The following is a 115,343-nucleotide window of genomic DNA, read 5'->3' on the forward strand; positions in this document are numbered from 1 at the left end:
GGATACGGGGACAAAAGAAGAAAAACAGCAGTCGACCGTCTCTTCGACTGTAGCGACTGGTGCTGAAAGTGCAGATGCTGTTGATGAAGCCAATCGTGCGATGGAAGAAAATCCTAGTGGCGCGGGTACGGAAGAAGAAGCAGTGAGCTCGGGTGGCGCAGTTCAAGAAGAGGATACTGAAAGTAGCAGCGACTCTGACGCTGCACAATCCAATGTTGTTGATAGTGTAGCTTCTAGCGGAGAATCAGGTGACGAGGCTCTGGGCAGCGGTGGTTCGGATTCTGGGGCGGGTGCCCAAGCGGTCGGTGGTGGTGATGCCTCTGGCTCTGAAGGTGGTTCGGACGCAGAAGGCAATGAAGCGCAAGGACAAGCGGTACAAACTTCATCTGCGCCAAGTGCTTCTTCAGACTCTGAAGGTTCTCAAGGTGGTGACGAGCTAGATTCAGAAACCACTGAAGAGAGCTTCGCGGTGGATGTACAAGACACCAGCGAAGAAACTACGACGCAAGTAGAAGACGATTTCGACTCCGAAACTACGAGCGAAACGTTCCAGATTAAAGTCGAAGGTGAAAATGACGCGCCAGAAGTAGGGCAAGATCTGGCATACATCATGGATGAAGATGGCACTATTACCTTCACTCAAGAACAACTTCTCGGATACGCGAGTGATGTTGATGGCGATGATCTTGCCGCATTCAACGTGCAAGTGGGTGCTAATGCATCGGTTGTGGATAATGGTGATGGCACTTATACCGTCACACCTGATACTGATTTTAATGGTGAACTCGGCTTAACGTTTGATATCAGTGATGGTCAAGAAACCATTTCTAGCTCGATTGATTTAACTGTTCGTCCAATCAATGACGCACCAGTGCCTGAAGATAAAACCTTTGAGGTGGAAGAGGACGGCACGCTGATCTTCACCGATGCTGACCTGCTTGCTGGCGCAACGGATATTGAAGGCGACAACCTAACCGTTGAAGGTGTGAGCTACGATGGTGGCGACGGCATCCTGACCGATAACGGTAATGGGACTTACACTTTTGCTCCAAATGAAAACTTCAATGGTGATGTGAACTTCAGCTTTGATGTGTCCGACGGCACAGATATGGTTTCTGCCAACATTGATGTCAGTGTTACGCCTGTCGATGACGCACCAGTATCAGGCAATCTTGCTTACTCGGTGGATGAAGATGGCTCGATTCGTTTGAGCCAAGAGCAGTTGTTGTCGCAAGCTTCCGATGTGGAAGGCGATGCACTGACGGCGTCTAACCTTTCGGTAGATGGCAACGCGACGGTGACTCAAAACGACGATGGTAGCTTCACTATCACGCCGGACGCAGATTTCAACGGAGATATCGACATCAGCTTCGATATCTCAGATGGCACGAACACCGTTCAAGCAACCGCTGATCTAACCGTTAACCCAATCAACGATTTGCCGGTTCCTCAAGACCAGCAGTTTAGCGTGGAAGAAGATGGCACGCTGATCTTTACGGACGCAGACCTGCTTACTGGCGCTACCGATATTGAAGGCGATAACCTCACCGTTGAAGGTGTGAGCTACGACGGTGGCGATGGCATCCTGACCGACAACGGTAATGGGACTTACACTTTTGCGCCAAATGAAAACTTCAATGGTGATGTGAACTTCAGCTTTGATGTGTCCGACGGCACAGATACGGTTTCTGCCAACATTGATGTAAGCGTTACACCTGTCGATGATGCGCCAGTATCAGGCAATCTTGCTTACTCGGTGGATGAAGATGGCTCGATTCGTTTGAGCCAAGAGCAGTTGTTGTCACAAGCTTCCGATGTGGAAGGCGATGCACTGACGGCGTCTAACCTTTCAGTAGATGGCAATGCGACGGTGACTCAAAACGACGATGGCAGCTTCACTATCACGCCAGACGCAGATTTCAATGGTGATATCGACATCAGCTTCGATATCTCAGATGGCACGAATACCGTTCAAGCAACCGCTGACCTAACCGTTAATCCAATCAACGATCTGCCGGTTCCTCAAGACCAACAATTTAGTGTGGAAGAGGACGGCACGCTGCAATTTACTGAAGCGGATCTGCTTGCAGGTGCTACCGACATTGAAGGCGATGACCTTTCTGTAACGGGAATCAGCTATGAAGGCACCGATGGCGTTCTAACTGACAATGGTGATGGCACATATAGCTTTGCGCCAAATGAGAACTTCAATGGCGATGTGAACTTCAGTTTCGACGTGTCTGATGGCACAGATACGGTTTCAGCGAATGTAGATGTGAGCGTCACGCCGGTGAATGATCCTCCTGTGGCTGGTTCAACGTCTTACACAGTTCACGAAGACAATTCTATTACCATTTCTGACGCGCAGCTGTTGGCAAACTCTTCGGATTTAGAAGGGGATGTCTCGATTGATAGCGTGAGCTACTCTGGCAGCGATGGTGTGTTGCAAATCAATGGTGACGGCACGTACACCTTCTCTCCAAATGAAAACTTTAATGGTGAAGTGACGCTTGATGTTGTCGTCGCTGATGAAGAAGGCGCAACGGATGCCACCACTGCTGGCATTACGGTGCTGGAAGTGAACGATCCACCAGTCGCAGGACCAACTTCTTACACCATTGATGAAGATTCAGTTCTGACCTTCAGTGAATCGCAAGTGCTGCTGAATGCCTCTGATGTGGAAGGCGATGTAGAGCTTGTTGGCATTAGTTACGATGGTCCGGATGGCATTTTCACCGTTAACGATGATGGCACGTGCAGCTTCGCGCCAAACGAGAACTTTAACGGGCAAGTTCAACTTGATGTGACCATTCGAGATGAAGATGGAGCAGAAGTTGATACCGTCATTAATGTGAATGTATTGCCAATCAATGATGCGCCAGTATCGGGTGATTTGGCTTACAGTGTTGATGAAGATGGAGCGATTACACTCAGCCAAGAGCAGCTTCTTTCTCAAGCGTCTGATATTGAGGGCGATGACCTGACTGCTAGCGATTTGACGGTCGATGGAAACGCAACCGTTACAGCGAACGATGATGGCAGCTTCACGATTACACCAGATGCGGACTTTAATGGTGACATTGATATCCAATTCAACATTACGGACGGTACAGACACTATCCAAGCAACGGCGGATCTAACGGTTAATCCGGTTAACGATCTTCCTGTTCCTCAAGACCAGCAGTTCAGTGTTGAAGAAGATGGCACGCTTCAGTTTACCGATGCAGACTTGCTTGCCGGCGCGACCGACATCGATGGCGATAACTTAACGGTTGATGGCATTAGCTACACTGGCAGCGATGGTGTGTTGACTGACCACGGCGATGGTACTTACACCTTTGCTCCAAATGAAAACTTTAACGGAGACGTCAGCTTTAGCTTTGGTGTTTCTGACGGTACTGAAACCGTACCAGCAAATGTGGACGTGAGCGTCACTCCAGTGAACGATCCTCCGGTTGCGGGTTCTACGTCTTACACGGTTGATGAAGACAACGCAATTACCATTTCCGACGAGCAGCTTCTGGCTAACTCTTCGGATGTGGAAGGCGCGGTGTCCATCGATAGCGTGACCTATTCAGGCACCGATGGCGTATTCCAAGACAACGGTGACGGTACTTACACCTTCATGCCGAATGAGAACTTCAGTGGTGATATCAGCCTTGATGTGATTGTGGCGGATGAGCAAGGTGCGATTGACGAAACGACCGCAGGCATTACGGTCATTGAAGTGAATGATCCTCCAGTTGCCGGTCCAACGTCTTACACGGTTGACGAAGATTCAGTACTGACATTCAGTGAGTCACAAATTCTTGCCAACGCATCTGATATCGAGGGCGATGTAGAGCTTGTTGGCATCAGTTATGAAGGCTCGGATGGTATCTTTACCGTCAATGGCGATGGTACTTGCAGCTTTGCACCAAACGAGAACTTCAATGGTCAAGTTCAGTTGGATGTGACCATTCAAGATGAGAACGGGGCAACCGTTGATACGCACATCAATGTCGACGTATTGCCAATCAACGATCCACCAGTATCGGGTGATTTGGCTTACACCATCAACGAAGACAGCTCAATCACGCTAAGCCAAGAGCAGCTGCTTGCCAAAGCGGGCGATATTGATAGCGAGAACCTTGAAGCCATCAATCTATCGACAGATGACAACGCGACAATTCAATACAACGATGATGGCAGTTACACCATCACACCGGATGAAAACTACAACGGCGACCTAGATCTGACCTTCGATATCATTGATAACGATGGTGGCTCGGTACAAGTTGGTCTGGATATTACGGTTAATCCTGTGAATGACTTGCCACAAGCGCAAGATCAACAGTTCACGGTAGAAGAAGATGGCACCCTGCTGTTCACGGATGCAGACCTATTGGAAGGCGCATCGGATATTGATGGCGATGATCTGTCTATCGAAAACGTTCTCTACACAGGTGCGGATGGTGTGCTTACCGACAATGGCGATGGCACTTACAGCTTCGCGCCGAATGAGAACTTCAACGGTGATGTTCAGTTCACATTCGATGTGTCTGACGGCACAGGTTCAACACCAGCATTCATTGATGTCAGCGTGACACCAGTGAACGATCCACCGGTGGCAGGTTCTACGTCTTACACGGTTCAAGAAGATGGTCAAATTACCATTAGTGACGAGCAGTTGCTAGCCAACTCTTCTGATGTGGAAGGCGACGTAGCCTTGGCGAATGTTAGCTACTCTGGTAACGACGGTAGCTTCGTGGACAATGGCGACGGCACATATACCTTCACGCCAAATGAGAACTTTGACGGTAACATTTCGCTCGACGTTACGGTTATTGACCAAGATGGTGCAACGGATACGACAACCGCAGGCATCGATGTTATCGCGGTGAATGACGCACCTGAAACATCAGGCATTCAAGCGGAGGTGGATGAAGATAACGCCATCACCATCACGCAAGAACAGTTGCTTGCGAATGCGACAGACATTGAAGGTGATGACCTTGTTGCCAGCAATCTACAAACCAATGACCCAGATGCGACGATCGTAGCCAACGATGATGGTTCATTCACGATTACGCATACGGAAAACTTTAACGGTGAGTTGGACTTCACTTACAACATCAGCGATGGCGAAAATGATGTTCTGACCACGTTGGATCTGACCGTTAATCCTGTCAACGATGCGCCAGAAGCGGGCGACGAGATCTTTATTCAAGCAGAAGAAGACCAAACCGTGGGTGTTTCTCTGCGTGAAGAGCCTGCGTTACGTCTCGACCAAGCCCCTGAAAATGGCATCATTGAAGCAAATCTAAATGACGAATGGGTACAGCTAGAAGTCGGGCAGGAGGTTCCTGCAGACACGGAAGTGCGCTTCATTCCAAATGATGATGCATTGGCGAACGGTACGCATACGAGTCAAATTGGTACCTTAGACGACAACGCTAGCCTTGATGATTGGGGTACTGCTGTTGACCCTTACACACGTGAGTTTGTTGATGGTGATTTGAAAGTTACCGTTCAAAGTAATGATGACCCACTCGGTGCGTGGAATGGTAAAACACACATTGGTCACGGTATTGGCGATACTGACCGCCAAGGCTTGAGCGGTGATGAAAAACTGACTGTGACCGTTGAAGGTCAAGACATCAACGAAATCAGCTTCCACCTAGATGGTCTAGGCGGCTGGTTTATGGAAGAGTCTCGCCACTTTACCGAAGTCGAAATTCGCGCGTTTAACTCTGATGGTGACTTGATCGACTCGATGACTTACCACAAAGAAGATCGTGGTAGCTATGAGACGGATTACACCCTAACGGTGAACGAGCCAGTGTCTTACTTTGAGTTAGGAACGATTCAAGGTAACGGTACTTACGTGGTTCAAAACATGACGGTTTCGCAAACTTGTCATGATGAAGCGGTGTTCACATCTATTGGCGTGGACGGCACGGAAATCACTGAAACGGTAGAACTGAATATCCGTGAAGGTGACAGTGAAATCGAACTGACCGCTGACCTGCCAAATGTGACCATCGATACCGAAGGTTCTACGCAGTTTGCCTCTGTGGTAATCACAGAAGAACAGCTTTTAGCACAAGCGAGTGATATCGATAGCGATGTTCTTGATATTCAAAACCTAGAGCTGGTGGGGGATAACGCGGAGCACGCTACGTTAACCGACAACGGCGATGGTACATGGACAGTCACACCAGATGAGAACTTCTACGGTGAGATTGAGCTTGGTTACCAAGTTACAGATGGTGAACTCACTGACGACAACATCATCAACATCAACTTTGAAGCAGTAAACGATGCACCAATTGTTTCTGGTCCGATTGTGTTGTCGACTGATGAGGATGTGGGCATTACGTTTAGCGCGGATGATTTGCTTGCCAATGCAAGTGACGTGGAAGGCGATGCGCTGTCTATCTCTGATATCTCTTACAGCGGTGATAACGGTGAGCTTGTCGACAATGGCGACGGCACTTACACCTTTATGCCGAATGAAAACTTCAATGGTGAAGTCGACATCGATTACAAAGTCTTCGATGGCACCGATGAAGTCGATACCCATCTAGATCTGACCGTTATTCCAGTCAACGATGTGCCAGTTCCTGGTGCGCCGCTGCATACTCAAATGCTAGAAAACGGCACCATCATCATCGAAGTAAAAGACCTGTTATCAGGTGCGACTGATGTGGATGGCGACATTCTGCATATCGAGAACCTGCTGCTTGTTGACCAGTCACAAGGTACGTTGACAGACAACGGCGACAACACCTTTACCTTCGAGCCAACTTCGAACTTCTACGGTGAAGTGAACCTGACCTTCGACATCAGCGACGGTCAAGCAAGTGCACCAAGCACAGCGAAGATCGATGTTGAGATCGTCAACGAAGGTCCAGAGGTCAGCGGTCCTGTTGATGCGGTCGTCGATGAAGATGGCTCAATTACCATCACTCAAGAAGACTTGTTAGCGAACGCGACGGACGTGGATGGTGACAACCTTGAAGCGGTGAACCTGTCGACCAACGATCCTAATGCAACCATCGTTGAGAACGCTGATGGTAGCTTCACGATTACACCGAGCGAAAACTTCTTTGGTGAAATTGAATTTACTTATGACGTAACTGACGCGATTGAAACCGTCGCCGCGGATCTAAACCTTACCGTTAATCCAGTGAACGACCTGCCAGATGTGCCTGATTTGTCCTTCACCACAGAAGACGGCGAAGCCATCACGATTACTGAAGCAGAGCTGCTGGCTCAAGCGACGGACATCGAAGGCGATGACTTATCTGTTGTGAACGTGACGAGTTTAAGCGACACGGTTCAAGTGACAGACAATGGCGATGGCACTTACACGTTAACGCCAGAGCAGGGCTTCTTTGGTAATGTTGACCTCACGTTTGATGTAAGCGATGGCACCGATGTGGTGGCGGCAAACATCGACTTGAAAGTTGAGTTCGTCAACGACGCACCAGAAGCAGCACCAATCGTGGCAGACGTGGACGAGGATGGTTCTATTCTCGTGACACAAGAAATGCTGCTTGAAAACGCTAGCGATCAAGATGGTGATGACCTATACGCAACGGCACTAGAAACCAATGATCCGAATGCCTCTATCGTGGATAACGGCGACGGCACCTTTACCGTTACACCTTCACAGCACTTCAATGGAGACATCGAGTTTACTTATGAAGTGAGCGACGGTGAATTGAGTGTTGCCAATGAAATGACATTGACGGTGAACCCAGTTAATGACATTCCAATTGTTGCACCTGGCATGTACCACATTGAAGAGGATGGCAGCATCCTGTTCACGCAAGAAGATCTGCTAAGTGGCGCGATTGATATTGATGGTGATGACCTCACTGTTACGAGCATTAACTACTCGGGTGATGAAGGTACTGTAACGGACAACGGTGACGGTACATTTAGCTTCGTACCAGAAGAGCACTTCAGTGGTGACTTACAGTTCAGCTTTACGGTTTCTGACGGTACGGATGAAGTTGAACAAGACATTAATGTCCATATCGAAGCCGTAGCAGATGCGCCAGACCTAGTCATCACTGATGGCGACGGTCGAAACGTGGATGACCAAGCGATCTTGGTTGAGCCAGGCGGTATTGTTGAAGTGAACATCGCCGCAGCATTGGTTGACCAAGACTTGTCAGAAACGCTGACTGTGACCGTTGATGGTGTTCCAGAAGGTTCAGTGATCAGCTACGACAACGAAGGGGTACTTAACGATCAAGACAACGGTATCACCAGTTTCAATGATACTGAAATCACGGTTACCTTTGAAGGTGAAACCGCGGGTTACCAAAACGCAGCTGGCTATTACAAAGTTGATGAAGACGGCAATATCACGGGCGTTGAAGTGGTGTACGAAAACGCCTCTCAAGTTGGCGGAGGCGGTGACCTCATTCCGGGACAAGATCAGTTCAGCTTCCAAATCTCGGAAGGGGAAAGCTTCAACCTATTCTTGATTCCTAACGGTCATAACTTCAATGACTTTGCGTCCATGCAAGATGGTCAGTATGAGTTCCGTGCGGCAGATGGCTCTCCTGCGAACATGGATACGGTCGACCCACAACTCGTGTTTGTGGGTGCTGATGGTTCTGAAACCGTGATTCAAAGCCAATTTGGTGATGCAGTCTTCCATGGCGGCACAAGCTCAGAGCTCAACCAAGATGGCATTGAACATACTCGAACTACTGTGAACGAAGACGGTGAACTGGTTTACGGCTTTGAAGATCTCTACGGTGGCGGCGATGCCGATTATAGTGACTTCAACTTCACCATTGATGTAGGTGAAGTGAACAGCCAGATCTACAGTGGTGAAGTAACAGTCGGTCCAGATGGTTCTGTAACGCTTCCAACCACAGCAATTGAACAAGAGCTACAGATTCAATTGCCAGAAGACTTTAACCAACAGTTAGAAATCAATGTAACGGCAACGGCGACAGAGCTATCAAATAATGATTCTGAAACCGTTTCTCAAACCATCTACGTCAATGCAACGGGTGCTCACATTGAACATACGCCTGAAGCATTGCCTGTTTCTGCTGTGGTTGAAGAAGATGGTTCAATCCTAATCACGCAAGAAGATTTGCTCGCTAATGCGCGTGACTTGGATGGAGACCAACTGACAGCACTGAACTTGGCAACGGATGATGAAAATATCACCATCACAGACAATGGTGACGGTACTTACACCTTAACGCCAGATGCGGACTTTAATGGTGACATCACCTTTACGTTCGATGTGTCTGACGGCGATGATGTTGTCTCAACCAACCTTGAGTTATTGGTGTCACCAGTTAACGATGCGCCTGAACCACAAGATCAAGCGTTCACCATTGGTGAAGATGGTGTGCTGACCTTTACTGATGCGGATCTCCTAACAGGCGCTACCGATATTGAAGGGGATGACTTATCTGTTGAGGGCGTCACTTACACAGGGGCGGACGGTGTTCTTACTGACAATGGTGATGGCACATATAGCTTCGCACCAAACGAGAACTTTAATGGCGACGTGAACTTCACTTTCGATGTTTCCGATGGCACGGATACCGTGACGGCGAATATCGACGTAAGCGTGACGCCGGAGAACGATCCACCGGTTGCAGGCAGCACGGCTTACACCGTTCATGAAGACAATTCGATTACCATTAGTAACGAACAGCTGTTGGCTAACTCGTCTGATATAGAAGGCGAAGTGGCGATTGATAGCGTGAGCTACAGCGGTAACGATGGCGTGCTGGAAATCAACGGTGATGGTACGTACACCTTCTCACCAAACGAAAATTTCAGCGGCGAGGTGAGCCTAGATGTTGTCGTTGTCGATGAAGATGGTGCAACGGACTCGACCACTGCAGGCATTACTGTGATTGAGGTAAATGACCCACCAATCGCAGGTCCTACCGCATACACTATCGATGAAGACCAAGTTCTAACCTTCAGTGAATCGCAAGTGCTACTGAATGCTTCGGATGTTGAAGGGGATGTTGAGCTAGTAGGCATCAGCTACGACGGTCCAGATGGCATCTTCTCAGTAAACGGTGATGGTACTTGTAGCTTTGCACCGAATGAAAACTTCAACGGTCAAGTACAGTTGGATGTGACCATTCGCGATGAAGATGGCGCAGGGGTTGATACTTACATCACAGTCGATGTCTTACCAATCAATGATGCACCTGTATCTGGTAACTTGGCGTACAGCGTTGATGAAGACAATTCAATTACGCTAAGCCAAGAGCAGCTACTTGCTCAAGCATCGGATGTAGAAGGTGATGCGCTGACTGCGTCTAACCTAGTGGTTGACGGTGATGCAACGGTTACGGCAAACGACGATGGTAGCTTCACTATCACGCCAGATGCGAACTTCAATGGCGACATTGATATCACGTTCGATATCAACGACGGCAGCGATACTATTGTTGCAACGGCGGACCTAACCGTTAACCCAGTTAATGATTTGCCGCAGCCAGAAGATCAAGCGTTCACCATTGGTGAAGATGGCGTGTTGACCTTCACTGATCAAGACCTGTTGGATGGTGCAACGGACATCGATGGCGATGATCTATCGGTAGAAGGTGTCACTTACACAGGCGCGGACGGTGTCCTAACTGACAATGGCGATGGTACATATAGCTTCGCACCGAATGAGAACTTCAATGGTGATGTGAACTTCACCTTCGATGTTTCCGATGGCACGGACACCGTGACTGCGAATATCGATGTGACAGTCACACCAGAGAACGATCCACCAGTGGCAGGTAGCACATCTTACACAGTGCATGAAGACAACTCGATCACCATCAGTAACGAACAGCTGTTGGCTAACTCGTCTGATATAGAAGGCGAAGTGGCGATTGATAGCGTGAGCTACAGCGGCACAGATGGTGTGTTCCAAGACAATGGTGACGGTACGTACACCTTCTCGCCAAACGAGAACTTCAATGGCGAAGTGAGCCTAGATGTTGTCGTAGTAGATGAAGACGGTGCGACGGACTCAACCACCGCTGGCATTACTGTTCTTGAGGTGAACGATCCACCAATCGCAGGTGCGACTAGCTACTCAGTGAACGAAGACGAAGTCATCACCATTAGCTCTGAACAGCTATTGGCGAACGCTTCTGATGTTGAAGGTGAAGTTGCGATTGATAGCGTCAGCTACAGCGGCTCCGACGGTATCTTTACTGACAACGGCGATGGCACATTCAGCTTCGCACCAAACGAAAACTTCAACGGTGACGTCAGTCTAGATGTTGTTGTGACCGATGAAGATGGTGCAACGGTAGCAACCAATGCCAACATCGATGTTCTTCCTGTCAATGATGCTCCGGTATCAGGTGATTTGGCTTACAGCGTGGATGAAGATGGTTCTATCACTCTCAGCCAAGAGCAACTTCTTGCACAAGCAGGCGACGTGGATGGTGATGACCTAACTGCATCCAACCTGACTGTTGACGGCAATGCGACCGTTGTTGCAAACGATGACGGCAGCTTCACAATCACACCGGATGCAGACTTCAATGGCGACATTGATCTGAGCTTCGACATTACGGACGGCAGCGACACTATTGTTGCAACGGCTGACCTGACGGTTAATCCAGTTAACGACCTACCACAGCCAGAAGATCAAGCGTTCACCATTGGTGAAGATGGCGTCTTGCTGTTCACTGATGAAGATCTGCTTGATGGCGCAACGGATATCGATGGCGATGACCTATCGGTAGAAGGTGTGAGCTACACTGGTGCAGATGGTGTCCTAACCGACAACGGTGATGGCACTTACAGCTTCGCGCCAAACGAGAACTTCAATGGCGACGTGAACTTTACCTTCGATGTTTCTGACGGCACGGATACCGTGACCGCAAATATCGACGTAAGCGTGACGCCAGAGAATGATCCACCAGTGGCAGGCAGCACGTCTTACACCGTACACGAAGACAATTCGATCACCATCAGTAACGAGCAGTTATTGGCTAACTCATCTGACGTCGAAGGCGAAGTCGCGATTGATAGTGTCAGCTACAGTGGCGCAGATGGCGTGTTCCAAGACAATGGTGACGGCACTTACACCTTCTCGCCAAACGAGAACTTCAATGGTGAAGTGAGCCTTGACGTTGTGGTTGTCGATGAAGACGGTGCGACGGATTCAACCACCGCAGGTATTACGGTACTTGAGGTGAACGATCCACCAATCGCAGGCGCGACCAGCTACTCAGTGAACGAAGATGAAGTCATCACCATTAGCTCTGAGCAGCTATTGGCGAATGCTTCTGACGTTGAAGGTGATGTCGCGATTGATAGCGTCAGCTACAGCGGCTCCGACGGTATCTTTACTGACAACGGCGACGGTACATTCAGCTTCGCACCAAACGAAAACTTCAACGGTGATGTTAGCCTAAATGTTGTCGTTGTTGATGAAGACGGTGCAACTGCGTCAACCAATGCAAGCATCGATGTATTGCCAATCAATGATGCGCCAGTATCAGGTGATTTGGCATACAGCGTGGATGAAGACGGTTCTATCACGCTAAGCCAAGAGCAGCTTCTTGCTCAAGCCGGCGACGTGGATGGCGATGACCTAACGGCATCTAACCTCACTGTTGACGGCAATGCGACCGTTGTTGCGAATAATGACGGCAGCTTCACTATCACACCGGATGCGGACTTCAATGGCGACATTGATCTGAGCTTCGACATTACGGACGGCGATGCGACCATTCAAGCCACTGCCGATCTGACTGTGAACCCAGTGAACGACCTACCAACGGTTGGTCAGCCACAGTTCGTCACGCAAGAAGACACAAGCTTCACCTTCACCGAAGAGCAACTGCTGCAAAATGCAGGTGATATCGATGGTGATAACCTAACGGTTGAAAACGTTGCTTCTGACAGCGGTACTTTGGTTGATAACGGTGACGGCACGTACACCTTCGCACCAAACGAAAACTTCGATGGCAACGTGAACGTGACGTTTGACGTCAACGATGGCACCGCAACCGTGCCAGCAGAAGCGAACATTGATGTTCAATCTGTGGTTGATATGCCAGAGCTGTCTATTGCTTCAGACTTGGTGATTGCGTCTGATAACTTCGAGTCTGGCTCGAACGGTTGGAACGCGAACACTGAAAGCTCTCAAGGCTTCGAAACGGGCGATATGCTGGGTCGTATTGGTGGCACTGGCGGTGATGAAGCGGTCAGCAAAACCTACGAGATCCCAAGCGATGTCAATGAAGTGAATATCTCATTTAGCTTCTACGAAATCGATTCTTGGGATGGCGAGTCGTTCCAAATCTTTGTGGGCGGTGAACAGCTAACCACCTTGGAAAACTCCGCGTTCCGTACTCAAGATGGTACGACAACGCTTTACGACTCAGATGGTAATGAAGTGGGTGAAGTGATCCACGGAGCCTCTCAACGTGAAGGCTTCAGTGGTTGGAATGACCAAGCTCACCAAATCAACCTAACGGTTCCTGTCGAGGATGGTGAATTGCAACTGGGCTTCGGCTCAACCTTGAATCAAGACGTTTGGGATGAATCGTTCGGTATCGACAACATCGAAATCACGGTAGCGGATGCGGATTACCAAATCATTGGTACCGAAGATACACCTGTGCCGCTTGATATCGATGCAGCATTGACCGATACCGATGGCTCAGAAAACCTCGCTATCTTGATTGAAGATGTGCCAGAAGGCAGCGCATTATCAGCGGGTGTTGATAATGGCGACGGCACTTGGTCACTACAACCAGGCGAGCTAGAAGGACTAGAGTTTATCCCTTCTGCGGACTTCAATGGCGATGTGACGCTAACCGTGAATGCAACCTCTACGGATGTAGATACCGGAACCACGGCGACAGCGACGCAAGATGTGACGATTCATATCTCGCCAACCAATGATGCACCAGAAGTGACGGGTGATATCACTGCGGTAACTGCTGAAGACAACAGCATTACGCTGACTCAAGAGCAGTTACTGGAGCACGCTGTTGATATTGATGGTGACGATCTGAGCGCAATCAACCTGAGCACCAATGATGAAAATGCAACGGTTGAAATGAACGAGGATGGCAGCTTCACCATTACTCCGAGCGAGAACTTCTACGGTGACATTGAGTTTAGTTACGATGTCACGGATGGCGAAGAAGTGGTTGCGGCTGGTCTCGACTTAACGGTAACGCCAGTCAATGACGCACCAGAGCCACAAGATCAAGCGTTCACTGTGGGTGAGGACGGTCTTCTTACCTTCACCGATGCTGACTTGTTAACAGGCGCGACGGATGTAGAAGGTGACAACCTAACAGTTGAAGGCGTGACTTACACAGGTGCAGACGGTGTTCTCACCGACAATGGTGACGGCACTTACAGCTTCGCACCGAATGAGAACTTCAATGGCGATGTGAACTTCACTTTCGATGTTTCCGATGGCGCGGATACCGTGACGGCAAATATCGATGTAACAGTTACGCCAGAGAACGATCCACCAGTTGCGGGCAGCACGTCTTACACAGTGCATGAAGACAACTCGATCACCATCAGTGACGAGCAACTACTGGCTAATTCGTCTGATATCGAGGGTGATGTTGCGATCAGCAGCGTGAGCTACAGCGGTAACGACGGTGTGCTAGAAATTAATGGCGATGGTACTTACACCTTCTCACCAAACGAAAACTTTACAGGCGATGTTAGCCTAGATGTTGTCGTGGTTGACGAGGACGGCGCGGTTGATACAACAACAGCGGGTATTACCGTTCTTGAGGTGAACGATCCACCAATCGCAGGTACAACCAGTTACACCATTGATGAAGATGAAGTTATCACCATCAGCGCAGAACAGTTGTTGGCAAACTCTTCCGATATTGAAGGTGAGGTAGCACTAGATAGCGTGAGCTACAGTGGCAGCGAAGGTATCTTTACCGACAATGGTGATGGTACGTTTAGCTTTGCACCAAACCAAAACTTCAATGGTGAAGTGAATCTTGATGTTGTAGTCGTGGACGAAGATGGTGCGACCGCATCGACGACGGCAAACATTGATGTTCTGCCAATCAATGATGCGCCAGTATCGGGTGACTTGGCTTACAGTGTCGACGAAGACAACTCAATCACGCTAAGCCAAGAACAATTGTTGGCACAAGCAACGGATGTAGAAGGTGATGCACTAACTGCTTCCAACCTAGTGGTTGACGGTGATGCAACGGTTACTGCAAACGATGATGGCAGCTTTACCATTACGCCTGATGCGAACTTCAATGGTGACATTGATATCACGTTTGATATCAGTGATGGTTCTGACACCTTGGTCGCGACGGCAGATCTAACGGTTAATCCAGTTAACGACCTACCACAGCCAGAAGATCAAGCGTTCACAGTGGGTGAGGACGGTCTTCTTACCTTCACAGACGCAGACTTGTTAACAGGCGCGACGGATGTAGAAGGTGACAACCTAACTGTTGAAGGCGTGACTTACACAGGTGCTGACGGTGTCCTAACTGACAATGGTGATGGCACATACAGCTTCGCGCCAAACGAAAACTTCAATGGCGACGTGAACTTTACCTTCGATGTTTCTGATGGCACGGATACCGTGACCGCAAATATCGACGTAAGCGTGACGCCAGAGAACGATCCACCAGTAGCAGGCAGCACGTCTTACACGGTGCATGAAGATAATTCGATCACCATCAGTAACGAACAACTATTGGCTAACTCATCTGACGTCGAAGGCGAAGTAGCAATCGACAGCGTCAGCTACAGCGGCGTAGATGGCGTGTTCCAAGACAACGGTGACGGTACTTACACCTTCTCGCCAAACGAGAACTTCAATGGTGAAGTGAGCCTAGATGTTGTTGTGGTAGATGAAGACGGTGCGACGGATTCAACCACCGCGGGTATTACGGTACTTGAGGTGAACGATCCACCAATCGCAGGTGCGACAAGTTACTCTGTCAATGAAGACGAAGTTATTATCTTCACGGAAGAGCAACTGCTAGCGCAATCAAGCGATGTGGAAGGTGACGTAAGCCTAGAAAGCGTCTCTTACAGTGGTAGCGACGGCATTCTAACGGCGAATGACGATGGCACTTATAGCTTCGCACCAAATGAAAACTTCAACGGTGGCGTAAGTCTAGATGTAGTAGTGGCTGATGAAGACGGTGCAACTGCGACAACCAACGCGAACATTGATGTATTGCCAGTCAACGATGCTCCGGTATCTGGCGATTTGGCTTACAGCGTCGATGAAGACGGTTCAATCACATTGAGTCAAGAGCAGTTACTGGCTCAAGCGGGTGACGTCGACAGCGATAATCTAGAAGCAGTGAACTTAACCGCGGTAGCCAATGCAACCGTTATTGAGAACCAAGATGGTAGCTTTACGATTACGCCTGATGCGAACTTCAATGGCGATATCGACCTAAGTTTCGACTTGATTGATAACGATGGTGCGAGCGTGGAAGTGGGCGTTGACCTAACGGTGAACCCAATTAACGATGCGCCGCAATCAACGCCAGTGAATATTGCTGGCACCGAAGATACCACCATTCTTATCACGCAGGACATGTTGCTTGCTAACGCGACAGACATCGATAACACCTACGACGAACTGTCTGCTGTCGACTTAGTGATTGATGAGCAATACGGTGACTTGCTAGACAACGGTGATGGTACTTGGTCATTCACTCCGGCTGAGAACTTCAATGGTGATGTGCCAATGTCGTTCGGCGTCAGCGATGGTGATTTAGTTACGCCGGTTGAAGGCAATCTAAACGTCGAAGCGGTTAACGATGCACCAGAAGCGCCAACCATCCAGATGCAAGGCGAAGAAGATGTGGTCATGGTGATTGACCCAGCTTACATCGCTGATCAAGTTACGGATCTTGATGGTGACGAAATCAGCGTAGAAAGCATCACGGTTCGTGCTCCTGCAAACGCGACATTAACTCAGCAGCCAGATGGTATGTACCACTTGGTGACCACTCAAGACTTCAATGGTTTGGTGGAACTGGGCTACACCGCGACGGATGGTGAAGAAGTGGTTGAAGGCTCGTTGAATGTGGATGTTATTCCAGTCAACGATGCTCCATTCAATGTGGGTAATGCCTTTATGGCAACCGACGAGGATGGCGCATTCACCTTCGACGCTGGCGACTTGATGAACTTGTTCGGCGATATCGACACTGAAAACCTAGTCGTATCACGCATTATCACCGCAGAAGGTGAAGATGGTGGTGAGGTAACGGACAACGGTGACGGTACTTGGACATTCACACCGACTGGCGATTTTGCAGGGGTTTCTGACTTGCAAGTTGTGGTAAGTGACGGTGAGTTTGAGACGGTACTTGATGTACCAGTGTTTGTTCGCCCTGTTGCCGATGGCGCAGTCATCACAACCGACCATGATGGTCCGTTAGTCTTCGGTGAGGACGAAACAGGTCACCTAGGCTTGAATGTCGGTCTAATCGACGATTCAGAAACGCTAAGTAACCTAGTGATGACTGGTTTCCCTGTTGGCTTCGAAGTTACGGATGGTTTGAACACCGTTACCATCACGGAACCGGGTCAATACATCGACTTGAACGAGTGGGATATCTCAGACCTGCAAATGACGCCTCCGGCTGACTTTAATGGCGAGTTCTTCGTAACCGTGACCGCAACAACGGTGGATTATGGTGACGAGCCAGAAGAGTTCGAAGATGGCATCGATTCAGGTGACTTCGAAACCCTAGCGGGTGAGCCAGTTATACTAACCGCAGATGACCTAATCGGATTGGCAGAGAATGTGGACGCTGACGCGGGTGATGAAGTGAAATTCGTTCACCTAGCTGATCGCAACCAAGGTGAAATAGTCGATAACGGTGATGGCACATGGACATTCAATCCAGCACCAGGCTTTACTGGTGAAGCGGATATCGCTTACGTGATTGATAAAGACGGTGTGCTTCATGATGAGCAAACAGGTGTGGTCGTGAAAGAAGATGCGCCACAAGAGAATGCTTCACCAGAAATCGACAGCATTTCTACCACAGAAATGGCAGCGGATGGCACCTTGTCGTTCACCAATGATGACATGCTATCGACCTTGAGCGATGCAGAAGGCGACAGCTTGAGCATTGAGTCAGTGAGCCTAATGGAAGGTCAAGGTGTGATAGAGACCGATAACCAAGGTAACTACCAATTCACACCAGCAGAAGGCTACACCGGAGATGTTCAAGTTGGCTTCATTGCAACTGACGGTGAAAACCGCATTGAGAGCTTCTTTAATGTCGACATCCAAGGTGAAGGTGAAACCACAACCAGCGAAGGCTACGCACTGGCTGATGATGGTTCACTAACACTAACGGAAGCACAGTTGATTGATGAACTTGGCATTAGCCCTTCAGCAGAAGTGTTGGATGTCGCCGATGCAAACGATGCTGGTTTCTTCGCGAAATCAGGTGATGAAGAGTGGACATACTGGCCGAACGATGACTTCGATGGCAATTTGGCTATGGATGTTCAGGTTAACGATAACGGTGAAGTATCGACTCAGAATCTGAGCATCCAAGTTGCGGACGATTCAGCGCAAAGCGACGAGCCACAAATCCAAACTGCTCAAGCATCATCAGAGCAGCAAGTCGGCGAAGCGCAACAGCTTGAAGAGCAAGCAGCAAACGGTGCAGACAGTGAAGAGGAGAGCGCAGCTGATGTGACTGCAGCACCAGGCGATACCATTTCTATCTCGGTTCCAGATGAGGTCAGTGGTAACGAATCGGTGGATTATGCAGAAATGTCCGGTCTACCTGATGGTGCATCAGTAAGCAACGCACTGGATAATGGCGATGGCAGCTTCACATTAAGTGGCAACCTGAACCAACCAGTATCGGTTGACTTACCAGAAGGTTACGAAGGTACGAGCGAAATCCAATTCCAAGGTTACGACGAATTGGGCAGCGCAGTAGAAGGTGCGAGTGGCACAGTTGAAGTTGAAGTCGATGATCAATACACCATGCAAGGTTCTGCTCAAGATCAGCAACCAGATATGGCGGGTATGGAATCTGGCGGCAGCGACTGGACAAGTGCGGGAGGTCAAGACCAAGGTGTTGACTTCACGGATGACTCTGGCAGCTTCGACTCGGATACTCAAACGGGTACTGACCAAGGCAACGATTTCGATCAAAGCTCAATGTAACCAGTCCTAGACAAGGGCAGTGTCATTGCTGCCCGAACCAAAGCCATGCAGAGCCTACTTTGCATGGCTTTTTTGTTGGGCTTCTTTCTATGAGCTGTAGAAAAAAACTTGGAAATTGAAAAAAGTATTCTTAGCTAGTTTATACCCCAGTAACCTCGAGATGTTAGGTTCAGCGAGAATGGCTTGGTTTGTAGACGCGGCGGCGATTTAAAGGTCTAGTGGGTCTAAATCAAGAATCGACAACAAAGTATACAAACCAAGACAGCTCGCCCTTCGGGAGCGTGTCATTGACTCGGCTTCTGTGTCAAACAACTTGGAAAGAGCTGACTATTACGCTGCGTTGTTTTCCTTGACCCCGAATCAATGACAACGCTCTGAATCTTGCATCTTGAAGTCACTTGGGTATAAGAGTCATTTACAAGGAGGAGCGACATGTACCGTTATGTCAGTTCGCCAAAAGCATCGAAGTACATAGTGCCACCACCACAGCATCGTGAGTTGTCGAGTATCGATGTGCCGGAGTCAGAACTAGAGATGCGTGAAATTCTGAACAATTGGTTTGCCGATGGATTGGCGCCCATCATTCAGAATGAAGACAATTACATTTCTGCTAATGAGCAGCAGCGCTTTGAGCAGCTCAGCCGTACGGTGGGCGTGCTACTGCGTAACAAAGATTACTACTTTGCCACCAAGCGGATTCTCTCGTTGTGGGAGCAAGACTGCTTAGAAACCACTTACGTTAATTATCTGATTTTACGTAGTGAGCGCATACCATACTTCGAATAAGTCCCATTTCTTGGCTTGAAATAGTGGTTTACATGGTTTTCTTAGTAACTTTTGATACCCGTATTTAACATTTTTGTAAACATCGTTATATTTAAGGCTCATCGTTGTCAGGAGTTTATGGATGAACCTTACGATATCAGGGAAGTTGCAGCTCAGTTTTGTGCTGCTAGCCGTACTTTTTATGGCATCAGCGGTATTCACGTATCGCAACGTCACTACCGTAGAGCAATACGCCTCTTCGTTACTTAAATCCGATTTACCGACCGTCGACACCAGTCGCGGTATCCAACAGTCCGTTCAAGCGTCGCTGTCCTCGATTCGAGCCTACATGTTGCTAGGTGGCGATGAAGAGGCGAGTGCACGTCTGAGTGAGGACGTACGCAATATCATGGCATCTACAGACGAGTCACTTCCGACGTTGCAGGCGTTGATCTCTGAACAGGATTTTCAAGCGATCCAAAGCCAGTGGGACGCGGTAAAAGTCTCTTTGAACAAGCTGATTGAGCTCAGTCACAGTGATGAGAACTTACCCGCGCATAACCTCTTTATTAACGAAGCGGCACCCATTGCAGAAGTGGCACTTGACCAGCTTCAAAGCTTAATCAATGAAGAGTCGGGAAATCCATTTGGTGGAGACAGAAAGCGTTTGTTTAAAGTCTACGCCGACAGTTATACCTCCCTTGCCAATGCACTGTCTGCTTTGCGAGATTTCCTGTTGTACGGGCAGCAAGAGCATTTGGACAAATACCACGACTTGATTAAATACCACAATCAGTCCGTGGCGGAAATCGACAGCAAACTCGACAGACTTACCGATAACGACCAATCACTGTGGTCACTGTTTAAAGAAATGCAGCAACTGTACTTTCCTTTAGCAGAGCAGGTGATTGCATTGCGTCAATCGCCAGAATGGAACGAATCAAACTTGTTAATGGCGAATGAACTGTTGCCAGCAGCGGATGCACTAGACCAAAGTTTAGAAACGATTGTATTGGCTCAGCAAAGTCGTGCTGATCAAAGTGGACAGGGTATTAATCAGTCGATCAAGAACGTACTGACCACTATGTTGATTGCAGCAGCATTAGTTTTGTTTGCCGCAGTAGCGATTTCAAAATACATGGGCAACACCATTGGTCGCCGAGTGAAAAACTTATCGGAGCGTGCAAAGACGATCGCTTCAGGAGACGTTTCTCAGCCTCCGCTCACTGTTGTTGGGAAAGATGAATTGGCAGACCTTACCGATTCGATTAACCGCATGAACCAATCGTTAGCGAGCATCGTCGCAGGGGTGAGTGAAAAAGCGCACCAAGTGGATACCAGCATGGGAGCTTTGTTGGAATCGGCGCAAGTCACTTCATCGAATGTTGAACAGCAACAGACCAGCATTGTTGAAATGGGAAGCCAATTGGATGAAATCGCTTTAGCAGCGCGTAACACTCTAGATCAAGCCAATCAATCTGTGCAGAAGCTTTCTGATTCAAAAGGCGAGATTGAACAAGGTCGCGATGCTTTAGAGCAAAACAAAGTCACCATGGAAAGTTTGCACGGCAGCATTGAAACTGCGAGTACGCAAGTCACACAGCTAAGCAAAGAGAGCGAAGCCATTGGTCGAGTGACGGAAGTGATTGAAGGTTTGGCAGAGCAAACTAACTTACTGGCATTGAATGCCGCGATAGAAGCAGCGCGCGCAGGTGACCAAGGGCGAGGCTTTGCGGTTGTGGCGGACGAAGTGCGTATGTTAGCGACGCGCACTACTCAATCGACGACGGAAATCAACGGCATTATCAACGCGATTCAACGCTCGACCAATTCGGTGGTTGAGGAGATTGAACACAGTCAATCACTTGCGGAGCAGGGCGCTGAGCACATTGAAAAAGCGGTAACTCGTTTGCTTGTTACTACTGAGCAAATAGGTTCCTTGAATGAACAAATGGCAGAGCTTGCGGCAGCGGCAGAGCAGCAATCTCATGCGACCAATTCGATCACTGGATTGATGTCCGGTATTACTCAATCAGTTGATGAGGTTTCGAATAACAGCCAACGTGCATCAGAGACATCATTGCAAGTAAAAGAGCAAGTTACCGAGCTGAATCAACAGATGGCAACTTTCAAAACGGCATAGATAAGGTTTACGTCTGTTCATCGACTTTTGAACATTAACCAAATAGTCAAAAAGCCCCAATTCTTTTTACACAAAAAGGGTTGGGGCTTTTTGTTGGATGATACGCCGATATTCGTCTACTTGCTCATTGGATTTAGCTATTTAAATCATAGTTAAAACCAAATTTTCTTCACCGAGCCAGAGTCGTAATATGACTCCATCGGCAGCAAATACTGCAAAAGAATTTTTAAACTTTATACCAATCCCGGTAAGAGAATCGTTCGTTACTACGATTGGTATCATCCTTCTAGGAGCAAGATTATGAACAAACAAGTAAGCCTAATTGGTCTAGACAGCGAACAATCAGCACAACTAGCTCAACAGTTAAATCAACTGCTAGCGCATTACCAAGTGTTATACATGAACTCTCGTGGTTACCACTGGAACATTAAAGGTACGCAATTCTTCGAACTGCACGTAAAATTTGAAGAGATCTATACTGATCTACAAACAAAAATCGATGAGCTTGCAGAGCGTATTCTAACTTTGGGTCATACACCAGCACACGCATTCAGCAACTACTTGGAAGCAAGTGAAATTAAAGAACATCAAAACGCGACTTCTGGTGAGGAGTGTGTACAAGGTCTGGTTCAAGGCTTTAGCGTTCTACTTCTAAAACAGCGTGAGATTCTACAAAACGCGGGTGAAGCAGATGACGAAGGTACAGCGGCATTGATGGGTGACTACATCCGTGAGCAAGAAAAATTAATGTGGATGCTTAACGCTTACCTACAAGGCTAAGCAGCGCATCACCCAAGCAATCCTTGGGAACGCATGAAACAATCGGGAATAAGTCATAAGGGGCACGCTGGTGCCCCTTTTTTGTGTGCGTGTTTTATGTGTGCGCTTTATTTGCGTGGTAAGGATTGGAAATGGCTCAGTAAATCGCTGAGTTCATTAAGCGCCAACGAGGCTGAGTCATTGAAGGTTTCTTGATTCCCATGGTGCACAAGGCAAGAGGGCATCTGCGCGTTATACGCTGCCTGCAAGTCGTAAAGGTAATCGCCGACATAAAGCACTTCATCAGGCATCAAACGCCACTCTTTCGCCAATACCTGCAGAGACAAAGGGTCTGGCTTGGGCGGGAAGCATTCACGAGTGATGACTCGTTCTACTGAGATTTGGTTGTGCTCTAGTTTGCGCTGCGTGGCGATTTGGCAGTTGCGCGTCACGATAGCGGTTTTGATTTCATTTTGATGCAAGTGGGCGAGCAATTCATGGCAGCCAATCATTGGAGCAGACTGCTCAGCATCAGAAATCTCGTAATCAAATATCACGTTATGAGCGTGCTCTCGATGGTGAGGATGCTCAAGTGCGTCGACAAAATCCAATAGATCTTCACTCTGCGGACAGCCAAGCTGTTGTCGCAATTCGCCGAAGTTCATATCAGAACTCACCAAGGTGTTGTCTAAATCAAACACCACGGCTTTAATTTTATCGAGCTGCAAAGGGAATGGAATCATAATGGCCTCGTACAACTTAACCGAACTATCGTTTTAAAAAACAAAAGGTTATTGTTAAGTTTAGATTCTTCTGCTTAGATTGTACGAAAATAAATCACTAGTACGTCACAAATCAAATAGTCTTAATGATTTTAGTGTTTGATTACCTTTCCTCAAGACGAAATATTTTGCCGCTGTCGGTAGAAAAATAGATATAACCATCGGGGCTGATGGTTATATCTCTTATTCGCTCACCAAGATTCTCCATTAATCTTTTTGATTCGGTAAGGTTGCCATTATCAATAGAAACCACGTTGATGTGCGCCAGTTTCAATGCGCCTGCGAGGATTTTTCCGTCCAATTCTGGGTATTTATCACCACGGTACAAAATCATATTACTGGGCGCGATAGAAGGGACGTATACCAGCTTGGGATCTTCCATTCCCGGTAACGACTTAGCTTCCCCAACGTCCAACGGCCCCCAATATTCTTTACCATGAGAGACTTTAGCCCAGCCGTAGTTCGCGCCTTTCTTGATTAGATTAATTTCATCGCCGCCGCGTGGTCCATGTTCAATAGACCACAGCTGTTTTGTTGCTTCGTCGTAAAACATACCTTGTGGGTTGCGGTGCCCGTAACTCCATATCTCAGGACGAGCTTCGGAAGGTTTGAATGGGTTGTCTTGCGGAACCGAACCATCAAGGTTAAGGCGCACAATACTACCAGCATGGGTTTGACTGTCTTGCCCATTATCACGTTCGCCACGGTCACCGATTGAGAAGTAAACTTTATCGTCTACAAATGAAATTCGACTGCCGTAGTGGCGACCCGTGTCGGTGATGGCATCAGCAACAAAGAGATCGTTCCAACCCACAAGTTGATTGTTTTGCAATTGCGCCGTCGCTAACGCCACCGTATTGCCTTTACTTGTGCGCTTGCTGTAGGTAAAGAAGAGTTGCGGGTTTTGCGTATCGGCATTCGGTGCGAGCGCAACATCCAATAAGCCGGCTTGTCCACTGGTGTTCACATCGGGGACGTTAAACAGCTTTTGAGGTTTGCCTGTGGTGATATCCAGCAACGAAACCGTACCGTTCTTTTGATTGACGATAACGCGTTGATTATCTAAGAACTCGATCCCCCAAGGGATCTGAAATCCACTCGCCACTTCGTTGGCGCGGTATTCGGCAGTGTTGGCAGAAAAGGATAAACAAGCGAGTAGGGTAGCAGCAATCGTTCTCATGGTTCCTTCCAATATGAATCGTGTTAATACTTAAAAGCTAACACTAAAAGACTATGTTTGGCAGAGATTCACTTGTATATGAATGTAAAAAATCCCCGATACGAGATCGGGGATTGAATTAAGGCTAGAGAATTGTTTATGTAGCGAGATTACATCGCTTCTTCGAAGATCTTAGAGATTTCTTCGTGAGTTGCTTGTTTAGGGTTAGTGAAACCACAAGCGTCTTTCAGTGCGTTGTCTGCTAGTGTTGGGATGTCTTCTAGTTTCGCACCAAGCTCTTTAATACCTGCTGGGATACCCACATCTTTCGCTAGAGTAACGATAGCGTCGATTGCTGCCGCTGCACCTTCTTCAGCAGACATGCCTTCTACGTTTACGCCCATTGCTTTTGCTACGTCACGTAGACGCTCAGGACATACTTGCGCGTTGTAACGCTGTACGTGAGGTAGAAGAATCGCGTTACAAACACCGTGTGGAAGGTCGTAGAAACCACCTAGCTGGTGTGCCATTGCGTGTACGTAACCTAGAGAAGCGTTGTTGAACGCCATACCCGCCATGAACTGTGCGTATGCCATTTGTTCACGAGCTTCTAGATCTTCACCGTTTTTCACTGCTGTGCGTAGGTAAGCTTGGATAAGCTCAATCGCTTTGATTGCTACTGCATCAGTGATTGGTGTTGCCGCGATAGATACGTAAGCTTCAATCGCGTGAGTTAGGGCATCCATACCTGTTGCCGCAGTTAGCGAAGCAGGTTTAGCGAGCATTAGCTCTGGATCGTTTACCGAGATAAGCGGTGTTGTGTGCTTATCAACGATAGCCATCTTAATGTGACGCTCTTCGTCAGTGATGATGCAGAAACGCGTCATTTCAGATGCAGTACCCGCCGTCGTGTTGATCGCGATAAGTGGCATCATTGGTTTTGCAGATTGGTCTACGCCTTCGTAATCTGCGATTTTGCCGCCGTTAGAAGCAACAAGCGCGATACCTTTCGCACAGTCGTGTGGTGAACCGCCGCCTAGAGAGATAACGAAGTCACATTCGTTATCAGTAAGAAGTGCTAAGCCGTCGTTAACGTTGCTGATAGTTGGATTTGGTTGAGTGCCATCAAACACAACGGTTGCTACATCGCGCTCAGTGAGAAGGTCTTGAACTTGTTTGACTACACCGATTTGGTTAAGGATCTTATCCGTAACGATCAAACCTTTTTTAAAGCCTTGAGATTGGATGCTGTCTGCTGCGTCTTTCAAACAACCAGCGCCCATTAGGTTTACCGTAGGGATAAAAAATGCACTTGTCATATTGGATAGCTCCGTCGTTATTTTTAATAATCTTTCTTAATTTGCCATTTACTGTCGCACATTCGTTTCCAGATTGAAGTTGATCTAAAGCAAGTTTACCCACTTAGAGGTACTTGCAAGAGAAAAACTGTGACAGTGATCTTGTTGCACTGCGTATAAGTGCAACACTGATATAAAGTAGAACAAATATGAAACTATGGACGCAAACGATTGGCAGAAATTGACTTCTGACGCGGATATATCTCTAAATTCGACTAAAGTATAAAAAATCCCCATTAATAACTTAATTATCAATGGGGATAGGGAAGTGTTTTATAAGCTAACTACTAATAATTAAGCTATTTTAATCAGTTTTGATACTAACTTTTCGATACCTGAAGCCGCTTGAGAGATATTCTCTGCCAACATGTAAGCAGGGGTTGAAAGTACGAGGTGTTTTTCATCAAAAACGATGTCTTCGACAGGGCACGTGGTGTGTTCACCGCCCATTTGATTAAATGCTATTGAGACTGCCTCATCGTTGCCTACCGTTCCTTTCACGCCTTGCTCATAAATCATCGGAATAATGACAGGAGAAATACACAGATAGCCAGCTGGTTTTTTCGCATTAGCAAACGCGCGACAAGCTTGAGCTACGTGTGTGTTAATGGAGCACTCCGCACCCGAAACAGCGAAGTCGGTTAAGTTTTTCGCGGCACCAAACCCACCTGGAAGCAGTAGGGCATCGTATTCATCGACGTTAAGTTTGGCAACATCGTCAATGTTTCCGCGTGCGATACGAGCTGATTCGATCAAGACGTTACGGGTTTCATCCATTTCGTCACCAGTTAGGTGATTGATGACATGGAGTTGGTCAATGTTAGGTGCAAAGCAGTGCCAAGTTGCCCCTGCTTTCTCGATGGCGTAGAGCGCCAACACTGCTTCGTGGATCTCAGAACCGTCGTAAACGCCTGAACCACTTAAAATGACTGCGACTTTTTTCATGTTTGAATTCCTTTACTCTGAACGTTCCTTAGATTGCTCTTCGCTATCTAGACCATGCGTTTCCGAATGTGTTTTAACGTTTTCACTCTCGTTGTCATCTTCATCATAGTAGCGCACAACAAAGGGTGTAAGCATAACACTAGAGGGCAGAAAATGTTTCATATCAACTCCAACGGCTTAATAGAATGATTTTTATACTGATTTTTATAAAACAGTACGTTGAACCTGATCATTTTTGAGTTAAGCTGACGTTTCCTTTGGCATTCGTGAGTGGTAGGTCATATGAAATCAGTGCAATTTCGTTTCACACTTTATGGTTGTATCGCGATTCTCTCTTGGAGTTGTCTGCTTGGCATCGCGAGGTTGGTTACGGAGAGTTTAGGTCCTGTAGGTGGGGCAGCCATGTTGTATTCTCTCAGCTCTGTTTTCCTTCTTATCGTGGTCGGTATTCCAAAGTTGTCTTACTTTTCTCCCAAGTATCTTGTGCTTGGTGGTGCGATGTTCGTTTGTTATGAAATATTTCTCGCTCTATCTTTGGGATATTCCAACTCGCGCGCGCAGGCAATTGAGGTGTCGATTGTCAACTACCTTTGGCCTGCACTGACGGTTTTATTTGCGCTCCTTGGCAGTAATAAAAAAACAAACTGGTTGCTTTATCCAGCAGTTACGCTGGCGTTTGTTGGGGTTGCTTGGACTGTGAGCGGTGAGAATGGCTTATCCATAACTCAGATCATGTCCAATGTTAGTAGTAACCCTCTGGTGTATTTTATGGCTTTCGCTGGCGCGGTTATATGGGCTTTTTATTGCAACTTAACCCAAAGGCAGCAATCTAAACATAATGCGATTACCCTGTTTTTCATTGCAACTGCTGTTTCGCTTTGGGTCAAATATGCGTTTACGGATGAGCCAACAATGACATTCAGTTGGGAAGCGATGGGGTACTTAGTGGCTTCTGCGGCTTTAATGGCTGGTGGTTATGGTTTATGGAACATCGCGATCGTTGGCGGCAATATGGTTTTTCTCGCCACCTTGTCTTACTTCACGCCCATTTTTTCCGCTTTATTTTCTTCCATTATTCTTGGCGTAACTCTGAGCCATAGCTTTTGGCAGGGCGTTGTGATGGTAACGGTGGGCTCGCTGATGTGTTGGTTAGTCACCAAAGAGAAGCGCGAAGCGGCTGGGTAAGTTACCAACGAGATCAGAGAATTTAAGTGAGCAACGAACAGATCTCCCTTGCGAGCTGTATTCGAATACGAAGCAACTAAATCGAAAAAATTAAAAAAGCTCCCGAGATTGGGAGCTTTTTATGGAGTTTTAACGGCTCTTTGGTGGCGCTCTAATAAGCGACGTTCAAATGTAGTTGAAGCTTGAATCTGTGCTTCGACAGTCGCTTGATAAGCTGCTTACGAGTGTGCTCTAGTGTATCAAGCTCCAATGTGTCGTCATCAATATGTACGTCCACATTTACTCGTAGCTCTTGGCCCACCTTCGTTACGCCAGCCAGTTTCAATTGATGCTCAGTCACTTTTTCAATCTCAAGAACATCTTTGCCAACGCTCTGACACAGCTCTTTGCTTGGTGTCATCATTAGTAGTTCACGTAAGGCACCTACTAGCATATCGAACGGTACTTTGAGGAAGTAAAAGCCCATTAAAACCATCATCATGGGGTCGGCATATACCGCATACTCAGAGAATGGCGTTAGTGAAACAGCCCAAGCCGAGATAAATCCTACGGTCACCGCCACACTTAGCAGAGTATCCATTTGCCACTGTTTTTTCTCCGCTTCAATCAAGCCTGATGAGAAGCGGCGGCTGCGTTTCGCCATAAACCACCAAGCGTAACCACAGCCAATAACATTCACGATGCCGAATAAGGTCGCAATAGAAGCATCGACCTCGCGACCTCCAGACATCAATGCTGATATCGCAGAGTAGAGAGAGAAGCTTACAACCACTAAAATGACGGCTGCTTTTATCGCAATAACGATTGGTTCTAAGACCGCTTTTCCAAATGGGAATACAGATTTTGAAGGCTTGTTAATATAGTAAGAAGCGGCCAGTGACAATAAAGTTAACAGTAAGCTGACCAAAGAGTAAACACCGTCAAAAACGATGACAATTGAGCCTACAAGCAAGCCAAGTACCATACCACCAGCAGCGAACCCAGATGCCAAAAGGGCTGAAATGGTTAGAATACGGTTTTCGTTTTTGCTTGTCCTGTCACACATAAAAGATGCCTTTGAATTTTAATACCTTACTATTCTTCGCTCATAAGGTAATTTAGGCAACCACAAAGTGACCAGTAACTAATCTAAAAAATTGCGTTTTTATTTATATTCCTATAAAACAATGGCTTACTGTGATTTTTTGGTGTCAGTAAAATTGACGCTCACTGATAAAATGTTTAGAAGTCAAATAAATACTCGCTCAATTTATCTGCTAACCACATCATTGCTGGATGCTCAGTATGGCCGTTAGGTGAAAACATACAGTAGTCTTCTTGCGTCAATCCGTATGTGTGTTTGATAACGGCTAGCTTCTGCTGACGAAGGTAATGGCGGATTAATGGTTCTGGAAGCACGCCCCAAGCGTCTTCTTCTAAGATGGTGTTCAGCATGTAGTCAAAACTCGAAAAACCAATATATCGAGTCGAGAAAGGTTGCAGTTCAGGGTTGTCTTTCTCATTTAGGTACACCATTAGTGCTTGCATCTGACTACGTAGATCTTCGTCTGAGACACGGCGCATCTTACTTAGGCGGTGTTCTACACTGCATACTGACATCATACGTATCTTGCCTAATGGGTTATATACGATACGAGGATCGTCTACTCGCTCATAATCAACGCCGAAAGCAAAATCTACTTGGTGGGTACTGACCAAGTTGGCTAAGTCGCCACTGGATGCCAAGATTAAGTTGAAGGTTGTTGAAGGAAAGCGGTTATTCAATGTATGAGATAATTCTTGCCAGAGATCATCAGGTAAGGAGTCGTCACGTGCTACCCAAACTTCCGCGTTAAACCCTTCCGAGATTTGAGCGCAGGTCTTTCTGACCCGTTGTGCGATGATAAGTAGGTGTTCGCAATCTTTGTAAATGGCTTTCCCAGCTTCAGAGAGGGTGAGCTGGTTGCCAGTTCGGTTAAACAATTCAACGTCGAGATCTTTCTCTAATGCCTTAATCGACATACTGAGTTTGGTACGATTGCAGTCGAGTTGCCTTGCCGCTTCAGAAACAGAACCACACTCAGCGATGGTGCAGAAGGCTTCTACTTGAGTTAAGTTCATGATTTGACACAACCAATAAATGAATTCAAATAATTTGGGTATTATGCAGATGCGCTCCCAAAGCCATGAAAGATTATCGAAAAAAACGCGAATCCGCCAGATAAGTCTATGGTCTTTTAACGGTTTTGCGGTAATCTATGTGGGTTACAAAAAGTGAACATGGAGGCCACGATGGCACAAGATTGGGACGGCTTAGCAAAAAACTGGGAATCAAATCCAGCAACAGAGCAATTTGCGCAGTCGGTGTTTGAGCAGTTACAACAGCTAACTCAGCTTGATGGCATTAAAGTACTAGATTTTGGATGCGGAACAGGGCAGTTAAGTCAACGATTGTCACCGATGGTTAAAGACATCGTAGCATTAGACGCATCGGAAGCCATGATTGAGGAACTCGATAAAAAAGAGCTCGTCAACGTAGAACCTGTGGTAGATGCATTATCTCGCGGCTTAGTCGCTCAGCATCCGGCCTTTCGTGGACAGTTCGACTTGGTGGTTGCATCATCAGTTTTAGCGTTTGTGGAAGACTTAGACGCGTCATTAACGATCTCGCATTCTCTACTTAACCACGGCGGCTATTTTGTTCATTTTGATTGGATTGCAGAATGTGAACAAGACGGTTTTACCCTTGCGAAGTCTGAGCGTGCACTGAAAGAAGCGGGTTTTACTGAAGTTGAATCGCAACACGTTTTTGACATTACATCTGATGGTAAAACAATGTCGGTATTAATGGGGCTTGGTCGTCGCTAATACCGCTGAATAAAGAACAAAAAATGACAAAAGCGAGCTAACAAGCTCGCTTTTTTCTTATCTGCTGAGGATATATGTAACTTCACTTGCTCTAAACAAGCGTCGTGGTGCAGGCAAGGACATACTCGAACAACTTAGTCTTCGGAGGTTATTTTGAGACGACTATCCTGCGTATCTCCTCCAGCACTTCAGGGTTGGCTATTGCGCCTAAATTTTCGACGCTTCGGTTGTTAACGACTTGCTTAACGGCTAACTCGACCAGCTTTCCTGAGCGTGTCTTAGGTATATCGCTTATTGCGTAAATTGCACTAGGTACATGCCTTGGAGAACATGCAGACTTTAGCTGTGCTTTGATGGAAGCGATCATCTCGTCATTGAGCTCTACCCCTTTGACTAATTGGACAAACAGCCATATTTGTTCGTTGCGATCGACTTCTTTTCCTACTGCGATCGAATCTAGAATACCGTCTATACAGTTCACTTGCTGATAGATTTCGGCCGTGCCGATTCTTACGCCACCAGGATTCAACGTGGTATCACTTCGACCATAAAATACGTATCCCCCAACGCGGGTCTGTTCAACATCATCGCCGTGGTGCCAAATATTGTCGAATTTATCCCAATAAGCACGATGATATCTCTCACCGGTGTCGTTCCAAAAGCCAGCAGGGAAGTTGGGTAATGAATTGGCACAAACCAACTCACCGCGCGCTCCCATTACGCTATTACCTTGTGGGTTAAAGACTCGGACATCGACCCCTAACCCTGCTGATTGGCACTCTCCCCGATAAACGGGAGAAATAGGGTTGCCCAATACAAAGCAGCCACAAATGTCTGTTCCGCCAGAAATCGAGGCGAGGTGTACATCTTCTTTAATGCGCTGATAGACATAATCAAACTGTTCTGGATACAGAACAGAGCCCGTTGAGCAAATGGTTTTCAGACTTGGAAATGCATCACTTTTCTGCGGAGAAAAAGGTGCTTTTTCCAGCGCCTCTAGGTATTTTGCTGAGGTTCCAAACAGCGTCACTTCGGCTCGTTCTGCGAGGTCCCAGAGCACATTATGAGTGGGGTAAACAGGGCTACCATCAAAAATCACCAAACATGCACCGCTCGCGAGTGAAGAAACGTGCCAGTTCCACATCATCCAACCGCAGGTCGTGTAATAAAACACTCGGTCGTTCGGTTGGATATCGCAATGCAGTTGATGCTCTTTCAAGTGATTAAGCACCGTTCCGCCGACGGAATGAACGATGCATTTCGGTTTGCCTGTTGTGCCTGAAGAATAGAGCACAAATAGCGGATCGTTAAAATTCACACGAGTAAAAGTCAGCGCTTCGGGGGTGTATTGATTCAGGACATTTTGCCAATCTTGGGTGCAGACATCGCATTCAAAAATGTGTGGTTTAAGGTAGCTAATTTGGCAAACTTGTTTAAGACCATCAAGATGATCCGCAATATGCTGGTTTTTCTTAGACATATCGAAAGTTTTGCCATTGAATGTATAGCCATCACAAGTAAACAGGATTTTGGGTTTCACTTGACCAAAGCGCTCCAAAACGCTTTCGACGCCAAAATCAGGTGAGGTAGAAGTCCAGGTCGCCCCTAAACTGGTGGTTGCTAGCATAGCTATTACCGTTTGAGGTAGGTGAGGTAAATAACCAGCGACGACATCACCTTGCTTAATTCCACATTCTTTCAACCATTGCTGCACACTCGAAACTTCTTCGCACAATTGTTTCCAGGTGTAGGTCTGTTTTTCTTCACGTTCATTTTCAAACCAAATCGCGAGATCATCGGGTTGGTGACACGCGTAGGTTAGCAAATTTTCGGCGTAGTTAATTTGCGCGTTTGGGAACCATTTTATATCCCTATTTTCAACAGGTTGCTGCCAGCGACTTTCTGCTCGCTCTTTTATGGTCTCTCCCTGAGTGCCAATGACGTCGCAGAATAGCCAAACTTCCTGCCAAAATTTTTCTACATGATCGAGTGACCATTGATGCAGATCAGCGAAGCTTTCAAGGGTATTTCCTTGTCGATTAATGTGTTCAATAAACTGTGTAATGTTGGCTTCTTCGATACGACTTTCGCTCGGTTGCCATACTTTGCTGCTCTCGCGCATAGGTCCCTCTATAACAAAGTGATAACAGGTTTTAGTTTGAGAGGAATACACGATAAAGTCAAACAAGCCAGATATTATATCGTGTCATAAAAATCATGCAGTTACGATGAGTTGTAAACAATATGTTACATCGGGGTGATGCTGAGAAAATCGCGCAGGGATTGGAAGCTCTTAAGACTACAGATAGGCTTAATGTAAAGGATTTGTTAATGGAGATGAGCCATGACCCAGTATCGTTCTAAACCCGTAAACCAGGAAGGCAGGGTTGAATGGAGCCGTGAAGAAGACGCCATTTGGCGAGATTTGGTAACACGACAAATGGGTGTGATCCAAAACAGAGCTTGTGAGGCTTATTTACACGGTTTGACGCTGCTTGATTTACCTCAAGACCGCGTTCCTCAGTTACCAGAAATTAATCGTGTCTTGATGGAGACAACAGGTTGGCAAGTGGAGCCCGTTCCCGCGCTTATTGATTTCGACCGATTTTTTAATCTACTCGGTAATAAGCGCTTTCCAGTCGCCACATTCTTGCGTACAAGAGATGAGTTCGATTACTTACAGGAGCCAGATTTCTTCCACGAAATATTTGGTCATTGCGCGATGTTAACCAACCCAGACTTTGCTGCATTTACCGAGCATTATGGTCAACTAGGGCAAGCCGCTACCCCAAAACAAAGAGCCTATCTCGCTCGCCTCTACTGGTTTACCGTAGAGTTTGGCTTGGTGAAAGAAGGGGACAAAACCAAAATTTACGGTGGTGGTATTCTTTCATCTCCTGGCGAAACCCTCTACGCATTAGAGAGTGATGTAGCAATTCGCGACCCATTTGAATTACAAACAGTGCTGAGAACGCCTTATCGTATCGACATCATGCAACCGAAGTATTACGTGATTGATGACTTTTCTCAGCTTTTTAAAATCAGTCAGTTAAATTTATTGAAACAAGCCGATCTAGCGATTGAAGCTGGACTGCTTCCTCCACTTTTTGAACCAAAGGAACCTGCTCATGTTGAATGAACAAAAATGCGAAGCTTGTAGTATCGATGCCATTGCACTAAGCAAAGAAGAGCAACAGTCTCTGCTTCTGCAATTGTCTGATTGGCAGATCATTGAAAGAGAAGATATACCTCAACTAGAAAAGGTGTATAAATTTAAGAACTTCAAACAAGCATGGGCTTTCAGTAACAAAATCGCGGAACTGGCAGAAGATGAGTTCCACCATCCCTCTATTTTGTTGGAATGGGGTAAGGTTACCGTAACGTGGTGGAGTCACTCTATCAAAGGTCTGCATAAAAACGATTTTATCTGCGCATCAAAGTGTGACGCGCTAGCATCGGCAGAGTAGGACATTACCTCATACAAAAAAACGCCCGGCTTACGTCGGGCGTTTTGGTTCTAAATGACTTTTACATTACTTTATAGATTGATTCGGAAGACGGATGTCGTGCCCGATACCTCATTGCCAACGGCGATAAAATGACCACCATTACGGGTAAAGTAATTAATGGATTCTGGACCTAAATCACCTGCTTTTGGATTGTAAGTGTCGTTCGCGCATTCGCCATCTTCCACTTCAGTACAAACTGGTTGGCTGTAATCACGACGGTTTACGTAATGCAGGAACTGCGCTTGTTTCGGGTCTGTGATGTCATAAATCATGATGCCGCCTTGACGCTCCAAGCCGATGAACGCGTAATGACGACCATTGATTTGTGCTACTTCAATTGCCTCTGGCTCAATGCCTTTGTCGTCACTGCGGTCATCCCCACTGTCATTGCTATCGTTGGTGCTGTTGAAGTTCTTACCTTCATTCATTAATGCGATGGTTGCGAAATCGTCACCACTATCGAAAACCAACTTGCCGTTTTCATCCCAAATCGAGAATGAACGCGCGCCAAATGATTGAACATTCTCTTGTGCAGAAAGCGTTTGTTCCGGCTTAATCACTTTTAAACGCGCGAGTTGTTTGTTGTCTTTTAGTGCCTCTGCCAATGGGTGTTCTGCTGCCACTTTCAGCTTCTTACCGCGCACTTCATCAATATGGCTTAAACAGGTTCCTTGCTCAGATGTATATTCATCTGTACCGAGGTAATCGTCTTCATCCCACATAAAGCCAGCTTTGTCGCACAGTTCTTGAGTGGTTGTGAATCCGTACTCACGCCCGTCGCCTTCATTTGCAGATACGATGTAAGTACTCCCATTCACTGAGTAGCTGTCGATAGTGTCAGGCATAAATAAGCCAACCAGTTGTGGGTAGCTTTTCAAGTTCCCAATGATTTTGTCTTTGTTGGATGCATCGAGTTTAGCGCCCGACCAAGACTTCTCACCTAAGCCAACAATTTTTTCTACCGATTTGCTCTCTGGATTGACGATTGCCATGGCGTTATTTTCTTGTAGCGCGACATAGATTTTACCGTTATCTGCAAAAGTGAGGTATTCAGGCTCTAGATCTTGTGCGACGGTGGCGTTTGGCTCCGAAATACGCACATTCATTGGGAGCTCTGCTTTTCGTGAACCATCAAATTCGTTAAAGCCAATTTGTGTCACTTCTGCTTGAGTAACACCAAGGCTCAGATCGATCAAAGTGATACTACCTTCAGGGTCAATGCTGTAATCGCTGTTTGGTTCTCCTTCATTAGCGGTTGCGATGTATCGGCCATCTTTTGAGAAGCCAACCATGTCTGGCAATGCGCCTGTTGGGAAAGTCGTGACTAATGACAAATCGTCGGAGCGGTACAAGCCAACAATACCATTCGCTTGTTTATTACTGTTTTCAATCGCAACTGCTACCAAACCATTGAATACAGCGACACTGTTTGCTGCGCCAATTTCAATGCCCGCTGCTTCGCCAGCGCTGTTGAGATCGATGAATGCGCTTTGCGTTGGTACGCCGTTGTCATCCATAGACATTACATCGACACGTTTTGCTTGAGCATTAACCACATAGAGCTTATCTGTACAAGCGTCATAACTGACGATTTCAGCTGCCGATGTGTCGAATGGAGCATCAGCAACGGATGTTCCGATAAACGTTAAACCTTGAATTGACGTTTCCCCAGTAACGGGGGCAGTGGTAGGTTTGCATTGTGTAGCGAATGAAGCCACGGTATCTTCGGGTTGTGATGAACACGCGATGGCAAGTGATGACAATGCGAGTACACCGATTGCCTTTAAAGGGGTGATCATGATATCTCCTTATCAATCCGATAGGTTGTCAATCAGCATGGGTTTTATGCTGCTGTCCATTTCCGCAACTGGAATGATAGAGCGCTGAATGACGTTTGATTTGGTAAGGCTCTGAATATATGTATGATTGATGACTCTTATATTGGCTTTTTATGAAACTAATGTGTCATCAATATGATGAAGTAGGGATAGAGGAATAATGGAATTAAAATCGTTTTTAGATTTATTGGCAGCGTCACCAGAGCAGGTCGAATTTGAAGCAACGATGGCGGTGATCGAAGATAACTATACGTTTGAGCCAACCGCTTTTGTAAATGGTGAGACACAAAACAATGCAGGCGAGAACAACGGTTCGTGTAAGATCTTCGCTTTCGGTTTGCTAAACAACCTAGACAAAGAAGCGACGCTAGCCTGCTTTGGCCGTTTTTATCGTGAAGATGTATTGCAGCATCCAGAGAACAGCGATCACCAGAATATTCGTAATTTTATGGTGACAGGGTGGGAAGGCATTAAGTTTGAAGCGTCCGCTTTAACCGCTAAATAAACACCAGTCAGAAAACGATGATCAGTAAGCCAGTCGTATTACGCGACTGGCTTTTTTTCTAGACATTTTCGGCACAAACACAGCTGGTTGGCGCTTGGCTTGGGTAAATCACGGGTTTCAATAGTAAAGCACCAGCATGTCTCTTTGCCTGCGGCGATATCACAATGGGCTTGAGTCCCGCACTCAGGACAACTGTGCGTTGAATCTTCTCCTGCGATTTGTTCGATAATCGCATCTCGTTGGAGATCGGTTTTGTCTTTCCATTGGATGATTTCATCCATCGTCCGGTGACAACCAGAGCATATTCCGGCGTTATTTTTACATGCTGCTCGACAAGGTGACTTCATTGCTTTCTCGTTCTCATTTTTTATGCCGCGTACTCTAGCACAAAGCGAGTCAAGGCCGCCAAAATAAACGTGACTGCGATTTGCTGGTGAGGAGGGAGAACCAGTGTTACCCTTGCACGAGTTACCTTAACTCTCTGTCACTTATGTTAGAAAAAGAAAACCTCATTAAACTCGCTAGAATGCAAATGCCATTTGGGAAATATGCAGGGCGAGTGTTAATCGACCTGCCTGAAGAATACTTACTGTGGTTTGATAAAAAGGGCTGGCCAAGCGGCGAGCTAGGGGATTTGCTCAAGCTATGTTTAGCGTTCAAAATTGAAGGCTTAGATAGTGTCGTGAAGCCTTTGAAGCGTATGTAACTAGCCACAGAAACTCCCACTCTTAATGAAAAGACTTATTATGAATTTTGATATCGATGCACTGAAACATCACCAATTGGTCGAAGATGGTAAACTAGAGGGATGCTACATTCATCAGCCAGCTCAAGGTAGCCAACACAATGACAAAGCTGTTTTGGCAGAGCGCCAAGCGTTGGAAAAGTTGGGATATAAGGTAATACAGGTTAAAGCTAAAGGCGGGACAACAACGTTTGCCGAGGCGATGCAAAAGCTTGCGAAGGAAACTGGTCACCTGCCTAAGGAGTAAGTGAGTGTAACCTGCCACAGCCTTACAAGTTCTCCCACCAGACTATTTTTTCATTCAAAAGAGCCAGACCGTTAGGCTGACTCTTTTTTGTCCCAAAGTGTGTTACGCCTCGAAATGCGAATTTAGGTAATTAGCAATTTTATACATACAAAACTCTGCTCTTTGCCATTCAGGCAGAGTGCCTAAAAACTGGTAACAATGATATGAATGTTATCGTCGCTAGGCTGATGTTGAATACGCGCTGTCTTGATACGGTATTGAGATAAATACGAATTTTTTGACCAACCCAGACCCAAGTAATATTTGCAAACAGTCCGAATGTCGTAAACACGAAAGTAATCAATGTAACAGAGAACCAATAGTTAGAAGGGAGACTATAACTTGTGACCAAAGCAAGTGATGCCATCCAAGCCTTCATATTACCCAGTTGAAACAACGTAGCCTGAGTTATGTTGATTGGTTTGCTTTTAGTGGGTTTGCCTGCGAAAGGGTTAGTACATAGCAGCTTAATCATCAGCCAGAACATGTAAACCAGACCGATGTATTTTATAGCGAGATACCAACTTGGATGAGCTTGTAGGGCAACACCGACACCACATGCACAAAGCAGAATTAACCCTATTACGCCAATACGGATACCAATTAGGTGTCGCCATGATTTCCTTATACCAAATTGTGCCCCTGAGTTGGCGAGCAATAAGTTATTTGGGCCGGGTGTTATGGCGGTGACAAACGCAAATAAACTCATCGCTGGAGTTAGGTCCCATAATGTTGTCATTTCTTTTCTTCTCAAATTAGTGCTGATAAGCCAAGAATAAAGGGATGAAGTGAGAGAGACCTACAGTTAATGCGTCATGGTGACAATTCTTTGATTTCATTTTCGTCAGGCCTTATTTATCCTGAATACAAGAGTTAATTGTACCCCTTCGGAGAGAGACAATGTTAGTCCCTGATATATCGGGTCGTTCCGGACCTAAGTTTATGGCACTGGCTGAAGCGATTGCAGAGGTGATAGAGAGTGGTGAACTCGAACCAGACACTAAATTACCTCCTCAGCGTATTTTATCTTATCGCTTAGGTGTGACGGTTGGAACGGTGACGAGGGCATATAGGGAGCTAGAGCGGAGGGGCTTAACGGAACCAAAAGTAGGAAGCGGTACTTATGTACGTTAACAGAGAAACTGAACTGAACCACTTTTATCATCCGGTATTGGAAGAAAAAGGCATTGATCTGGCACGTTGCCGACCTTTGCTATTATCGCAGCCGAAATTTCTTGCGAATGCGTTGAAAGAGCTATCACACGAGGAAATTTGCGCAGGCAGCCGTGCTGGATTACTACTCCGCTGATGGCATTCGGGGTCATAACGAGACTCTTCGACAATGGCTGATGACCAAATTCAATATCGATATTGATGCACGGCGTCTAGTGTGGACTCATGGAGGGCAACACGGGATATCGTTGATTATTCAATCTCTAAGCCGCCCTAAAGATACAATTCTTGCTGAAGGGCTGTGTTATCCAGAGTTCATCTATGCATGTCAGCAATCCGAACGAAAGCTAGTGCCAGTAAAAGTCGATGAACATGGATTAGATCCAGAAGATCTGGCTTTGCACTGTAAGAGGCATCGCCCAAAACTGCTTTATCTTACGCCGGGAATACAGAACCCGACCGGAGCTCAGTTAACGGATAGCCGAAGACTAAAAATCATAGAGATATGTCGTCGTTACAATGTGTTGATTATTGAGGACGATGTTCTCTACTGCCCACCGTCTCATCGAAAGAGTCCCTTAGTTGCTATTGCTCCAGATATTACCTTATACGTGGGCAGTTTTTCTAAATACTTTGCAGGTGGATTGCGGCTGGGTTTCATCATTCTGCCTTTGTCGTTCAAAGATTTACTGCAACGTGCGCTACGAGCCAGTTGTATGTATGTTAGCCCTTTGATAATCGACCTTGTTTGTCGTTGGTTAACTAGCGGAGCTATGCAAGCCGTGGACAAAGAGATAGCGATGGAACTCAGTGCACGTCATCGGATCTGGAAGGCAGTATTTCCCGAAATCCAGATTGGTGTTCCTGGTTACAATGTGTGGCTACCTTTGCCTGAGCCATTAACAGGGTATCACTTTAACCAGTCGTTGTTGAAACATGGTGTCAGAGTGAGGGAAGCGGAAATGTTTGCTGTGGGTCGGTATGAAGTGCCGGCAGCAGTGAGGATATCACTTGCAGGTCCATTAAGCCGATTACAATTGCAATCAGCTTTAGATATCGTAAGAGAGCAAATCACACGGTTAACTTAAGTTTCATAGTTCACATGGATTGTTCAATATCTAACTATTCAATGCTCTATTAGGATTGAACACACCGATATACATAAAGTGCTCAAAGTCTCAAAAGTTACTTGAAATCTGAAACTCGCTTAGACGTCTTTTGGGCAGCATCGAGTTGATTCATCTTTGTCGAGAACCTTCATGTTGAGTACTTTCTAACGCAAAAGTGCCCCATTGTTACTTGGGGCTAGTACTAATCCATCTATTGTGAGTATGGCTTTGCCTTAATAAATCTTATTTGAACTCGCCTCTAAATGAGTGGGCTTATCGATGTAACTCAGCAACGCTCATAGTGAAAACTAAATCCGAATCTGCTTGGTTTGAGTAGCTGTGAGGGACATCCGTTTTAGCTATAGCGGACTGACCTTCATGCAGTTCTATGGCTTTCCCATCAATATTCAAAGTGAGTATTCCAGACTCAACATGAAAAAGTTCAAACGTGCCTTGTGGATGACCTGCTGATTCAAAAACTTCTGATGGTTTCATATTCCAGCGCCACAACTCAATCATATCTGGGCCGCTTGTTCCCGCCAGAAGTTTTGCGCTACCACCGTGCTCGCCAGTCCAAAGCGTTGGAATGTCCTCTTTATCAATGATGTTGACTGTTGGATTACTCGCAACATTCACAATATCGGCAACCGAAATCCCAAGGGCAGCAGACAGTTTACACAACGTCGAAATGCTAGGGTTAGCTGCCCCTTTCTCTACTTCTACTAACATGCCTTTACTTATCCCTGCTCTTTTTGACAGGGCATCCAGTGACAACTTGAGCCTTTTTCGATGTTCCTTGATCCTTGCGGCTACCGCTTGATTAATGAAATCAGCATCAGTGCCACCATTGGTCGATATATTGACTTTTTTGGTCATTGTAATGTATCTTGCATGAAAATGAATCACTGAAGGAATTATCTAATGGTTGTTGTAGTGCCGTCAATCGATGCTCGAATTTCCCAGATTGCACCAGAGTTCAAAGCATTGAGCATATCCGTTAAAGGAACGGAAGTTCAGAGCCAAGAGTATGCAAAACGGGTTCTGCAAGAAGCATGTACTTCCGTCATTGAGAACGACTATCCATGGGCAGAATCACACATCAATGCGTGGGGAGACGTTTTTCGTCAATTTGGCGCTAAACCAAATCGAACCCCTTGCTCGGCTGCTGCACTGCGAAAACGAGTATTGAAAGATGGAGGAATGCAGAGCATTGACCCTATTGTGGATATTTATAATGCCATCAGTATTCGATACGCCATACCCGTAGGTGGTGAAGATATGGACAGTTATCAAGGAACGCCAACACTCACTATCGCAGATGGCTCTGAATCCTTTGACACCATGAAAAATGGTGAGGCTTCAATTGAAAACCCTGATGTTGGGGAAGTAATTTGGCGCGATGAAGTAGGCGTTACTTGTCGTCGTTGGAACTGGAGGCAGGGTGTCAGAACCCGAATTGAATCTGACACACGTAACATGTGGTTTATTCTAGAAAGCTTGCCTGAAATGCCACTAGAACACTTGCAGGAGGCGGGCCAAGAAATGATTAAACACTTGCAAGTGATCATGCCTGATTCAGTGATAGAGCAATCGTTGGTGTTTGCTTCAAAATCCATTGAGGTTTGATGTGATAAATACTTTGTTAACGGGTGCCGTTGTTTCTGGAAGTTTGATTGTCGCAATCGGTAGCCAAAATGCGTTTCTATTAAAGTGCGGATTAAAAAAGCAATACGCACTGTCCGTTGCCACTATCTGCTTTCTTGGAGACATTCTACTGATCAGTACTGGTGTACTTGGTATAGGGACACTGCTCTATAAAGCACCATTATGGAAAGACCTTTTGACTCTTGGCGGCGTAGTATTTCTTTTCTGGTATGGCTAACAATCTGCAAAATCAGCATGGAATGGTTCAAGTCACCTAGAGTTGGAAAATTCGGACATTGCCCAGAGTTGGTTAAAAGTCGTTTTAATGGCGATGGCTATCACTTTTTTAAATCCACATGTCTATCTGGATACGGTGGTGATCCTTGGTGGTGTGACTGCTCAAATGGAACCTGATGAAAAACTACTGTTTGTTATAGGGGCACTGATTGCATCAGGGATCTGGTTTTATGGATTAGTGTATTTGGCTAACAAGTTGATCCCACTTTTTAGTAAGCCAAGAACATGGAGAATTTTAGATTCTGCGATTTCATGCATCATGTTTGGTATTGCATTGAAGCTCGCAACACCTCTGTTAAGCCAATACATATAGAACGTCTCGATAAAGCTGCATTTCCAATAACTAAACTGCTCCTGCCAGATTGGACACAGATTTTCCATACCAGAAGTTATTCGCACTTTGCTAATTTAAGTAAATGCTCTAAATTATTTCTGTCCAAGAGAGTGCTGGCGCAGTTCAAAGTAGGCACTTGCTTTGGGTTACTCGACTCCAAGTAACTTTATTGCTATGTTTCGCAAAATATATGGAGAATCTCCTGCGCGTTATTTTTCTAGATGCCGTGCAGAATAATGTGTTGACCGGCTGAGGGAAAAATGAAAACCAAAATAATAATGTCTTTTCTACTCGCTACATTGTGTGTTAGTGCCAGCGCCAGTACGAATGAGCCGAAATACCATTCTGCGCTAACAATCAAAACGGGATTCAGTGAAGACAGAGATAAGCCAGTAGAAGTCTATTATTGGTATCCCACAACGAACGAAAAAAACAATTTCACGTTTGGTAGGGGGAACATTTTTAAATCAGTCGAAACGCAGTTAGATGCCCCTTTAGCAAGTGGAAAATTTCCCGTTGTGCTTTTGTCGCAGGGCGGAACACGGTCAGCGTTTTCCCACAGTGGTTGGATAGCCTCGAGCCTGGCGCAACAAGGTTATGTCGTTGTGGTACCAAAGCCTCCTGCACCGAACGAAATCAATGCAGAAATGGCTGTTGATGAAATCACATTCAGAACCAGTGATTTGGTGCTTGGGCTGAACGAATTAAGTTCGGTCGGGATACTGTCGGAGGCGTAGATACTGATGCAGTGCAGGGGATCGGCTTTTTTCTGGGCGGCACATCTATGCTGATGCTCTCCGGAGCGCAAATAAGCCCGGAGAAATATCGAACATCGTGTCACAACGCCACCAATGTAGACTGTCATTGGTTACGTGAAAATAACGTTGATATTACCAGCATCCCGGATCAAAAATTTCCCCGATTTCAGTCTGAAAACAAACTGAAATCGGTCGTCGTTATCAACCCTGAGCTAACGAAAACTTTTGTCCCTGAAACTCTGGCCTTGATGAACAATGCTATCACCGTGGTGACGCTTTCTGATCGGCTACATCCCGCACTGACACCAGCCGAATCACTTGTTGAATCTTCCCAATGTGACGTTTCAAGAGATTTCCTAGTGCGAGTCAGTTTAGTGCGTTCGCAGAATGTACTGAGCGTGGCATTAAAATTCTCGCATCAGAAGGGGAGGAAGCACTTTGCCAGGAGCGTGACGAGGTTTCCAGAAAGGACAATCATCAGCACATTTTGGATGTAATTCTGGCCAGGTTAACAAAGTCATAAGAGTGCAACAATGAGGAGCTTTCTTACACATTGTGTGCTTGGACCAGCAAAGCGAGAAGTAAGTTTTTGCAGGCTTATCCTTTCACCATAGTGCAAGGCCTACTAGTGACCGTGTTATTTGCTCTAACTAAGTACTTGTACCAACATTTTGAAACTTAGAAGAACACACAAAATACCAACGATTTTCTTAAGAACTTTATTTGGGAAATACTCTGCACAACGCACGCCGAGGCTAGTAGTTAAGTAGCTACTAATGGAGAAGCTGAGCATTGCAGGAAGGTATATGTATCCTAAGACTAAGTTGTTCCAATCTGTATTTTCCCATCCGTTTAACATGTAACCGAGGCTTCCTGACAGCGCGATAGGGAAACCTATCGCAGCAGAGGTCCAATAGCACGTTTTACTCAAAATTTTGCTGGACAAGATAGGGGATGATCAACCCCGCACCGCTTATAGAGACAAGTGCTGATACAGAGCCAATCACCGAGCCTACAGTGATATTACCGATAGCCCCATGTGGGTTAGGGTTGTACTCATTTTCAGTGTTGAGAAACATCTTATAAGCAACATACAACATGAATACGCTGAAAAAGCCTGCCAGATAGACTTCTTGTAGATACGATGCTACGAATGTGGCGCAAAATGTTCCGACTAGAACTCCGCTCAACATTTTTACTACCATTGTTGAGTCTACATTCTCTTTTTTGTAGTGAGCGCGCATGCTGCCCAATGTTGTAATAATCATCGAAGCCATTGATGTCCCTAACGCAAGATGCACTACTTCCGTATCAGCTATTCCCTGTAGTGAAAATAGAAACGCAAAAATAGGGACGGCCATTCCACCACCACCCACACCAACGAGTCCAGCGAGAAAGCCAATGCCCAAGCCTGCTGTAATGTAATAGATAATAAAGATAGGTTCGTTCATGATGGTTCTGCCTTCGATGAAATGATCGTTGCTAAAATGTTACTCGAACGCTAACTTGCTATGGTAACGTTAAGAGGACAGAAAATAATGAATAATGGCCAAAATGGAATTGAGTAAATAAAGTGACAAACTCTGATTACAGCGAATGGAAAAATGGCGCCGTACTGATCGTTAAGGAGTGGCAGCATGAAAGGAGCGACTTCAACCATTTGGATCAACGGCCACATAATTGGCACAGTCATCATCGAGGCCAGTTACTGTGTATAGATGAAGGGCTAATTCAGGTCAAAACCGATGAAGGAACGTGGATACTACCACCTCACCGAGCTGGTTGGATCCCCCCGGGTGCGATGCACAGTGTTTATTTTTGTGGTTCTCTGAAAGGTCGTTCATTACTGTTTACTCCAGAGAGTTGTGAGCGGTTTCCAATGAGACCTTGTGTTATCCAAATGAGCGATGTGTTGAAAGCCCTATCGGTTAGAGCATCGATATGGAGCAAAACAGACGATCTATCCATACAGTCTTTACGTATTCTTGCCGTAATATCCGATGAAATCGTCAATAGCCCTCATGAGTCACTCCACATCCCACTGCCCAGAGATCCGAGACTGCAAAAAGTTACTCAAGCAATTTTAATAGACCCAAACAGCAAGCATTCTGTAGAGCATTGGGCCAATATTGGGGCAGTCTCATCTCGGACGTTAAGACGATTGATTCGAAGTGAGTTAAACATGAGTTTTAGTGAATGGCGGCAACAAGTACTGCTAATACATTCATTAGAAATGATAGCTCGAGGGGAATCGGTGGGAGATATTGCACATGCTTTAGGTTATTCGACGCCCAGTAACTTTATTGCGATGTTTCGTCGGGTCTATGGCGATACACCCACGCGTTACTTTTCGAGTCGTGGCATATAGTTGCCAGAGCTTACCTAAATTAGGTTCGTTTTTATGTACTGAGGCTTTACATACATTTACTCACCCAACATAAGCAAGTGCTTCTAACTTCTTTCTACCCCAAATGAGCTGAAATCAATTTCGAAGTGGATAACAGATTCGTCGCGAACGCTACCATCTTGGTCGTAGAGTATTGGTTACCGAAACCATTAACTCATGTTAGTGAAAGGAAGTTCCTGAACCCTATAGTGCTTCTTTCACCAATCTTCTGTTTGGGCCATTATTTCTAACATCCAGACGCGAAATAGCATAAGATACACGGCCTTTACTAGCACTGAGCCACTCATCGTAATGACAGATAAAACACAGCAAGCGACATTTGCCGATCTTGGCCTGATTCCAACATTAGTCGAGCGACTAGAAGCGTTGGAATACAGCCAACCGACGCCTATTCAATCCCGTGCTATTCCTGATATCCTTGAAGGGAAAGATATTATTGGTGGTGCCAATACGGGTTCTGGTAAAACCGCTGCTTTTTCGCTGCCAATCCTGCAAAAAATTGTTCAGCAAGACGGATCAAACAATCGCCGTGGTAACTTCGTTTCTCACCTGATTTTAGTTCCAACTCGTGAGTTGGCATCACAGGTGGCATACAACGTCAAATCTTACTCATACCATCTTAGAGATAAGATCAAAACGGTTGCCGTATTTGGTGGTGTATCGGTGAACCCACAAATGCTAGCGCTTCGCGGTGGCTGTGACATTATCGTAGCTACGCCGGGTCGATTACTTGATCTGGTATCCAGTAACGCGATTAAGTTGAACCAAGTAGAAACGCTCGTCCTTGACGAAGCCGACCGAATGTTGAGCCTCGGATTTACCGAAGAACTCAATAAGATTCTTGCGTTACTGCCAGAGAAGAAACAGACGCTGTTATTTTCTGCTACTTTCCCTGATAAAGTCACGACGCTGGCTCAGCAGTTGCTCCGCGACCCTGTTGAAGTTCAGTTGCAGAGCGCAGAAGCCAGCACTTTGGTGCAGCGCGTGTTTAGTGTAAATAAAGGTGAGAAGACGGCGGTACTCGCGCACTTAATCAAACAGCATCAGTGGCGACAGACTCTGATTTTTGTGAACGCTAAGAATGCCTGTAACCATTTAGCTCAAAAGTTGTCAAAACGCGGTATTACCGCTGAAGTTTTCCATGGTGATAAAGGGCAGGGCGCTCGTACTCGTGTCCTTGACGGTTTTAAGTCTGGCGAGATTCAAGTTCTTATTGCCACCGATATCGCAGCACGCGGCCTTGATATTGAAAAACTTCCAGTGGTGATTAACTTCGATCTTCCGCGTAGCCCTGCTGATTATATGCATCGAATCGGTCGTAGTGGTCGTGCTGGTGAAGTAGGTTTAGGGTTATCTCTTATCGATTACGACGACTACCACCATTTCAAAGTGATAGAAAAGAAAAATAAGTTCCAACTTGAACGCGAGCAGGTAGTCGGTTTTGAAGTGGAAGACGATCAGAGTGAAGCCTACTTTTTACCAATGAAGCCGCGAGCGAAGCCAGCAGGTACGGGTAAAAAGAAGAAAAAGCGTAATCAATAGAAAACGTAAACTACATGTGAGTTTACTTACGGGAGTTGCTGGAGAAAGGGAATGCTCACTAGCTTGAGTCTTCGCTTCTAGCCATTCCTTTAAAGAACAATAGAGCCCTGCTGGAGCTACCAGTAGGGCTCTATTGCTTTTCAAGATAGTGTTATTGGCGACGAGCAGGGCGTCCGCGAGGTGAACGCTTTTTAAATGCAGACGCTGCTTTGGCTTGTGACTTAAGAATAGAGTCAATGGTTAGCGGCATTGGCTCTTTAGGTTCAAGGCCATGAGGGAAGGTACGAGCTCTTGGTGGTAAGTTGTATTCTTCTTCGCTCGCGCGCGGCATGCGCTTAAAGCGATAAAGGTAAAAGTTTTCTAATTTTTCTCTCGCCCATTCGGTTTTCTTTAAATACTTCACGCTACTTGCAATCGAAGGCTTAGTGTTAAAGCAATTAAAACGCATTGCTGTATCTAGAATGTCCCAGCCGTAAAAATCCACTAACTCTTGCAACATAGTCTCTAGCTTTAATCCGTGCAGTGGATTGTTCTGTTGCAGCTCGATTCTCTCTTCGTCAGTCATCATTTTTAAGGGCCTTACTCATTAAAGGGCGGAGTTTAACAAAGTATACAATGTAGAGATATCTATAGTTACTTTGCGATGGATGCGAGCACAGTGCTCTCTACCTTGAAAGTATAAATCGGAATTGGCCGCTCTACTTGGCTCTCTGCTCAAAAATGACTCTTAAAAGTTCAAGCGCCCCAGCTCGATGTTAAATTATTGTGTAATAAGTGAGATTTTTGTTGTTCTTTTACTAATGTCTAATATTCCTACCCATAGCAACACATGCTTAATAAGCTCAAAATCAAAATTGGTTCATGCCGCTTTCTTAGTATGGCCTAGAAGTTTGATGTGGGTGTTGTCTCGTATTGGTCGAAGGTCTGTCTACCAAGCGAAACTCTAGTTGACGTAGTTCAACGTTGAAACATAAAAGGATGACTCAATGTCTGACAAAAGTAAGACTTTTTACAGGGATGTGCGCAAAAAACCGCATGAATTTGAAAACCGAGAAGACTTTCTAAATCATGATTTAACCGTCATGAGCTTCCGTCGCTGGGGAATTCATTTGCCCTCACGTGATTACAGTATTGAAATCGAAGACTGGGTACCTGCATTAGCAGCAACTATTGGTAAGGTGGTGATGGTCACTGCCATGGTTTCCGCTTTTGCTGCTCAGTTTGGTTTATCTCCGGAATTCATTGCAGAAAACGTGCGTTACGAATTACTTATCGCTGGAGCCCTGTTCGTCATTCTGTTTTCTGCCATCCTAAACCCGAATGCAAACTTAGCGGGCACCCATGGCCCAATGATACCGCTGATTCCTATGATTGCAGCTGCAGGAGGACACCCTCTCGCGTTAGGTTTGATGGTATGTGTTTTTGGTTTAATTCTCGCTTTAACCAAAGGTGGCTCTAAACTCATGACTCTGACTGGTATCGGGGTTCGAGGAGGGTTGTTGATCTACCTTGGTGCTGTTGGGTTGCTCGGGCAAATTAATAAGACGGAAGCGTGGGCTGCAAGTACGGACCAAGGTTACATTTCGTTTGTGGTCATAGGCCTAACCGTTATGGTTTACGCTTACTTAGCCAAGATCAATAAACGTTGGCTCGCTATCCCATTGTGCTCTGCACTCGCGGGTATTGTTGCTTATATGATGGGAGCGGAATTCACTTTTACCACAGAGCCGGGCCTGCCTAATTTCAGTCCATTCTACTGGTGGGGGGAAGATACAGGCTGGCAGTTAGGCTGGCCAACCCTAGAGCACTTTATTGCCGTGACTCCATTTGCTCTATTGGCAGTCGCTATGTGGTCCCCTGATTATCTGGGCCATCGTGTGTTTCAAGAACTTAACTACCCAAAAGAAGCGAAAGGCGTACTCATGGATGTCGACGACACGATGGTCGGAGCGTCTGTTCGTCAGGGGGTTGGTTCACTATTAGGTGGCGGTAATTTAGCTTCTTCTTGGGGTACGTACATGATTCCAGCCGCAATTGCCAAACGTCCTATTCCAGGTGGCGCACTGTTAACGGGTTTCATGTGTATTGCGGCGGCGGTAATTGGCTACCCAATGGATCTAGCAATGTGGGAGCCTGTTCTGCGTGTTGCTTTGATTGTCGGTGTATTCTTACCACTTTTAGAAGCGGGTATGCAGATGATCCATAAGCATAAAGATTCACTCAGTGCAGGTATCTGTATTTTTGCCTGTGCATTCGTTAATCCAGTCTTCGGTTGGGCAATCACGATGCTGTTGGATAACCTCGGGCTTATCGGCGACCATGAGCGTGCTAACGAACTATCGCGCAAAGATAAATATCTGATTCCTGGCACTGCGTTTATCGTTTGTGCAGGCTCCCTTGCTATTGTTGGTCAGCTTCCAGGCATTCCAGCTCTTATCGGTTAATCGAATTATGCTCTAAAGGTATAGTGAGAACAGTGAGTAAAGGGACTTGCTTCTTAAAATAGTAGACAAAAACAAAAAGCTACCTAGTACCAGGTAGCTTTTTGCATGTAGGGTTAGGCTATATGAGTGATTCAATGCCGTATTTTGCGCCGTAGTGTTCAACGACAAAATCAATGTCTTTGTCACCACGGCCTGATAAGTTGATCAAAATCGAGCCGGTTTCTCCTTGCTGCGCGAGTTTAATTGCGTAAGCGACAGCGTGTGAGGATTCAATAGCAGGAATTATTCCCTCTTCACGAGACAGCTCAAAGAAGGCATCAATCGCTTCGTCATCACTGATTGAGCCGTAATTGACACGGCCAATGTCTTTTAAGTAACTATGCTGAGGTCCAACCGATGGGTAATCCAAGCCACTTGCTACAGAGTACACTTCCTGAGGTTCACCTTGTGCATCTTTAAGCATGTAAGACTTAAATCCGTGCATGATACCTGGCTCACCGAGTGTGAGTGTTGCAGCATGCTCGCCAACCTTTTGCAAAGAGCGGCCCGCTGGTTCAACGCCGTGAATGGCGACTTGTTCATCCTCTAAGAAAGCAGTAAATAGCCCCATCGCGTTAGAACCACCTCCAACGCATGCGACGAGATTATTGGGTAACTTGCCGGTCATTTCTTTGAATTGAACTCGTGCTTCGTTACCGATAATTGATTGGAAATCTCTCACCATTTTAGGGAATGGGTGAGGGCCAACGACAGAGCCTATCGCATAAAGTTGTGTATCAGGATCTTTCAGATAAGCTTCGAATGCAGAATCTACCGCTTCTTTGAGGGTTTTGCGCCCATGAGTGGCAGGAATGACATTAGCACCAAGGATTCTCATGCGGACGACATTCGGATGTTCTTTGGCGATATCAACTTCACCCATGTAAATATCGCATTTCAAGCCAACCAATGCCGCGGCTGTAGCAAGCGCAACACCGTGTTGCCCTGCGCCAGTTTCAGCAATCAGTTTCTTCTTACCCATCTTTTTAGCGAGAATGGCTTCCCCTAAGCAGTGGTTAATTTTATGTGCGCCTGTATGGTTTAAGTCTTCGCGCTTTAGGTAGATGTCTGCTCCGTATTTTTTAGACAAGTTTTCCGCATGGAAGATTGGGCTAGGTCGTCCAACAAAGTGCTTATACAGGCGAGCGAGTTCCGCTTTAAATTCAGGATCTTTGCTGCATTCCTCATAAGCTGCGTTGATGTCATGCATGATTTGTTCAAGCTCAAGTGGAACAAAGCTACCACCGTATTCACCAAAGTATCCTTCTTCGTTGGGCATAGTGAGATCAAACGAGTTTTTCATTATTTACATCCTAGTTAACGAAAGTATTGATACTTTTATACCCAAAATTTGGAAGAGGTTGTGTGATCAGTTGCTTAAATAACAATCGTCGATCTAGTGAACTAGTTAAAAAGTACAGCTTGGGTAGGGGATAATAGTTGGGATGTAGAATCAGGTGGTTTGAATAGGTGCAAAAAAGCCTCGAGAGATCCTAGGCTGTCATAAGAACCTCTCGAGGCAAACAGAGTGCTGGAAATACACTCTGCGATGGTGTCTGGAAACAAAAATTAGATTCGTTTCCTTTGTCAGATATTAGGGTTTTAGAATGAGTCGATGTCAGCGAAATGTCACAAGTTAATTGCGGTATTAAAAGCTTATTTTTTATTTTTGATTAATGGATTAGAAAGTAACCTAAAACAGGTTAACCTACCGCGTGTTCCGCATCTTTTAAGTTGAACATGATCTTTCTTTTTTTCGAATCGGTGTCTTTAACCAACACGTGCACTTTGCTCCCTAAAGTAAACGTGGCGCTCTGGCTGGAAATTTTTTGTTTGACTGCATCAAATTCGAACTCACCATTTTGGAAATTTGATAAAGGAATGAGACCTTCGATTCGGTTTTCCTCTAACTCAACAAATGCTCCGAAGTGTGTGAATCCAGACGCTGTCCCTATGAAGTGTTGTCCGATAAATGGCTTCATGTAATGACATTTCAGTGCAAACTCAATCTCTCAGCTAGGGATTATGTGCTCGTAGTTATTAGAATTTATTGATTGAGCAGATATATTTAATTTCATTTTTTCTCTTATATTCGCCAATCGCTTTTATTTTATAAACTTTATTTTTATGAGCAAAGCATGAGGCGAAGTGATTCAGATATGAATGAGATTAATTTAATTCCAAACTGGAATTGCAAGGTAGGTTGTGTGATTACCTAAAGATGTATACCAAAGTGACTTTATTGAAAGTGATTAATGATGGTGTGGGAGAGGTAAGTGATTTGGCTATATAAACTTAGATAGAGAATAGTAAGGGCAGTAACAAGTGGAAGGGGGTTGTGGCACCAACAACATTGATGCCACACAAAGAATTACAGTGCAGTTACTTCAGCTGCTTGTAAACCTTTGTTACCTTGTTCAACAACGAACGATACTTTTTGGCCTTCAGTAAGAGTTTTGAAGCCTTCAGAAACAATAGAACGGAAGTGAACGAATACGTCATCACCGCCATTGTCTTGAGAAATAAAACCAAAACCTTTAGTTTCGTTGAACCATTTTACTGAACCAGTTAATTTATTAGACATAGATACCTCTATATTTGATTGTTTTAAATATTGAATTTTTAGCTAATATCAAGTGCTACTATATGATTTTAGAGATAACTATTTTGTCGCAGGAACGTAAACGAGGAATTCGATGTGGAACTGAGAGAAACTTTGATCTTTAATTACATTAATAGCTCTTTCCGTAAGAGCTGATGTGCAGTATACCGACAAAATTAATAAAGGCTAGCCTTTTCTTTTTTATTTTTTGAGTACGCCAAGCGCATTGCTTTCAAAGCATACGCTTGGTGTATAAGACGGCGTGATGTTATAGGTGGCGTCGAGCGCTTAGTGTTTTCTGGTTGGGCCGTTACGAACGATGTCTTTACCATTGTCATATACGTGCTGCGAAACCCAGCGGCCAAGGAGCAATTGGTGCTTTTCTCCTAATACGGCAACAAATGGACGACCATCGGTATTAGAGGTGGCTAGCGCAACGCCAGTGACACCTTCAAGGCCAAGAGCGCCGCTTTCTACTAAATGCAGAAATGCCTCTAACTCTTCAATCGTTTCGATTACATGGTTATCAATATTCATTGTATTCAATCTCTTCGAATTGCATTGCGGTCGCGTACTCTACCTAAGTTAAGCGTGGAAACCAAGTTTCTGCGCGAGTCATGTAATGATAGAGCCTCGTCCTGCCACTAATCATCGATAGTTAGTCTCGATAGTCCGGAACTTGCCTAGATTCAATGAGGCAGAAAACACTCTCTGGTTAGACATGAGTCACACAATGTTGTCTGGCTTATGTCAACAATACTTTTGCTATTGGATGGGGTGAAGGGGAGTGCAATAATTTGTAAAACTCTTTTCCTAAAGGCTGTTATGAAGAAAGTCCTGATTACCGGTTTTGAACCTTTTGGTGGTGACGCCATTAACCCCGCCTTAGAAGCGGTCAAGCAATTAGAGGCTGCGGCCATAAAAGGCGGTGTGATAGTTACTTGCCCAGTCCCCGTAGTTCGATATGACTCGGTGAAAGTCGTTATTGAAGCAATAGAAGCGCACCAGCCAGACTGTGTGATTACTGTAGGGCAAGCGGCCGGGCGTAGCGCGATAACCCCAGAGCGTGTCGCAATTAATGTCGATGATTTTCGTATTCCAGATAACGCTGGTCATCAGCCGATTGATGAACCCGTGGTGGCCGATGGTCCTGATGCTTACTTCTCGACACTACCGATAAAGCGTGTTGTGCAAACGTTGCAAACGCAGGGTATACCTAGCCAGATTTCCAACAGTGCTGGAACATTTGTATGTAACCATCTCTTTTATGGGATCCAACATTACTTGATAGACAATCCGATTCGTCACGGGTTTGTTCATATTCCATTATTGCCAGAACAAGCAGCAAATGGCAGTCAGCCTTCTATGTCTTTGGACATGATAGTCGAAGGGCTGAGGCTGGTGGCGCAAGTTTGTATTGCCAATGATAGCGATATCCTGGTAAGCGGTGGAACGATTTGCTAGTAAGTGTTTTAAAACCCAGTAAGTATCTGAAAGATAATAATAAGCTCGTCGTTTGATGTTGTAGTATATGTTAGCTTTGTCAAATTTCACAAGTAGCGAAAGGAGTAGCATTGAATAGTCAGGTTGGATGTTGTTCAAACTGGCATTCCTCTAGTACAGGAGGTGTTAGGGGGCTAACTTTACGAAAGGCGAGTTATTATGAAAAGCAACAAAAGTAAGTCAATCTCACTTATCTCTGTCGTTGTTTTCGTGTTGGCTATTGCTGCGCTTAAATTCGAAAACACGCTCGGAGTTCTTCCCATCGTAGTCGCTATTATCGCGTTTTTTACTTGCGTTGTTTATACCAGTAGATACCTGTCTGATATGAAGCGTTCAGAGTTGATAAGTCAACCCAAACAAGCTCGAAAAATGTGTTCCAACGCATCACGCAATGAGCTTGATGCGTGCGATAAAAAGCGTTGAAGCGAGTCACATTCTCCGTATACTTTGCTGGAGCATTAATGCACTAACGTGTCGGAGATAAGCATGTCAAATCGAGTACCAACCAACATACTGACCGGATTTTTGGGTGTCGGTAAAACGACCACGATTTTAAATCTACTGAAGAACAAACCGGAAAACGAAAACTGGGCGGTTTTGGTCAATGAATTTGGTGAGATTGGCATCGACGGTGCATTGATGACCGACCAAGGTGCGCTGATTAAAGAAGTGCCGGGTGGCTGTATGTGTTGTACGGCGGGCGTGCCAATGTCGGTCGGTATTACCGCGTTACTGCGCCAAAAACCGGACCGTTTATTGATTGAGCCGACAGGCCTTGGTCATCCAAAACAGGTTATCGCGACGCTTACCTCAGAACAGTATGAACCTTACGTTGATCTTAAAGCGACGATTGCCTTGGTTGATCCGCGTAACTTAAGTGATGAAAAGTATCTTTCTAACCAAAACTTCGTGGACCAGTTAGACAGTGCAGATGTGGTTATTGGTAGTAAGGTTGACCTATGTTCCAGCCACGACCTTGATGTGTTTAATGACTGGGTGACGGACCAATCCCCTTCAAAAGTATTCAGTAAGCTTATTCATGACGGTGAGTTGCCGATAGAAGTCTTGGATATTGAGCGGGTTTACGGCAGCGCTTCTTCCCATATCGAGTCACATCATCATGACCACGCTCATCAAGAGCCTCAATTCCAATTGGCGCCTGGTGAAGCCTTTGTGCGCAAAGAGAACAAAGGGCAGGGTTATTTTAGTTGTGGGTGGTTGTTTGGGGCAGAGTATAAGTTTGATTTTGAAAAGCTTTTCTCTATGCTTTCGGACTTGACCGCAGAGCGTGTTAAAGCAGTGGTCAATACGGATCAAGGTTGTTACGCGTTTAATGTTGCCAACCGAGTCGTTTCGGTGAATGAAATCAGCTTAGAAGGTTTTGAATCACGATTAGAAGTGATAGATTCTCAGCTGTTGCCATGGGATGAGCTTGAGCGAATTCTCCTTCAGTTATCTGGCATCAAACATTAGATCGCACAAAGGTTAAACGAAAACGGTGAACCATTAATGTATCTGTGCTCACCGTTTTTTCTTTTGTAGGATTTCAATGAGAAAAGTGAGATAAATCACTCAAATTCGGGTATAGTGCACGGCTAAATTTTTAAAGCTATTTTTAGTGGTTTGTTTAAGGAATACGCTCAATGTCATTTTCATCTCAAGGTTTTGCGCCAGAAGTGGTTAAAGCACTGGCAGAATGCGGTTATGAAAAGTTAACGCCAATTCAACAGAAGGCGATTCCAATGGCTCGCAAAGGCCATGATATTTTCGCTACAGCACAAACAGGTACTGGTAAAACGGCTGCGTTTTCTCTGCCTATGATTCAGCAGTTGCTAGACAGTAACCGTAGCGCTTCTCGTAAGACTGCTCGCGCACTTATCTTGGCTCCAACTCGTGAGCTTGCTGAACAAATTGCTGATAACATCAAAGCTTACACGAAGTACACGAACCTGTCGGTGGCTGCGATTTTCGGTGGCCGTAAAATGTCTTCTCAGGTTGCGGCACTGGAAAATGGTGTTGATATCCTTGTGGCTACACCTGGTCGATTGGAAGAACACATCGAACAAGGTAATGTCTCGGTGGCACACTTAGAGTTTTTGGTGTTTGATGAAGCAGACCGTATCTTGGATATGGGCTTTATTCATGCAGTTCGTAAGATCATGCTAGATGTGGATACTGATCCGCAAATTATGATGTTTTCTGCAACGACTTCGAGCCAACTAAATCTGCTAGCAAAAGATATCCTGCGTAAGCCTAAGCGTATTGAAGTTGAGCGAGCGAATACGACAGCACAGACAGTTGCTCACGTGTTATATCCAGTTGATCAAGAGCGAAAAACGGAACTGCTTTCGGAACTGATTGGTCGTAAGAACTGGAAACAAGTGTTGGTATTTGTGAACTACAAAGAGACCGCAAACGACGTTGTAAAAGAGCTGAAACTTGATGGTATCAAAGCGGTGGTTTGTCATGGTGACCGTGCTCAAAGCGCTCGTCGTCGTGCGCTAGAAGAGTTTAAGTCCGGTAAAGCACGTGTCATGGTGGCTACCGATGTCGCTGCTCGAGGTCTAGATATTGAAGATTTACCTCACGTTGTGAACTATGACATGCCTTTCCTAGCGGAAGATTACGTTCACCGAATTGGTCGTACAGGCCGTGCAGGTAAACAAGGTCATGCCGTTTCATTTGTAAATCGAGATGAAGAACTCACGGTTGTTCAGGTTGAAAATCTAATCCAGCAGCGAATTCGCCGTATTGAGCTTGCTGGCTATGAACCAAAACAGCGTGAATCTTACATTGAAAAGCTGCACTCAAAACCAGCATTCAAGAATCGTCAAGGTCGTCGTAATAATCCGAACCAGTCGGCAACAGACCAAGGGTCGGCAGAGCGTCGTCTTGCTATGGTGAAGCGCCTGAAAGCGCGTCGTGGCGCAAAGTAAATTACACAGTCTGTGTGAAAAGAGCCCCTCAATTGAGGGGCTTTTTTTGTTTTGTCGTTTCGCGTTAATTTAGGCCAAGCATATTTGGCTCACCACGATAAATAATGCGATCGTTTCCTCGGTGAATACCAAACGTAACTGTAACAGGTGGATTTTCCTCTTCACTTGTCGTGTTATCCCAATCGTATTTCAGCCAAGGGATGCGATTACCTGAGCCGTCTAAATCCAGGTGGAATTGTATTTGCTCGCGTGCTGAGTCAATTTGGCTTGCAACGATATCGGTCATCCTGCCAACATGCATTGTCCCAACTCCAGAAAGCATGGCGTTGTTTGCAGGCGCATTCGACCAAATTGGCGTGCTGAAGTAATATTCACCATTCGCCGTCGTTGAACTGTCATCGAAGTTAGTCGTAAATCGACCGTTTTGCCAAGTTTCTACAGCAAGTGGCACTTTGAACACCATGCCTTGGTTGCCACCTACATCTTGAAAGTTCAAACGACCGAATCGAATGTCCGGTTGTTGAGTGAGCATTTCGCTGTTATCAAAGAAATTTACCTCATCAACGGCTTTAGTCGTGACTATACCTATTTTGCTGCTGTCACTGTTAGTCCCTTTATTAAATGGGCCATCAGGATATTGCTTATCTGTCGTGTTCTTTCTCCAGCATGGGCTATTGTTACAAGTCGCATTGGTCGAGGGCTTCTCTATAACAAACGTTCCAACACTCGCGCTACCCAGTAGTTTCCAGTCTACCTTCTTAGGCTTAGGCGGCAAAAACCGATCGGAGTATGAGCTTAGCTCGCCTAAATCGAAATGTTGTTGAAGGTTAGACGAAAAGTGGACGTAATTCTTCACGTTTTCCTTATGCGCATTGAGTGCGACAACATCGTAAGTGACTTTCTCAAAAGGTTGATTCATGTAAGCAAAAGTTTGGCCATGTGGGTAGTGCCATTCTTGGTCTTGCACTTGAAAATATTTTGGGTAAAAACGACCGATGTAACGATAGCTTTCGTTAACAGTCATACCTAGATATTTACTTTCTAGGTTTGCTTTTACTCTCAAGCTCCCGACTTCTTCCCAATATAATCCATTAAAGACGAATTGATCATTCTTGGCTGAATTATGCGCCTGAGCTAGCGAGTCACTACTTTGTAGCAATTTTGAGGTTTGGTTCGTTGTCTCTGATGGCGTATGTTGTTCACTCGACAAGACAACCGATACTGCTGGAGCGTCATCAAGCATAAAATTACGGGTGATAGAAGCATCACAATAGCGTGCTGATTCAACAGACCCACTTACAGAGCCGTCAGGTTGCCAAATGATTGGTTTCACTGTTAGAGAGAAAAGTTCTCCAGCAGCGATAAACCCATCTCCTTGTTCAGAGGTACCAGAAGGCAAAGCACGTTGGTTGTCACAGATAGCGAGTGTCCATGGTCGCGAGTACACATTAAATGTTCCTCTCACTTCCACTTTGCCTTCTTCTGGGCACTCTTCAAATCCCTCACATTCAAAATGATCGGACAATGTCACTTCAAATATGCCGGACTCGTTCGTGATAAGACCATGTTCAGACAAGCCGTCTTTAAATTCCGCTGAATAGCTAAAGCTTCCTTCACTTCCTCCTAATGGCCGAACCAATGGATGAAAAACCTTAGGAGTACCATTGTAGTTGCTTGCCACTACAGGTTCGCCTGTGGAGGCACAAGCCAGCAATCGCGTATGCACGTTTTCTGGTTTACCTGCAATAACGCGTATTTCATTTAAAGTGGCGCTTTTCGTCTTTGAGTAGGCCTCAAACATAAATGGCGTAAACATAAAGCTAACCGTTTGATGCTTGCTGGTGTCTTCTGCCATAGTGAAAGTCAGCGTGTAGTTAGTACCTAACGCGATGGTATCAATATCGTTCGGGACCACTCGAACAACGAGCTCACCATTGTCGTCAGACATAAATTGGTTTGCTTTTAATGTCTGCTGACCTTTGATCACCTCTAAAGTGAACAAGTCAGGGTGTGATAGGGCTGCACTGACTTCTGCGCTTACAACTTCTCCATTATTGGTTGTCATTGCTGTAAATTGCGGAAGATCGTCGCCGCACATCAGTGCCATGTCGTCCGATGGTGTGACGCTGAGGTCGAAGTCGTTCTCTGATGGAGGCGTAATTTTACATTCAGGGATATAAGAAGGAATAGGGCAAGTTGTTGGTGTTTGATTTGCGTAACTACAATTGGGTTCATCAATGCCGCAATAGTGGTTGAAATTTGAACTTGATTCTAGGGTGGCTGTCACACTACCACAAATAGAAGTATTGGAGTTATTAATTGAAAAATGCATTGCCGAAATAGCTTGCTTATTCGCATATATTTTGGTCGTGCCAAAACCTGTATCTACAGTATGTCCCTGAGATGTCAAAGAACCAAAAACTGTCGTATTATTAAGATTTATCCCCGATAGAGCATTAATGTTGCCCACAACTATTGGTGTATTAGAAAGCGACGATTCCAGTTGATTAATTTCTACTTTTGTTCCTTTTGATTTGATATCACCGCAGAACATACCAGATTCGATGTACACGTCACTTTGAGCAATGATGTTGCCATTAAGGACGTTGTGCTCTCCGTGAAACTCGACAGAACGGCCATTTCCACCAACACCATTGGTTTCTATATCTCCTTCGATTTCACTATCAGTTATTTTTATAGAACCTAAAGCAGAGACATTACCTAGTACGTAGCTATTACCATTAATTTTTAACCAAGTTCCTTTAGCTTTGATGTTTATAGGACTTTCCTTTGAGCCTATGACATTCTGCCCACGGAGTGTTATGGAACCATGAGCGGTTAAAGACGATGAGCTTTGACTACTATTTATAATTTGATCGCCTTTCGGGAGAACAATATTTGTAGTGCAATCGTAAGTAGAACCCGTTACATGAATGGTTCCGTTTTTACAAAAGGCAACATTAGTGTTTGACTTGATATCTGCTAAGTCATAAGTGGTGGCGTGTGAGGTTAGCGGTAAAAAAAGAACCGCAGTGAAAATACTGCAAAGACGCATCATCAAATGTCCTAATGAGTGGAACAAGATGGCATCAAGCGAGCGTGAGCAAATGCTCACTGAAATTGGAATAGCTGCGGTACTTTTTGTTTTGAAGCCGCTTAGTTATTGAACTTTGGTTATTTTTTATTTCGCATGTCATTCCAAAGTTTAGCGGCCTTATTACAACGTAAGTGTCAGGTTAGTTCAAGAGGTAAGTGTGATGTGTGTCGCTTTATATGTGTAACTATTTGTTAGTTAAGGATAATGAGTAAGCATGTTGGTTCAGAATCAGGAAGGACGCGATCCTGATTCTGAATGTTTATAACGCTAGGCAGCGTGAACGATGAGTGGAGCCATCTGATATAACTCTTCTAGTATGGCTTTCGTTTGTCTCGAATAGACCAAGCAATCTCGATCGCCAACGAGCTGAATTGCTCTCACTTTACCTGCAACCAGACATTGCCTAATCGTGCGTAGAACCATTTGGATATCAATTTCTGACGCGCCATCAAGGCTATTTTTGGTTTTTAGAGATCCAAGGTCGATACTAATGATTATTTGGTCGCAGTGGTCTAGGTAATTGCCGATCTGTTGCTTAACGTTATTGCGATGACGAAAAGAAAACTCTTTCTCGGTCACCCAATCACAACCTTGATCTTCCGCGTATTCCCACGTTTCCTGCTTCGTCTCTTGCTCACTGACGCCAGCAAAAAACAATCGTACGTTTTGATAGCGAGAAAGAGCAAAATGGAATGCAGAGCCTAAGCGTGGCTCAAGTGTCGGTTTCAAGTTCATGTTATGCCCGATATTTACGACACCCACTTCGTCTCGATAGGATACGACCACAGGTAACATGGACAAGATTGCCTCGGTACAGTTAGTGACTAAAACCGGAATTGAGTGACGAGAAAGCGAAAGACTTAACGCTTCCTGAAACTCGCCATTCTCCAGTTTGTCGTGGTTGAAGTGCCCATAGTTTTCAGCGGTTTCATGATCATGTTGTTGGTAAAGCCAATCACTAGCATTTTCCAAACTTTGATCAGCTAATTCAAACGCGCCCTTAGACATGGGTGGCAAATACTCACACACTGTCATAAAAGAAAAAGGGTAATGTTGCGGCTGTTTCACGGTGTGATGGAGTTTATAGCGTTTGAAAAAGCTTAACATGATGAATTACCTTTCTGGTGGTAGTGCCCTTGCCGCTTGCAGTACATGTAAAATAATGCGCTGCTTATCCTTTTCGACTCGGTGGGCCGGAGCCATCACTGAGACTGCGCCAATCAGTTTGCTTCCTTTCATTACCGGTGCGCTAATACCTGAAACACCCGGGTCAATCTCAGAAGTACTGACGGCATATCCGTGTTTACGGATGGTTGTGAGCTCTTTTTCCCACTCGTCGCGTCGGTGATCTTGATTAAAATATCTCAAGATTTTCTCGCATCGACTTTGAGGCATAAAAGCGAGCATCACTTTAGATGAGGCACCGCGCAGCAGAGGTTGACTTTGACCCTGGACGAAGCTGCAACGCAGCGCCTGCATACTTTCTTTCTGTCTGACACAAAGCGCACGATAACCAGCTGGTACCATATAAGCGGCCATTTCCCCGGTTTGTTGTACCAACCTAGCCAGTATGGTTTCGACCATGTCGAGCCCATGTTGCGCGGTCTCATAGCTGTGCATGAGTAATAATGCCGCTGGACCAACGACAAATGTCTTGTCGTGAACGCTTTCTTCGATCAAGTTCCACTCTTTAAGCAGTTTTAAGTGTCGGTAAAGGCTGCTTAAAGGAACGTTCAATTGCTCGCTTAGCGCTTTCGCAGAAACTGGGAACGGACTAACTGCAACTTGCATTAACAACTGCAGTGATTTTTCGTTTACCTGGTTAGCATTAGCTTTGTTTGTCGTCATGAGAGTGTTGTAACGTGTTGTAGGAGTTACGACAAATATAATTCTTAATTACTGAGAAAAGAAAAATAATTTTAATGGGTAATTCTTACATGATGAGAAACAGACCGGTAAAGACTTTCGCAAGTACCGATAGACATAACATGGTGTCGAATTAAAGTCTCAGGTTTGAGGCGCTTGATACTAAATTGGAACAGGAGTGAATAAGACATTGTTTAGTTTGCGGTATTACTCAGCGTTTCGCATACTGAGTTAATCCAAACAAATAATGTTAAAAAACGTGAGTTGCTAGCGGGTATCGGAATCGAGGTACCATCTCAGTAAATCGGTTTTATAAAAGGTTACTTTTATATGCTGAATAAGGCGATTTTTAAAAAAGCCATCATTTTCCTTCTGCCTATTCCCTTGGTTATTGGAGAAGTTTTGTATTTAGCTCGTGAAAGCGTGCAAAACAATCTCAATCATTTATTAGAAAAAAATGTGCAAATTGCAGATGAAATTTTATTCCAAATAGAGACAGAAAACCGCACGGCGCTGCTACACCCTGAACGATGTGAAGAGCTCCAGCAAAGCTTAATGTTTGAACGAGATATTGAAGAAATGCTCATTGTGAAAGAGGGAGTCATTACTTGTTCTTCGAAATTGGGAAGTATCTCTAAACCGTTAGCTGAGCACATCGCCTTTCCCAAGGGACAAACGCTAGCGCTTGGTAGTGTTGATAGCTTGTACGATCAGTTCTTGCTAGTGGTAACGGAGGGAGAGCGGGGTTATCAAGCCGTAACGATTATCGATCATGACTACTTTAATGCAACAATAGGGTTTAACAACGATTTACGCCTAAAACGCTCTGCGCTGTTTATCCATGATCAAGTTTCACCTGAAGGAGCATTAAGAGCGGGAAGTAATCCTATCGGTATCAAATCGTCGCAAATGTTTGAGTATGAAGCTTTGAGCGAAGCCAGCGATCTTTTCGTCAAACAGAGAACACTTTCCTATTTTTTGTACTCAATTCCAATTATTTTCGTTATCTACCTTTGCTTGTATGCGTTGAATAAGTTTATTGATCCCCATCGCAATTTGATACTGGATCTTAAAAGAGCGATAAAAAGAGGAGAGTTGACCCTGTATTACCAACCGCAAGTTAACGTTGATACCGGCCAGTTATTCGGGTTTGAAGCGCTAGTGCGATGGGAGCATCAAAGTAAGGGGTTCATTTCTCCGGATGAGTTTGTCCCTGCGGCAGAGCAAAGTGGATTGGTTTTTTTACTTACTGATTTCGTTCTGGATAAAGCGGCAGAGGACTTCAGTAAATTAGGCTTTGATCAGCCTGTCCACCTTGGTATTAACGTGCCGCCTGGTTATTTAGTCGGACCAAACGCGATCAGAAAAATTCAATTGCTCGACAGACAGTTGAGCCGAAACAAAGTCTCATTAGGGGTAGAGATAACGGAGCGTCAGCTCATTGATTCAGAGGCGAGAAAATGCATTGCAGCGCTGCGAGTGCATGGTATTGATGTGCTGATCGATGATTTTGGAACTGGCCAAACCTCGTTAGCATTTCTACAGCACATGCGCATAGATTACTTAAAAATCGATAAGTGCTTTGTCGAAACCATTGGTATTCCTAGCCTTAGTGCTTCTGTCTTAAAAGCGATGGTTCATTTCGCGGAAGAATTACAAGTACAATTGATCGCTGAAGGCGTGGAAACCATAGCGCAAGCTGAACACTTAAAGCAGATGGGAGTGAGATATCATCAGGGATACCTGTACTCCAAACCATTACCTTATGAGCAGCTTGCGCAGCGAAGTCATTATGATTGGTAGACGTTAGCTCTATAACACTGAGCATTTTCATCAAACACAAACTCTAACTCATTTTTGATGCTATCTAAGCGGTCTTCTTGGTAGTGAGACACATACAATAGTTGGCTTAAATTCTCTCTAGCGATGAGTTCAAGTGTGTTCTTAACTAACCGTCTACCCAAAAAATCTAACCCTTGATACGGCTCGTCCAAAATCAATAATGTGGGTTGTTTCACGATGGCTCTTGCAATCAGTAACAGTCGCTGCTGACCGTACTCTAATTGCTTAAATGAGGTTTTTTTGTACTGGCTCATATGTAAGATATCGAGCCACTCGTTTGCAATATCCATTTCTTTGCGAGTTGGCTGGTTATACAACCCAATCGAATCGTAAAATCCTGACAAAATGACTTCTAATGCGCTGCAATTGACTCGATATTGGAGGTGTAGCGCTGAAGACACCATACCGATATGCTGCTTAATTTCCCAGATTGTCTCGCCAGTACCACGCTTTTTACCAAAAATATCAATGTCATTGCTGTAGCATTGCGGATGATCGCCAAAGATCAATCCAAGTAAGGTACTCTTTCCACAACCATTTGGGCCTTTGACCTGCCAATGTTGGCCCTTGTCTATGCGCCAGTTCAAGTCAGTAAAAATCTTCTTATCGGTGTATTCAACAGTCCCATTCTTTAGTTCAAATATTGGGTTGTTGAATGGCGTCGAGTGCTGATGCTGACGTATCAAGCTCATCATTTCTTCACTCTGTTGCTCTGACTGAGATTTTATTTGTCCAATGATTGGATGATTATCCCAACTGGACTTATCCATTGTACTATCAAGCTTTCCTGCACTGAAAAGCGCGATGCTATTGATCCACTCAGGCATGTCAGATTCGCGAGAGAAGGTTATGAGTAGTTGCACATTTTGAGAAAGCGAGTGTAAATAGCGAGCGAGGGCAGCTCGGTGCGCAATATCTAAGCCAGTAAATGGATTATCGAGTAATACTAAGTCAGGTTGTGTGGCTAAAGCTCGGGCGAGCATTACTCTTCTGGTTTCTCCGGTAGAGAGAACGCGGAAGCCACTATCTTTAAGATGACTTAGGTCGAGATCATTAATTAGCTGTTCAGTTAAGTTGGTGTCTTGGCTCTGCTCTAGGATTAATGAATAAACAGTGCTTCCTTGGTCGATACGATCAAGAAAATCCGTATCATCCTTTTCTAATTCTCTTTCCAGTAATCGCTGTTGCTCTGATAACGACACTTGCGCAACGGACAGCCCATTTAGCTCAATTTCCCCACTATCTGGTGACATTTCATCACAAATAAGGTCTCCAAGCAGAGAGCCAATATCTCCATCCGCGCTGAATATCCCCCAAGACTGCTGAGTGTTAATTTTCCAATCGTCAATAAACAAGTGTGTCGTGTTTCTCTTGGCTGCAAGCTGACGAAAGTGAATAGTCATTGTGTTTGTCTTCCTTGTTTTCGCTTTAGTGGATTACTTATAACAATTTACGAACTCAGTACGGAAGCGCTTTTGTGTATTAATTTTGAACAGCACTCAGTCTTGTGCATATTAACGAAGCCTTGTATTAGAGGATAAAAATGCGACTAGAGTCATTAAGTAACAAGTAAACTTATCAATAATTTTGTTTTATTTTTGAATCAACCTATCATTATGCATGTAAATGTTATGCTGATAAATTCATATTTGCCGTTTGTTAATTAATCAATGTAAGGACACATGTTTATGAGTGAAACGGAATACGATTACCCTTCGAGTTACAGCCTAGTTTCCATTACCGATACCTCCAGTTACATCAAATATGCCAGTGAAAACTTTAATGAAGTAGCGGGGTTTGATGAAGGGGAGCTTATCGGTAAACCCCACAATGTTGTGCGTCATCCTGATATGCCAAAACAGGCTTTTAAAGATTTATGGACTCACCTGAAAACTGGCAAACACTGGATGGGAATGGTCAAAAATCGACGTAAAAACGGCGGCTATTATTGGGTTGACGCGTTTGCTTCTCCTATAAAATCTAATGGTGAAGTTGTGGAATACCAATCAGTGAGATTTAAACCTGAGCGTATACACATCCAGCGAGCGGAAAAAGCGTATTCGAAGCTTCGAAATAATCGTAAGCCGTGGAAAATGTATCTTCCTCGTACACGTTTGTGGATGAGATCGGCCTTCTTCCTTTTAATTTCAAACCTTCTTGGCTTACTCATTCTACAAATGAATCAATCACCAGTGATAGCGTTTGGCGTTGTTGCGTTACTTTCCGTTTTCTCTATTTATGTATTAACCAGACCAGTTGAGAAGCTCGCTAAACAGGCTAGGCAAGACTTCAACAATCCACTCATGGAATATATTTATTGCGGAAGAATCAACGATCTGGCTGAGATTGAGCTGGGTATGAAGATGCGTAAGCAATTTGCCAATGCGCTATTGGGGCGCGTTGGCGTGTCTGTAAAAGACTCTTGCGAAGAAACGCGCGCAAGTGCTAACAGTGCTGCGACAAATAGCCAGCAAGTGACGGAGAACTTAAGCGCACAGAAAGTGGAGATTGACTCGGTCGCAACAGCGGTCAACGAGATGCAAGCCTCTTCATCTGAGATATCAAATAATGCTCAAGCGACCGCCGAGGCTACGTTAGAAGCGCAAAATACGATGATAGACAGCCGTAGCGTTATCGATAATGTTAACCAATCGGTACTAGAGCTGGTGGGTGAGCTCGGCGAAATATCTAAAGTGGTCATACGTTTGAACCAACAAACCGAGCAAATTGGAACCGTTGTTGAAGTCATCAATGGTATTGCCGAACAAACTAATTTATTAGCGTTGAACGCTGCAATTGAAGCCGCGAGGGCAGGCGAACAAGGCAGAGGGTTTGCCGTTGTAGCAGATGAAGTGAGAACCTTAGCTAAAAGAACTCAGGAATCGACAACAGAGATTAAATCGGCCATTGAAGGGATTCAAAATGGGAGCAAATCAGCGGTTTCTGCGTTAGAGAAAGGTAATGAAATGTCGACCGGAACGGTAACATTGTTAGGTACTGCTTTGGATAGCATTCAACAACTGGAATCCCTTGTTCAAGACGTTGTCGAACGAAACCAACAAATTGCGGTCGCGATAGAAGAGCAGGTTTATGTAACGGATGAAATAAATGAAAACATCCAGTCGCTTAATTTAAAGTACAGTGAATCGTATGAACTGATGACTGAAACGAATCATATGAACACCAAAGTGCAAAATTGCACCAATGACCTGTCTGAAATGATTAAAAAGTTTGCTTAAACTTTAGAAAATCGAAGTTAAAAGCCCGCTAAACATTAGCGGGCTTTTAACTGGAATATAGTGAAGTGCTGGGTTCGTTTACGAGAGAGGATTTCTAAATCTCGTTTTTGTAAGAGCTAAAACGACAAAAGCTCGCAATAAATGCGAGCTTTCTAAATAAGTGGCGGAGAGATAGGGATTTGAACCCTAGATACGCTATTAACGTATGCCGGTTTTCAAGACCGGTGCTTTCAACCACTCAGCCATCTCTCCGTTGTGGGCGGTATAATAAGGAGCATAGTCCGACTTGTAAAGTGCTGAATTATAATAGAAGTACTGTTTGCTTGTTTTATGATCACTGATGTGATGTTGGAAAGTTTGAAAGCGGAGTGAAAAAGGGACAAAAAGTACCAATTTATAGAGTTTTTACTTTATATTGGCGCACGTCAATAAAATGGTGTTTTATTGTTATCTTGCTGATATATAAGACATAACATGCTTTTAGGGTACATGTGTTCGCCCGAAAGTATTTGCAAGACTTTGTGAACTAATTCAAAATTAACTGGTATAGCCAGTTGTGCTTAGAATTCTTAAGGGTGTTTATGAAGGTCACAAATCTATTTAAAGACAAAGTTGATGCGATTTCTGCTCATCAATCCGAGTTTATGAATTGGATGTCTCCAACGTTACGCGATTATTGGAGTGACTTTTTGGGGAAAGCTCAAAATAGCTTTCTTTTCTCAAAAGTTCGTGATCACCAGCAGCCAGCCGTCAACGAAGAAGTTGCACCTCAACCTGCACCGATCGTAATGGCACCTGAGGCTCAAAAGCTTTATGACGAGTTAAGTGAAAAAATTGGCGAAGTTATTCACACTGGTGATTGGGTTCATGTGTCTCAAGAACGTATTAACCAATTTGGTGCGGTAACGGAAGACACGCAATGGATTCATACTGATCCAGAGCGTGCTTCAACTGAATCTCCATTTAAGACAACTATCGCTCATGGCTTTTTAACATTAGCATTGCTGCCTAAACTGACGGATTCAGTTGATCCAGACAAGCCAATGTTCCCAACAGCTAAAATGGTAGTTAACTTGGGTTTAAACCAAGTCCGTTTCCCTTACCCTGTCAAAGCAGGCAATAATGTTCGTGCAGTCAGCACGTTAACAAAAGTAACGCCAATCAAAAAAGGTTTGGAGATTGAGCGCGAAATTAAAGTGGAAATTGAAGGTATTCGTCGACCTGGTGCGGTTGTGGTCTCTGTAATTCAACTGCATTTCTAATTCCGAAACCGGATAGAACACGACATAGGAAAAGAGAGCATCAAGGTGCTCTCTTTTTTATTTTTACTGATTAAAGTTTTTTACTGGCGTATAACCGTAATCTGCAATCGCTTTTTGTCCCTGCTCTGAACGAAGGAAAGCGATAAAACCTTTACCTGCATCGCTAATCTTATCTACTTTGTATAGCACTAGGAATGGTCGCGCCAACTTGTACTTATGATTGCTAATGTTTGTCGAGGTTGGGTCAATACCATCTAACTGAATCGCCTTGATCGAGCGATCTACTGACCCTACAGAGATAAAACCAATGGCGCGAGTGTTATGGTTAACAATGGTTTTTACCATGCTGTTGCTGTTTACAACCAAGTTGTTTGGGCTGATATCCGAGACAAGGCGATCATTAACGATTTTGGTCAGTCCCAGCAAGCTTTCGAAGCTGTAACGTGAACCTGAAGACGCTTCTCTAGTAACCACCGCGATAGGCTGATCTGCGCCCCCGACCTCTTTCCAATTCTTAATCTTACCTTTGTAAATATCAAACAGCTGTTGCTGAGAAAGGTTTTCTACAGAGTTGGTACGGTTTACAACAACAGCGAGGCCATCATAAGCGATAGGGTATACATTGAGATCTTCACCTTTTTCGCTTTCAGTCAGATAGCGAGAGCTCATGCCTATTTCGGCTACTCCTTTATTGACCATGGTGATACCAGCACTCGAACCAATGCCCTGAACAGCAACGTAATCGTCTGGGTGTGTTTTGTTGTATTCCTCAGCAAGTACATCCATCACACGAGCAACCGAAGTTGAACCCGAGATGTTGATTTCTTTTGCAATGGTAGGGAGGGAGACTGCTATGGCCAATAACGTCGCCACAGTAAAACGTAACATATTAAACTCCATATACGGGATAAAGCAGAGTTTATGATATTGCGTTCAGGTTACACTTTTGTGAACTGTTAGCGCTAAACAGGGGAATTGTTTCTAGTCAAGAGGTGATGGAGCTAGCGTTTCCAAGTGGACTGAGATGATAATCTGGGCAAATGATAATATAGCTATCTTATACTTGAGTTAGGTAGATAACTACCATCGGTGATGATGTAAAGGTTATATACTAGGATCGGCAGCTCTAACTATCATCCATCGGGAGAACGTTGATGTCAGTGTCCCAAATGGCGACAAGTCGTTTATACAAATCAGTTCAATCGCTCTGCTCTGCGCGTAATGCTAACTTGCCTGTCGAACAGGGCAAGTGCCTCTATGAGCTAGTAGAAAATGGCGTTGAGCTTCATCGGGCGCATTTTCTCCTCGACTCCCAGCATAGCGAGTATACTTCTCCCGTCGCGAAGATCATGTTTGATGAGGACAACCAACTTTGGTATTTCTATGTTCCCACATATCACAACGAGCTGTTAAGGTGGGTGCCTTATAAGCCACTTCCATTTAGCCGAATGCTTGAGGACTTACTCAACGAATTGGAGCGTGATCCTCAAGCGTGTTTTTGGGAATAGGGTGAGCCCAACGGATGCGAATGCCGACATGATTTATACTTTAGGCTTAACGACTTGGTTTCTAAAGTCTTTGGGGGTCATGTTGTAAACGGATTTAAATGCTGTACTGAAATGCGCTGCACTTTTAAAACCAGACTCAAACGCTATTTCTGTTATTGATTTTTCTGACTTGCGCAGTTGGGTTGCTGCGAAGTTTATCCGTTTCACCTTTAATATCTGAGAAAACGAAAGATCATCTGCGGCGAGGCGACGTTTTAAGGTTGCGATGGACATGCTCATATGAGCCGCTAAGCCTTCTAGCGTGATGTCTTTTTCAATATTACCCTCAATGTACTTAATGGCTTTTTGAGAGTCGCTCAGGCTACTTGCATCATCTATGATAGATAGGATGTTTGGCTCTACCTCAACCATCAACGACAGCAATGCCATTGCGATATGGCTTTGTGTGTAGTCTGGAGCATTGCGACTCGCTAACTTAACCAACATGTCCTTCAATTGTGCTACTTCGCTACTGGATTGCGTTGAAAAAGGATAGAAGCGCCTTTCTTCCGTTTTGGAACGTAGCATCGGGTGCGCTTTCTTAAAGTCACAGAATATATTTGGATTGAAGACTAAAGCCAGTGCTTTAAAGCCTCCGTCACTAGAGACGGCTTCTGCACTGCTCAGATCTGCGGAGTTATAGAGTGTGAAATCTCCGGCTTTAAGTTCAAATTGCTCGCCATTAGGTTGATGAACTAATAGGGCACCTTCTTCAACAATATATAACCCATTATGTGTTGCAGTGTAACGCTCACTTTTGCGCGCAGAGAAGTGATTAAAGCGAATGATCTCAATGTTCGGCATACTCTTTCTTATCGTTTTACATAACAAATAAAAAAGGCGCTCAATAGAGCGCCTTTTGACTTCATTCGGTATTATTCACTTACAGTCTGTTCTGTTTGTGCTGCTGGTTGTTCAGCGAATACCTGGGTTGGCTTTGCAACTAAACTGCGGTTTTCTTGGTTTACGTCCGTAAGGACAATTTCCAATGTATCCCCAAGTTTGTATACGACCTCTTTATCGATAGAGATGGTACCGTTGTCGCCATTGCACTCAATTCTTTCTTTATTATCAAGAATTAGTGCACCAGGAATAAAGGCTGCTGCGCCATTTTCGAGAAGTCGGACACGTGCGCCTGCACGATTAATATCGAAAATCTCACCTGTGAAACAAGTTTTCTTGCTCGGCTCATCAGCAAGCGTACGTGCATATAGCCAATCTGAGACATTTCGCTCAGCGATTTTATGATGTTTACGATGTAGAGCTAGCTCTTCGCCTACTTGGTCATCTGGTTTTTGTACGGGTTCTTTACCAAGGATGACGGCCTTCAACATACGGTGGTTGATCATATCACCGTATTTACGAATTGGTGATGTCCAAGTTGCATAGATGTCTAAACCCATTGCGTAATGAGGCAGAGGCTGATTACCCACTTCACTGTATGCTTGGAACTTACGAATACGGTTATCTAGGTAAGACGTTTCTTGAGCAGCCAACCAGCGGCGCAATGCAGCAAAGCCTTCTAGTGTAGCAATAGACTCCGCTGTGAACTCCAACTGGCCTTCTGGATTGACAAGTTGAACCACTTCTTCAATCTTCTCGTTCTTGATACCAGCATGCGTATTGAAAACACCTGTTTCAAATTTATCGCGTAATGTACGACCTGCACAGATGTTTGCGGTAATCATGGATTCTTCAACAAGGCGGTTTGCACTGCGGCGCATGTCTGCGTGGATAGCGATTACATCGTTATCTTCACTGAGCTCAAAACGGTAGTCAGGACGATCAGGGAAGACCACTGCGTTTTTCTCACGCCATTCAGCGCGAGCAAGAGAGAACTCATAAAGATCACGAACGATGGTCGCGATCTCTTCAGATGGCGTCCATGCTTCAGAGCTGCCGTTTTCTAACCAATCAGACACGTGATCGTATGCTAGGCGTGCATGTGATTTGATGTTTGCCGCGAAGAATTTAATATCGTCGCCAATCACACCATCTTTACTTACCGTTACGGTACAGCAAATAGCAGGGCGGGTTTCACCTTCAATCAGAGAACATAGGTTGTCCGCTAAATCGCGAGGTAGCATCGGGATGTTGCGTCCTGGAAGATAAATAGTATAGCCACGCTCACGCGCTACTTTATCCATTTCATCTTCAGGTGTGATGTAGGCGGTTGGGTCCGCAATAGCGATGGTGAGTTCGAAATCGCCAGATACAGTTTTCTTCGCGTACAGCGCATCGTCCATATCTTTAGTCGATTCACCGTCGATAGTGACGAATGGAACATGAGTCATGTCTACGCGTTCTAGCTCCGCGTCGTCTTTCAGTTCCCAGTTATCGATGCCTGCTGGCTCAGAGTTTGGTAGATCGTTTTGAGCAAGCGTTACCCACCAAGGCGCAATTTTATCATTCGCGTCAGTGATTTTTTCAGAAACTTCTACGAAGAAAGAGTTATCGCCTTTTAGAGGGTGGCGAATAAGATGTGCGACAACCCAATCACCTTCGGCGAACTCGTCAGGTTTTAGACCTTTCTTTAGTTTCGCTTTAAGAGATAGCTTTTTAAGCTGTGGGTGATCAGGTGCTACGTTGAGCTTGCCTTTGAACATTTTTACTCGACCAATAAAGCGAGTCACGGCTTGTTCCAGCAGCTCTTGTGGCTCTGCAACTTCGCGTTCATTTTCGGTGCGGATAATGGCGACGACTTTGTCACCGTGCATGCACTTTTTCATGTACGCAGGCGGGATGAAGAAGCTCGTCTTACTGTCCACTTCCAAAAAGCCAAAGCCTTTATCTGTGGCTTTTATTGAGCCTTCTTTTTTAGGCAGGTTTTCTTGGATTTGCTGCTTAAGCTGAGCGAGTAGTGGGTTATCTTGAAACATCTTTTCTTAAATTACCTATGGAGTTGGGCACACTATAATCATTGCGAGCTATTATTACTACCTGTGGAGCGTAATTTCGCCGTGAATTTTGCCAATTTAACCACGAGAAATTGGCTTAAATATTGATGAAATTCTCATCTGTGAGTTACGCGAATCTACGGGGAATGGTAGGGTTGGTGGAAAAATATGCTAAAAATACCATTGTTGAGAATAAATTGTGATGTAATTCAATTTTTTCTGGATTTTTTTATGCTTTTAAGGAATAATCCGCCTCCCTTAGTCGTCCCTAATGGCTTATCGCGGTTGTGTACTGTGCTGTGTTCCCGTCTGAATGGAATCAGTATCTGGATGGATCAGTATCGAATTGGAAGAGCATATGGGACTGTTTTTTTGTTTAATTAAGTAGGATCCCAATGCAAGATTCTGTTATTCAATTCAGTGATTTATCTCTGAATGATTCTATCCTTTCTGCTCTAGACGGAATGGGTTTCGTGTCACCAACTCCAATTCAGGCTGCGGCAATCCCACACCTATTGGAAGGTGCTGACGCGCTGGGTAAAGCTCAAACAGGTACAGGTAAAACAGCAGCGTTCTCTCTGCCTCTTCTCAACAAACTCGATCTAAACCAACGCAAACCGCAAGCGATTGTACTTGCTCCGACTCGTGAGCTGGCAATTCAGGTTGCAGCGGAAATGAAAAACCTTGGTAAAAACATCAAAGGTTTGAAAGTTCTAGAGATTTACGGTGGCGCATCTATTGTCGACCAAATGCGTGCTCTTAAAAGTGGCGCTCATGTAGTTGTCGGTACTCCAGGCCGTGTTCAAGATCTTATCAATCGCGAACGTCTACACCTAGACGAAGTTAGTACTTTCGTTCTTGATGAAGCAGACGAAATGCTAAACATGGGTTTCGTAGATGACGTAACTGCGATCATGGAGCACGCTCCAGAGTCAGCACAACGCGTTCTGTTTTCTGCAACTATGCCTCCAATGCTGAAGAAGATCGTTGAACGTTTCCTTCGTGACCCTGTAACGGTTGACGTTGCTGGTAAAAACCACACTGTAGACAAAGTTCAACAACAGTTCTGGGTAGTGAAAGGTGTAGAGAAAGATGAAGCAATGTCTCGTCTTCTTGAAACTGAAGAAACTGACGCGTCAATCGTATTCGTACGTACTCGTCAAGATACTGAGCGTCTGGCTGACTGGCTATCTGCACGTGGCTTCAAAGCAGCTGCACTGCACGGTGACATTCCTCAGTCTCTACGTGAGCGTACTGTTGATCACATCAAACAAGGTGTTATTGACATCCTAGTTGCAACTGATGTTGTAGCTCGTGGTCTTGACGTTCCACGTATTACGCACGTATTCAACTACGACATCCCATTTGATGTTGAGTCATACATCCACCGTATCGGTCGTACTGGCCGTGCTGGACGTAAGGGTAAAGCGATCCTTCTAGTTCGCACTAACCAAATTCGTATGCTTCGCACTATCGAGCGTGTAACTAAGTCATCTATGGAAGAAATCCAACTTCCTCTACGTGACCAAGTTGCTGAAGCTCGTCTAGCTAAGCTAGGCGCTGAGCTTGAAGCAGAGAAAGAGCACAAAGCACTAGACAAATTTGCTGAGTTGGTAGAGAAACTACAAACTTCTCTAGACATCGACCCAGCAACACTTGCTGCTATGCTTCTTAAGCGTCAGCAAGGCAAACGTCCTCTGTTCTACATTGGCGAAGACCCAATGGTTGAAGCAATTGAGCGTGACAAGCAACGTCGTAAAGAGCGTCGTGAAGGTGGTCGCGATGGCGGTCGTAACTTCAACAACCAAGACTGGGATACTTACCAGCTTCAAGTTGGTCGTGAGCAAGGCGTTCAAGTTAAAGACATCGTTGGCGCTCTAGCAAACGAACTAGGTCTAGGTAAAGGTTCTATCGGTGCGATCAAGCTAGCTCAAGGCCACACATTCGTACAGCTACCTAAAGCAATGACTTCAGACGCGGCGAACAAGCTAAGCAAACTACGTATCCGTCAACAAGATGTTGGTGCTGTAGTATGTGATTTCGATGATTTCCGCGAGTCTCGTGGTGGTCGCCGTGACGGTGGTCGTCGCGATGGTGGTCGTCGTGATGGCGGTGGTTACCGTGGCAACCGCGAAGGCGGCAATCGTGGTGGTGATCGTCGTGAAGGCGGTCGTCGCGAAGGTGGCTTCCGCGGTAACCGTGACGGCAACCGCGATGGCAATCGCGAAGGTGGCGAACGTCGTTTCGATCGCAACCGTGGTGGTGATCACCGTGGTGCACATCGTGGTGAACGTGGTCACGGTCGTGGCCGTCGTACAGACGCATAATCACGAGTGATTAAAGCGACGGTTTAAGTTGCTACACAAAGAATTGAAAGCCGAGCAAAGCGCTCGGCTTTTTTATGCGCGTCTAATACGGTTTTGCTTTTCATCGTGTTTGTTTACCCAACTTATTACTTCGTCTAAGGGCAGGGCAGGACAGAACAAGTAACCCTGAATGATGTCACAGCCTCGATTTCTCAAAAAATGCAGTGTGTCCATGTCTTGAACGCCTTCTGCTACGACCGAATACCCTAATCCATGTGCTAGCGCAATCGTGTTCTCAACGATAGAGCGGGAGCCTTCTGTGCGGCTTGCTGTGAAAAGAAATTAACCAGCTTACCTTGAAGCGTATTATCAATCTTTCGACGTTTTTGAGGTTATCTCATAATTTGAATCAGTCATTGGCCTTCAGGTTGTGTCATGTCTTCGATAGACTCAAAGTAGTATTTACGATAAGGGAGCCCAGTAAGAGCGTCATGGACGGCATTGCGCTTCTCTCTTTCAGCAACAGTATGAAGCTTTAATATCGAATCGTTGCTCCACTTAATCACCAGCACGACAAAGATACTGCCGCCAAAAAGTATAAGAGAAACCCCCGTTTCTAAGAGAGAAGTAATAGGTTTTTGCATGATAGCGTGCAAAAAAACGGCATAAGCAAAAATGAAACAGCTGATTAACAATAATAGGAAAGTCCACCCGGTTACGTCAGTTTTCGAGCAGATGTTTTTTGTCATCTGCCATCCCCAGCAGAGCAAAATCAAACCTAAGATCACTAATAGAAATGCAATAGTGGGCACATTATTACCCCGATTTATTGATTGGTTTGTTATTTTTGTTCACCCAATAAACAACGTAGCTTATATATCTGACTTTGTACAAATTGACCTATTCATAAATTATGTTTAACAAGTGATATTTTTTAGTCTTCAAATAAAATCAAAACTTGCTACAGATCAACAAAATTTGTTCAATCAAATCGCTTTTACTAAAAGATTGTTGAAAGATTAAAAAATTATTGAATAATAGAGGGGCAAACAAGAAGTACGCAGCGCACAAGCGCTATTACAACCTCTGCTCTACAACAGGATAACTATTTCATGTCTAATTCGTTTGTACTGGTGATCAACTCTGGTAGCTCTTCATTAAAATTTGCTGTTATTGATTCTGAAACCGGTGAAGCTTTGGTATCAGGTATTGGTGAGTGTTTTGGTCTACCTGAAGCTGAAATCAGTTGGAAATATCAGGGAGAAAAAACCGTTGAAGCAATTCCAGCTGGCGGTAACCATCATCAGTACGCTGTTGAGCGAGTGGTAAAACTACTCGAAACTCTAGGTTTGAGCTCAAAATTTGTCGCTGTAGGCCATCGCATTGTCGCAGGCGGTGAAACCTTTAAAGGAACTGTGAAAGTTGATGAAACAGTTATTCAAGAAGTAGAGCGCCTTGCTGAACTTGCACCACTTCATAACAAAGCGAACGCTGAAGGCATGAGAGCGGCAATGGCGGCGTTCCCTTCACTGCCTCAATTTGCTGTATTCGACACTGCTTTCCACCAAACAATGCCAGCCAAAGCCTTTATGTACGCACTTCCTTACGAGCTTTACGAAGAGCATAAAGTGCGTCGTTACGGTGCTCATGGCACAAGCCACTACTACGTAAGCCGTGAAGCAGCGAAAATGCTAGATAAGCCGGTTGAAGAAAGCAGCTTTATCACTGTGCACTTAGGTAACGGTGCATCAGTGAGTGCGGTTAAAAATGGCGAATGTGTTGATACAAGTATGGGTTTGACGCCGTTAGCTGGCCTAATGATGGGCACTCGCTGTGGTGACCTCGACCCAAGTGTTATCGAGTTCCTTTTCCGTAAAGGCTGGGAAAAAGACGAAGTGTTCGAGATGATGAACAAGAAGTCAGGTTTCTTAGGTGTATCTGGTGTGACAAGTGATGCTCGTGGCGTACTAGAAGCAATGGAAGCGGGGAATTCACGTGCGAAGTTGGCATTTGAGATCTTCACTTACCGCGTTGCGAAATACATTACATCCTACCTCGCGGCTCTGGATTCATTAGACGGCATCATCTTCACTGGTGGTATTGGTGAAAACTCACTACCAATTCGTCGTGAAATCTTGAAAAACCTAAAACTGTTAGGTTTTGTTGAAGATCAGAAAGGTAACGAAGATGCAAGATTTGGTAACGCAGGTGTTATTGCAACATCTGAGTTGTTAGGTGCCAAAGCTCTTGTTATTCCTACTAACGAGGAATTTGTGATAGCCAAACAATCGGTTGAGCTATTGTAATATATAACGAAAACAGAAAGTTAAAAGCGAGCCTCGTGCTCGCTTTTTTTACTTAAAGCAATTTGACAATTACTCTTTGGGTTTCAGAGCTTCGCGCTTTTCGATTAAAAAATCCATCAAGACGCGGATTTTTTTCGGCATATGCTCTCGTGAAGGTATATACAAATAAAACCCTGGAAACTCTTTGCACCAAGGTGTCAGAACTCGGGTCAATCTTCCCTCATTTATGTGCTTTTCCACCCATAAATCAATATGCTTCACTAAACCCACACCCTGTATTGCAGCTTGTAACATACTATAGTCATCATTAAAAATAGCATTGCCTTTAGGCTCGAAAACGAGGGTGCGCTTTGCAACATCTGGAGAGGTTAGCGACCAATGATCAATTGTTCCGCTAGAGGTAAAACGATAAGCAAGGCAATTGTGATCTTCTAAATCCTCAGGAGTTTGAGGTAGTCCATTTTGCCTAAAGTATTCAGGAGAGCTCACTATTGCCGTTGTTAACGGCGGAGTAATAGGGATCGCAACCATATGTTCATCTAAGCTTAATCCTAAGCGAATGCCAGCGTCAACGCCTTCTGCGACGATGTTAGAAAACCCATCATCCATGATTAGCTCTAGGCGTATTTTAGGATAACGAGAGAGGAACTCACCTAGATAGGGCTCAATAAGCAGCCGAGCAGCGGTTCTTGATACACTGATACGGATTAATCCCGAAGGCTCAAGATGAGAGTCGTTCAATTCGTTAACGACCTGCTCAATGTTCACCAATGAAGGTTGCAAAATATCAAGCAGACGTTGGCCTTCTTCCGTCAGCGACATACTTCTGGTGGTTCGATTAATTAACCGAACTTGTAGCTGTTGTTCTAACGCTTTTAGGTGTTGTGATAAGGCAGCACGGGTTACCCCCATTTCTAAGGCTGCTTTAGTGAAACTGCGATGGCGAGCAATATGTGCAAACCACGTCAGTGATGAAATTAAAGAAGGTTCTATTCTCATTTGTTAAGTATAACTAAACAGTCATGTAGATAAAACGATATTTATCCGAAACAGTGTGTTGACTAATATTACATCGAAGCTTAGGTCAGCCTGAGATGAACAGTTAACCTCTAATGGAGAATGTCGCTATGTCTAAAGTCACTTTCAAAAATCTCAATGGTCAAGGTATTGAGATTTCAGCGGTTATCAACTTCCCTACAGATTTTGATGCAAGTAAACAATATGCGGCGGTTGTTGTTTCACACCCAGGTGGTGGCGTAAAAGAGCAAACCGCAGGCCTATATGCGAGTAAACTTGCAAAAAGCGGCATAATTGCCATTGCGTTTGACCGTTCGTATCAAGGTGAAAGTACAGGTGAGCCTCGCCAAATGGAAAACCCTTACACGAGTACTGAAGATGTGAGCGCAGTCGTCGACTATCTGACAACGTTAGAGTACGTCGATAACGATAAAATTGGCGCAATGGGGATTTGTGCTGGTGCGGGCTATAGTGCAAATGCAGCGATCAATGATCGTCGAATCAAAGCACTGGGTATGGTTAGTGCCGTAAACATTGGCCAAATGTTCCGTAATGGTTGGGATAATTCGGTTAACGATGCTGACGCCGTTGGTTACTTAGAGTTTGGTTCAAATGCGCGCACGACTGACGCTAATGGCTCTGAATACGCAATCATTCCTCTCGCTCCGATGCGTGAAGAAGATGCACCAAACGCAGAACTGCGAGAAGCATGGGAGTATTACCACACACCACGTTGTGAACATCCAAATGCTCCGGGTTTTGCTCTAACTCGTAACTTAAACCAGATCATTACTTACGATGCGTACCACAAAGCGGAAGCATTCCTAACTCAGCCAATTCTTGCTGTCGTTGGTAGTGATGCAGGCAGCAAGTGGATGAGTGATGACCTGATTGACCGAGCTGCAACTACAGATAAAACCTTGTATGTCATTGATGGTGCAAACCATATGTCGCTTTATGATGTTGCCGAATACGTCGATGACGCAGTATCCCAACTCGCATCTTTCTTCCAACGCACTCTTTAATATTCGCGATGAAAGGCTCGATTGCTTTGAGCCTTTCTACTCTCAAGGCTTTTTACTCTTAAGGTATTGATTATGAACATGCAAAAAATCACTTTCAGAAATGCTGATATGGCTTGGGATATGTCTGCATTAATTTTATTCCCAGAAGGTTTCAATGAATCGAAACGCTACCCAGCAATGATAAGCGTTCATCCTTTTGGTAGTTGTAAAGAACAAACATCCAGCGCTGTCTATGGTAAAGCTCTTGCTGAGTTAGGTTACGTCGTGATCGCATTTGATGCGAGCTTCCAAGGAGAGTCGGGGGGATTGCCTCGCTACGTAGAAGATCCAAGTCAACGTGTTGAAGATATCAGTCGCGTTATCGACTATGCAGTGACTTTACCTTATGTCGATGAGAATAGAATTGGTGGACTCGGTATCTGCGGCGGTGGTGGTTACATCATCAATTCAGCCCTAACCGAAAAGCGCTTGAAAGCTGTCGTAGGTATTACGCCTGTCAACTTAGGCCGCTTGTTCCGTGAAGGCTTTAGTATGTACGATCCTATCGCCAATCTTGAAGCTATGGCTGCACAGAGAACAGCCGAAGCTCGCGGCTCAGAGCTGCAAATCAATGAACTTCTTCCTCCAAGTGTTGAATTTGCAAAAGAAAATGGGTTAACAGAACGAGACGTGTTCGAAGCGACCGAATACTATAAAACGCCACGTGGACAAACCGAAGGTGGTGCAACTCGTATGTTGTTTTCACATGCACAGAAAACACTGAGTTGGGATGCTTTCGCATTCGCAGAAACGTTATTGACTCAGCCTGTTATGACCGTTGTTGGTCAGAAAGTAGGAGCGTTTGGTGCATATCGTGATGGACAAGAAATTTATGGCCGCTCTGTTCAATCAAAAGACCGACAGCTGGTTAATTTGGAAAATTGGTCTCACTATGAACTGTATGACCATCCAGAAGCAGTCGGCATTGCAATGGACAAGGTTTCTGCATTCCTTGAAACACACTTAAAATAATCTAATAAGTTAGAAGCGTTTTGTAGAGTTGCAAAGCGCTTATTTTTAACAGCGTAAGATGTAGTTCGAAGCGAGTAGGTCGGTAAATCTTCGTGCGAATAACCTCATCTACAGGCTATTGACTAAATACCACTGCCAAATACTGTTTAAGACAATGTACACTGAAACCTAATTAAAGGCGTTAGATAGGAATGAAGTTTAATTTATGCGCAAATCAGATAAGAAGGTCGAGAATCTAATTAGAGAAGTGTTGACCGAAGTTTGTGAAGATACGCTAAAAGGCTACGATGGCTTTCTTTGGGTGACTCATACCGTCAAATTCTCTTCTTTTCCACAAAGCTTAGAAATAGTCTGCGTCTTCGAAACGAAGCAAGATCGAGCTAACTTTTTTGAAGGAGAGGGCCGCCAGCATGTTTCCACAACTATTCAAAAGGCCTTTAATAAGGTAGGAGTGCAACTAAAGAACGTCAGTAAGCAAATCAGTTACGATACAAAACAAAAGCATTAGCGCAGGCAGCAATGGTCCGTCATAAAATGGTGCTTGGCTACCTTGCTATAAAAATGCAAAGGGCACTGGATGGGCAATGAAGCTTCGGCTCACTTAGATATACATCGGTGTAACTACGAGTTATGGAGTTATGGAGTTATGGATTGTGAATACGGTTGGTTTTCTAATGTTGCCTTAAGAGGCAATGATTAGTCGTTTACAATGAGTAAAGTACAAACTTCTGCATGGTGGATATCCGCAGAAAATTATTGAAAAGAAAGGCTCTAGCTGGAGCGGTCTATCATTTTCTTTGGGTTACCTCGACTATGAATAGCTTAATTGCTATGTTTCGCAAAATATATGGAGAATCTCCTGCGCGTTATTTTTCTAGATGCCGTGCAGAATAATGTGTTGACCGGCTGAGGGAAAAATGAAAACCAAAATAATAATGTCTTTTCTACTCGCTACATTGTGTGTTAGTGCCAGCGCCAGTACGAATGAGCCGAAATACCATTCTGCGCTAACAATCAAAACGGGATTCAGTGAAGACAGAGATAAGCCAGTAGAAGTCTATTATTGGTATCCCACAACGAACGAAAAAAACAATTTCACGTTTGGTAGGGGGAACATTTTTAAATCAGTCGAAACGCAGTTAGATGCCCCTTTAGCAAGTGGAAAATTTCCCGTTGTGCTTTTGTCGCAGGGCGGAACACGGTCAGCGTTTTCCCACAGTGGTTGGATAGCCTCGAGCCTGGCGCAACAAGGTTATGTCGTTGTGGTACCAAAGCCTCCTACCGAACGAAATCAATGCAGAAATGGCTGTTGATGAAATCACATTCAGAACCAGTGATTTGGTGCTTGGGCTGAACGAATTAAGTTCGGTCGGGATACTGTCCGGAGGCGTAGATACTGATGCAGTGCAGGGGGTCGGCTTTTTTCTGGGCGGCACATCTATGCTGATGCTCTCCGGAGCGCAAATAAGCCCGGAGAAATATCGAACATCGTGTCACAACGCCACCAATGTAGACTGTCATTGGTTACGTGAAAATAACGTTGATATTACCAGCATCCCGGATCAAAAATTTCCCCGATTTCAGTCTGAAAACAAACTGAAATCGGTCGTCGTTATCAACCCTGAGCTAACGAAAACTTTTGTCCCTGAAACTCTGGCCTTGATGAACAATGCTATCACCGTGGTGACGCTTCTGATCGGCTACATCCCGCACTGACACCAGCCGAATCACTTGTTGCTCTTCCCAATGTGACGTTTCAAGAGATTCCTAGTGCGAGTCAGTTTAGTGCGTTCGCAGAATGTACTGAGCGTGGCATTAAAATTCTCGCATCAGAAGGGGAGGAAGCACTTTGCCAGGAGCGTGACGAGGTTTCCAGAAAGGACAATCATCAGCACATTTTGGATGTAATTCTGGCCAGGTTAACAAAGTCATAAGAGTGCAACAATGAGGAGCTTTCTTACACATTGTGTGCTTGGACCAGCAAAGCGAGAAGTAAGTTTTTGCAGGCTTATCCTTTCACCATAGTGCAAGGCCTACTAGTGACCGTGTTATTTGCTCTAACTAAGTACTTGTACCAACATTTTGAAACTTAGAAGAACACACAAAATACCAACGATTTTCTTAAGAACTTTATTTGGGAAATACTCTGCACAACGCACGCCGAGGCTAGTAGTTAAGTAGCTACTAATGGAGAAGCTGAGCATTGCAGGAAGGTATATGTATCCTAATACTAAGTTGTTCCAATCTGTGTTTCCCCATCCGTTTAACATGTAACCGAGGCTTCCTGACAGCGCGATAGGGAAACCTATCGCAGCAGAGGTACCAATAGCACGTTTTACCTCAAAATTTTGCTGGACAAGATAGGGGATGATCAACCCCGCACCGCTTATAGAGACAAGTGCTGATACAGAGCCAATCACCGAGCCTACAGTGATATTACCGATAGCCCCATGTGGGTTAGGGTTGTACTCATTTTCAGTGTTGAGAAACATCTTATAAGCAACATACAACATGAATACGCTGAAAAAGCCTGCCAGATAGACTCTTGTAGATACGATGCTACGAATGTGGCGCAAAATGTTCCGACTAGAACTCCGCTCAACATTTTTACTACCATTGTCGAGTCTACATTCTCTTTTTTGTAGTGAGCGCGCATGCTGCCCAATGTTGTAACAATCATCGAAGCCATTGATGTCCCCAACGCAAGATGCACTACTTCCGTATCAGCTATTCCCTGTAGTGAAAATAGAAACGCAAAAATAGGGACGGCCATTCCACCACCACCCACACCAACGAGTCCTGCGAGAAAGCCAATGCCCAAGCCTGCCGTAATGTAATAGATAATAAAGATAGGTTCGTTCATGATGGTTCTGCCTTCGATAAAATGGTCGTTGCTAAAATGTTACTCGAACGCTAACTTGCTATGGTAACGTTAAGAGGACAGAAAATAATGAATAATGGCCAAAATGGAATTGAGTAAATAAAGTGACAAACTCTGATTACAGCGAATGGAAAAATGGCGCCGCACTGATCGTTAAGGAGTGGCAGCATGAAAGGAGCGACTTCAACCATTTGGATCAACGGCCACATAATTGGCACAGTCATCATCGAGGCCAGTTACTGTGTATAGATGAAGGGCTAATTCAGGTCAAAACCGATGAAGGAACGTGGATACTACCACCTCACCGAGCTGGTTGGATCCCCCCGGGTGCGATGCACAGTGTTTATTTTTGTGGTTCTCTGAAAGGTCGTTCATTACTGTTTACTCCAGAGAGTTGTGAGCGGTTTCCAATGAGACCTTGTGTTATCCAAATGAGCGATGTGTTGAAAGCCCTATCGGTTAGAGCATCGATATGGAGCAAAACAGACGATCTATCCATACAGTCTTTACGTATTCTTGCCGTAATATCCGATGAAATCGTCAATAGCCCTCATGAGTCACTCCACATCCCGCTGCCCAGAGATCCGAGACTGCAAAAAGTTACTCAAGCAATTTTAATAGACCCAAACAGCAAACATTCTGTGGAGCATTGGGCCAATATTGGGGCAGTCTCATCTCGGACGTTAAGACGATTGATTCGAAGTGAGTTAAACATGAGTTTTAAATGAATGGCGGCAACAAGTACTGCTAATACATTCATTAGAAATGATAGCTCGAGGGGAATCTGTAGGAGCGGTTGCACATGCTTTGGGTTATTCGACGCCCAGCAACTTTATCGCGATGTTTCGTCGGGTCTATGGCGATTCACCTACGCGTTACTTTTCTAATCGCGGAATATAATTTCCGTGCTCGCATGCTCATGATGTTCCCCTAATTATTTTTAATCAAAAAAGGTAAATATTGAAAAGATTAATTGTTATGTTATAACATTGCTTTGTTTGGGGCTCTACAATTTGTTGTTTAAAGAATTGATCTCACAACCAGTAGTCTCCTATTGAGAGAGAGTAAACGTTGATTTCTTCACAAGCGTTGTCTGACTTGACTCTACATGGGGTGGGACTGTGTCAATATGTCCGTGAACTAGAGCGAAATCGTAACGATTACTAGGTCTCATAGCCCTAGAAAATCAACGTTATTAAAACCTTTACCTGACCTTTTTAACGCTTGGGAGGAAGATATATGAGCATTGATGTAGTTGAGAACCCGCTTCGTGTCCAAACAACATCATCGTTGGCGATATCGACATCAGCGAACATACTTAGCGACATCTACAAACCAGAGCACAATATTGCCATATGGCAGCGAACGCTCTCGAAAGAGTTGACGAAGGACATTAATCTGATGCTGGCACAGGAGCCTAGATTGGCACTGGTACAAAGTGTCACGCCAGATGATGCTGCACAATGGGTACGAAGCAAGTTAAAGGGCTATGCGTGTGCTGATGCGCTGAGTGAAGATGTTGCTTTAATCGTCGATATGTTCTGCTGTTTGTTTGAGGTTAAAGAAGCAGGTTTGAGGCTAACTCGCCTAGACAGCCCGATGTGCCCGAAATTTCACTTTGATCGTGTGCCTTGCAGACTTGTCATAACTTATACCGGCCGAGCGACCGAATGGTTAACCAACGATACCATTGATCGCACTAAACTCGGTGCCGGTAGTCTTGGTCAACCTGATCACCTATCGGGCTTATACGACTCTGAAAGTGCCATACGACGAATGCAGCCTGGCGATGTTGCCCTGCTCAAAGGAAGTGGTTGGGAAGGCAATGAAGCCACTGGACTTATACATCGCTCTCCACATGTTGCAGACAATGAACGTCGCTTACTACTCACATTGGATTTCATCTAGAGATATGAGAAAGCTCAAAACGGTAGATGACGTCATGAAGCAGGTAGAGAAAATCTGCCTGCTGCGAGGTAAACAACTCACTACTAAACGGAAATTGATACTGACTTCACTGCTATATGCGGAGAAGCCGCTTTCTGCCTACGAACTAGTTGACTACTGCAATCACAACTTTTCTCAAAACATTCAAGCGATGTCGGTTTATCGAATACTCGATTTCCTTGAAGCAGAGCACTTTGTCCATAAGCTCAATACATCTAGTAAATACGTCGTTTGTTCTCAAATCGCGTGCGATCAGGAGCATGGCGTTCCACAGTTTTTGATTTGCTCTCAGTGTGGAAAGGTTAGTGAAATAGCGGTTGAAGCCAATGTTATTTCTAGCGTATGTGCGAAAGCCATACAAGAAGGCTTCACCGTTCTTAGCCCACAATTTGAGATTTCCTGTGTTTGCGATGAATGCGCAAACCGCCCCCTATGAGGCAGACACACGATCTCCCCTTATAGCTTCACAAGGTGACCGAGTATTGGCCACCTTTTCAAATTATCTAAAAGAATGAATTATGTCAGCAACATTGATTAAAAACGCTCGGGTGGTCAACGAAAGAGCCATTACCGAAACAGATTTACGTATTGTTGATCAAAGAATTGACAAGATTGCTACTAATATATCCGTACAACACGGAGATATTGTAATTGATGCTAAAGGGGCTTACTTACTGCCAGGCATGATTGACGATCAAGTGCATTTCCGAGAACCTGGGCTGACACATAAAGGCACAATTGCAAGTGAGTCGCGGGCAGCGGTGGCCGGCGGTATTACAAGCTACATGGAAATGCCCAATGTTAGTCCGGCTACAACGACTATTGACTCGTTAGAGCGCAAGTTCGCTCTCGCTAAAGAAAGCTCGTTTGCGAATTATTCTTTCTACCTCGGTGCAACCGAAGACAATCTTGAACAGATTAAACAACTTAACCCCAAACAACATTGTGGTGTGAAAGTATTTATGGGGGCATCAACAGGAAATTTGTTAGTCGAAGATCCGCAAGCGTTAGAGTCAATTTTTCGTGACTCTCCAGTACTCATTGTTACTCATTGTGAAAGTGGGACTGTTATTAAACAAAACCAGCAAAAGCAAAGGCTTAAGAAGCCAGGTTTCACTATCGAAGACCATCCCATTTTGCGTGACGAAGAGGCCTGTTACGCTTCATCTTCTTATGCGGTAGAACTTGCCAAAAAGTATCACAGCCAACTGCATGTGCTGCACATCACAACGGCGAAGGAGCTAGCACTTTTTGACGAGGGAGACATTCGAGACAAATCAATCACCGCGGAGGCTTGTGTTCACCATCTTTGGTTCAGCAACAAAGATTATGGCGCTCTTGGTAACTTGATCAAATGTAATCCTTCAATCAAGTTTCCTAGTGACCGCGATGCGTTGTTAAAAGCGTTAAATACGGGGCAAATAGATATCATTGCAACAGACCACGCTCCTCACACTTGGCAAGAAAAACAAGTGCCTTACGAGCAGGCTCCAGCCGGACTGCCGTTAGTTCAGCATGCGTTACTTACTCTCTTCGAGCATGTCCGTTTAGGTCATATGAGTTTGACTCAAGTAGTCGAAAAAACTGCGCACAACCCGGCCATTCGCTATGGCATTCAAGGCCGAGGTTTTATCCGTGAAGGTTACTACGCCGATTTGGTGTTGGTTGATGCTCATACCCCAACACGAGTTAGCAACGAAAACAGTTTATATCATTGTGGTTGGTCGCCTTTTGCTGGACATGAATTTTCAGCTCAAATTCAAAAGACTTGGGTCAATGGCGCGCTAGTTTATGACAATAACAAAGTCATCGATAAACCAGCTGGAGCGATGCGTTTATCCTTCAATCGTTAAGTCGCTGACCGTAAAAAAAGAGCCATAAACAAACTGGAAGCATTATGTTAAGAAGAAACCCAACGGGCCATATGCCACAGGTGTCCTCAACAGCCTTTATCGATCCAACCGCTATTATCTGTGGCAAAGTCATTATTGAGGATAACGTTTTTATTGGACCCTATGCTGTTATTCGAGCTGACGAAGTTAATAACCATGGAGACATGGAAGCTATCGTCATCAAACGTGACACCAATATCCAAGATGGTGTCGTAATTCACTCTAAGGCAGGGGCTGCGGTGACCATTGGTGAGCGCTCATCCATTGCTCATCGTTCGATTATTCATGGTCCTTGCCAGGTTTGTGATGATGTTTTCATTGGCTTCAACTCCGTCGTGTTCAATAGCGTCATCGGTGAGAGGTGTGTTATTCGTCATAACTGTGTCGTCGATGGCCTCGATTTACCCGCTTATTTCCATGTACCACCGATGACCAATATTGGTGTCGGTTTTGATTTAGAGAGTATCTCTAAAGTGCCGCCAGAATATTCAGCTTTTTCCGAATCCGTCGTTTCTGCCAACCATGAACTAGTCCAAGGCTACCGGAGAATTGCCAATGAACTTTAATAAGCCACTGATTTCGCGAGTGCCGACTAACATCATCACTGGCTTTCTCGGGGTGGGGAAAACATCGGCAATAATGCACTTATTGACCCATAAACCGAGTCATGAACGTTGGGCTGTATTGGTCAATGAATTTGGCGAAGTTGGTATTGATGGCAGCTTGTTACAAGGCCAAAAAAAACAACAAGACCAAGTGTTTATTCGAGAGGTCCCCGGGGGATGTATGTGCTGTGCAGCAGGTCTTCCGATGCAAATCGCCTTAAATCAATTATTGTCTGAAGCAAGGCCAGATCGATTGTTGATTGAACCTACAGGCCTTGGTCATCCTAAAGAAGTACTGCAAGTGCTATCGACCGAGTATTATCGTCAAATTCTCGCTTTGCAAAAAAACATTACTTTAGTCGATGCACGTAAACTATCGGATCCTAAGTACACTGAGCATGAAACGTTTAACCAGCAAATCACTATCGCAGATACAGTGGTAGGTAATAAGCGCGATCTCTATCAAGATGAAGATGAGCAAAAGCTGACGGCTTATATAGCAAAGCTCGGTCTGCGGGAAACAAAAGTGATTTTCGCTGAACATGGCGCTATCCCTTTTCATGAATGTGAGGGAGCGACTCGTATTGACGTGCAAAAAACGCCCTCTGTTCTTTATCGTGAAAGAGAGAAAAAGTCACTTGTTCCTGAGTTGCCTATGCCTGAGAGCGGCATTCTAAAAGCAACCAATCAGGGGGAAGGTTTCTACAGTATCGGTTGGCGTATATCCGCTGAAAACGTGTTCGATCATCAAAAGCTGAGATTATTGCTGCTCGACCTCAAGGTCGAACGAATGAAAGCGGTTTTTATCACGGGAAGCGGTATTTTTGGTTACAATCTAACATCAGATGGACTCACAGAGTTTGAACTAGACGAGTGTTCAGAAAGCCGCCTAGAACTGATCTCTTCCGGTCTAGATGACCAATTTGAAGATAGATTATTTCGATGTTTGGAGAAGGCATCATGATAGAAAAGAGAAAACTCTCCTTTTAACCATAATGTCTTACCTCCTTAAAATTCTAGTGGGGTTTCTTTTAAAGCTGCGCTTAGGGCACTTATGCTGCCGTATTAGGGTGGGGTTAGTACCCGTATTTTCTGCCTATGCGGTTCAGGCACAGTTTTATTCATGGGGTGAGGTATCCACGTTACACGTGGCCTAATTACTTGCTTTAAGTTACACGGAAGAAACACGTCTTTTTTTAGCGAGGGCCATTGCTATATTTGCGGTACTGTAGGCGCTCTCATTGATAAAGTGCGGGTAAATTTCCCCTTTGCCATTCCAATGGATATCATAACCAGCGAAAGTCGCTAATAAAGGTGCTCCTGGTTTGACCGCCTCAAAATCTCTGCCACAAATAGTAGGGTGTACTAGTGCTTGCCGCATACCCTCTTGATCAAGTGGAACCCTGATTTCTTCGGTGTAAAAAAACGCCTCATAATCGCTCAGTAAGCCTATTTGGTTGAGGTTGTGCTTTTCAACATAGTCCAATACTGCGGTAAGCATCTGTTTCATCAACTCCAACGTACTGTACTCTAGCGCACCATGTGCTTGCGCCCCGACCTCAATCATTATTCCATATTGCCCAGCAGTACAAAGGTAAGGTTGCTCTTGCCATTCTTTTCGCTCTTCGAAAAGGACATGTGCTGATGGCATTCGTTGTTTGACGTACGCGCCCAGTTTCCGATAAAACACATCGTTAGAAAGCAAAATCAACGTCGCTCCCATATTGCTTGTTGTATTGTGCAGGTCAACAATCAACAGTTTTTCTTGGTTTGCATATTTCTCGATAAATTGATGTGCAATCTTGCTTTCATGCAAATCAGGACAATGATTGCTATTCATTGCTGAGAACTCGCGATTTAAGTCTGTATCGATGTATCGGACGTTGTGTTTTACTGCTTCGGAGTTTGCGATGATCGAGCAGGCTGAAAAGGTTGATCTATTGACAGAGTAACGTTTTTCTTTGATTAGTTTATGTAAATAAATACTAGAAAGTTCGTTTCCGTGTGTTCCTGCAACGATAAGTGCTGAATTGAATGTGTTCATTATTGAGCCTTCTCAAAGAGAATGGGTTGAATGACTGGTCTTCTCTTAGCCAATCCAGTGAACTGAATAAACGTTTACTAAACTGAGTAAAAATAATCCTATATATGTTATAACATAACAATCGTTGTTATTGATACTTAGTTTCTCATGAGTCAGTTTAAATTTATTGCTTTAATCGTTGCTGTGTTTTGTTTTTCGGTCGCTTTGCTTCTACCTACAGAGGATGAGCCAAATCAAGATAGTCACAGCACTCAACTGAATCAAAGCAGTGATTCGTCACCACCTCCATCATCAAAGATAGTGGTTCCCTCAGATAGCAGTTTGACTCCGTTGCCTAAACCTAAACCTAAACCTAAACAAATACACTACATAGTTAAAGTGGGAGATACGCTCAGTGGTATCTTCGCTCAATTGGGTCTCCCTTACGGTATTTTGCAGCAAATTCTCTCAGTTGATCTTGATCACCTCCAGCTAGATATGATTAAGCCCGGAGAAGAGCTTGAATTAGTGATGGATGACATGGGGCAATTGAGTCGACTAATTTATCATATGAGCCTTGTAGAGAAGGCTATCTACACTAGAGAAAACGATGGCTCCTTCTCTTACGAATTTCAGGAAATTTCAGGGGAATGGCGTGAAACCTTATTTTCGGGAGAAATCAAAGGGAGTTTTTCAGTCTCGGCACATCGAGTTGGATTGACATCAGGCCACGTCGCAAATATTACGCAGGTGATGAAAGATAAGATTGATTTTGCGCGATCTCTTAGAGCCGGTGACCGTTTCGATATATTAGTGAAACAGCAATATTTAGGTGAACACAAAACTGGCAATAGTGAGATTAAGGCTATTTCTTTTAACTTAGCGAGGGGCGAAGTCGCTGCATTTCTAGCCGAGGATGGACGGTTCTATGATAGAGCTGGTAACAGTTTGGAGCGAGCGTTTAACCGTTATCCTGTCGATAGGGCATACCGCCGAATCACCTCTGGGTTTAACCCTAAGCGTAAACACCCAGTGACGGGAAGAGTCACCCCGCATAACGGAACGGATTTCGCGACACCAATCGGTGCGCCAGTTTATTCTACTGGAGATGGAAAAGTAATTGCGGTCCGCAAGCACCCTTATGCCGGTAATTATTTAGTGATTGAACATAACAGTGTGTACAAAACTCGTTACCTACACTTGAATAAAATCTTGGTTAAAAAAGGTCAAGTTATAAAGCGTGGGCAAAAAATAGCCCTCTCTGGGAATACTGGTCGTTCAACCGGACCACATTTACATTTTGAAGTTTTAGTTCGTAATCGTCCGGTTGATGCAATGAAAGCCGACTTACCTATCGCGAAGTCGCTTCCTAACATCCAGAAACCTTCGTTTTTGGCGCGAGTATCAGAGTTTGATTATCTAGTAGAAACGAAAAACTGAGTCCCGACAATTTGTTAGGGCTCAGTTATGCTATTTTGTGTTGTGAGGTTGGAGCAATAGGTGAGTGTCAATATGTGTTCCTAGAAGAATAATGACTGCGATTTTTTCTTTTACGTGCGCCCACATCCGCAACATCGGACACTTTGCAACAACCTCCGCCTTTGATCGGCCTACGTGAAAACATCACACCAATCGCGAGCATCGCAATACAACTTAGGAAAATAAGAACGGTAAGAACTAAAGTCATAACACCACCTCCTATAAATCGCTGTATTGTCATCTTTCTCCAATTTTATAAACAAAGCAATGGTCGTTTTGTAACCACTTATTATTTTTATCAATAGTCAGACCTTTGCTGGTGATGAAACGTGATGAGAAACGAAGGAGAGTTCTGAGAAATCAGCCCCTGTGATCTTTACCGATTCTTAAGTTTTGCGTCTAAGACAGCAATTGGATTCCTTCTATAACTCACTAAGCTGTTATGTTATAACATGCGTTCATCCAGAGTTTGTAGGTCAAAAGTATGCCATCAATTCCAGTCACCATTTTGCATGGGTTTCTCGGGTCCGGGAAAACCACGTTTTTACGCAATATTCTTCAACAAGCCGATTCTTCTGGTATTGATCTGTCCGTTATTGTTAATGACATGAGTGAGTTAGACGTCGATGGCGTGCTTATCTTAAATACCGATGCGGTGAGTGAAGAGCAGGGCAACTTTGTTACGATCAGTGGAGACAGCATCAGCAGCCTGAGTGGTGTAAAGCAGCTCGATAAAGCCCTTAAAAAGCTCTGCGCAGAAAAATCGCCAGAATGGGTTGTGATTGAAACGTCGGGCAGTAGTCATCCTTTACCTTTGGTCGAGTACTTCAAAAGTAACGCACAATTCGCACTCAAAGACGTAATTACGTTGGTGGATGCGACTTGGTTGCGAGATGACTATCGACAAGGTTCTGCCTTAATCCCTAAGTGGCAGGAGAACGTGCAGCAGGGTGTTCGCGGCGTTGAAAACTTGTTGGTAGAGCAAATCATGTTCTCAAGCCGTATCATGCTCACCAAGACGGACAAAGTGGACGACAATACCGTTCGCAACATCGCGCAGGCGATTCACCCGCTTAACGTTTACACCGAGATAATCAAAACGTCGTGGGGAAACTTGGATATCCGCATGTTGAAAGGTGAGCAAGACTACAATTTCTTCCTTGTTGAGCAGTTAATCGCAGAACTTCGTGAGACGGTGAATGAGCCGTTGAATCTCTCTGATAAAGACGAACAAAGCCTTGTCGCGAAAGTGATCAAAGATGATCGACCTTTTCATCCTGCGCGTTTGTGGAATACCTGCCACCAGTATTTAACTAAAGGTGTGTTCCGCAGTAAAGGGTTCTTTTGGTTTCCAACTCGAGACGATGTTTCACTGCTTTGGAGCCAAGCAAGCGGCAATGTGGGGCTTGAAATTACAGGCTTTTGGCGCGCTTCGGTAATCAATGACGAATCGCAAAACTTCACTGAGGAACATCGTCAAATCCTGCAAGATAAGATAGACAGTGTTGAAAGCCGCTTTGGTGATCGTCGTTGTCGCTTAACGGTGATTGGGCAGGAAAACGAAGTCGATGCGTTTATTGATGCGCTGGAAAACTGCTTTTTAACGGAAGGGGAATTGGAGCAATGGCAACAAGGGGCAACATTTGAAGATCCTTGGCCAAAGAAAATAGCTAAGTTGAGCCAGAAGAAGACGGTTTGAATGCGCTGGTGAGGATTCCCTCGCTGCATGCTTGAATCTCAGCTTGTTCCAAGACGGACTTGCTGCGTTGGTTCTATATAACAAAATTGGCTCAGTGTAACTAAAAAGCCTCCCGAATGGTGGGAGGCTTTTTTGTATCTCAGTCGTTTACTGTTCCCATTCAGGGAAAGGGTCTTCCAGAGATAACCAATAGTCGAGCCCTTGCTCCATCTCATCTTCTGTTAACAAGCATTCGTTAAGACGAGCAATCAATTTCTCTTGCTCTAATCCCTGACCAATAAACACCAATTCTTGTCGCATATCGCCGTATGGTTCTTGCCAAATGTCGTTTATAGCATCTAGGTAATCTTGATCCGTCGGCCACTCCTCCTTCGGAATCGCTTTCCAAAACATACCCGCAACACCATAACGTGCGATGCCTCCCGCTTGGCTCCATTGGCCGACAAACTCTGGTCTGGTTGCTAGCCAAAAGTAACCTTTGGAACGAATCAGTTTGCCGTAATCTTTCGCATTGTGGAGGAAGTCGTAAAACTTCTCTGGATGGAAAGGGCGTCTCGCATGATAGGCAAAGCTGGAAATGCCGTATTCTTCGGTTTCAGGTATGTGCTCGCCTCGCATTTCCTTCAACCAACCTGGGGCTTGTTGTGCCTTTTCAAAACTGAAGCTTTGTGTGTCGAGTACCGCATCAAGTTCTACTTCACCATTCGAGATAGGAAGAATAGTGGCCGATGTATTGAGAGTTTTAAGAATAGCAAGAAGCCTTTCGATTTCTGATTTCTCAGCGAGGTCGGTTTTACTTATCAAGATAACGTCAGCGAACTCTACTTGATCAACGAGTAAGTCGGCGACGCTGCGTTCATCGTCTTCACCTAAGGATTCGGCTGTCTCTGTTAAGAACTTAGCTTCATCGTAATCACGCAGAAAGTTAATCGCATCAACTACTGTAACCATGGTGTCTAAACGTGCAACGTCTGAAAGTGAGAGCCCGTTTTCATCGGCAAAAGTAAAAGTCTCTGCAACGGGGAGTGGCTCGGCGATGCCAGTGGACTCGATAACTAAGTAATCGAATCTGCCTTCTTGCGCGAGTTTAGTAACTTCTTCAAGTAGATCCTCACGCAGGGTACAACAGATGCAGCCGTTACTCATTTCAACCAACTTTTCTTCACTGTGGTTGAGAGAAACTTCATTCTGAACGGTCGCTGCGTCGATGTTGACTTCGCTCATGTCGTTGACGATGACCGCCACTTTTCTGCCTTGTCTATTGTTAAGAATATGACTTAAAACGGTTGTTTTTCCTGCGCCTAGAAAGCCGGACAAAACCGTAACAGGGAGTTTCTGGGTGTTCATGCTCATGCTCTTTATAGTGTAATGTTATAATATAACAATTAATATAGTCGGTGATCTTAACTCTGGCATCAAGCAGTTTGTGACTGTGTCGAGTACTGCACCTTATTGGCGCATTCATTCGTCGTTAAGTTATACAGATTCAGATGTACGGAATTTAGAGAGCGAACTCTTATCTCGGTGTGGAGGTTCTATGAACGAAGAGAAAAAGCATGTCATGACAGAAGAAGAAATTCTTGCAGCGCCCGAGGCGGATTATATGAATGAAGCTCAGCTCGCATTTTTTGAAAACCGATTATTTGAGCTTTATGAATCGACGTTAGCGCATATTGAACGCGCGAAAGAAGAGATGATTGCGCCAATGGAATTCAGTGACGAAAGCGATAGGGCGTCCAGTGAGGAGCAATCTGCAATCGCATTAAGAATCATAGATAGAGAGCAAAAGTTGTTACCTAAGATTCAACAATCGTTGGCTCGCTTGCGCACAGGGGAGTATGGCTATTGTTTAGAGTCCGGAGAACCTATCGGCATTCCAAGGTTATTGGCACGACCTACTGCTGAATATAGTGCAGAAGTAAAAGCTCAAATGGAGTCAAAAGAGCACTGGTATAAACACTAAAGCCTCACTATCTTATGACGTCGATATTCTTCTCGTTCACTTGTTTTTTTTGATGTTCTCTGAGAAGTCTAAAGCGATGGCGACTACCGTTAGGTATGGTAGTCATTACCTTTGAGATATTAATAGTTATCGATAGGATAGAAGTAAGTTCTGTATTGTAAATAACGCACCATTTTTGTTTTTCTGAATGAGCTCTCGCTATGTTAGCGTCAAACATTTTCTCTGCTACTTCAAGCTGATCTTCTATCCTTAAAGCTAAATTGGTACTGGAGAAGTAGCATGATTGACTTTGTGGCAACTTTTATCTTTTTCTTTGCTGTCATCGATCCCATAGGTACTGTGCCCGTTTTTATCGCAGCCACAAAAAGCTATGAAGAAGTGGCAAAGCGTAAGGTCGCTCTGTTTGCGACTCTATTCTCCGCTGCTATCCTACTGTTTTTTGTTGTTGCTGGTGAAATCATACTTACAGCAATGCGTATTCCCTTGTCTGCGTTTCAAATCTCGGGCGGTATCGTATTGTTCTTGTTTGCTTTGACTATGATATTTGGTGAGAGTAAACCAGCAGAAGAAATCAGAACGCTCAATAGTCATCATGATACAGCAGTTTTTCCTCTAGCCATTCCATCAATTGCTAGCCCTGGCGCAATATTAGCCGCCGTTTTACTCACAGAGAACGTGCGGTTTAATATTTGGGAGCAAGTCCAGACCGTGGCTATGATGCTGCTGGTACTATTGGTTGTTTATATCTTGCTATTAATGGCCAGCGGCATACACAGGATTATTGGGAATACAGGAGCTAGTGCTGTAAGTCGGATCATGGGGTTGATATTAGCCGCTGTGGCCACGACCAACACTCTGAATGGGATTGAAAGTTACTTTGACCTTTAAGGCTGTTTCGCAAACTGAGCTGAAGGTATACGTTAAGAGCTAATTTTACGGCGAGATGACCGACCACCTGACAATCACTTTTCTGGCGGTTACTTCTAGCCGGATGTAATCCTTCAGGCTACTCGTGACGACCTTGTTTAAGAGGACCACGGAAAAGTTGAAAGTAAAATGCATAGATGTTGAGGATATATATCAGATGGGGGAACTGGAGCAACACTTGCCCCCATTGAGCTGTGCCAATACTCAAAGATTAGCTGCTAGAAAACAATATCGATAATTTCTCCGCTTAGGCACTACTCTATAATCTTGTAGTCTCGCAGTATATAGAGCCTAGCATGGAGGAATTTATTAGCTTCAACGTGCCAAGACAAGACTTTTTCATGCCGTGAGAGTATCTGAAAAGTCGGGAGGCTGAGAAGTTTATTCAGTATGGCTCTTATTGGGCAGTTTATGGATCAGCCAGTAACCAAGACTCATACTAAGAACTACAGCCGCAATTCCAATCAGGTACATTGGAGACAAGGTTTCAAAGTCTATAATAATGACCTTTCGGGAGATTGCCATCAGCGCGGTAGCCATGACGATTTTTACATGAATAACATTTTCTCTCAGGTAAATAGTTATATTGATGAAAATTTCAATAGCAATTAAAACGGCCATAAAAGCACCAAAAGTGGCTAGCATATCTGAAATCGTCAGAATGAGTTTAGGTGGCGTGATAAGTTTTTGATATATCGTCCATGCAACATCTATCACACCCATGACGATTACAAACAACATAACTATCGACAATACTCTTACAGACCAATGAATCACTATCTGTAATTTTTTTGTTAACTTATCATTTTTATCGACTTCCATGGCCCTGTTTCCTTCGCTTGTTTATGTTCACTTAACCTTCATATGTTGAAGCTAGACAATTGAATACATGTCGTTTAAAGCATAGTTGCTGTGGTGAGAGATAGAAGCGTCCGAGGGAAGGAAGTTATGAAACTTAGGAGTGGGCACAATGTTGGACACATAATGTAATCTCTGGTGTCATGCGTTATTACCTCATTGCCTCATTTCTGATCGTGACGAATCGACTGATGAGGTGGTGATTCATCACCTTCACGGCAAACTGAATGAGCGAATACCACAACGTATTGATACTGGGCAAATCGATGCGCTTGTTGCTCCGTGCGTTGTTAATAGAAATACAAGCGAATAAGGAGTGGGTAATCGCTCAAAAGTCGGGTGGAAAAGCGGTAAAACGGCGAAAATTATTGGAACTAAGTCAAGGCCCTTTTTTTAAATGAAAAGGCTTATTGATCTGAACACACCACTTCTCCATATAAGTATATCCACAAATATAAACCTCAAATTGGCGATAAAGAGCTTTAATATTGATAAATATATAAACAACTTGGGTGCTGAAGAAATTTCAGTATACTGCGCTTAGGTTACACTGGAGAAAAAATCGCCGTATTCCCTGCGGGGTCCTTTGATAAGAAATAGAAATCGCGTTTGAATATGCAACCAAACGATTTTGCCGCTTGCAGTTTATTCGGTATACAAATAATAAACCTTTGACTAATCCGAAGGTCGGTCAAATGAGAGAAAGTCATGTTTTTTAATAAGTCGCTTCAACAAGAAAATCAACGATTAAAGCAGGAGTTGCAAATCCTGCAGCAAATCCAAACCAGTTTAGATGAAGAGATGATCCGCTTAACATTGGATAGTAAAGGTATCATTACTTCTGCAAATACTAAACTACAGCAAGAACTTTTCTTACATGATGATGAGATCTTAACGAAATCAATTACTGAATTGGTACCGTCAAATTCGCGCAATACAGACCACTTTCATCGAATGAAGAAAGCCGTCCAAGATAAAGTGTTCTGGAATGGGGCATTGCAAGTACAGAAAGGTAATGGTGAGGAAGCCTGGTTAAGAACGATTATCCAGCCTGTTTTAAATGAGCGCAGAGAAGTAGAAAGCTTTTTTGTTTTTGCTTCTGAACTTACGCGAACGATCAAATCATCCCGTGAGCAAGAGGACATGCTAAATGCATTAAGTCGTTCTATGGCGGTGATTGAGTTCACATTAGATGGCCATGTTTTAAAAGCCAACGATAATTTCTTAAACACAATGGGTTATACGCTTGATCAGATTCTAGGGAAGCATCATCGCATGTTTTGTGATCAGGAAGAGTCGAGCTCTCAAGCTTACCGTGAGTTTTGGCAACGTTTAGCAAAAGGGCAATTTTCATCAGAGCGATTCAAACGAGTTAACCGTTATGGTGAAGAGGTGTGGTTAGAGGCTTCATATAACCCAATCCATAACGACAGAGGAGAGCTCTATAAGGTCGTTAAGTTCGCGACAGATATTACCCAGCAGGTGATGCAGGAACAGAAAATGGCCCAGGCTGCGCAATTGGCGAATGAAATCTCGCAAGAAACTGGAACACAAACCCTGCAAGGGCAAGAGGTTATAGGCTCAACGTTAGAAAAGATGCAGATACTTTCCGAGCAAATGCAGCAAGCGAACACCGCGATTGACGAGCTTAAAGCGCACTCATCGCGTATTAGCGAGTTGGTAAATAGCATCAGTGGTATCGCTGACCAAACTAACTTATTGGCGTTAAATGCGGCGATAGAAGCGGCTCGTGCGGGTGAGCATGGTAGAGGTTTTGCCGTTGTTGCTGATGAAGTCAGACAGCTTGCTACAAGAACCAATGCAACCACCGATGAAATTGTCACAATGGTCAGTGAAAACCTACAGCGAACAGATAACGCAGTTAAGCTGATCGCTAAATGCCAAAAAGAAGCACTAGATACGCTAGAGCTCTCTGAAAAAGCAGGCAATGTGATGAATGAAATACAAGATGGCGCTAGCCGTGTTGTAGAGGCCGTGGAGCAATTTAACCGCTCGTTGTAGTTAATCAATAAGTTTTCATTGTAGGGGCGATGGGTAAAAAGCAATTCGCCTTATTCAACCTGTATTGAGGAGCGCTGAAGTCGCAATACTACTCCTGCCGCAGTCAAGTTAAGCGTTTTGAAGGGGAGGTAGTTCGACACCTGGTACAGGTTTTAGCCAGTTTGCTTGCTGTATAGAATGCTAAAGTAATTTAGTATGCGAAAAGGCTTGCCTTAAGACTTTGCCTGCATTTAATGTATCTAGCAGCAGAACTTCAATCTGCGTGACAACAATACAGGAGAGGATCGGGCTTTCACTTTTTCGCTCGACACAAACCCCTTTCAAATTTACACAATAGTGCAGTAAAACTCTCTTGCTGCGCTATTGTGTGTTCCATATTTTGTGAGTACTTATGTTTAACTCAGAACGCAAAGCGACGGTTATTCTGGTTGCGACGACGATGATCGCGGCACTTGGCTGGATATTCTCTAAGGAAACAATACAGGGTTTACCACCTTTTGGCTTTATTGGGGCGCGATTTACTATCGCTTCGCTCTGCTTACTGCCTCTATGTTACCGACCTTTGCTGAAAGCAAACTTAAAAGATGTGCTTTCTGCTGGTGGTGTCGGGCTCCTGTTAGGCAGTGCCGTTATGACATGGATTTACGCTATTTCTATCAGTGATACTCTCGGGGAAGGCGCATTTATCATGAGCCTTTCCATGCTGTTTGTGCCGATTGTTGCATGGGTTATGTTTCGTCAACGACCACAACGAATTTTCTGGCTTTCTTTGCCTATCGCTGTATTAGGTCTTGCTTGTCTTTCTTTAGTTGGTGGCTGGAAACAATCGGCCAGTCAATTGTGGTTTCTTGGTGCAGCACTGGTTTTGGCGCTTCATTTTAATGTGAACAGCAAATACTCTCAAAAACTACCTGTGCTGCTGCTTACTTGCGTGCAACTTTTTTCAGCAGGTTGTTTAGGTTTGTTGGTTTCATTTTTTATGGAATCTTTCCCGGCAGAGGTGGACTCCTCTATTTGGTGGTGGTTTGCGTTGAGTACCTTATTAGCGACGAGCTTGCGTTACGTAATGCAAACCATGGGGCAAAAATTTGTTCAGGCAGGTAACGCTGCTCTAATTATGATATTAGAACCAGTTTGGACGGTTATTCTGAGCGTGCTGTGGTATGGCGAAGTGCTAACGGCAAATAAATTAGTAGGTTGTGTGCTTATCTTATTTTCTTTAATTATTTACCGTACTGGCGGGCGGTTTCGCTTCACTACTCGAAAGTAGATGGAGCTAGCTTGGGTTGGGAGAATTTGAGGTGCCGGATGGCCTTCTACGAAAGTGATAATACGCGGTTACGCAATGCTAATGACACTTTTGATGTAGGCTGCCGACCCTGCTCTTCGCTGATCATCCAGCCAGCTTTAGCCAGTAGCTCTAAGTCGATCCCCGTTTCTATTCCTAACCCTTGGCATAAATACAGTACATCCTCCGTTGCGACATTTCCTGATGCGCCATGAGCGTATGGGCATCCACCCAGCCCAGCTACACTACTGTCGATGGTATTGATGCCCATACTCAGTGCCTGATAAATGTTGGTGAGAGCTTGTCCCCATGTGTCGTGGAAATGGACAGCCAGCTGGGGAAGAGGTGCAACCAACATGACGGCTTCTAGCATAGCAGCGATACGGTTTGGCGTGCCTGTACCGATTGTGTCGCCTAGAGACACCTCATAACACCCTAAATCGATGAGTGATTTGACCACGCTCGCCACTTGTTTAGGGGCTGTCGGGCCATCGTAAGGGCAGTCGGCAACGCAGGATAGATAGCCACGAACAGGGATGCCGTGTTTGGTGGCTAATCGCATTACAGGTTCGAAGCGAGTTAGGCTTTCTGCAATCGAGCAATTGATATTGTGTTGGCAGAATCCTTCTGAGGATGAAGTGAAAATTGCGACCTGATTGGCGTCAGCCTCCAACGCTTGTTCTAAGCCTTTTAGGTTTGGAGTCAGGGCAGAGTAGGTAACATGATTTCGCCGTGTTATTGCTTTCATGACCTCTATTGAGTCCGCCATTTGTGGCACCCATTTGGGTGAGACAAAAGAGCCCGCCTCAATATGCGTTAACCCAGTATCAGAGAGTAAGTTGATCAGCCGGATTTTAGTTTGGGTCGCAACAGGAGATTCATTTTGCAACCCATCTCTAGGACCTACTTCGACAATCTTTACTTTGGAAGGTAGCATTACTTGTCCTGTGACTTGGTGACCCAACTTGGGCTACGTTTTTCAAGAAACGCTTGCAGCCCATCTTGACCTTGGGGTGATACTCTAATGTCCGCAATGAGCTTGCTAGTATAGTGAATCAGTTGTTGATCAATGGGGTTTTGATGACATTGATGGCAGAGCGTTTTTGCTTTACGCATCGCATCTGGGCTATTCAGTAGTAAAGTCTTGATTACGCTACCGACCGCACTTTCAAGCTGTTTGGCTTCTTTCACTTCGTGCACAATACCAAACCGTTCGGCATCTTTGGCTGAAATGACTTCACCACTTAAGATATAGCGTCTAGCTTGTCTATTCCCCATCGCGCGCATGACGTAAGGCGCAATGGTTGCTGGAACTAAACCAAGCCTAACTTCACTTAAGCAAAAGTTGGCACTTTGGCTTGCGATGGCGATATCACTACAACAAATCAACCCTAAAGCACCACCATAAGCGGAACCTTGAACAACTGCGATGGTGGGTTGAGGGAACGAATCTAATGTTTCCATGAGTCTTGCCAAGTTTTGGGCATCAACGAAGTTATCTTGCCTCGTGCTGTCGGCCATCGACTGCATCCAATTCAAATCGGCCCCGGATGAAAAATGCTTACCGTTACTTCTTAATACCAAGCACCGCACATCCGTTCGTAAAGCGAGATAATCTAGGCGGTGGATCAGCAAGTCGATCGTACAAGCGTCAAAAGCATTGTGTTTGGCTGTTCTGTTTAGGGTAATGGTCGCTACGCCATTATCATCGACATGCCAAAGAACATCATCTTGCCTTTGGGCGTTGGGAATAATGCTTGGTTGCATTTCCTGCATACTAACTTCCTTAATTCATCTTTGGATGTTTACATTCTGAAGACGCCAAACTCGCTATCAGGAATGGGGGCGTTTAATGCTGCCATTAACGCTTGACTCAACACCTGACGCGTTTTTTTAGGGTCAATAATTCCGTCATCCCATAGCCGAGCACTCGCAAAATAGGGATGTCCTTGTGTTTCATACAAGTCTATGATCGATTCTCTAAAAATGTGCTCTTCTTGCTCTGACCACGCTTCCCCCTGACGTTCCTTCGCGTCTTTTCGAACTTGTGTTAAAACGCCTGCTGCTTGTTCTCCGCCCATCACAGAAATACGCGCGTTCGGCCACATCCACATCATGGTTGGATCATACGCTCGGCCGCACATGCCGTAATTACCAGCGCCGTACGATCCACCGATGATCACGGTAAACTTCGGCACGTCAGCACAAGCGACGGCCATCACTAGCTTGGCGCCATGTTTTGCGATGCCTTCTTCTTCAACCTTTTTTCCGACCATAAAGCCGGTAATATTTTGGAGAAAAAGAAGCGGTGTTTTCCGTTTGGCGCACAGCTCAATAAAGTGCGCGCCTTTTTGTGCCGATTCAGAAAACAAGATACCGTTGTTTGCCACAATGCCAATCAAGTGTCCTTGAATACGAGCGAAACCACACACTAGCGTTCTGCCGTACAAGGCTTTGAATTCGTCGAAATCAGAATCATCGACGATGCGGGCAATAATTTCTCGAACGTCGAATGACAGTCGTAAGTTGGCATTCACGATTCCGTAGATTTCTTCTGCGTCGTAGCGGGGAGGAAGCACGGTGTTTTCTGGCTTAACAGGTCTTGTTCTATTGGCATTGGCAATGGCTTCTCTCGCAAGCATTAGGGCATGTTCATCATTTTCAGCGTAATAATCTGCGACACCAGATTTTCGACAATGCACGTCTGCACCGCCGAGCTCTTCACCCGTCACGACTTCGCCAGTGGCCGCTTTCACCAAAGGTGGCCCCGCCAAAAAAATGGTGCCTTGCTCTTTAACCATAATGGACACATCCGCCATGGCAGGAACGTACGCGCCCCCAGCAGTGCAAAGCCCCATCACAACAGCAACTTGGGGGATGCCTTTCGCTGACATTCTCGCTTGGTTAAAGAAAATGCGACCAAAGTGTTCTTTGTCGGGGAAGACGTCGGACTGATGAGGGAGATTTGCGCCACCGGAGTCCACCAAATACACGCAGGGGAGTTGGCAACGTTGGGCAATCTCTTGCGCTCTAAGGTGTTTTTTTACCGTGAGTGGGTAGTAGGTTCCGCCTTTTACCGAAGCATCGTTGGCGATGACCATGCATTGAATCCCCTCTATGATACCAATGCCGGCGATAACGCCAGCGCAGGGGATCGCTTCGTCATACACTTGCCAGGCGGCAAACTGGCTGATTTCAAGAAAGTCAGTGTTGTCATCAAGCAAGCGCGCGATGCGTTCTCGTGCGGGGAGTTTTCCTTTTTGCCTCTGGTGCTGAATGGCTTTTTCACCGCCGCCCTGTTTGATGGTCTCGATGTGTTGATTAAGTTGAGTGACCAACGTTTCCATCGCAGCTTTATTGGAAAGAAATAACTCGTCAGTTGGCTTAGTTTTACTTTTGATAATGGCCATAATGACTTCCTTGTCGTATGTTCCGTTAGCGAGATTCTTCGAACAACTCTCGGCCTATTAACATGCGGCGAATCTCTGAGGTACCCGCGCCGATTTCATAAAGCTTTGCATCACGTAGCAAACGACCAGCAGGGTATTCATTGATGTAGCCATTCCCACCGAGCAGTTGTATTGCATCGAGTGCCATTTGTGTGGCGAGCTCTGCACTGTACAAAATCGCTCCTGCCGCATCTTTGCGTGTTGCGTTACCTCGATCACAAGCCGCTGCGACGGTATATACATACGCTTTTGCTGCACTCATTCGAGAGTACATATCGGCGATCTTGCCCTGAACTAACTGAAACTCGCCAATGGATTTTCCAAACTGCTCTCGTTCATGTACGTACGGGACCACAATGTCCATGCAAGCTTGCATTATCCCGAGTGGTCCGGCAGCGAGGACGACGCGCTCGTAATCCAGCCCACTCATTAACACCTCGACGCCTTTATTCAACTCGCCAAGAATATTCTCTTTTGGCACTACGCAATGGTTAAATACAAGTTCGCAAGTATTCGAGCCTCTCATGCCTAGTTTGTCCAGCTTTTGAGCATGAGTGAAACCTGCGAAGTTACGTTCAATAATGAATGCGGTAATGCCACGTGAACCTGCGCTGACATCCGTTTTAGCGTAAAGCACCACTACGTCAGCATCGGGCCCGTTTGTTATCCACATTTTGTTGCCATTCAGTACAAAATGGTCGCCCTTGTTCTCCGCTTTCAGTTGCATGCTTATCACGTCTGAACCGGCATTGGGCTCACTCATCGCTAGGGCGCCAACGTGCGTACCATCAATGAGTTTTGGAAGGTATTTTTCGCGTTGAGAAGGCGTGCCGTTACGAAAGATTTGGTTGACGCACAGGTTAGAATGAGCGCCGTAGCTTAAAGCGACAGACGCAGAGGCACGGCTAATCTCTTCCATGGCAACAACATGAGCGAGGTATCCCATGCCTGCACCACCAAGCTCTTCATCGACGGTCACACCAAGCAACCCCATTTCTCCCAACAAAGGCCATAAATGATTCGGGAACTGGTTATCGCGGTCTATCTCAGCGGCGATGGGCGCAATATGTTCCGTAGCAAAGGCATTAACGTGTTCTCGGAGCATATCGATGGTATCACCAAGTCCGAAATTGAGTGGGGTATAGGTGCTTTTCATAACGTCTCCCGGTATCAGAGGTAAGGTGGAAAAGCCGATAGCGGTGTTGCTAATTGAGTATAGCGTTTATGTCTGCTTGCTTTTGAGTGTTTGAATACAACGCTCCTTAGCGGCATTCAACTCAGCCATAACGACGCTGATGTCGTTGAGTTGTTGTTGTAGGACAGCTTGTTTCTCTTCAATGATATTGAGCATTTTCAATAACTGTCCTTCGGTTTGTTGCATGTCGTAGAGCTCGAAAAGTTCACGAATTTCTGCCAACGAAAAACCGAGTCGTTTCCCTCTTAAAATCAGTTTGAGGCGAATTCTATCCCTGCGTTGATAAACGCGCATATTGCCTTTTCGCTCTGGTTCAATCAGACCCACGTCTTCATAAAACCGGATACTGCGAGTAGTAATATCAAACTCCTTGGCGAGGTCACTGATCTTGTATTTTTCCATAACATACTTACCTCGAATAAAAATCCAGTTTCTGGAAATCGAACCTTAAATGGGAAGGCCGAACATCAACTTTGAAATATAAACGTCTGCTTGGTGTGTTTTTTCATCTCATTGTAAAGGCTAGTGCTATGCTTACGTAAACGTCAAGAAATCGCGGAATGAAAGTTTGTTAGTGAAAAAGGCGATAAAGGCTGGTGTGGCGCTTGGTGAGTAATTCTATGTAGGGTGTCATCAGTCTGCCAAGTGTTCACATATACCTTAAGGGAATGCGAATCATGGGAAAAGACATCTGGATTGTCAGCGCGAAAAGAACGCCAATTGGGCGCTTTCAAGGCAAGTTGCAAACTTACTCTGCTCCTCAATTAGGCGCACTGGCGATCAAGGCGGCAATGCACGAAGTGAATGTGACTTCGGTGGATGAAGTGTTCATGGGATGTGTGCTTCCAGCAGGGTGTGGACAAGCTCCTGCGAGGCAAGCATCTATGGGAGCAGGTCTTCCTTTGGGTGTAGGGTGCACCGCCATTAACAAAGTGTGTGGCTCTGGCATGAAGAGCGTCATGTTAGCGCACGATCTCATTAAAGCTGGAACGATTCGCTCTGCCATTGCTGGTGGTATGGAAAGTATGACCAATGCGCCGTATTTGCTGAGGGAGGCGAGAAAGGGAATGCGCATGGGGCACCAGTCTACGTATGACCACATGTTTCTCGATGGGCTACAAGATGCTTACGAAGGGCACTTAATGGGTGTTTATGCTCAGCAAGTCGCTGACAGGCTTAAGTTCACCAGAGAGCAAATGGATGAATGGGCCGTGATGTCGGCAAAACGTGCGTTGGAAGCTCAAGAGCGAGGCTTGTTTGCCGATGAACTTTCGCCGGTTTCACTCAATACCAAGTCAGAACAAGCGGTGCTGGACTACGATGAGCACCCTCGCTCGATTGACCTTGGTAAAATTCCTCAACTCAAACCTGCATTCGATGAAAAAGGTACGGTGACCGCTGCTAATTCGAGTGCCATTTCAGATGGCGCGGCGGCTCTTGTGCTTATGGATGAAGACACTGCGCGTCATCAGGGGCTTAAACCACTTGCGATCATCAAGGCGCACTCTACACATGCCAGAAAACCTGCAGAATTTACTTTGGCCCCCGTCTACGCAATTGAGCAACTGCTGTTCCAGCTAGATTGGTCCATTTATGAAGTGGACCTGTGGGAAATCAATGAAGCCTTTGCCGTCGTGACACAAATAGCGGTGGCGGAACTTGGGCTTGATACGAGCAAAGTAAATATTAAAGGTGGAGCCTGTGCACTTGGTCATCCGATAGGGGCTAGTGGCGCACGAATTCTGGTGACATTGATTCACAGTTTGCGTCAGCTACAAGCGCTAGGCACCAATGGTGATCTCGAAGCCAAAAAAGTGATGCGGGGTGTTGCGTCACTTTGTATCGGCGGTGGAGAAGCCACGGCGATAGGCATTGAAATACCGCTTTAATTGAAATCAGAAAGGAGTAAATGATGACTCGTTTGGTTCCCTTGTTTATTGGTGGCGAGTTTCGTGAATCTCAAACATCGGATTGGGTTGAGGTAACCAATCCCGCCACTAATGATGTCATTGCGTACGTCCCATGTTCCACTGAGCACGAGATGGAAGCCGCCATTGATAATGCGAAAGAGACATTCCAATCCTGGAAGGAAGTGGCAGTATCCGAGCGTGCCCGAGTTATGCTGCGTTATCAGCACTTGCTCAAAGAACATCATGATGAGCTTGCCACACTGCTTTCTCATGAAACGGGTAAGATTTTAGCGGATGCCAAAGGCGATGTGTGGCGTGGTATCGAGGTGGTTGAGCAGTCGGCAAACATTGCTAGCAACATGATGGGAGAAACCGTCGAAAACGTTGCCACGGATATTGATAGTTACTCAATGATTCAGCCCCTAGGTGTGTGTTGTGGTATCACGCCGTTTAACTTTCCTGCCATGATTCCGTTGTGGATGTTCCCAATCGCTATCGCTGCGGGCAATACATTTGTGCTTAAACCCTCCGAACAAGTGCCGTTGACCTCTATTCGTTTAGCTGAACTATTTGAGCAAGCTGGCGCGCCGAAAGGAGTGTTGCAGATCGTTCATGGCCGCAAAGAGCAAGTCGACTTTCTTCTGGCTCATCCTAACATTCGAGCGGTGTCATTTGTTGGCTCGGTTCCTGTTGCCCGTTATATCTACACCACGGGTACGAAACACTTTAAACGCGTTCAAGCTTTTGCTGGTGCTAAAAATCACATGGTGATCATGCCTGATGCGAACAAGGAACAAGTGGTGAATAACCTAATCGGAGCCTCCGTTGGGGCGGCGGGGCAGCGTTGTATGGCAATTTCTGTTGCGGTATTTGTCGGCGATTCAAAACAATGGATTACAGACCTCAAACAGGCAATGGCGAAAGTACACCCAGGGCCTTGGGACGATGAGCAAGCTGCTTATGGCCCACTGATCAGTGAGCAAGCCAAACAACGCGTATTGGACCTAATCGAAGATGGCAAACAACAAGGCGCAGTGTGTGAACTGGATGGCAGTCAGTGTGAAGTGGAAGGCTTTCCCGATGGAAACTGGATTGGCCCAACCTTGTTTAGCGGTGTAACAGCGAATATGTCGATTTACACGCAAGAGATATTTGGCCCTGTTTTAGTTTGTATGGAAGTCGAAACGTTGCAAGAGGCCATCGAGTTGGTGAATCGCAACCCATACGGGAACGGCACTTCCATTTTTACGGCTAATGGCGCTGCTGCGAGAAAATATCAGCATGACATTCAAGTCGGTCAGGTTGGGATCAATGTGCCTATTCCAGTCCCTTTACCATTTTTCTCCTTTACTGGTTGGAGAGGCAGTTTCTATGGTGATTTACATGCGTATGGTAAACAAGCGGTACGTTTTTATACCGAGACTAAAACGGTGACGGCACGTTGGTTTGATGACGATATTCCAACGGGGCCTAATTTGACCATCCAACTGCGCTGAGTGAATAGAAGGAGCTTTTATGGACTTTGAACTTAATGAAGATCAACGTGCATTTGCCGATACCGCTCAGCAATTTGCCGATGAGTGTTTAGCACCGATGGCGGCGGAGTGGGATGAAAAGCAGATCTTCCCCAAAGACGTATTGAGAGAGGCGGGGGAACTGGGGTTTCTCAGTCTCTACACTCCAGAAGCGCAAGGTGGCCTAGGGCTGAGTCGCTTGGATGCTTCAATTATCTTTGAACAACTGGCCATGGGATGTACGTCCACTACGGCGTTTATGACGATTCACAACATGGTCAGTTGGATGATAGCCAGTTTTGCTACCGATGAAGCCAAAACGCAGTTCTGTCCGAAATTAGTTACGGGGGAGTGGTTAGGCTCCTATTGCTTAACCGAGCCTAATGCGGGGTCGGATGCCGCTTCGTTGGCCACAACCGCGAGCAAAAAAGGTGATACTTACGTGCTGAATGGTGGCAAAACCTTTATCTCTGGCGCAGGAGAGACAGATGTTTTGGTCGTGATGGCGCGAACCGGAGATGAGGGTGCCAAAGGCGTGTCCGCATTTGTTGTTCCTGCTCACGCTGATGGTATCGGCTATGGGCGCAAAGAACCCAAAATGGGTTGGAACAGCCAACCAACACGAGCGGTTACTTTTGAAAATGTCGTTATTCCAGCTAGCCATTTACTGGGCGAAGAAGGGCAAGGTTTTGTCTTTGCGATGAAAGGGCTTGATGGAGGGCGTATAAATATTGCGACCTGTTCCGTCGGTACGGCTCAACAGGCCCTTAATCAGGCGGCACGGTACATTCAAGAGCGTAAGCAGTTCGGCAAGCCGCTTGCGCAGTTTCAAGCCTTACAATTCAAATTGGCAGACATGGCGACAGATCTAGTGGCTGCGCGGCAGTTGGTGCGCTATGCCGCCAGTAAACTCGACCGAAATGACCCTGATGCTACGGCTTATTGCGCGATGGCAAAACGGTTCGCAACCGATGTAGGTTTTCAGGTTTGCGACCACGCGCTGCAGCTTTATGGTGGCTATGGTTACATCAAAGAGTATCCAATGGAGCGTCATTTCAGAGATGTGCGTGTGCATCAAATTCTGGAGGGAACGAACGAAATTATGCGCTTGATCATCGCACGTCGTTTGCTCTCTGAGGAGTCGGCTTTGCTTTAGCGAAGTATTGGATTTGCTCATTGAGAAAGGATTCAGATATGCCATTAACCCAAGAAGCCATTCAACATACGATCACTAATCACGTTGCGGTGGTGACGATGAACAACCCGCCAGCCAATACGTGGACAGCAGAGAGCCTCAAGGTACTGAAGTCGCTGATAGTCACACTTAACAATGATAAGCAGGTCTACGCACTGGTTTTAACCGGCAGTGGAGAAAAATTTTTCTCTGCTGGTGCAGATCTCAAGCTATTTTCTGACGGTGACAAAGCGGTTGCGTTAGACATGGCGCGATGCTTTGGTGAAGCCTTTGAAACGCTCTCGGAATTCCGTGGTGTTTCCATTGCCGCCATTAATGGTTACGCCATGGGTGGAGGTTTAGAAGTGGCATTAGCTTGTGATATTCGAGTAGTTGAAGAGCAAGCGGTACTTGCTTTACCTGAAGCCAAAGTCGGACTTTTGCCCTGCGCTGGCGGTACCCAAAACCTCACAGCGTTAGTAGGGGAAGGCTGGGCAAAGCGCATCATTTTATGTGGAGAGCAAGTCAGCGCTTACAAAGCAAAAGAACTAGGCCTAGTTGAGGAGCTGGTTCCCAAAGGTGAAGCTTTAAGTAAAGCGCTGGAACTTGCTGAATCTGTTGCGAACCAGTCACCATCTTCTGTCGCCGCATGTAAGGCGCTCATTCAAAATATGCGCTCTGCGCCACTTAAGCACGGCTTCATGAAAGAGCGAGAGTTGTTTCTGAATCTCTTTGATACGGAAGATCAAGTTGAGGGTGTTCGCGCCTTTTTAGAAAAACGCCCACCGCAATGGAAAAACCGATAGGAGGCCACATGGCAGGGATGGTAACCATTAGTGAAATAGAGTGCTTAGATGGCGTGCACCGCATTGGTATCGCAACGTTAGACAACACCGCTTCATTGAATGCATTGACGTATGACATGTTAGTCCAACTTAACGATCAGCTTGTCAAGTGGCAAGACGATCCACATATGGCTTGTGTGGTACTGACTGGCGCTGGAGAAAAAGCATTCTGTGCTGGTGGTGATGTTCGAGCTATGTATCACGTCATGCATAACGAGAGTAAAGAAAAAATCGTAGAGTTCTGTACGAACTATTTCTCGTTGGAGTATGAGTGTGACTATCTCATCCACACTTACAACAAACCCATTATCGGTTGGGGAGAAGGTATTGTCATGGGCGGTGGGATGGGGCTTTTTATGGGAACCAGCCATAAAGTTGTGACAACAACATCACGCCTTGCTATGCCAGAAATCAATATCGGACTGTATCCTGATGTGGGAGGTACGTGGTTTTTAAGCCAGATAGATCCGCAAGTGGGCTTATTCCTCGGATTGACAGGTTCAATGGTAAATTCAAGTGACGCTGTCACTATTGGTTTGGCCGATTGGTTACTGTTGGAAGAGCAGTATCCCACCTTACTGGATGAGCTAAAGCGGCTCCAGTGGGGCAAAGAAGATGCGAAAGAGTTGGTAACTGCACTACTACAGTTAATGGAAGAACAAGTTATTGATAGCAAACCAACCACGCAAATTTGTCCATACTTAGATCAGATAGAGGAAGCGTGCAAAGGCTTTGATCTTAATGCGATAGCACAGCGAATCATGGCTATCGAAGGGAATAGCCAGTGGATAGAAAACGCGAAACAAACGTTCGCATCGGGTAGTGCGATCACCGCGCATATTTGCTTTAGACAAGTGAAAGAGTACCACAGCTTACCGCTTGCAGATTGTTTCCGTTTAGAGTTGAGTTTGTCGGTTCGCAGTGCCTTATTAGGTGAGTTTAAAGAGGGCGTCCGTTCTCGGCTTATTGACCGGGATGGCGAACCTAACTGGATGTTTAACAGTGTCAGTGAAGTCGATGAAGATGTCATCGATACCTTGTTTACCTCACTTTGGCCGGATGACGAACATCCGCTTGCTGATTTGGGTGAACAAACACTAGGTCAATAAGGAGAATGATCATGAGTACCATCGCATTTATCGGTTTAGGAAGAATGGGGCATCCGATGGCGCAAAACTTACTCGCGTCTGGATTTAACGTGCAAGTATTCGATGTCGATAGCGAAGCCGCAAAGCAACTAGTACCTTTTGGTGCGGTGGTGGCGAGCTCTATTGAGGAAGTCGTGGATGGTGCTAGCACAGTCATCACGATGCTACCAGCAGGGTCTCACGTTCGTTCCGTGTATCTTGGTGACTTACATGGTGGCGTAGGTGTCCTCAATCTTGTCTCGCCAAGTACCTTGATGATTGATTGTTCAACCATTGATCCGGACTCTGCGCGATTAGTCGCCAATGAAGCGGCAAATAAACGCGTGTTGTTTGTCGACGCGCCCGTTTCGGGGGGCGTTGCTGGCGCTAAAGCGGCGACATTAACCTTTATTGTTGGTGGTTCGGATCAAGCGTTTTCTAAAGCCAATGCCATTTTGCAGTATATGGGAAAAAATGTTTTCCATGCTGGCAAAGCAGGCGATGGTCAAATGGCGAAAATCTGTAACAACCTTATGCTCGGCATTTTAATGTCTGGTACGTGCGAGGCATTAAACCTAGGTATCGATCATGGACTCGATCCAAAAGTGCTATCAAACATCATGCTGCAAAGCTCTGGCCGAAATTGGGCATTGGAGCTTTACAATCCTTGCCCAGGCGTGATGGACAGTGCGCCAGCCAGTCACGATTACCAACCGGGCTTTATGAGCAAACTCATGCTGAAAGATCTCGGCTTGGGGTTAGATGCGGCGTTACAAACACATTCTTCGGTTCCGATGGGGTCGTTAGCGCGCAACTTATATTCTTTCCACAACGCGAGCGGCCACGGCGAACTCGATTTCTCAAGCTTATTTGAGTTATACAAGAGTAAGAAAGGCTAGACCGAGTTTTGTGACAAACCAGCCCGAGATGGTGACGTAAAACGCGCATCATTTCGGCCAACTTAGACTGGTTGAGATAGAGAACATTACGAGCTATGGAGTGCACCAATATGGACATAAAAAGTAGTGTTATTGCCATTACAGGAGCAGGGCAGGGGCTTGGGCAAATGATGGCCATTACCCTTGCTCAAGCTGGCGCTGATTTAGCGTTGTTGGATGTAAACGCCAGTGGCTTAATGGAAACACAAGAGCAGTGTCGAATGCTGAGTGCGAAAGCGTTGACATATCAAGTGGATGTTACCAACGAAATCGACGTTGAAACCACGTTTGAAGCGATTATCCAAGATTTTGGTCAACTCAATGGGTTAGTCAATAACGCTGGCGTATTAAGAGATGGGTTACTTGTAAAAGCAAAAGATGGCGTGATCAGTAAGATGTCTTTGGATCAATTCAATTTGGTCATGAACGTTAACGTGACAGGAACATTTTTGTGTGGGCGTGAAGCTGCCGTCAAGATGATTGAGAGTGGATCCCAAGGCGTTATCATCAATATTTCTAGTGTTGCGAGAGCAGGAAATATCGGACAAACCAATTATTCTGCGTCAAAAGCGGCGGTCGCGACCATGGCGACAACATGGGCCCGTGAGCTCGCAAGATACGGTATTCGCGCGGCGGCGGTTGCACCAGGTGTAGTACACACCGCGATGGCAGAGCAAATGAAACCCGAAGCCATAGAGCGATTAGAAAAGATGATCCCAGTTGGCAGGATGGGCGAAACAAGCGAAATCGCGCATGCAGTAAAATACATTATTGAGAGTGATTACTTTACTGGCAGGGTTTTAGAAGTGGATGGCGGTATTCGTATGTAAGTGACTACTGAAATAAGGCTCTGATAGACCTGAATAATAAGTTTCTTTCCATTTCAGCATTTTCTATGTTGTGGAGTGCCAATTCTGCGCAACCCAAATGTATTTACAACTTATGTTTGGATTTACCTTGAGAATGATTTCTCACAATCCAATAAAGAGATGTAAATACCACTCAAATATTAAGTGAAATCATTAATTTGATGTTGATCACACTTTTGGTTTTTTAGTTTCCGCTTCTCATTAAGGCTATCTGCGTAAATGAAGTTGATAGTCAGTCTCATCAATTTTAAGTTTCAACTATTTGTTTTTAAATAATTAATTGTTGAAGCACGAGAAATTCGTGTTGAGGTTAATATTCTATTTAAAGTGTGTAACTTCCATTAATGGAAGGTTAGTTTCCAGTTGTGGCTAATGAGCTTTAACTTTTTACTCCTCATAATGCGCCAAATGTAACATAGTGTTTCAAAGTGTAACAATAAACTCACACTAAGAGTGTGGTTTTGATCTCCACTCAATTCCGTTTTGTTTCGCTCTGAACCCGACGTTACTCATGCTCAACACATAAACATTCTAATGACTATAACAACTGGTTCTTGGCTTGATACCAATCGTATCGTAGCAAATAACGGTTCATTCTAGCTGGTTAAATGCTTGATGACGAAGTTGAAAAATTGTAAGTAGAATAACTACTTATCGAAGTTTCTTCTTGTTCTCATACATTACCTCTGCGCAATTAGTGAGCTCTTATTTACTTTGATTGGCATCTGTTTTGAAACCAGACAACCATCGAGAAAGTTAATGGAAGCCTCAAGATATAAACGCATCTTGTCGAGGGGAAGTTTGGCGTCCGTCATACTTATGCTCTCAGGATGTAATTCAGCTTTACTTGACCCCAAAGGTGCCATTGGTGTGCAAGAAAAAGAGTTAATTATTACTGCTCTTTTGCTGATGTTGATCGTTGTAATCCCTGTGATTTTAATGACGATTTACTTCGCTTACCGATACCGCGCCTCTAATACTGAAGAAGAGTACGCACCCGAGTGGTCACACTCGACCAAAATCGAAGTGGTGGTATGGACAATTCCAATCATCATCATTGCGATTCTTGCGACGATCACATGGCGTTCGACTCATGAACTAGAGCCATCCAAACCTTTGGAAAGTGATGTTAAACCAATGACCATCGAAGTGGTGTCACTCGATTGGAAATGGTTGTTCATCTATCCAGAGGAAAACATTGCGACGGTGAACTATGTGGCGTTCCCGAAAGACGTGCCAGTGCAGTTCAAACTGACTTCGGACAACATCATGAACGCGTTTTTCATCCCTCGCTTAGGTACACAGATCTACGCGATGCCAGGAATGGTAACCAAGCTCAACCTCATAGCGAACCACGAAGGTGACTATAAGGGTTTTGCATCGAACTACAGCGGCGAAGGCTTTTCGCAAATGAAGTTCACAGCTTCAGCAATGTCTGATCGTGCTGCGTTCCTAAATTGGGTGCAGAAAGTGAAGGCGAGCCCTGATCGTATTGAAGATTGGGAGCAATACAACTCACTGGCAGCGCCAAGTATCGCAGAGCCAGTCACTTTGTTCTCTAGCGTTCCTCCGTTCTTGTTCACCGACGTTGTGACTCAGCATCCTGGTTCAATGAACTGTTTGCCTGAAAACCAAGGATAATCGTAATGTTTGGAAGATTAACTCTTGATTCAGTTCCATTCCACGAACCTATTATCGTCATCACCCTAGCGGTTGTGGCGCTGGTTGGTTTAGCCGTAGTTTACGCGGTGACCAAAGCCGGAAAGTGGCAATATTTGTGGAATGAATGGTTTACTTCAGTAGACCATAAAAAACTTGGCTTCATGTACATCGCAGTAGCGATGGTGATGCTTGTTCGTGGTTTTGCTGACGCAGTCATGATGCGTAGTCAGCAACTCCTTTCTTCTGCGGGTGAAGCAGGTTACTTACCACCGCATCACTACGATCAAATTTTTACTGCCCATGGCGTGATCATGATCTTCTTCGTAGCGATGCCATTGGTCATTGGTCTGATGAACATCATCGTGCCATTGCAGATTGGTGCGCGTGACGTAGCTTTCCCGTATCTGAATAACTTGAGCTTCTGGCTGTTTGTTGTAGGTGTCATCCTAACAAACATGTCTCTCGGCTTAGGTGAATTTGGTCGTACCGGCTGGTTGGCGTATCCGCCGCTTTCAGGTATTGAGGCTAGCCCAGGAGTCGGGGTCGACTATTGGATTTGGGCGCTGCAGATATCAGGTGTTGGTACGACGTTAACAGGCGTGAACTTCTTCGCGACCATTTTGCGTATGCGTACACCGTCTATGCCAATGATGAAGATGCCAGTTTTCACTTGGGCGTCTCTGTGTGCAAACATTTTGATCATCATTTCATTCCCAATCCTAACGGTGACTATCGCTCTGCTTACGCTGGATAGATACCTAGGCATGCACTTCTTTACCAATGATCTTGGCGGCAACGTAATGATGTACGTCAACCTGATTTGGGCTTGGGGTCACCCAGAAGTGTACATTTTGATCTTGCCAATTT

Annotated in this window: 85 protein-coding genes, 1 tRNA gene and 8 pseudogenes (2 of these 94 running past the window's edge); 56 read left to right on the forward strand and 38 right to left on the reverse strand. The window is 45.1% G+C overall.

All coding sequences use genetic code 11. The features are described from left to right. The 4 genes from J4N43_RS18265 to J4N43_RS18280 all read left to right on the forward strand — a co-directional run. A protein-coding gene (locus J4N43_RS18265) for a tandem-95 repeat protein (protein WP_252094194.1) crosses the window boundary here: on the forward strand, window positions 1–19,180 show its 3' portion. The gene continues 71 nt to the left of window position 1, outside the view; the window shows 19,180 of its 19,251 coding nt (coding positions 72–19,251); its start codon lies off the left edge, out of view; the stop codon is at window positions 19,178–19,180. 432 nt (window positions 19,181–19,612) lie between these two features. Continuing rightward, window positions 19,613–19,966 carry a hypothetical protein gene (locus tag J4N43_RS18270; protein ID WP_005375589.1) on the forward strand — a complete coding sequence of 118 codons (354 nt, stop codon included), beginning with the start codon at window positions 19,613–19,615 and terminating at the stop codon, window positions 19,964–19,966. A 121-nt stretch (window positions 19,967–20,087) separates the two neighbouring features. Further along, entirely contained in the window at window positions 20,088–22,088 is a 2,001-nt protein-coding gene (locus tag J4N43_RS18275; RefSeq protein ID WP_062730943.1) for a HAMP domain-containing methyl-accepting chemotaxis protein, read from the forward strand. A gap of 300 nt (window positions 22,089–22,388) precedes the next feature. Beyond that, entirely contained in the window at window positions 22,389–22,868 is a 480-nt protein-coding gene (locus tag J4N43_RS18280; protein WP_005375587.1) for a Dps family protein, read from the forward strand. 107 nt (window positions 22,869–22,975) lie between these two features. On the opposite strand, the gene J4N43_RS18285 is transcribed toward J4N43_RS18280, so the two are convergent. The 5 genes from J4N43_RS18285 to J4N43_RS18305 all read right to left on the reverse strand — a co-directional run bounded on the left by J4N43_RS18285 (window position 22,976) and on the right by J4N43_RS18305 (window position 27,253). Then, window positions 22,976–23,590 (reverse strand): HAD family hydrolase, encoded by a 615-nt coding sequence (locus tag J4N43_RS18285; protein ID WP_005375585.1) that lies wholly within the window; start codon window positions 23,588–23,590, stop codon window positions 22,976–22,978. Window positions 23,591–23,732: 142 nt separating this feature from the next. Next, window positions 23,733–24,809: a PQQ-dependent sugar dehydrogenase gene (locus tag J4N43_RS18290; RefSeq protein WP_005375583.1), complete on the reverse strand. Its 1,077-nt coding sequence runs from the start codon at window positions 24,807–24,809 to the stop codon at window positions 23,733–23,735. Window positions 24,810–24,958: 149 nt separating this feature from the next. Further along, window positions 24,959–26,107, reverse strand: a complete 1,149-nt coding sequence (yiaY, locus tag J4N43_RS18295) for an L-threonine dehydrogenase (protein ID WP_005388247.1) — start codon at window positions 26,105–26,107, stop codon at window positions 24,959–24,961. 333 nt (window positions 26,108–26,440) lie between these two features. Continuing rightward, window positions 26,441–27,091 (reverse strand): isoprenoid biosynthesis glyoxalase ElbB, encoded by a 651-nt coding sequence (gene elbB / locus J4N43_RS18300; protein WP_017634378.1) that lies wholly within the window; start codon window positions 27,089–27,091, stop codon window positions 26,441–26,443. A gap of 12 nt (window positions 27,092–27,103) precedes the next feature. Continuing rightward, window positions 27,104–27,253, reverse strand: coding sequence for a hypothetical protein (locus tag J4N43_RS18305; protein WP_017634379.1), 150 nt, complete (start codon window positions 27,251–27,253; stop codon window positions 27,104–27,106). A gap of 120 nt (window positions 27,254–27,373) precedes the next feature. Between J4N43_RS18305 and yddG the strand changes: the two genes are divergently transcribed. Further along, window positions 27,374–28,276 (forward strand): aromatic amino acid DMT transporter YddG, encoded by a 903-nt coding sequence (gene yddG, locus J4N43_RS18310; RefSeq protein WP_158159385.1) that lies wholly within the window; start codon window positions 27,374–27,376, stop codon window positions 28,274–28,276. A 151-nt stretch (window positions 28,277–28,427) separates the two neighbouring features. Here the strand turns inward: yddG and J4N43_RS18315 are convergent, their stop codons facing one another. Beyond that, a complete protein-coding gene (locus J4N43_RS18315; RefSeq protein WP_005389400.1) occupies window positions 28,428–29,321 on the reverse strand; it encodes a cation diffusion facilitator family transporter in 894 nt (297 codons plus the stop codon). A 176-nt stretch (window positions 29,322–29,497) separates the two neighbouring features. Further along, the gene (locus J4N43_RS18320; RefSeq protein WP_053350623.1) at window positions 29,498–30,376 is read right to left on the reverse strand and encodes a LysR family transcriptional regulator; all 879 of its coding nucleotides are present in this window, start codon (window positions 30,374–30,376) and stop codon (window positions 29,498–29,500) included. Window positions 30,377–30,547: 171 nt separating this feature from the next. Here J4N43_RS18320 and J4N43_RS18325 point away from each other — a divergent pair, with 171 nt between their 5' ends. After that, complete coding sequence (locus J4N43_RS18325) at window positions 30,548–31,123, forward strand: class I SAM-dependent DNA methyltransferase (protein ID WP_017821100.1); 576 nt, start codon at window positions 30,548–30,550, stop codon at window positions 31,121–31,123. 148 nt (window positions 31,124–31,271) lie between these two features. Here J4N43_RS18325 and J4N43_RS18330 read toward each other — a convergent pair whose 3' ends face one another. Beyond that, a complete protein-coding gene (locus tag J4N43_RS18330; RefSeq protein WP_053350624.1) occupies window positions 31,272–33,245 on the reverse strand; it encodes an acetoacetate--CoA ligase in 1,974 nt (657 codons plus the stop codon). Window positions 33,246–33,467: 222 nt separating this feature from the next. Here J4N43_RS18330 and phhA point away from each other — a divergent pair, with 222 nt between their 5' ends. Both phhA and J4N43_RS18340 read left to right on the forward strand, forming a co-directional pair. Then, window positions 33,468–34,262, forward strand: a complete 795-nt coding sequence (gene phhA, locus J4N43_RS18335; RefSeq protein ID WP_053350625.1) for a phenylalanine 4-monooxygenase — start codon at window positions 33,468–33,470, stop codon at window positions 34,260–34,262. Then, window positions 34,252–34,590 carry a 4a-hydroxytetrahydrobiopterin dehydratase gene (locus J4N43_RS18340; RefSeq protein ID WP_005375563.1) on the forward strand — a complete coding sequence of 113 codons (339 nt, stop codon included), beginning with the start codon at window positions 34,252–34,254 and terminating at the stop codon, window positions 34,588–34,590. Before phhA ends, J4N43_RS18340 begins: the two co-directional genes overlap by 11 nt. 71 nt (window positions 34,591–34,661) lie before the next feature. On the opposite strand, the gene J4N43_RS18345 is transcribed toward J4N43_RS18340, so the two are convergent. Next, complete coding sequence (locus tag J4N43_RS18345) at window positions 34,662–36,431, reverse strand: choice-of-anchor I family protein (protein ID WP_158159384.1); 1,770 nt, start codon at window positions 36,429–36,431, stop codon at window positions 34,662–34,664. Window positions 36,432–36,630: 199 nt separating this feature from the next. Between J4N43_RS18345 and J4N43_RS18350 the strand changes: the two genes are divergently transcribed. After that, window positions 36,631–36,975 carry a HopJ type III effector protein gene (locus J4N43_RS18350; protein WP_005375560.1) on the forward strand — a complete coding sequence of 115 codons (345 nt, stop codon included), beginning with the start codon at window positions 36,631–36,633 and terminating at the stop codon, window positions 36,973–36,975. A 38-nt stretch (window positions 36,976–37,013) separates the two neighbouring features. Here the strand turns inward: J4N43_RS18350 and J4N43_RS18355 are convergent, their stop codons facing one another. Next, window positions 37,014–37,322: a cysteine-rich CWC family protein gene (locus J4N43_RS18355; RefSeq protein ID WP_080276966.1), complete on the reverse strand. Its 309-nt coding sequence runs from the start codon at window positions 37,320–37,322 to the stop codon at window positions 37,014–37,016. A gap of 143 nt (window positions 37,323–37,465) precedes the next feature. Here J4N43_RS18355 and J4N43_RS18360 point away from each other — a divergent pair, with 143 nt between their 5' ends. Both J4N43_RS18360 and J4N43_RS18365 read left to right on the forward strand, forming a co-directional pair. After that, window positions 37,466–37,681, forward strand: a complete 216-nt coding sequence (locus J4N43_RS18360) for a DUF3820 family protein (RefSeq protein WP_053350627.1) — start codon at window positions 37,466–37,468, stop codon at window positions 37,679–37,681. Window positions 37,682–37,721: 40 nt separating this feature from the next. After that, complete coding sequence (locus tag J4N43_RS18365; protein ID WP_005375556.1) at window positions 37,722–37,967, forward strand: hypothetical protein; 246 nt, start codon at window positions 37,722–37,724, stop codon at window positions 37,965–37,967. A 169-nt stretch (window positions 37,968–38,136) separates the two neighbouring features. Here J4N43_RS18365 and J4N43_RS18370 read toward each other — a convergent pair whose 3' ends face one another. Beyond that, window positions 38,137–38,745, reverse strand: coding sequence for a LysE family translocator (locus J4N43_RS18370; protein ID WP_053350628.1), 609 nt, complete (start codon window positions 38,743–38,745; stop codon window positions 38,137–38,139). Between the two features lie 161 nt (window positions 38,746–38,906). Between J4N43_RS18370 and J4N43_RS18375 the strand changes: the two are divergent. Continuing rightward, window positions 38,907–40,267: pseudogene (locus tag J4N43_RS18375) on the forward strand (aminotransferase-like domain-containing protein). Window positions 40,268–40,561: 294 nt separating this feature from the next. Here J4N43_RS18375 and J4N43_RS18380 read toward each other — a convergent pair. Further along, window positions 40,562–41,164, reverse strand: a complete 603-nt coding sequence (locus J4N43_RS18380; protein WP_053350630.1) for a helix-turn-helix domain-containing protein — start codon at window positions 41,162–41,164, stop codon at window positions 40,562–40,564. 45 nt (window positions 41,165–41,209) lie between these two features. Between J4N43_RS18380 and J4N43_RS18385 the strand changes: the two genes are divergently transcribed. The 4 genes and pseudogenes from J4N43_RS18385 to J4N43_RS18400 all read left to right on the forward strand — a co-directional run bounded on the left by J4N43_RS18385 (window position 41,210) and on the right by J4N43_RS18400 (window position 43,818). Further along, entirely contained in the window at window positions 41,210–41,914 is a 705-nt protein-coding gene (locus J4N43_RS18385; RefSeq protein ID WP_053350631.1) for a B3/B4 domain-containing protein, read from the forward strand. 1 nt (window position 41,915) lies between these two features. Continuing rightward, a pseudogene (locus J4N43_RS18390) lies at window positions 41,916–42,542 on the forward strand (LysE/ArgO family amino acid transporter). A gap of 281 nt (window positions 42,543–42,823) precedes the next feature. Beyond that, window positions 42,824–43,300: an alpha/beta hydrolase gene (locus tag J4N43_RS18395; protein ID WP_252094195.1), complete on the forward strand. Its 477-nt coding sequence runs from the start codon at window positions 42,824–42,826 to the stop codon at window positions 43,298–43,300. 11 nt (window positions 43,301–43,311) lie between these two features. Continuing rightward, the gene (locus tag J4N43_RS18400) at window positions 43,312–43,818 is read left to right on the forward strand and encodes an alpha/beta hydrolase (RefSeq protein ID WP_252094196.1); all 507 of its coding nucleotides are present in this window, start codon (window positions 43,312–43,314) and stop codon (window positions 43,816–43,818) included. Window positions 43,819–43,967: 149 nt separating this feature from the next. On the opposite strand, the pseudogene J4N43_RS18410 reads toward J4N43_RS18400, so the two are convergent. Then, window positions 43,968–44,772: pseudogene (locus J4N43_RS18410) on the reverse strand (sulfite exporter TauE/SafE family protein). 122 nt (window positions 44,773–44,894) lie between these two features. On the opposite strand from J4N43_RS18410, the gene J4N43_RS18415 reads away from it, so the two are divergent. Both J4N43_RS18415 and J4N43_RS18420 read left to right on the forward strand, forming a co-directional pair. Further along, a complete protein-coding gene (locus J4N43_RS18415; protein ID WP_053350635.1) occupies window positions 44,895–45,689 on the forward strand; it encodes an AraC family transcriptional regulator in 795 nt (264 codons plus the stop codon). A gap of 330 nt (window positions 45,690–46,019) precedes the next feature. After that, the gene (locus J4N43_RS18420) at window positions 46,020–47,270 is read left to right on the forward strand and encodes a DEAD/DEAH box helicase (RefSeq protein ID WP_053350636.1); all 1,251 of its coding nucleotides are present in this window, start codon (window positions 46,020–46,022) and stop codon (window positions 47,268–47,270) included. A 151-nt stretch (window positions 47,271–47,421) separates the two neighbouring features. On the opposite strand, the gene J4N43_RS18425 is transcribed toward J4N43_RS18420, so the two are convergent. Next, window positions 47,422–47,838, reverse strand: coding sequence for a VF530 family protein (locus tag J4N43_RS18425; RefSeq protein WP_053350637.1), 417 nt, complete (start codon window positions 47,836–47,838; stop codon window positions 47,422–47,424). Window positions 47,839–48,256: 418 nt separating this feature from the next. Here J4N43_RS18425 and J4N43_RS18430 point away from each other — a divergent pair, with 418 nt between their 5' ends. Then, window positions 48,257–49,714, forward strand: a complete 1,458-nt coding sequence (locus tag J4N43_RS18430; RefSeq protein ID WP_062730944.1) for a DUF3360 domain-containing protein — start codon at window positions 48,257–48,259, stop codon at window positions 49,712–49,714. 118 nt (window positions 49,715–49,832) lie between these two features. On the opposite strand, the gene trpB is transcribed toward J4N43_RS18430, so the two are convergent. The 4 genes and pseudogenes from trpB to J4N43_RS18450 form a co-directional block, all read right to left on the reverse strand. Then, window positions 49,833–51,056, reverse strand: a complete 1,224-nt coding sequence (gene trpB / locus J4N43_RS18435; RefSeq protein ID WP_053350639.1) for a tryptophan synthase subunit beta — start codon at window positions 51,054–51,056, stop codon at window positions 49,833–49,835. Between the two features lie 400 nt (window positions 51,057–51,456). Continuing rightward, a pseudogene (locus J4N43_RS18440) lies at window positions 51,457–51,765 on the reverse strand (S1 RNA-binding domain-containing protein); the annotation flags it as partial. A gap of 359 nt (window positions 51,766–52,124) precedes the next feature. After that, window positions 52,125–52,337: a cold-shock protein gene (locus J4N43_RS18445; protein WP_005375644.1), complete on the reverse strand. Its 213-nt coding sequence runs from the start codon at window positions 52,335–52,337 to the stop codon at window positions 52,125–52,127. A gap of 306 nt (window positions 52,338–52,643) precedes the next feature. Beyond that, complete coding sequence (locus J4N43_RS18450; protein WP_005375646.1) at window positions 52,644–52,892, reverse strand: hypothetical protein; 249 nt, start codon at window positions 52,890–52,892, stop codon at window positions 52,644–52,646. A gap of 288 nt (window positions 52,893–53,180) precedes the next feature. Here J4N43_RS18450 and pcp point away from each other — a divergent pair, with 288 nt between their 5' ends. The 4 genes from pcp to J4N43_RS18470 all read left to right on the forward strand — a co-directional run bounded on the left by pcp (window position 53,181) and on the right by J4N43_RS18470 (window position 56,794). After that, window positions 53,181–53,819 (forward strand): pyroglutamyl-peptidase I, encoded by a 639-nt coding sequence (gene pcp, locus J4N43_RS18455; protein ID WP_053350641.1) that lies wholly within the window; start codon window positions 53,181–53,183, stop codon window positions 53,817–53,819. A gap of 198 nt (window positions 53,820–54,017) precedes the next feature. Continuing rightward, on the forward strand, window positions 54,018–54,281 hold the full coding sequence (locus J4N43_RS18460; protein ID WP_053350642.1) for a hypothetical protein: 264 nt from the start codon (window positions 54,018–54,020) through the stop codon (window positions 54,279–54,281). 63 nt (window positions 54,282–54,344) lie between these two features. Then, on the forward strand, window positions 54,345–55,331 hold the full coding sequence (locus J4N43_RS18465; protein WP_053350643.1) for a CobW family GTP-binding protein: 987 nt from the start codon (window positions 54,345–54,347) through the stop codon (window positions 55,329–55,331). 170 nt (window positions 55,332–55,501) lie between these two features. Further along, complete coding sequence (locus tag J4N43_RS18470) at window positions 55,502–56,794, forward strand: DEAD/DEAH box helicase (protein ID WP_053350644.1); 1,293 nt, start codon at window positions 55,502–55,504, stop codon at window positions 56,792–56,794. A gap of 64 nt (window positions 56,795–56,858) precedes the next feature. Here J4N43_RS18470 and J4N43_RS18475 read toward each other — a convergent pair whose 3' ends face one another. The 3 genes from J4N43_RS18475 to J4N43_RS18485 form a co-directional block, all read right to left on the reverse strand. Then, window positions 56,859–59,849, reverse strand: a complete 2,991-nt coding sequence (locus tag J4N43_RS18475; RefSeq protein WP_053350661.1) for a DUF6701 domain-containing protein — start codon at window positions 59,847–59,849, stop codon at window positions 56,859–56,861. A gap of 309 nt (window positions 59,850–60,158) precedes the next feature. Further along, window positions 60,159–60,998, reverse strand: a complete 840-nt coding sequence (locus J4N43_RS18480) for an arginase (RefSeq protein WP_005375657.1) — start codon at window positions 60,996–60,998, stop codon at window positions 60,159–60,161. Window positions 60,999–61,004: 6 nt separating this feature from the next. Then, window positions 61,005–61,739, reverse strand: a complete 735-nt coding sequence (locus J4N43_RS18485) for an IclR family transcriptional regulator (RefSeq protein WP_053307814.1) — start codon at window positions 61,737–61,739, stop codon at window positions 61,005–61,007. Window positions 61,740–62,087: 348 nt separating this feature from the next. On the opposite strand from J4N43_RS18485, the gene J4N43_RS18490 reads away from it, so the two are divergent. Next, the gene (locus tag J4N43_RS18490; RefSeq protein ID WP_005386194.1) at window positions 62,088–63,560 is read left to right on the forward strand and encodes an EAL domain-containing protein; all 1,473 of its coding nucleotides are present in this window, start codon (window positions 62,088–62,090) and stop codon (window positions 63,558–63,560) included. On the opposite strand, the gene modF is transcribed toward J4N43_RS18490, so the two are convergent. Continuing rightward, window positions 63,548–65,002, reverse strand: a complete 1,455-nt coding sequence (gene modF, locus J4N43_RS18495; RefSeq protein ID WP_158159383.1) for a molybdate ABC transporter ATP-binding protein ModF — start codon at window positions 65,000–65,002, stop codon at window positions 63,548–63,550. The two genes, J4N43_RS18490 and modF, sit on opposite strands and share 13 nt — an antisense overlap. Before the next feature lie 285 nt (window positions 65,003–65,287). Here modF and J4N43_RS18500 point away from each other — a divergent pair, with 285 nt between their 5' ends. Beyond that, window positions 65,288–66,838 carry a methyl-accepting chemotaxis protein gene (locus J4N43_RS18500; RefSeq protein ID WP_033907145.1) on the forward strand — a complete coding sequence of 517 codons (1,551 nt, stop codon included), beginning with the start codon at window positions 65,288–65,290 and terminating at the stop codon, window positions 66,836–66,838. A gap of 161 nt (window positions 66,839–66,999) precedes the next feature. Here J4N43_RS18500 and J4N43_RS18505 read toward each other — a convergent pair. Continuing rightward, a tRNA-Ser gene (locus J4N43_RS18505) sits at window positions 67,000–67,090 on the reverse strand. Between the two features lie 329 nt (window positions 67,091–67,419). Between J4N43_RS18505 and J4N43_RS18510 the strand changes: the two genes are divergently transcribed. Further along, window positions 67,420–68,100 carry a MaoC family dehydratase gene (locus J4N43_RS18510; protein ID WP_158159382.1) on the forward strand — a complete coding sequence of 227 codons (681 nt, stop codon included), beginning with the start codon at window positions 67,420–67,422 and terminating at the stop codon, window positions 68,098–68,100. Between the two features lie 63 nt (window positions 68,101–68,163). On the opposite strand, the gene J4N43_RS18515 is transcribed toward J4N43_RS18510, so the two are convergent. Beyond that, a complete protein-coding gene (locus J4N43_RS18515) occupies window positions 68,164–68,988 on the reverse strand; it encodes a phosphate ABC transporter substrate-binding protein (RefSeq protein ID WP_017635752.1) in 825 nt (274 codons plus the stop codon). Between the two features lie 266 nt (window positions 68,989–69,254). Between J4N43_RS18515 and J4N43_RS18520 the strand changes: the two genes are divergently transcribed. Next, entirely contained in the window at window positions 69,255–69,608 is a 354-nt protein-coding gene (locus J4N43_RS18520; protein WP_017635751.1) for a DUF3024 domain-containing protein, read from the forward strand. Between the two features lie 33 nt (window positions 69,609–69,641). Here J4N43_RS18520 and J4N43_RS18525 read toward each other — a convergent pair whose 3' ends face one another. Next, window positions 69,642–70,451, reverse strand: coding sequence for a helix-turn-helix transcriptional regulator (locus tag J4N43_RS18525; RefSeq protein WP_137282527.1), 810 nt, complete (start codon window positions 70,449–70,451; stop codon window positions 69,642–69,644). Window positions 70,452–70,522: 71 nt separating this feature from the next. Continuing rightward, entirely contained in the window at window positions 70,523–72,526 is a 2,004-nt protein-coding gene (gene rnb, locus J4N43_RS18530) for an exoribonuclease II (protein WP_158159381.1), read from the reverse strand. A gap of 413 nt (window positions 72,527–72,939) precedes the next feature. On the opposite strand from rnb, the gene J4N43_RS18535 reads away from it, so the two are divergent. After that, complete coding sequence (locus J4N43_RS18535; RefSeq protein ID WP_005375680.1) at window positions 72,940–74,871, forward strand: DEAD/DEAH box helicase; 1,932 nt, start codon at window positions 72,940–72,942, stop codon at window positions 74,869–74,871. Window positions 74,872–74,943: 72 nt separating this feature from the next. On the opposite strand, the pseudogene J4N43_RS24655 reads toward J4N43_RS18535, so the two are convergent. Further along, window positions 74,944–75,192, reverse strand: a pseudogene (locus tag J4N43_RS24655) (EAL domain-containing protein); the annotation flags it as partial. A 71-nt stretch (window positions 75,193–75,263) separates the two neighbouring features. Continuing rightward, window positions 75,264–75,494, reverse strand: coding sequence for a hypothetical protein (locus J4N43_RS24660; protein ID WP_224721257.1), 231 nt, complete (start codon window positions 75,492–75,494; stop codon window positions 75,264–75,266). 468 nt (window positions 75,495–75,962) lie between these two features. Here J4N43_RS24660 and J4N43_RS18550 point away from each other — a divergent pair, with 468 nt between their 5' ends. Then, entirely contained in the window at window positions 75,963–77,156 is a 1,194-nt protein-coding gene (locus J4N43_RS18550; RefSeq protein WP_017821080.1) for an acetate/propionate family kinase, read from the forward strand. A gap of 69 nt (window positions 77,157–77,225) precedes the next feature. Here J4N43_RS18550 and J4N43_RS18555 read toward each other — a convergent pair whose 3' ends face one another. Continuing rightward, the gene (locus J4N43_RS18555; protein ID WP_017821079.1) at window positions 77,226–78,155 is read right to left on the reverse strand and encodes a LysR family transcriptional regulator; all 930 of its coding nucleotides are present in this window, start codon (window positions 78,153–78,155) and stop codon (window positions 77,226–77,228) included. Between the two features lie 128 nt (window positions 78,156–78,283). Here J4N43_RS18555 and J4N43_RS18560 point away from each other — a divergent pair, with 128 nt between their 5' ends. The 4 genes from J4N43_RS18560 (at window position 78,284) to J4N43_RS18575 (ending at window position 81,925) form a co-directional block, all read left to right on the forward strand. Continuing rightward, the gene (locus J4N43_RS18560; protein ID WP_158159380.1) at window positions 78,284–79,198 is read left to right on the forward strand and encodes an alpha/beta hydrolase; all 915 of its coding nucleotides are present in this window, start codon (window positions 78,284–78,286) and stop codon (window positions 79,196–79,198) included. A gap of 72 nt (window positions 79,199–79,270) precedes the next feature. Next, a complete protein-coding gene (locus J4N43_RS18565; RefSeq protein WP_158159379.1) occupies window positions 79,271–80,209 on the forward strand; it encodes an alpha/beta hydrolase in 939 nt (312 codons plus the stop codon). A gap of 205 nt (window positions 80,210–80,414) precedes the next feature. Continuing rightward, window positions 80,415–80,717 (forward strand): hypothetical protein, encoded by a 303-nt coding sequence (locus tag J4N43_RS18570; protein ID WP_005375707.1) that lies wholly within the window; start codon window positions 80,415–80,417, stop codon window positions 80,715–80,717. A 794-nt stretch (window positions 80,718–81,511) separates the two neighbouring features. Beyond that, window positions 81,512–81,925, forward strand: coding sequence for a hypothetical protein (locus J4N43_RS18575; RefSeq protein WP_252094199.1), 414 nt, complete (start codon window positions 81,512–81,514; stop codon window positions 81,923–81,925). A 341-nt stretch (window positions 81,926–82,266) separates the two neighbouring features. Here the strand turns inward: J4N43_RS18575 and J4N43_RS18580 are convergent. After that, window positions 82,267–82,982: pseudogene (locus tag J4N43_RS18580) on the reverse strand (sulfite exporter TauE/SafE family protein). Window positions 82,983–83,194: 212 nt separating this feature from the next. Between J4N43_RS18580 and J4N43_RS18585 the strand changes: the two are divergent. The 7 genes from J4N43_RS18585 to J4N43_RS18615 all read left to right on the forward strand — a co-directional run bounded on the left by J4N43_RS18585 (window position 83,195) and on the right by J4N43_RS18615 (window position 88,498). Then, on the forward strand, window positions 83,195–83,818 hold the full coding sequence (locus J4N43_RS18585; RefSeq protein WP_252094201.1) for an AraC family ligand binding domain-containing protein: 624 nt from the start codon (window positions 83,195–83,197) through the stop codon (window positions 83,816–83,818). 37 nt (window positions 83,819–83,855) lie between these two features. Beyond that, window positions 83,856–83,990 carry a helix-turn-helix domain-containing protein gene (locus tag J4N43_RS18590; RefSeq protein ID WP_252094202.1) on the forward strand — a complete coding sequence of 45 codons (135 nt, stop codon included), beginning with the start codon at window positions 83,856–83,858 and terminating at the stop codon, window positions 83,988–83,990. Window positions 83,991–84,329: 339 nt separating this feature from the next. Then, a complete protein-coding gene (locus J4N43_RS18595; protein ID WP_005375711.1) occupies window positions 84,330–84,998 on the forward strand; it encodes a DUF1826 domain-containing protein in 669 nt (222 codons plus the stop codon). A gap of 4 nt (window positions 84,999–85,002) precedes the next feature. After that, window positions 85,003–85,473: a Fur family transcriptional regulator gene (locus J4N43_RS18600; protein WP_017821073.1), complete on the forward strand. Its 471-nt coding sequence runs from the start codon at window positions 85,003–85,005 to the stop codon at window positions 85,471–85,473. An 82-nt stretch (window positions 85,474–85,555) separates the two neighbouring features. Beyond that, on the forward strand, window positions 85,556–86,890 hold the full coding sequence (locus J4N43_RS18605) for a dihydroorotase (RefSeq protein WP_062730948.1): 1,335 nt from the start codon (window positions 85,556–85,558) through the stop codon (window positions 86,888–86,890). 44 nt (window positions 86,891–86,934) lie between these two features. Next, window positions 86,935–87,495: an LbetaH domain-containing protein gene (locus J4N43_RS18610; RefSeq protein ID WP_017821071.1), complete on the forward strand. Its 561-nt coding sequence runs from the start codon at window positions 86,935–86,937 to the stop codon at window positions 87,493–87,495. Beyond that, window positions 87,485–88,498 carry a CobW family GTP-binding protein gene (locus tag J4N43_RS18615; protein WP_021707804.1) on the forward strand — a complete coding sequence of 338 codons (1,014 nt, stop codon included), beginning with the start codon at window positions 87,485–87,487 and terminating at the stop codon, window positions 88,496–88,498. Before J4N43_RS18610 ends, J4N43_RS18615 begins: the two co-directional genes overlap by 11 nt. A gap of 207 nt (window positions 88,499–88,705) precedes the next feature. On the opposite strand, the gene J4N43_RS18620 is transcribed toward J4N43_RS18615, so the two are convergent. Continuing rightward, a complete protein-coding gene (locus tag J4N43_RS18620; RefSeq protein WP_054574360.1) occupies window positions 88,706–89,578 on the reverse strand; it encodes an aspartoacylase in 873 nt (290 codons plus the stop codon). 147 nt (window positions 89,579–89,725) lie between these two features. Between J4N43_RS18620 and J4N43_RS18625 the strand changes: the two genes are divergently transcribed. Both J4N43_RS18625 and J4N43_RS18630 read left to right on the forward strand, forming a co-directional pair. Next, window positions 89,726–90,997, forward strand: a complete 1,272-nt coding sequence (locus J4N43_RS18625) for a peptidoglycan DD-metalloendopeptidase family protein (RefSeq protein WP_062730950.1) — start codon at window positions 89,726–89,728, stop codon at window positions 90,995–90,997. A 523-nt stretch (window positions 90,998–91,520) separates the two neighbouring features. Further along, window positions 91,521–92,735, forward strand: a complete 1,215-nt coding sequence (locus tag J4N43_RS18630) for a CobW family GTP-binding protein (RefSeq protein ID WP_062730951.1) — start codon at window positions 91,521–91,523, stop codon at window positions 92,733–92,735. A gap of 147 nt (window positions 92,736–92,882) precedes the next feature. Here the strand turns inward: J4N43_RS18630 and zigA are convergent, their stop codons facing one another. Further along, on the reverse strand, window positions 92,883–94,082 hold the full coding sequence (gene zigA, locus J4N43_RS18635) for a zinc metallochaperone GTPase ZigA (RefSeq protein ID WP_005375723.1): 1,200 nt from the start codon (window positions 94,080–94,082) through the stop codon (window positions 92,883–92,885). 190 nt (window positions 94,083–94,272) lie between these two features. Here zigA and J4N43_RS18640 point away from each other — a divergent pair, with 190 nt between their 5' ends. Together J4N43_RS18640 and J4N43_RS18645 are read left to right on the forward strand one after the other, a co-directional pair. Further along, window positions 94,273–94,698, forward strand: a complete 426-nt coding sequence (locus tag J4N43_RS18640; protein ID WP_017635733.1) for a TraR/DksA C4-type zinc finger protein — start codon at window positions 94,273–94,275, stop codon at window positions 94,696–94,698. A gap of 279 nt (window positions 94,699–94,977) precedes the next feature. Then, complete coding sequence (locus J4N43_RS18645) at window positions 94,978–95,586, forward strand: MarC family protein (protein ID WP_017635732.1); 609 nt, start codon at window positions 94,978–94,980, stop codon at window positions 95,584–95,586. A 420-nt stretch (window positions 95,587–96,006) separates the two neighbouring features. Here J4N43_RS18645 and J4N43_RS18650 read toward each other — a convergent pair whose 3' ends face one another. After that, the gene (locus J4N43_RS18650) at window positions 96,007–96,447 is read right to left on the reverse strand and encodes a phosphate-starvation-inducible PsiE family protein (protein WP_005375731.1); all 441 of its coding nucleotides are present in this window, start codon (window positions 96,445–96,447) and stop codon (window positions 96,007–96,009) included. An 837-nt stretch (window positions 96,448–97,284) separates the two neighbouring features. On the opposite strand from J4N43_RS18650, the pseudogene J4N43_RS24665 reads away from it, so the two are divergent. From J4N43_RS24665 to J4N43_RS18660, 3 genes and pseudogenes are all read left to right on the forward strand, one after another. Next, window positions 97,285–97,971 (forward strand): annotated as a pseudogene (locus J4N43_RS24665) (PAS domain-containing protein); the annotation flags it as partial. Window positions 97,972–98,151: 180 nt separating this feature from the next. Next, window positions 98,152–98,505: pseudogene (locus J4N43_RS24670) on the forward strand (methyl-accepting chemotaxis protein); the annotation flags it as partial. A 391-nt stretch (window positions 98,506–98,896) separates the two neighbouring features. Beyond that, entirely contained in the window at window positions 98,897–99,775 is an 879-nt protein-coding gene (locus tag J4N43_RS18660) for a DMT family transporter (RefSeq protein WP_053303726.1), read from the forward strand. Between the two features lie 46 nt (window positions 99,776–99,821). Here the strand turns inward: J4N43_RS18660 and J4N43_RS18665 are convergent, their stop codons facing one another. The 5 genes from J4N43_RS18665 to J4N43_RS18685 all read right to left on the reverse strand — a co-directional run bounded on the left by J4N43_RS18665 (window position 99,822) and on the right by J4N43_RS18685 (window position 104,839). Continuing rightward, window positions 99,822–100,730 carry a hydroxymethylglutaryl-CoA lyase gene (locus J4N43_RS18665; protein ID WP_053303725.1) on the reverse strand — a complete coding sequence of 303 codons (909 nt, stop codon included), beginning with the start codon at window positions 100,728–100,730 and terminating at the stop codon, window positions 99,822–99,824. After that, window positions 100,730–101,569 carry an enoyl-CoA hydratase-related protein gene (locus J4N43_RS18670; protein ID WP_158159376.1) on the reverse strand — a complete coding sequence of 280 codons (840 nt, stop codon included), beginning with the start codon at window positions 101,567–101,569 and terminating at the stop codon, window positions 100,730–100,732. The genes J4N43_RS18665 and J4N43_RS18670 overlap by 1 nt, the downstream gene beginning before the upstream one ends. Before the next feature lie 29 nt (window positions 101,570–101,598). After that, window positions 101,599–103,203 (reverse strand): carboxyl transferase domain-containing protein, encoded by a 1,605-nt coding sequence (locus tag J4N43_RS18675; RefSeq protein WP_064376502.1) that lies wholly within the window; start codon window positions 103,201–103,203, stop codon window positions 101,599–101,601. A 25-nt stretch (window positions 103,204–103,228) separates the two neighbouring features. Then, on the reverse strand, window positions 103,229–104,398 hold the full coding sequence (locus tag J4N43_RS18680; protein ID WP_158159375.1) for an isovaleryl-CoA dehydrogenase: 1,170 nt from the start codon (window positions 104,396–104,398) through the stop codon (window positions 103,229–103,231). Between the two features lie 66 nt (window positions 104,399–104,464). Continuing rightward, window positions 104,465–104,839 carry a MerR family transcriptional regulator gene (locus J4N43_RS18685; RefSeq protein WP_017821195.1) on the reverse strand — a complete coding sequence of 125 codons (375 nt, stop codon included), beginning with the start codon at window positions 104,837–104,839 and terminating at the stop codon, window positions 104,465–104,467. A gap of 275 nt (window positions 104,840–105,114) precedes the next feature. On the opposite strand from J4N43_RS18685, the gene J4N43_RS18690 reads away from it, so the two are divergent. The 9 genes from J4N43_RS18690 to cyoB form a co-directional block, all read left to right on the forward strand. Further along, a complete protein-coding gene (locus tag J4N43_RS18690; protein WP_053349985.1) occupies window positions 105,115–106,326 on the forward strand; it encodes a thiolase family protein in 1,212 nt (403 codons plus the stop codon). A gap of 23 nt (window positions 106,327–106,349) precedes the next feature. Continuing rightward, window positions 106,350–107,843, forward strand: a complete 1,494-nt coding sequence (locus J4N43_RS18695; protein WP_053349984.1) for a CoA-acylating methylmalonate-semialdehyde dehydrogenase — start codon at window positions 106,350–106,352, stop codon at window positions 107,841–107,843. A 19-nt stretch (window positions 107,844–107,862) separates the two neighbouring features. After that, window positions 107,863–109,017, forward strand: coding sequence for an acyl-CoA dehydrogenase family protein (locus J4N43_RS18700; protein WP_062730954.1), 1,155 nt, complete (start codon window positions 107,863–107,865; stop codon window positions 109,015–109,017). 38 nt (window positions 109,018–109,055) lie between these two features. Beyond that, window positions 109,056–109,841, forward strand: coding sequence for an enoyl-CoA hydratase (locus tag J4N43_RS18705; RefSeq protein WP_062730955.1), 786 nt, complete (start codon window positions 109,056–109,058; stop codon window positions 109,839–109,841). Window positions 109,842–109,849: 8 nt separating this feature from the next. Then, on the forward strand, window positions 109,850–110,989 hold the full coding sequence (locus tag J4N43_RS18710) for an enoyl-CoA hydratase/isomerase family protein (protein ID WP_062730956.1): 1,140 nt from the start codon (window positions 109,850–109,852) through the stop codon (window positions 110,987–110,989). An 11-nt stretch (window positions 110,990–111,000) separates the two neighbouring features. Next, the gene (gene mmsB / locus J4N43_RS18715) at window positions 111,001–111,906 is read left to right on the forward strand and encodes a 3-hydroxyisobutyrate dehydrogenase (RefSeq protein WP_005375775.1); all 906 of its coding nucleotides are present in this window, start codon (window positions 111,001–111,003) and stop codon (window positions 111,904–111,906) included. Window positions 111,907–112,016: 110 nt separating this feature from the next. Beyond that, the gene (locus J4N43_RS18720; RefSeq protein WP_005375778.1) at window positions 112,017–112,775 is read left to right on the forward strand and encodes an SDR family oxidoreductase; all 759 of its coding nucleotides are present in this window, start codon (window positions 112,017–112,019) and stop codon (window positions 112,773–112,775) included. Between the two features lie 798 nt (window positions 112,776–113,573). Then, window positions 113,574–114,455, forward strand: coding sequence for a ubiquinol oxidase subunit II (cyoA, locus tag J4N43_RS18725; RefSeq protein WP_158159374.1), 882 nt, complete (start codon window positions 113,574–113,576; stop codon window positions 114,453–114,455). Window positions 114,456–114,460: 5 nt separating this feature from the next. Further along, a protein-coding gene (cyoB, locus tag J4N43_RS18730) for a cytochrome o ubiquinol oxidase subunit I (RefSeq protein WP_005375781.1) crosses the window boundary here: on the forward strand, window positions 114,461–115,343 show its beginning. Its footprint extends 1,154 nt past the window's final position; only the first 883 of its 2,037 coding nucleotides appear in the window; the start codon lies at window positions 114,461–114,463; the stop codon falls past the right edge of the window.

Origin of the sequence: Vibrio sp. SCSIO 43009, assembly GCF_023716525.1 — a bacterium.
GTDB lineage: Bacteria > Pseudomonadota > Gammaproteobacteria > Enterobacterales > Vibrionaceae > Vibrio > Vibrio alginolyticus.

Coding starts and splice junctions, on each gene's coding strand:
- J4N43_RS18270 (WP_005375589.1), top strand. CDS start 19,613: ATGTACCGTTATGTCAGTTCGCCAAAAGCATCGAAGTACATAGTGCCA.
- J4N43_RS18275 (WP_062730943.1), top strand. CDS start 20,088: ATGAACCTTACGATATCAGGGAAGTTGCAGCTCAGTTTTGTGCTGCTA.
- J4N43_RS18280 (WP_005375587.1), top strand. CDS start 22,389: ATGAACAAACAAGTAAGCCTAATTGGTCTAGACAGCGAACAATCAGCA.
- J4N43_RS18285 (WP_005375585.1), bottom strand. CDS start 23,590: ATGATTCCATTCCCTTTGCAGCTCGATAAAATTAAAGCCGTGGTGTTT.
- J4N43_RS18290 (WP_005375583.1), bottom strand. CDS start 24,809: ATGAGAACGATTGCTGCTACCCTACTCGCTTGTTTATCCTTTTCTGCC.
- yiaY (WP_005388247.1), bottom strand. CDS start 26,107: ATGACAAGTGCATTTTTTATCCCTACGGTAAACCTAATGGGCGCTGGT.
- elbB (WP_017634378.1), bottom strand. CDS start 27,091: ATGAAAAAAGTCGCAGTCATTTTAAGTGGTTCAGGCGTTTACGACGGT.
- J4N43_RS18305 (WP_017634379.1), bottom strand. CDS start 27,253: ATGAAACATTTTCTGCCCTCTAGTGTTATGCTTACACCCTTTGTTGTG.
- yddG (WP_158159385.1), top strand. CDS start 27,374: ATGAAATCAGTGCAATTTCGTTTCACACTTTATGGTTGTATCGCGATT.
- J4N43_RS18315 (WP_005389400.1), bottom strand. CDS start 29,321: ATGTGTGACAGGACAAGCAAAAACGAAAACCGTATTCTAACCATTTCA.
- J4N43_RS18320 (WP_053350623.1), bottom strand. CDS start 30,376: ATGAACTTAACTCAAGTAGAAGCCTTCTGCACCATCGCTGAGTGTGGT.
- J4N43_RS18325 (WP_017821100.1), top strand. CDS start 30,548: ATGGCACAAGATTGGGACGGCTTAGCAAAAAACTGGGAATCAAATCCA.
- J4N43_RS18330 (WP_053350624.1), bottom strand. CDS start 33,245: ATGCGCGAGAGCAGCAAAGTATGGCAACCGAGCGAAAGTCGTATCGAA.
- phhA (WP_053350625.1), top strand. CDS start 33,468: ATGACCCAGTATCGTTCTAAACCCGTAAACCAGGAAGGCAGGGTTGAA.
- J4N43_RS18340 (WP_005375563.1), top strand. CDS start 34,252: ATGTTGAATGAACAAAAATGCGAAGCTTGTAGTATCGATGCCATTGCA.
- J4N43_RS18345 (WP_158159384.1), bottom strand. CDS start 36,431: ATGATCACCCCTTTAAAGGCAATCGGTGTACTCGCATTGTCATCACTT.
- J4N43_RS18350 (WP_005375560.1), top strand. CDS start 36,631: ATGGAATTAAAATCGTTTTTAGATTTATTGGCAGCGTCACCAGAGCAG.
- J4N43_RS18355 (WP_080276966.1), bottom strand. CDS start 37,322: ATGAAGTCACCTTGTCGAGCAGCATGTAAAAATAACGCCGGAATATGC.
- J4N43_RS18360 (WP_053350627.1), top strand. CDS start 37,466: ATGTTAGAAAAAGAAAACCTCATTAAACTCGCTAGAATGCAAATGCCA.
- J4N43_RS18365 (WP_005375556.1), top strand. CDS start 37,722: ATGAATTTTGATATCGATGCACTGAAACATCACCAATTGGTCGAAGAT.
- J4N43_RS18370 (WP_053350628.1), bottom strand. CDS start 38,745: ATGACAACATTATGGGACCTAACTCCAGCGATGAGTTTATTTGCGTTT.
- J4N43_RS18380 (WP_053350630.1), bottom strand. CDS start 41,164: ATGACCAAAAAAGTCAATATATCGACCAATGGTGGCACTGATGCTGAT.
- J4N43_RS18385 (WP_053350631.1), top strand. CDS start 41,210: ATGGTTGTTGTAGTGCCGTCAATCGATGCTCGAATTTCCCAGATTGCA.
- J4N43_RS18395 (WP_252094195.1), top strand. CDS start 42,824: ATGAAAACCAAAATAATAATGTCTTTTCTACTCGCTACATTGTGTGTT.
- J4N43_RS18420 (WP_053350636.1), top strand. CDS start 46,020: ATGACAGATAAAACACAGCAAGCGACATTTGCCGATCTTGGCCTGATT.
- J4N43_RS18425 (WP_053350637.1), bottom strand. CDS start 47,838: ATGATGACTGACGAAGAGAGAATCGAGCTGCAACAGAACAATCCACTG.
- J4N43_RS18430 (WP_062730944.1), top strand. CDS start 48,257: ATGTCTGACAAAAGTAAGACTTTTTACAGGGATGTGCGCAAAAAACCG.
- trpB (WP_053350639.1), bottom strand. CDS start 51,056: ATGAAAAACTCGTTTGATCTCACTATGCCCAACGAAGAAGGATACTTT.
- J4N43_RS18445 (WP_005375644.1), bottom strand. CDS start 52,337: ATGTCTAATAAATTAACTGGTTCAGTAAAATGGTTCAACGAAACTAAA.
- J4N43_RS18450 (WP_005375646.1), bottom strand. CDS start 52,892: ATGAATATTGATAACCATGTAATCGAAACGATTGAAGAGTTAGAGGCA.
- pcp (WP_053350641.1), top strand. CDS start 53,181: ATGAAGAAAGTCCTGATTACCGGTTTTGAACCTTTTGGTGGTGACGCC.
- J4N43_RS18460 (WP_053350642.1), top strand. CDS start 54,018: ATGAAAAGCAACAAAAGTAAGTCAATCTCACTTATCTCTGTCGTTGTT.
- J4N43_RS18465 (WP_053350643.1), top strand. CDS start 54,345: ATGTCAAATCGAGTACCAACCAACATACTGACCGGATTTTTGGGTGTC.
- J4N43_RS18470 (WP_053350644.1), top strand. CDS start 55,502: ATGTCATTTTCATCTCAAGGTTTTGCGCCAGAAGTGGTTAAAGCACTG.
- J4N43_RS18475 (WP_053350661.1), bottom strand. CDS start 59,849: ATGCGTCTTTGCAGTATTTTCACTGCGGTTCTTTTTTTACCGCTAACC.
- J4N43_RS18480 (WP_005375657.1), bottom strand. CDS start 60,998: ATGTTAAGCTTTTTCAAACGCTATAAACTCCATCACACCGTGAAACAG.
- J4N43_RS18485 (WP_053307814.1), bottom strand. CDS start 61,739: ATGACGACAAACAAAGCTAATGCTAACCAGGTAAACGAAAAATCACTG.
- J4N43_RS18490 (WP_005386194.1), top strand. CDS start 62,088: ATGCTGAATAAGGCGATTTTTAAAAAAGCCATCATTTTCCTTCTGCCT.
- modF (WP_158159383.1), bottom strand. CDS start 65,002: ATGACTATTCACTTTCGTCAGCTTGCAGCCAAGAGAAACACGACACAC.
- J4N43_RS18500 (WP_033907145.1), top strand. CDS start 65,288: ATGAGTGAAACGGAATACGATTACCCTTCGAGTTACAGCCTAGTTTCC.
- J4N43_RS18510 (WP_158159382.1), top strand. CDS start 67,420: ATGAAGGTCACAAATCTATTTAAAGACAAAGTTGATGCGATTTCTGCT.
- J4N43_RS18515 (WP_017635752.1), bottom strand. CDS start 68,988: ATGTTACGTTTTACTGTGGCGACGTTATTGGCCATAGCAGTCTCCCTC.
- J4N43_RS18520 (WP_017635751.1), top strand. CDS start 69,255: ATGTCAGTGTCCCAAATGGCGACAAGTCGTTTATACAAATCAGTTCAA.
- J4N43_RS18525 (WP_137282527.1), bottom strand. CDS start 70,451: ATGCCGAACATTGAGATCATTCGCTTTAATCACTTCTCTGCGCGCAAA.
- rnb (WP_158159381.1), bottom strand. CDS start 72,526: ATGTTTCAAGATAACCCACTACTCGCTCAGCTTAAGCAGCAAATCCAA.
- J4N43_RS18535 (WP_005375680.1), top strand. CDS start 72,940: ATGCAAGATTCTGTTATTCAATTCAGTGATTTATCTCTGAATGATTCT.
- J4N43_RS24660 (WP_224721257.1), bottom strand. CDS start 75,494: ATGCAAAAACCTATTACTTCTCTCTTAGAAACGGGGGTTTCTCTTATA.
- J4N43_RS18550 (WP_017821080.1), top strand. CDS start 75,963: ATGTCTAATTCGTTTGTACTGGTGATCAACTCTGGTAGCTCTTCATTA.
- J4N43_RS18555 (WP_017821079.1), bottom strand. CDS start 78,155: ATGAGAATAGAACCTTCTTTAATTTCATCACTGACGTGGTTTGCACAT.
- J4N43_RS18560 (WP_158159380.1), top strand. CDS start 78,284: ATGTCTAAAGTCACTTTCAAAAATCTCAATGGTCAAGGTATTGAGATT.
- J4N43_RS18565 (WP_158159379.1), top strand. CDS start 79,271: ATGAACATGCAAAAAATCACTTTCAGAAATGCTGATATGGCTTGGGAT.
- J4N43_RS18570 (WP_005375707.1), top strand. CDS start 80,415: ATGCGCAAATCAGATAAGAAGGTCGAGAATCTAATTAGAGAAGTGTTG.
- J4N43_RS18575 (WP_252094199.1), top strand. CDS start 81,512: ATGGCTGTTGATGAAATCACATTCAGAACCAGTGATTTGGTGCTTGGG.
- J4N43_RS18590 (WP_252094202.1), top strand. CDS start 83,856: ATGATAGCTCGAGGGGAATCTGTAGGAGCGGTTGCACATGCTTTGGGT.
- J4N43_RS18595 (WP_005375711.1), top strand. CDS start 84,330: ATGAGCATTGATGTAGTTGAGAACCCGCTTCGTGTCCAAACAACATCA.
- J4N43_RS18600 (WP_017821073.1), top strand. CDS start 85,003: ATGAGAAAGCTCAAAACGGTAGATGACGTCATGAAGCAGGTAGAGAAA.
- J4N43_RS18605 (WP_062730948.1), top strand. CDS start 85,556: ATGTCAGCAACATTGATTAAAAACGCTCGGGTGGTCAACGAAAGAGCC.
- J4N43_RS18610 (WP_017821071.1), top strand. CDS start 86,935: ATGTTAAGAAGAAACCCAACGGGCCATATGCCACAGGTGTCCTCAACA.
- J4N43_RS18615 (WP_021707804.1), top strand. CDS start 87,485: ATGAACTTTAATAAGCCACTGATTTCGCGAGTGCCGACTAACATCATC.
- J4N43_RS18620 (WP_054574360.1), bottom strand. CDS start 89,578: ATGAACACATTCAATTCAGCACTTATCGTTGCAGGAACACACGGAAAC.
- J4N43_RS18625 (WP_062730950.1), top strand. CDS start 89,726: ATGAGTCAGTTTAAATTTATTGCTTTAATCGTTGCTGTGTTTTGTTTT.
- J4N43_RS18630 (WP_062730951.1), top strand. CDS start 91,521: ATGCCATCAATTCCAGTCACCATTTTGCATGGGTTTCTCGGGTCCGGG.
- zigA (WP_005375723.1), bottom strand. CDS start 94,082: ATGAACACCCAGAAACTCCCTGTTACGGTTTTGTCCGGCTTTCTAGGC.
- J4N43_RS18640 (WP_017635733.1), top strand. CDS start 94,273: ATGAACGAAGAGAAAAAGCATGTCATGACAGAAGAAGAAATTCTTGCA.
- J4N43_RS18645 (WP_017635732.1), top strand. CDS start 94,978: ATGATTGACTTTGTGGCAACTTTTATCTTTTTCTTTGCTGTCATCGAT.
- J4N43_RS18650 (WP_005375731.1), bottom strand. CDS start 96,447: ATGGAAGTCGATAAAAATGATAAGTTAACAAAAAAATTACAGATAGTG.
- J4N43_RS18660 (WP_053303726.1), top strand. CDS start 98,897: ATGTTTAACTCAGAACGCAAAGCGACGGTTATTCTGGTTGCGACGACG.
- J4N43_RS18665 (WP_053303725.1), bottom strand. CDS start 100,730: ATGCTACCTTCCAAAGTAAAGATTGTCGAAGTAGGTCCTAGAGATGGG.
- J4N43_RS18670 (WP_158159376.1), bottom strand. CDS start 101,569: ATGCAGGAAATGCAACCAAGCATTATTCCCAACGCCCAAAGGCAAGAT.
- J4N43_RS18675 (WP_064376502.1), bottom strand. CDS start 103,203: ATGGCCATTATCAAAAGTAAAACTAAGCCAACTGACGAGTTATTTCTT.
- J4N43_RS18680 (WP_158159375.1), bottom strand. CDS start 104,398: ATGAAAAGCACCTATACCCCACTCAATTTCGGACTTGGTGATACCATC.
- J4N43_RS18685 (WP_017821195.1), bottom strand. CDS start 104,839: ATGGAAAAATACAAGATCAGTGACCTCGCCAAGGAGTTTGATATTACT.
- J4N43_RS18690 (WP_053349985.1), top strand. CDS start 105,115: ATGGGAAAAGACATCTGGATTGTCAGCGCGAAAAGAACGCCAATTGGG.
- J4N43_RS18695 (WP_053349984.1), top strand. CDS start 106,350: ATGACTCGTTTGGTTCCCTTGTTTATTGGTGGCGAGTTTCGTGAATCT.
- J4N43_RS18700 (WP_062730954.1), top strand. CDS start 107,863: ATGGACTTTGAACTTAATGAAGATCAACGTGCATTTGCCGATACCGCT.
- J4N43_RS18705 (WP_062730955.1), top strand. CDS start 109,056: ATGCCATTAACCCAAGAAGCCATTCAACATACGATCACTAATCACGTT.
- J4N43_RS18710 (WP_062730956.1), top strand. CDS start 109,850: ATGGCAGGGATGGTAACCATTAGTGAAATAGAGTGCTTAGATGGCGTG.
- mmsB (WP_005375775.1), top strand. CDS start 111,001: ATGAGTACCATCGCATTTATCGGTTTAGGAAGAATGGGGCATCCGATG.
- J4N43_RS18720 (WP_005375778.1), top strand. CDS start 112,017: ATGGACATAAAAAGTAGTGTTATTGCCATTACAGGAGCAGGGCAGGGG.
- cyoA (WP_158159374.1), top strand. CDS start 113,574: ATGGAAGCCTCAAGATATAAACGCATCTTGTCGAGGGGAAGTTTGGCG.